Source organism: Spirillospora sp. NPDC029432, from assembly GCF_040703975.1.
Classification (GTDB): domain Bacteria; phylum Actinomycetota; class Actinomycetes; order Streptosporangiales; family Streptosporangiaceae; genus Spirillospora.
The window spans coordinates 1-112147 of the sequence record NZ_JBEZWH010000021.1 but is presented as its reverse complement, the minus strand read 5'-3'; the positions used below and the strand labels follow the sequence as shown (position 1 = coordinate 112147).

109 protein-coding genes, 1 tRNA gene and 1 pseudogene (1 of these 111 cut by a window edge) are annotated in these 112147 nt (G+C 73.3%); 52 read left to right on the top strand and 59 right to left on the bottom strand.

Going from position 1 to position 112147, the window contains the following annotated elements; all coding sequences use genetic code 11:
* Positions 1 to 68: the 3' portion of a phospholipid carrier-dependent glycosyltransferase gene (locus AB0881_RS19185; RefSeq protein WP_366618278.1), read on the top strand. It extends 1660 nt beyond the left edge of the window; the window shows 68 of its 1728 coding nt (coding positions 1661-1728); its start codon lies beyond the left edge, outside the window; the stop codon is at positions 66 to 68.
* 70 nt (positions 69 to 138) lie between these two features.
* Here the strand turns inward: AB0881_RS19185 and AB0881_RS19180 are convergent, their stop codons facing one another.
* Both AB0881_RS19180 and rsmI read right to left on the bottom strand, forming a co-directional pair.
* Positions 139 to 447 carry a hypothetical protein gene (locus tag AB0881_RS19180; RefSeq protein ID WP_366618277.1) on the bottom strand — a complete coding sequence of 103 codons (309 nt, stop codon included), beginning with the start codon at positions 445 to 447 and terminating at the stop codon, positions 139 to 141.
* A gap of 118 nt (positions 448 to 565) precedes the next feature.
* On the bottom strand, positions 566 to 1441 hold the full coding sequence (rsmI, locus tag AB0881_RS19175) for a 16S rRNA (cytidine(1402)-2'-O)-methyltransferase (RefSeq protein ID WP_366618276.1): 876 nt from the start codon (positions 1439 to 1441) through the stop codon (positions 566 to 568).
* A gap of 70 nt (positions 1442 to 1511) precedes the next feature.
* Between rsmI and AB0881_RS19170 the strand changes: the two genes are divergently transcribed.
* A complete protein-coding gene (locus tag AB0881_RS19170) occupies positions 1512 to 3134 on the top strand; it encodes a phospholipid carrier-dependent glycosyltransferase (RefSeq protein ID WP_366618275.1) in 1623 nt (540 codons plus the stop codon).
* Between the two features lie 9 nt (positions 3135 to 3143).
* Here AB0881_RS19170 and AB0881_RS19165 read toward each other — a convergent pair whose 3' ends face one another.
* The 3 genes from AB0881_RS19165 to AB0881_RS19155 form a co-directional block, all read right to left on the bottom strand.
* Positions 3144 to 3770, bottom strand: coding sequence for a DUF305 domain-containing protein (locus AB0881_RS19165; RefSeq protein WP_366618274.1), 627 nt, complete (start codon positions 3768 to 3770; stop codon positions 3144 to 3146).
* 77 nt (positions 3771 to 3847) lie between these two features.
* On the bottom strand, positions 3848 to 4306 hold the full coding sequence (locus tag AB0881_RS19160) for a hypothetical protein (protein ID WP_366618273.1): 459 nt from the start codon (positions 4304 to 4306) through the stop codon (positions 3848 to 3850).
* A 22-nt stretch (positions 4307 to 4328) separates the two neighbouring features.
* Positions 4329 to 5549 carry an MFS transporter gene (locus AB0881_RS19155; RefSeq protein ID WP_366618272.1) on the bottom strand — a complete coding sequence of 407 codons (1221 nt, stop codon included), beginning with the start codon at positions 5547 to 5549 and terminating at the stop codon, positions 4329 to 4331.
* Positions 5550 to 5660: 111 nt separating this feature from the next.
* Here AB0881_RS19155 and AB0881_RS19150 point away from each other — a divergent pair, with 111 nt between their 5' ends.
* Both AB0881_RS19150 and AB0881_RS19145 read left to right on the top strand, forming a co-directional pair.
* The gene (locus AB0881_RS19150; protein ID WP_366618271.1) at positions 5661 to 6698 is read left to right on the top strand and encodes a LacI family DNA-binding transcriptional regulator; all 1038 of its coding nucleotides are present in this window, start codon (positions 5661 to 5663) and stop codon (positions 6696 to 6698) included.
* Between the two features lie 7 nt (positions 6699 to 6705).
* Positions 6706 to 7689: a magnesium transporter CorA family protein gene (locus tag AB0881_RS19145; RefSeq protein WP_366618270.1), complete on the top strand. Its 984-nt coding sequence runs from the start codon at positions 6706 to 6708 to the stop codon at positions 7687 to 7689.
* Here the strand turns inward: AB0881_RS19145 and AB0881_RS19140 are convergent.
* On the bottom strand, positions 7673 to 10606 hold the full coding sequence (locus AB0881_RS19140; RefSeq protein WP_366618268.1) for a BTAD domain-containing putative transcriptional regulator: 2934 nt from the start codon (positions 10604 to 10606) through the stop codon (positions 7673 to 7675). The two genes, AB0881_RS19145 and AB0881_RS19140, sit on opposite strands and share 17 nt — an antisense overlap.
* 100 nt (positions 10607 to 10706) lie before the next feature.
* Between AB0881_RS19140 and AB0881_RS19135 the strand changes: the two genes are divergently transcribed.
* The 4 genes from AB0881_RS19135 to AB0881_RS19120 all read left to right on the top strand — a co-directional run bounded on the left by AB0881_RS19135 (position 10707) and on the right by AB0881_RS19120 (position 16788).
* Positions 10707 to 13634, top strand: a complete 2928-nt coding sequence (locus tag AB0881_RS19135; protein ID WP_366618267.1) for a BTAD domain-containing putative transcriptional regulator — start codon at positions 10707 to 10709, stop codon at positions 13632 to 13634.
* 79 nt (positions 13635 to 13713) lie between these two features.
* Positions 13714 to 14913, top strand: a complete 1200-nt coding sequence (locus AB0881_RS19130) for an MFS transporter (RefSeq protein WP_366618266.1) — start codon at positions 13714 to 13716, stop codon at positions 14911 to 14913.
* Positions 14914 to 14953: 40 nt separating this feature from the next.
* Positions 14954 to 15892, top strand: a complete 939-nt coding sequence (locus AB0881_RS19125) for a LysR family transcriptional regulator (protein WP_366618265.1) — start codon at positions 14954 to 14956, stop codon at positions 15890 to 15892.
* Positions 15889 to 16788, top strand: a complete 900-nt coding sequence (locus AB0881_RS19120) for a serine hydrolase (protein ID WP_366618264.1) — start codon at positions 15889 to 15891, stop codon at positions 16786 to 16788. The genes AB0881_RS19125 and AB0881_RS19120 overlap by 4 nt, the downstream gene beginning before the upstream one ends.
* Positions 16789 to 16800: 12 nt before the next feature.
* On the opposite strand, the gene AB0881_RS19115 is transcribed toward AB0881_RS19120, so the two are convergent.
* Together AB0881_RS19115 and AB0881_RS19110 are read right to left on the bottom strand one after the other, a co-directional pair.
* Entirely contained in the window at positions 16801 to 17364 is a 564-nt protein-coding gene (locus tag AB0881_RS19115) for a hypothetical protein (RefSeq protein WP_366618263.1), read from the bottom strand.
* An 11-nt stretch (positions 17365 to 17375) separates the two neighbouring features.
* Positions 17376 to 17792, bottom strand: a complete 417-nt coding sequence (locus AB0881_RS19110; protein WP_366618262.1) for a RidA family protein — start codon at positions 17790 to 17792, stop codon at positions 17376 to 17378.
* Between the two features lie 115 nt (positions 17793 to 17907).
* Between AB0881_RS19110 and AB0881_RS19105 the strand changes: the two genes are divergently transcribed.
* The 6 genes from AB0881_RS19105 (at position 17908) to AB0881_RS19080 (ending at position 27452) form a co-directional block, all read left to right on the top strand.
* Positions 17908 to 19482 carry a serine/threonine-protein kinase gene (locus AB0881_RS19105; protein ID WP_366618261.1) on the top strand — a complete coding sequence of 525 codons (1575 nt, stop codon included), beginning with the start codon at positions 17908 to 17910 and terminating at the stop codon, positions 19480 to 19482.
* Entirely contained in the window at positions 19479 to 21008 is a 1530-nt protein-coding gene (locus tag AB0881_RS19100) for a protein kinase (RefSeq protein ID WP_366618260.1), read from the top strand. Before AB0881_RS19105 ends, AB0881_RS19100 begins: the two co-directional genes overlap by 4 nt.
* Entirely contained in the window at positions 21005 to 21631 is a 627-nt protein-coding gene (locus AB0881_RS19095; RefSeq protein ID WP_366618259.1) for an RDD family protein, read from the top strand. Before AB0881_RS19100 ends, AB0881_RS19095 begins: the two co-directional genes overlap by 4 nt.
* A 147-nt stretch (positions 21632 to 21778) precedes the next feature.
* A complete protein-coding gene (locus AB0881_RS19090) occupies positions 21779 to 22741 on the top strand; it encodes an RDD family protein (RefSeq protein WP_366618258.1) in 963 nt (320 codons plus the stop codon).
* 177 nt (positions 22742 to 22918) lie between these two features.
* Positions 22919 to 25693 carry an AAA family ATPase gene (locus AB0881_RS19085; RefSeq protein ID WP_366618257.1) on the top strand — a complete coding sequence of 925 codons (2775 nt, stop codon included), beginning with the start codon at positions 22919 to 22921 and terminating at the stop codon, positions 25691 to 25693.
* A 100-nt stretch (positions 25694 to 25793) separates the two neighbouring features.
* Positions 25794 to 27452 (top strand): toprim domain-containing protein, encoded by a 1659-nt coding sequence (locus AB0881_RS19080; RefSeq protein WP_366618256.1) that lies wholly within the window; start codon positions 25794 to 25796, stop codon positions 27450 to 27452.
* Between the two features lie 247 nt (positions 27453 to 27699).
* Here AB0881_RS19080 and AB0881_RS19075 read toward each other — a convergent pair whose 3' ends face one another.
* The gene (locus AB0881_RS19075) at positions 27700 to 29097 is read right to left on the bottom strand and encodes an ATP-binding protein (protein ID WP_366618255.1); all 1398 of its coding nucleotides are present in this window, start codon (positions 29095 to 29097) and stop codon (positions 27700 to 27702) included.
* A 34-nt stretch (positions 29098 to 29131) separates the two neighbouring features.
* Here AB0881_RS19075 and AB0881_RS19070 point away from each other — a divergent pair, with 34 nt between their 5' ends.
* Positions 29132 to 29998, top strand: a complete 867-nt coding sequence (locus tag AB0881_RS19070; protein WP_366618254.1) for a hypothetical protein — start codon at positions 29132 to 29134, stop codon at positions 29996 to 29998.
* A 52-nt stretch (positions 29999 to 30050) separates the two neighbouring features.
* Here the strand turns inward: AB0881_RS19070 and AB0881_RS19065 are convergent, their stop codons facing one another.
* Positions 30051 to 30326, bottom strand: a complete 276-nt coding sequence (locus AB0881_RS19065) for a WGxxGxxG family protein (protein WP_366618253.1) — start codon at positions 30324 to 30326, stop codon at positions 30051 to 30053.
* Positions 30327 to 30653: 327 nt separating this feature from the next.
* Between AB0881_RS19065 and AB0881_RS19060 the strand changes: the two genes are divergently transcribed.
* The 3 genes from AB0881_RS19060 to AB0881_RS19050 are packed head-to-tail and all read left to right on the top strand — an operon-like array spanning position 30654 to position 34722.
* Complete coding sequence (locus AB0881_RS19060; protein WP_366618252.1) at positions 30654 to 31421, top strand: alpha/beta fold hydrolase; 768 nt, start codon at positions 30654 to 30656, stop codon at positions 31419 to 31421.
* A gap of 12 nt (positions 31422 to 31433) precedes the next feature.
* Positions 31434 to 33248 (top strand): MerR family transcriptional regulator, encoded by a 1815-nt coding sequence (locus AB0881_RS19055; RefSeq protein ID WP_366618251.1) that lies wholly within the window; start codon positions 31434 to 31436, stop codon positions 33246 to 33248.
* 25 nt (positions 33249 to 33273) lie between these two features.
* Positions 33274 to 34722 (top strand): VCBS repeat-containing protein, encoded by a 1449-nt coding sequence (locus tag AB0881_RS19050; RefSeq protein WP_366618250.1) that lies wholly within the window; start codon positions 33274 to 33276, stop codon positions 34720 to 34722.
* A gap of 788 nt (positions 34723 to 35510) precedes the next feature.
* Here the strand turns inward: AB0881_RS19050 and AB0881_RS19045 are convergent.
* The 8 genes from AB0881_RS19045 to AB0881_RS19010 form a co-directional block, all read right to left on the bottom strand.
* A tRNA-Ala gene (locus AB0881_RS19045) sits at positions 35511 to 35584 on the bottom strand.
* Positions 35585 to 35632: 48 nt separating this feature from the next.
* The gene (locus tag AB0881_RS19040) at positions 35633 to 36163 is read right to left on the bottom strand and encodes a hypothetical protein (protein WP_366618249.1); all 531 of its coding nucleotides are present in this window, start codon (positions 36161 to 36163) and stop codon (positions 35633 to 35635) included.
* A gap of 200 nt (positions 36164 to 36363) precedes the next feature.
* Entirely contained in the window at positions 36364 to 36984 is a 621-nt protein-coding gene (locus AB0881_RS19035) for a GNAT family protein (protein ID WP_366618248.1), read from the bottom strand.
* 55 nt (positions 36985 to 37039) lie between these two features.
* Entirely contained in the window at positions 37040 to 38779 is a 1740-nt protein-coding gene (locus tag AB0881_RS19030) for a DEAD/DEAH box helicase (protein ID WP_366618291.1), read from the bottom strand.
* A 36-nt stretch (positions 38780 to 38815) separates the two neighbouring features.
* A complete protein-coding gene (locus AB0881_RS19025; protein ID WP_366618247.1) occupies positions 38816 to 39784 on the bottom strand; it encodes a zinc metalloprotease in 969 nt (322 codons plus the stop codon).
* 378 nt (positions 39785 to 40162) lie between these two features.
* Entirely contained in the window at positions 40163 to 40414 is a 252-nt protein-coding gene (locus tag AB0881_RS19020; RefSeq protein WP_366618246.1) for a DUF3039 domain-containing protein, read from the bottom strand.
* On the bottom strand, positions 40411 to 40566 hold the full coding sequence (locus AB0881_RS19015; RefSeq protein ID WP_366618245.1) for a hypothetical protein: 156 nt from the start codon (positions 40564 to 40566) through the stop codon (positions 40411 to 40413). Before AB0881_RS19015 ends, AB0881_RS19020 begins: the two co-directional genes overlap by 4 nt.
* A gap of 74 nt (positions 40567 to 40640) precedes the next feature.
* On the bottom strand, positions 40641 to 41216 hold the full coding sequence (locus AB0881_RS19010) for a YqgE/AlgH family protein (protein ID WP_366618244.1): 576 nt from the start codon (positions 41214 to 41216) through the stop codon (positions 40641 to 40643).
* Between the two features lie 173 nt (positions 41217 to 41389).
* Between AB0881_RS19010 and AB0881_RS19005 the strand changes: the two genes are divergently transcribed.
* Positions 41390 to 42061, top strand: coding sequence for a hypothetical protein (locus AB0881_RS19005; RefSeq protein ID WP_366618243.1), 672 nt, complete (start codon positions 41390 to 41392; stop codon positions 42059 to 42061).
* Between the two features lie 36 nt (positions 42062 to 42097).
* On the opposite strand, the gene AB0881_RS19000 is transcribed toward AB0881_RS19005, so the two are convergent.
* The 3 genes from AB0881_RS19000 to AB0881_RS18990 all read right to left on the bottom strand — a co-directional run bounded on the left by AB0881_RS19000 (position 42098) and on the right by AB0881_RS18990 (position 45276).
* Complete coding sequence (locus tag AB0881_RS19000) at positions 42098 to 43501, bottom strand: NAD-dependent malic enzyme (protein ID WP_366618242.1); 1404 nt, start codon at positions 43499 to 43501, stop codon at positions 42098 to 42100.
* 100 nt (positions 43502 to 43601) lie between these two features.
* Positions 43602 to 44279: a cytidylate kinase-like family protein gene (locus AB0881_RS18995; RefSeq protein ID WP_366618241.1), complete on the bottom strand. Its 678-nt coding sequence runs from the start codon at positions 44277 to 44279 to the stop codon at positions 43602 to 43604.
* 43 nt (positions 44280 to 44322) lie between these two features.
* Positions 44323 to 45276: a tetratricopeptide repeat protein gene (locus AB0881_RS18990; RefSeq protein ID WP_366618240.1), complete on the bottom strand. Its 954-nt coding sequence runs from the start codon at positions 45274 to 45276 to the stop codon at positions 44323 to 44325.
* Positions 45277 to 45700: 424 nt separating this feature from the next.
* Between AB0881_RS18990 and AB0881_RS18985 the strand changes: the two genes are divergently transcribed.
* Both AB0881_RS18985 and AB0881_RS18980 read left to right on the top strand, forming a co-directional pair.
* Positions 45701 to 46609, top strand: a complete 909-nt coding sequence (locus AB0881_RS18985) for an ATP-binding cassette domain-containing protein (protein WP_366618239.1) — start codon at positions 45701 to 45703, stop codon at positions 46607 to 46609.
* Positions 46602 to 47885 carry a hypothetical protein gene (locus AB0881_RS18980; RefSeq protein WP_366618238.1) on the top strand — a complete coding sequence of 428 codons (1284 nt, stop codon included), beginning with the start codon at positions 46602 to 46604 and terminating at the stop codon, positions 47883 to 47885. The genes AB0881_RS18985 and AB0881_RS18980 overlap by 8 nt, the downstream gene beginning before the upstream one ends.
* Positions 47886 to 47982: 97 nt before the next feature.
* On the opposite strand, the gene AB0881_RS18975 is transcribed toward AB0881_RS18980, so the two are convergent.
* Entirely contained in the window at positions 47983 to 48291 is a 309-nt protein-coding gene (locus tag AB0881_RS18975; RefSeq protein WP_366618237.1) for a DUF3817 domain-containing protein, read from the bottom strand.
* A 144-nt stretch (positions 48292 to 48435) separates the two neighbouring features.
* On the opposite strand from AB0881_RS18975, the gene AB0881_RS18970 reads away from it, so the two are divergent.
* The gene (locus AB0881_RS18970; protein WP_366618236.1) at positions 48436 to 49116 is read left to right on the top strand and encodes a DUF4230 domain-containing protein; all 681 of its coding nucleotides are present in this window, start codon (positions 48436 to 48438) and stop codon (positions 49114 to 49116) included.
* A 13-nt stretch (positions 49117 to 49129) separates the two neighbouring features.
* Here the strand turns inward: AB0881_RS18970 and AB0881_RS18965 are convergent, their stop codons facing one another.
* Positions 49130 to 50317: an acetyl-CoA C-acetyltransferase gene (locus AB0881_RS18965; RefSeq protein WP_366618235.1), complete on the bottom strand. Its 1188-nt coding sequence runs from the start codon at positions 50315 to 50317 to the stop codon at positions 49130 to 49132.
* Between the two features lie 126 nt (positions 50318 to 50443).
* Here AB0881_RS18965 and mce point away from each other — a divergent pair, with 126 nt between their 5' ends.
* From mce to AB0881_RS18950, 3 genes are all read left to right on the top strand, one after another.
* The gene (mce, locus tag AB0881_RS18960; protein WP_366618234.1) at positions 50444 to 50872 is read left to right on the top strand and encodes a methylmalonyl-CoA epimerase; all 429 of its coding nucleotides are present in this window, start codon (positions 50444 to 50446) and stop codon (positions 50870 to 50872) included.
* A 414-nt stretch (positions 50873 to 51286) separates the two neighbouring features.
* On the top strand, positions 51287 to 52615 hold the full coding sequence (locus tag AB0881_RS18955; RefSeq protein ID WP_366618233.1) for a DivIVA domain-containing protein: 1329 nt from the start codon (positions 51287 to 51289) through the stop codon (positions 52613 to 52615).
* A 200-nt stretch (positions 52616 to 52815) separates the two neighbouring features.
* Positions 52816 to 54324, top strand: a complete 1509-nt coding sequence (locus tag AB0881_RS18950; protein WP_366618232.1) for an AI-2E family transporter — start codon at positions 52816 to 52818, stop codon at positions 54322 to 54324.
* Here the strand turns inward: AB0881_RS18950 and AB0881_RS18945 are convergent, their stop codons facing one another.
* The 4 genes from AB0881_RS18945 to AB0881_RS18930 form a co-directional block, all read right to left on the bottom strand.
* A complete protein-coding gene (locus tag AB0881_RS18945) occupies positions 54325 to 55116 on the bottom strand; it encodes an alpha/beta fold hydrolase (protein ID WP_366618231.1) in 792 nt (263 codons plus the stop codon). It abuts the gene before it with no gap.
* Between the two features lie 64 nt (positions 55117 to 55180).
* Entirely contained in the window at positions 55181 to 55903 is a 723-nt protein-coding gene (locus tag AB0881_RS18940) for an alpha/beta hydrolase (RefSeq protein ID WP_366618230.1), read from the bottom strand.
* A gap of 69 nt (positions 55904 to 55972) precedes the next feature.
* The gene (locus AB0881_RS18935; RefSeq protein WP_366618229.1) at positions 55973 to 56290 is read right to left on the bottom strand and encodes an ATP/GTP-binding protein; all 318 of its coding nucleotides are present in this window, start codon (positions 56288 to 56290) and stop codon (positions 55973 to 55975) included.
* A gap of 39 nt (positions 56291 to 56329) precedes the next feature.
* The gene (locus AB0881_RS18930) at positions 56330 to 57919 is read right to left on the bottom strand and encodes a 3-hydroxybutyryl-CoA dehydrogenase (RefSeq protein WP_366618228.1); all 1590 of its coding nucleotides are present in this window, start codon (positions 57917 to 57919) and stop codon (positions 56330 to 56332) included.
* A 55-nt stretch (positions 57920 to 57974) separates the two neighbouring features.
* Here AB0881_RS18930 and AB0881_RS18925 point away from each other — a divergent pair, with 55 nt between their 5' ends.
* Entirely contained in the window at positions 57975 to 58982 is a 1008-nt protein-coding gene (locus tag AB0881_RS18925) for an LLM class flavin-dependent oxidoreductase (protein WP_366618227.1), read from the top strand.
* Between the two features lie 28 nt (positions 58983 to 59010).
* On the opposite strand, the gene AB0881_RS18920 is transcribed toward AB0881_RS18925, so the two are convergent.
* Both AB0881_RS18920 and AB0881_RS18915 read right to left on the bottom strand, forming a co-directional pair.
* Positions 59011 to 59397: an SCO5389 family protein gene (locus AB0881_RS18920; RefSeq protein ID WP_366618226.1), complete on the bottom strand. Its 387-nt coding sequence runs from the start codon at positions 59395 to 59397 to the stop codon at positions 59011 to 59013.
* A 181-nt stretch (positions 59398 to 59578) separates the two neighbouring features.
* A complete protein-coding gene (locus AB0881_RS18915; RefSeq protein WP_366618225.1) occupies positions 59579 to 59779 on the bottom strand; it encodes a hypothetical protein in 201 nt (66 codons plus the stop codon).
* Between the two features lie 167 nt (positions 59780 to 59946).
* Here AB0881_RS18915 and AB0881_RS18910 point away from each other — a divergent pair, with 167 nt between their 5' ends.
* From AB0881_RS18910 to AB0881_RS18890, 5 genes are all read left to right on the top strand, one after another.
* Positions 59947 to 61209, top strand: coding sequence for a HEAT repeat domain-containing protein (locus AB0881_RS18910; RefSeq protein ID WP_366618224.1), 1263 nt, complete (start codon positions 59947 to 59949; stop codon positions 61207 to 61209).
* A 6-nt stretch (positions 61210 to 61215) separates the two neighbouring features.
* Complete coding sequence (nucS, locus tag AB0881_RS18905; RefSeq protein WP_366618223.1) at positions 61216 to 61896, top strand: endonuclease NucS; 681 nt, start codon at positions 61216 to 61218, stop codon at positions 61894 to 61896.
* 41 nt (positions 61897 to 61937) lie between these two features.
* Complete coding sequence (locus AB0881_RS18900) at positions 61938 to 62345, top strand: DUF3224 domain-containing protein (protein WP_366618222.1); 408 nt, start codon at positions 61938 to 61940, stop codon at positions 62343 to 62345.
* 75 nt (positions 62346 to 62420) lie between these two features.
* Complete coding sequence (locus tag AB0881_RS18895; protein ID WP_366618221.1) at positions 62421 to 63053, top strand: TetR family transcriptional regulator; 633 nt, start codon at positions 62421 to 62423, stop codon at positions 63051 to 63053.
* Positions 63054 to 63111: 58 nt separating this feature from the next.
* A complete protein-coding gene (locus AB0881_RS18890) occupies positions 63112 to 63927 on the top strand; it encodes a site-2 protease family protein (RefSeq protein ID WP_366618220.1) in 816 nt (271 codons plus the stop codon).
* 4 nt (positions 63928 to 63931) lie between these two features.
* Here the strand turns inward: AB0881_RS18890 and AB0881_RS18885 are convergent, their stop codons facing one another.
* Positions 63932 to 64450, bottom strand: coding sequence for a PadR family transcriptional regulator (locus tag AB0881_RS18885; protein ID WP_366618219.1), 519 nt, complete (start codon positions 64448 to 64450; stop codon positions 63932 to 63934).
* A 90-nt stretch (positions 64451 to 64540) separates the two neighbouring features.
* On the opposite strand from AB0881_RS18885, the gene AB0881_RS18880 reads away from it, so the two are divergent.
* Complete coding sequence (locus AB0881_RS18880) at positions 64541 to 65908, top strand: carotenoid oxygenase family protein (RefSeq protein ID WP_366618218.1); 1368 nt, start codon at positions 64541 to 64543, stop codon at positions 65906 to 65908.
* A gap of 61 nt (positions 65909 to 65969) precedes the next feature.
* Positions 65970 to 67469 (top strand): aldehyde dehydrogenase family protein, encoded by a 1500-nt coding sequence (locus tag AB0881_RS18875; protein WP_366618217.1) that lies wholly within the window; start codon positions 65970 to 65972, stop codon positions 67467 to 67469.
* A 33-nt stretch (positions 67470 to 67502) separates the two neighbouring features.
* Here the strand turns inward: AB0881_RS18875 and AB0881_RS18870 are convergent, their stop codons facing one another.
* From AB0881_RS18870 to AB0881_RS18860, 3 genes are all read right to left on the bottom strand, one after another.
* Complete coding sequence (locus AB0881_RS18870) at positions 67503 to 67751, bottom strand: hypothetical protein (protein WP_366618216.1); 249 nt, start codon at positions 67749 to 67751, stop codon at positions 67503 to 67505.
* 160 nt (positions 67752 to 67911) lie between these two features.
* Positions 67912 to 69114, bottom strand: a complete 1203-nt coding sequence (locus AB0881_RS18865; protein WP_366618215.1) for a helix-turn-helix transcriptional regulator — start codon at positions 69112 to 69114, stop codon at positions 67912 to 67914.
* A 229-nt stretch (positions 69115 to 69343) separates the two neighbouring features.
* Entirely contained in the window at positions 69344 to 70948 is a 1605-nt protein-coding gene (locus AB0881_RS18860) for a GMC family oxidoreductase N-terminal domain-containing protein (protein WP_366618214.1), read from the bottom strand.
* 86 nt (positions 70949 to 71034) lie between these two features.
* On the opposite strand from AB0881_RS18860, the gene AB0881_RS18855 reads away from it, so the two are divergent.
* Both AB0881_RS18855 and AB0881_RS18850 read left to right on the top strand, forming a co-directional pair.
* Entirely contained in the window at positions 71035 to 71661 is a 627-nt protein-coding gene (locus AB0881_RS18855; protein WP_366618213.1) for a cob(I)yrinic acid a,c-diamide adenosyltransferase, read from the top strand.
* A gap of 107 nt (positions 71662 to 71768) precedes the next feature.
* Entirely contained in the window at positions 71769 to 72689 is a 921-nt protein-coding gene (locus AB0881_RS18850; RefSeq protein ID WP_366618212.1) for a DUF4097 family beta strand repeat-containing protein, read from the top strand.
* Positions 72690 to 72707: 18 nt separating this feature from the next.
* Here the strand turns inward: AB0881_RS18850 and AB0881_RS18845 are convergent, their stop codons facing one another.
* The 18 genes from AB0881_RS18845 to AB0881_RS18760 all read right to left on the bottom strand — a co-directional run bounded on the left by AB0881_RS18845 (position 72708) and on the right by AB0881_RS18760 (position 88666).
* Entirely contained in the window at positions 72708 to 73169 is a 462-nt protein-coding gene (locus tag AB0881_RS18845) for a DUF2550 domain-containing protein (RefSeq protein WP_366618211.1), read from the bottom strand.
* Positions 73170 to 73338: 169 nt separating this feature from the next.
* Positions 73339 to 73722, bottom strand: coding sequence for a F0F1 ATP synthase subunit epsilon (locus AB0881_RS18840; RefSeq protein WP_366618210.1), 384 nt, complete (start codon positions 73720 to 73722; stop codon positions 73339 to 73341).
* A gap of 31 nt (positions 73723 to 73753) precedes the next feature.
* Complete coding sequence (atpD, locus tag AB0881_RS18835) at positions 73754 to 75184, bottom strand: F0F1 ATP synthase subunit beta (RefSeq protein ID WP_366618209.1); 1431 nt, start codon at positions 75182 to 75184, stop codon at positions 73754 to 73756.
* A 4-nt stretch (positions 75185 to 75188) separates the two neighbouring features.
* Positions 75189 to 76085 carry a F0F1 ATP synthase subunit gamma gene (locus AB0881_RS18830; RefSeq protein WP_366618208.1) on the bottom strand — a complete coding sequence of 299 codons (897 nt, stop codon included), beginning with the start codon at positions 76083 to 76085 and terminating at the stop codon, positions 75189 to 75191.
* Between the two features lie 5 nt (positions 76086 to 76090).
* Complete coding sequence (gene atpA / locus AB0881_RS18825; protein WP_366618207.1) at positions 76091 to 77728, bottom strand: F0F1 ATP synthase subunit alpha; 1638 nt, start codon at positions 77726 to 77728, stop codon at positions 76091 to 76093.
* 58 nt (positions 77729 to 77786) lie between these two features.
* Entirely contained in the window at positions 77787 to 78605 is an 819-nt protein-coding gene (locus tag AB0881_RS18820) for a F0F1 ATP synthase subunit delta (RefSeq protein ID WP_366618206.1), read from the bottom strand.
* Positions 78602 to 79174, bottom strand: a complete 573-nt coding sequence (locus AB0881_RS18815; protein WP_366618205.1) for a F0F1 ATP synthase subunit B — start codon at positions 79172 to 79174, stop codon at positions 78602 to 78604. The genes AB0881_RS18820 and AB0881_RS18815 overlap by 4 nt, the downstream gene beginning before the upstream one ends.
* 38 nt (positions 79175 to 79212) lie before the next feature.
* Complete coding sequence (gene atpE / locus AB0881_RS18810; RefSeq protein ID WP_366618204.1) at positions 79213 to 79437, bottom strand: ATP synthase F0 subunit C; 225 nt, start codon at positions 79435 to 79437, stop codon at positions 79213 to 79215.
* 72 nt (positions 79438 to 79509) lie between these two features.
* On the bottom strand, positions 79510 to 80328 hold the full coding sequence (gene atpB, locus AB0881_RS18805; RefSeq protein WP_366618203.1) for a F0F1 ATP synthase subunit A: 819 nt from the start codon (positions 80326 to 80328) through the stop codon (positions 79510 to 79512).
* Between the two features lie 126 nt (positions 80329 to 80454).
* Positions 80455 to 80691 (bottom strand): AtpZ/AtpI family protein, encoded by a 237-nt coding sequence (locus AB0881_RS18800; RefSeq protein WP_366618202.1) that lies wholly within the window; start codon positions 80689 to 80691, stop codon positions 80455 to 80457.
* An 81-nt stretch (positions 80692 to 80772) separates the two neighbouring features.
* Positions 80773 to 81294, bottom strand: coding sequence for a hypothetical protein (locus tag AB0881_RS18795; RefSeq protein WP_366618201.1), 522 nt, complete (start codon positions 81292 to 81294; stop codon positions 80773 to 80775).
* A gap of 187 nt (positions 81295 to 81481) precedes the next feature.
* Positions 81482 to 82642 (bottom strand): MraY family glycosyltransferase, encoded by a 1161-nt coding sequence (locus tag AB0881_RS18790; RefSeq protein WP_366618200.1) that lies wholly within the window; start codon positions 82640 to 82642, stop codon positions 81482 to 81484.
* Positions 82643 to 82873: 231 nt separating this feature from the next.
* A complete protein-coding gene (locus tag AB0881_RS18785; protein WP_366618199.1) occupies positions 82874 to 83755 on the bottom strand; it encodes a DUF2207 domain-containing protein in 882 nt (293 codons plus the stop codon).
* A 98-nt stretch (positions 83756 to 83853) separates the two neighbouring features.
* Positions 83854 to 84711 (bottom strand): xanthine dehydrogenase family protein subunit M, encoded by an 858-nt coding sequence (locus AB0881_RS18780; protein ID WP_366618198.1) that lies wholly within the window; start codon positions 84709 to 84711, stop codon positions 83854 to 83856.
* Complete coding sequence (locus AB0881_RS18775) at positions 84708 to 87116, bottom strand: xanthine dehydrogenase family protein molybdopterin-binding subunit (protein ID WP_366618197.1); 2409 nt, start codon at positions 87114 to 87116, stop codon at positions 84708 to 84710. The genes AB0881_RS18780 and AB0881_RS18775 overlap by 4 nt, the downstream gene beginning before the upstream one ends.
* Positions 87113 to 87604, bottom strand: a complete 492-nt coding sequence (locus AB0881_RS18770) for a (2Fe-2S)-binding protein (protein ID WP_366618196.1) — start codon at positions 87602 to 87604, stop codon at positions 87113 to 87115. The genes AB0881_RS18775 and AB0881_RS18770 overlap by 4 nt, the downstream gene beginning before the upstream one ends.
* A gap of 193 nt (positions 87605 to 87797) precedes the next feature.
* On the bottom strand, positions 87798 to 88511 hold the full coding sequence (locus AB0881_RS18765; RefSeq protein WP_366618195.1) for a CHAP domain-containing protein: 714 nt from the start codon (positions 88509 to 88511) through the stop codon (positions 87798 to 87800).
* Complete coding sequence (locus AB0881_RS18760; protein WP_366618194.1) at positions 88511 to 88666, bottom strand: hypothetical protein; 156 nt, start codon at positions 88664 to 88666, stop codon at positions 88511 to 88513. Before AB0881_RS18760 ends, AB0881_RS18765 begins: the two co-directional genes overlap by 1 nt.
* 199 nt (positions 88667 to 88865) lie before the next feature.
* Between AB0881_RS18760 and AB0881_RS18755 the strand changes: the two genes are divergently transcribed.
* From AB0881_RS18755 to AB0881_RS18745, 3 genes are read left to right on the top strand one after another with little or no spacing between them, the layout of a single operon-like run.
* Entirely contained in the window at positions 88866 to 90566 is a 1701-nt protein-coding gene (locus AB0881_RS18755) for a proline--tRNA ligase (protein WP_366618193.1), read from the top strand.
* Between the two features lie 40 nt (positions 90567 to 90606).
* Positions 90607 to 91254 carry a GNAT family protein gene (locus AB0881_RS18750; protein ID WP_366618192.1) on the top strand — a complete coding sequence of 216 codons (648 nt, stop codon included), beginning with the start codon at positions 90607 to 90609 and terminating at the stop codon, positions 91252 to 91254.
* A 19-nt stretch (positions 91255 to 91273) separates the two neighbouring features.
* Positions 91274 to 92812 (top strand): SMI1/KNR4 family protein, encoded by a 1539-nt coding sequence (locus tag AB0881_RS18745; RefSeq protein ID WP_366618191.1) that lies wholly within the window; start codon positions 91274 to 91276, stop codon positions 92810 to 92812.
* Positions 92813 to 92816: 4 nt separating this feature from the next.
* Here AB0881_RS18745 and AB0881_RS18740 read toward each other — a convergent pair whose 3' ends face one another.
* Complete coding sequence (locus AB0881_RS18740; RefSeq protein ID WP_366618190.1) at positions 92817 to 93563, bottom strand: GntR family transcriptional regulator; 747 nt, start codon at positions 93561 to 93563, stop codon at positions 92817 to 92819.
* Between the two features lie 176 nt (positions 93564 to 93739).
* On the opposite strand from AB0881_RS18740, the pseudogene AB0881_RS18735 reads away from it, so the two are divergent.
* Both AB0881_RS18735 and AB0881_RS18730 read left to right on the top strand, forming a co-directional pair.
* Positions 93740 to 94081: pseudogene (locus AB0881_RS18735) on the top strand (ATP-binding protein); the annotation flags it as partial.
* A complete protein-coding gene (locus AB0881_RS18730; RefSeq protein ID WP_366618189.1) occupies positions 94078 to 94329 on the top strand; it encodes a hypothetical protein in 252 nt (83 codons plus the stop codon). The pseudogene AB0881_RS18735 and the gene AB0881_RS18730, both read left to right, overlap by 4 nt.
* Before the next feature lie 63 nt (positions 94330 to 94392).
* On the opposite strand, the gene AB0881_RS18725 is transcribed toward AB0881_RS18730, so the two are convergent.
* Complete coding sequence (locus tag AB0881_RS18725; RefSeq protein ID WP_366618188.1) at positions 94393 to 95886, bottom strand: alkaline phosphatase D family protein; 1494 nt, start codon at positions 95884 to 95886, stop codon at positions 94393 to 94395.
* A 227-nt stretch (positions 95887 to 96113) separates the two neighbouring features.
* Between AB0881_RS18725 and AB0881_RS18720 the strand changes: the two genes are divergently transcribed.
* The 6 genes from AB0881_RS18720 to AB0881_RS18695 all read left to right on the top strand — a co-directional run bounded on the left by AB0881_RS18720 (position 96114) and on the right by AB0881_RS18695 (position 101844).
* On the top strand, positions 96114 to 96542 hold the full coding sequence (locus tag AB0881_RS18720; RefSeq protein WP_366618187.1) for a cysteine dioxygenase: 429 nt from the start codon (positions 96114 to 96116) through the stop codon (positions 96540 to 96542).
* Positions 96543 to 96603: 61 nt separating this feature from the next.
* On the top strand, positions 96604 to 96933 hold the full coding sequence (locus AB0881_RS18715) for a hypothetical protein (protein ID WP_366618186.1): 330 nt from the start codon (positions 96604 to 96606) through the stop codon (positions 96931 to 96933).
* Positions 96923 to 98350 (top strand): ATP-binding protein, encoded by a 1428-nt coding sequence (locus AB0881_RS18710; RefSeq protein ID WP_366618185.1) that lies wholly within the window; start codon positions 96923 to 96925, stop codon positions 98348 to 98350. The genes AB0881_RS18715 and AB0881_RS18710 overlap by 11 nt, the downstream gene beginning before the upstream one ends.
* On the top strand, positions 98347 to 99006 hold the full coding sequence (locus tag AB0881_RS18705; protein ID WP_366618184.1) for a response regulator transcription factor: 660 nt from the start codon (positions 98347 to 98349) through the stop codon (positions 99004 to 99006). The genes AB0881_RS18710 and AB0881_RS18705 overlap by 4 nt, the downstream gene beginning before the upstream one ends.
* 118 nt (positions 99007 to 99124) lie before the next feature.
* Positions 99125 to 100579: an SLC13 family permease gene (locus AB0881_RS18700; RefSeq protein ID WP_366618183.1), complete on the top strand. Its 1455-nt coding sequence runs from the start codon at positions 99125 to 99127 to the stop codon at positions 100577 to 100579.
* 11 nt (positions 100580 to 100590) lie between these two features.
* Complete coding sequence (locus AB0881_RS18695; protein ID WP_366618182.1) at positions 100591 to 101844, top strand: glycerate kinase; 1254 nt, start codon at positions 100591 to 100593, stop codon at positions 101842 to 101844.
* On the opposite strand, the gene AB0881_RS18690 is transcribed toward AB0881_RS18695, so the two are convergent.
* From AB0881_RS18690 to AB0881_RS18680, 3 genes are all read right to left on the bottom strand, one after another.
* Positions 101748 to 103073, bottom strand: coding sequence for a dicarboxylate/amino acid:cation symporter (locus AB0881_RS18690; protein WP_366618181.1), 1326 nt, complete (start codon positions 103071 to 103073; stop codon positions 101748 to 101750). The two genes, AB0881_RS18695 and AB0881_RS18690, sit on opposite strands and share 97 nt — an antisense overlap.
* A gap of 300 nt (positions 103074 to 103373) precedes the next feature.
* Positions 103374 to 103580 (bottom strand): hypothetical protein, encoded by a 207-nt coding sequence (locus AB0881_RS18685; RefSeq protein ID WP_366618180.1) that lies wholly within the window; start codon positions 103578 to 103580, stop codon positions 103374 to 103376.
* A complete protein-coding gene (locus AB0881_RS18680; protein WP_366618179.1) occupies positions 103573 to 104880 on the bottom strand; it encodes a PspC domain-containing protein in 1308 nt (435 codons plus the stop codon). Before AB0881_RS18680 ends, AB0881_RS18685 begins: the two co-directional genes overlap by 8 nt.
* Before the next feature lie 122 nt (positions 104881 to 105002).
* Here AB0881_RS18680 and AB0881_RS18675 point away from each other — a divergent pair, with 122 nt between their 5' ends.
* On the top strand, positions 105003 to 106169 hold the full coding sequence (locus tag AB0881_RS18675; protein WP_366618178.1) for a PspC domain-containing protein: 1167 nt from the start codon (positions 105003 to 105005) through the stop codon (positions 106167 to 106169).
* Between the two features lie 28 nt (positions 106170 to 106197).
* Positions 106198 to 106827: a response regulator transcription factor gene (locus tag AB0881_RS18670; RefSeq protein ID WP_366618177.1), complete on the top strand. Its 630-nt coding sequence runs from the start codon at positions 106198 to 106200 to the stop codon at positions 106825 to 106827.
* A gap of 3 nt (positions 106828 to 106830) precedes the next feature.
* Here the strand turns inward: AB0881_RS18670 and AB0881_RS18665 are convergent, their stop codons facing one another.
* Positions 106831 to 107745 carry a serine hydrolase gene (locus AB0881_RS18665; protein ID WP_366618176.1) on the bottom strand — a complete coding sequence of 305 codons (915 nt, stop codon included), beginning with the start codon at positions 107743 to 107745 and terminating at the stop codon, positions 106831 to 106833.
* 111 nt (positions 107746 to 107856) lie between these two features.
* Between AB0881_RS18665 and AB0881_RS18660 the strand changes: the two genes are divergently transcribed.
* Positions 107857 to 108384 (top strand): AAA family ATPase, encoded by a 528-nt coding sequence (locus AB0881_RS18660; protein ID WP_366618175.1) that lies wholly within the window; start codon positions 107857 to 107859, stop codon positions 108382 to 108384.
* 51 nt (positions 108385 to 108435) lie between these two features.
* On the opposite strand, the gene AB0881_RS18655 is transcribed toward AB0881_RS18660, so the two are convergent.
* Entirely contained in the window at positions 108436 to 108909 is a 474-nt protein-coding gene (locus AB0881_RS18655) for an SRPBCC family protein (RefSeq protein ID WP_366618174.1), read from the bottom strand.
* 27 nt (positions 108910 to 108936) lie between these two features.
* Complete coding sequence (locus AB0881_RS18650) at positions 108937 to 109620, bottom strand: PIG-L deacetylase family protein (RefSeq protein ID WP_366618289.1); 684 nt, start codon at positions 109618 to 109620, stop codon at positions 108937 to 108939.
* A gap of 122 nt (positions 109621 to 109742) precedes the next feature.
* On the opposite strand from AB0881_RS18650, the gene dhaK reads away from it, so the two are divergent.
* Genes dhaK through AB0881_RS18635 form a run of 3 tightly spaced genes read left to right on the top strand, consistent with a single transcriptional unit; the run spans position 109743 to position 111791 of the window.
* Positions 109743 to 110738, top strand: coding sequence for a dihydroxyacetone kinase subunit DhaK (dhaK, locus tag AB0881_RS18645; protein ID WP_366618173.1), 996 nt, complete (start codon positions 109743 to 109745; stop codon positions 110736 to 110738).
* Entirely contained in the window at positions 110735 to 111391 is a 657-nt protein-coding gene (gene dhaL / locus AB0881_RS18640; protein ID WP_366618172.1) for a dihydroxyacetone kinase subunit DhaL, read from the top strand. The genes dhaK and dhaL overlap by 4 nt, the downstream gene beginning before the upstream one ends.
* Positions 111392 to 111404: 13 nt before the next feature.
* Positions 111405 to 111791 (top strand): phosphoenolpyruvate--protein phosphotransferase, encoded by a 387-nt coding sequence (locus AB0881_RS18635; protein ID WP_366618171.1) that lies wholly within the window; start codon positions 111405 to 111407, stop codon positions 111789 to 111791.
* Positions 111792 to 112147: the final 356 nt, after the last annotated feature.

Sequence of the window (112147 nt, the reverse complement as noted above, 5' to 3'; positions counted from 1 at the left end):
TGGCTGCGGCGCCCGAGCCGCCGGCGGAGCAGGTCGAGGAGAAGATCCCCGAGCCCGCCGCCAACTAGCCGCCGGCCCCGGACGGCCCCGGCGGGCCGCGCCCGGTGGCGCTCAGGGGCCGGTGGCGGCCAGGGGCGGTCAGTACGCGTGCAGGCGCCGGAGCTTGAAGACGATCTCCAGGTCGTCGCGCCGCTGGACCGGGACCATCGGCGTGCGGCGGCCCCAGGGCGCCAGGTAGGCGCGGACGTTCTCGCTCGCGCAGCCGGGGCACGCGTGATCGCTCCAGGGGGTCAGGGACCGCTGCCCGTAGCGCTCGAACACCACCGCGTCACCGCCGTGGCCGTCGGCGCAGTGCCGGACCTCGTACTCCTCGTCCCAGGTCGTCTCGCAGTTCTGGCATTCGTAGACCCAGGTCTCGTGGCTCGACCATGGCTCGTGCACGGTCATCCACCCCCTCGGCGACCAGCCGCTTCGCGCTCGGGGCGTCGCCCGCCGGGCGCGCTGCCATCTTCCAGTATCCCCCCGCGGGCCGCGTCCGCCCGTGCCGCGGACCATGATTTTCCGGCTACTTGCGGGCGGCCACCACGGCGTCGTACACGGTCCGCTTGGGGAGGCCGTTCGCCTTGGCGACCTCGGAGATCGCCTGCTTGCGGGGCGTGCCGGCCTCCTCGCGGGCCGCGACGGCGGCCACCAGGTCGGCGGGCTCGGACAGGCCGGCCGGCTCGGGGGCGCCGCCGACCACGATCGTGATCTCGCCGCGGACGTTCTCGTCCGCCCAGTCCGCCAGCTCCCCCAGCGGGCCCCGGCGGACCTCCTCGTAGGTCTTGGTCAGCTCGCGGCACACGGCGGCGGGACGGTCCGCGCCGAACGCCGCGGCCATGTCGGCCAGCGTCCTGTCCAGGCGGCGCGGCGACTCGAAGAACACCATCGTGCGCGGCTCGGCCGCCAGCGCCTCCAGCGCCCGCGCCCGCTCGCCCGGCTTGCGCGGCGGGAAGCCCTCGAAGCAGAACCGGTCGGTGGGCAGCCCGGACACCACGAGCGCGGTGGTCACCGCGGACGGGCCCGGCAGCGCCGTCACCGGCACGCCCGCCGCCACCGCCGCCCGCACCAGCCGGTAGCCGGGGTCGGACACGCCGGGCAGGCCGGCATCGGTGATCACCAGTACGTCCCGGCCGGCCAGCAGCTCGCCGACCAGCTCCTCGGCCCGCGCCCGCTCGTTGTGGTCGTGGTACGCCACCACCTTCGCGGCGATCGGCACGTCCAGGTCGGCCGCCAGCCGGCGCAGCCGCCGGGTGTCCTCGGCCGCGATGATCTCCGCGCCGGCCAGCGCCGCGCGCAGCCGCGCCGAGGCGTCCTCCGGGCGGCCGATCGGCGCCGCCGCCAGCAGCAGGTTCCCGGTGGCCGGGCCGGTCCCGGCGGTGCTCGTCTCGTTCCCCGTCACCCCTCCATTCTGTCGGCCGCCCGCTCCGCCGCGGCCCGCCCCGTGCCGGAGGCGCCCGTACGATGTCGGGATGGCGATGACGGAACACGCGCCGGCACCGGCCTCCGAAGGCCGCCCCGCACCGGCCTCCCTGCGCGACTGGCTCGCCCCTCCCGTCCCGGGAAGCGCGCTGCTGGGCTGGCTGGGCCCGCTGCTGGTGACGCTCTTCGCCGGCTTCCTGCGGTTCGACCGGCTCGGCGTGCCCAAGGCGGTGGTCTTCGACGAGACCTACTACGCCAAGGACGCGCTCGCGCTGCTGAAGTTCGGCTGGGAGCACAACACCGTCAAGGACGCCGACAAGCTCCTGATCGCGAACCCGGACGCCCACATCTGGGCGAACGGGCCGTCGTTCGTCGCGCATCCGCCGTTCGGCAAGTGGATGATCGCCATCGGCGAGTTCCTGTTCGGGGCCACGCCGTTCGGCTGGCGCTTCACCGCGGCGCTGTGCGGAACGCTGTCGGTGCTGATCCTGTGCCGGGTGGCGCGGCGGATGACCGGGTCCACGCTGCTGGGCTGCGCGGCCGGGCTGCTGCTGGCGCTGGACGGGCTGCAGTTCGTGACCAGCCGCGCGGCGCTGCTGGACATCTTCGTCATGTTCTGGATCCTGGCCGGGTTCGCATGCCTGGTCGCCGACCGGGACCGCTCCCGGCGGCGGCTGGCGGAGAAGGTCGAGGCCGGGGACCGGTCGGAGCTCGGCCCCATGGTCCTGCACGGCTGGCGCATCGCCGCGGGCGTCTGCCTGGGGCTGGCGGTCGCGACCAAGTGGACCGGGCTGTTCTACGTCGCGGCCTTCGGCCTCATGGTGGTCTTCTGGGACTACGGGGCGCGCCGGGCCGCCGGAGTGCGCAGCCCGCTCCCCGGAACGCTCCTGCTGGACGCGGTGCCGGCGTTCCTCCAGCTCGTCGCGGTGGGCGCGGTCACCTACCTGGCCACCTGGTGGGGCTGGATCTTCCGGCCGGGCGGCTGGGGGCGCGGCGAGGTCGCCGACTTCGTGCTCGCGCGGCCGTTCGAGGCGATGGGCGACCTGTGGCGCTACCACGGGGAGATGCTCAGCTTCCACACCGGGCTGGACTCCGAGCACCCGTACCAGTCCTGGCCCTGGGACTGGCCGATCCTGCGCCGGCCGGTGGCCTTCTTCTACACCGAGCCCGACGGAAAGCTGTGCGGGGCCGAGCGCTGCTCGCGGGAGATCCTCGGGATCGGGACCCCTGCGCTGTGGTGGGGCGGCCTGATCGCGCTGGTGATGGCGGCGGTGCTCTGGCTGGTGCTGCGCGACTGGCGGGCCGGGGCGATCGTGCTGGGCTTCCTGGCGGGCTGGCTGAGCTGGTTCCCGTCGGCGTTCGGCGACCGCACCATGTTCCTGTTCTACGCGACGCCGATGCTGCCGTTCATGGTGCTGGCGATCGTCCTGGTGCTGGGGTACCTGATAGGCCCGGCGCAGAGCGCCTCGGTGCCGCGCGAGGTGGGGGGCGGGGCGCTGATGAAGGGGCCCGCCGCCGCCGTGGCGCCGCGGCGGGTGGCCGGTGCGGCGGCGGCGGGCGCCTTCGTCCTCGTCGTGCTGGCGAACTTCGCGTACTTCTATCCGATCCTGGCCGCCAAGGTCATGCCGTACGACGAATGGCACGCCCGGATCTGGTTCGGTACCTGGATCTGACGCGGGCGGCTACTTCAGCAGGGCCCGCATCTCGGTGATCTCCTGCCGCTGCGTCCGGATGATCGTCCCGGCCATCGCCTTGGCGGCCGGGTAGGCGCCCTTGGCCTGCTCGTCCTCCGCCATGGCGACCGCTCCCTCGTGGTGCTCGATCATCATGGTGAGGAACATCCGGTCCAGCCCGGCGCCGGTGGCCTTCTCCATCTCCGCCATCTGCGCGGGCGTCATCATCCCGGGCATCTCGTGGCCACCGTGACCACCGTGACCACTGCCCTGATCACCGTGGCCGCTGTCGCCGCCCTGCTCGGGCGGGACCTCGGCGCCCCACTGGCGCAGCCATCCGGTCATCGTCTCGATCTCGGGCGCCTGGGCCTTCTTGATCTTCTCCGCGAGCGCCTTGACCTCGGCGTTCCGCGTCTTCCCGATGACCATGTCGGACATCTGCACCGCCTGCCGGTGGTGCGGGATCATCATCTGGGCGAACGTCACGTCCTGCCGGTTGTGGCTCGCCTGGGACGCGGCCGTTCCGGTGCTCGCGCCCGTGGCGGGCGCGCCGGCGGTCCCGTCCTCGCCGCCGCACGCGGCCGTGCCCGCCAGCGTGACCGCCGCCGCGCCGATGATCAGAAGCTTCCTCTTCACGTCTGTCTCTCCCGTGTCATGGGCTGTTGAGGGCATGCCTGAGGAGCCGGTGCCGTGCACCGGTCCGGGGATGCCTGTCACAGCCGCAACACGGACAGCCGGTAGACGCTCGGCGGCCTGGGCGGGGGCCTGACCAGGAACGAGACCGCCCGCGGCGGCCGGGCGAGGAGGGTGAGCAGGAGGTTGCGGGCGCTGCCCCGTACGAGCGCGAGCACGAGCCCCACGAGCAGGGCGAGGCAGACGGTGCCCGCCATGCAGCCCGCCTCGTGCAGGCCGGAGTGGTCGGCATGACCGGCATGACCGGCATGACCTGCATGGCCGGAGGCGGCGGGGCCGCTCAGCGTCGCCTTGTCTCCGGCGTCCGGGGCGGCCGGCACGGTGGACTGGTGGTGGCCGTCGTACGCCCGTATGACCGGGGCGGCGCCGTGTACGGGGGACGGCGTCGCCGTGACCCCGTGCATCATGAACATGCCGGCGAGCAGGCCCAGGCCCATCAGGGCCAGCCACGCGGTTCGCGCCGCTTCTCGCCGGGTCATGGCCCCCAGGGTAGTGACCCGTTCAGGGGAGCCGGGCCGCGGGCGCGGCGGGCGCGCCCGCACGCCCGGCGGCGTCCGGCCGCAGCAGGCGGGAGCCGAGGAGGCAGCAGGCGAGGGCCAGCAGGCCGCCCAGGCCGGCGGCGGCGAACGCGCCGGGGACGCCCGCGAGGTCCTGGCCGAATCCCGCGGCGGCGGCCCCGATGGCGCCGCCCACGCCGAACGCGGCGACGACCCAGGCGAACGCCTCGGTCACCGTCCCGGCGGGGGCCAGCCGGTCGACGAGCGTGAAGCTGCACGCCAGCATCGGGGCGAGGAACAGGCCGCTGGCGAACGCCAGCACCGACATGGCCGGCAGGGCGGGCGCCCAGGCGAGCGGCAGGTAGCCGGCCGCGAGGGCGGCCATCAGCCAGGTGAACCGCCGGTGGTCCGCGCCGGGCCAGGAGGGGCGCGCGCCGTAGACCAGCCCGCCGGCGAGGGCGCCGAAGGACATCGCGGCCAGGAGCAGGCCCGATGCGAGGTCGTCGTGGGCGCGTTCGGCGTACGCGGTGGCGGCCACCGCGTACACGCCGAGGGCGATGCCCGCGCAGGTCAGGGCGGTGAGGACCACGCGCAGGCCGGGCGAGCGCAGCGGGCCCGCCCAGTCGGCCGCGCGGGGCTCGCCCTTCCAGGTGCGGGACGGGAGCGAGGTGGTGACGACGAGCGTTCCGGCGACGCCGAGCGCGCCCGTGAGCACGAGCGCGGTCTCGGTGTTCACCGCGGCGGCGGCCACCACGAGCAGCGGTCCGGCGGTGAAGAGGATCTCCTGCGCGGCGGCGTCCAGCGCGTACGCGGCCTTGACCTCGGCCGGGCCGGGCAGGACCCGGCTCCACAGCGCGCGGAGCCCGGCCTCCAGCGGCGGGGTGGCGAAGCCCGCCAGGACCACCGCGCCGACGGTCACCGGCAGCGGGTCGCCGCCGGCGAGCGCGAGCAGGACGAACCCGGCGGCCGACAGCCAGGCGGCGGGGAGCAGCACGCGGGGCTGGCCGTACCGGTCCATGGCGCGGCCGAGGACCGGCTGGCCCGCCGCCATGGCCAGGCCGAAGGCGGCGCCGAGCGCGCCCGCCAGCGGGTAGCCGCCGCCCTCGGCGCGCACGTGCAGGACGACGGCGAGCATGCCCATCCCGTTGGGCAGCCGGCCGAGCAGCGTGCCGCCGAGCAGGCGGGCGGCGTAGGCCACCCGGAGGAAGTCGAGGTAGGCGCGCATCCGTTCTCCGTACCGGGATGGTCATACGTATTACGTGTACCGTCATACGTACCACCTCAGGGGGCCGCGGATCTACTCTGTTTCCGTCCCGACCCGCGCTAGGAGGCACCGGTGGCGAGTGGGCCCAGGATCCGGAACGGGCGTCCTACCAGCAAGGACGTCGCCCAGGAGGCGGGCGTCTCGCAGTCCACGGTCTCGCTGGTGCTGGGCGGGAAATCGGCCGGGCGGGTCTCGCCCGCGACCGCGCGGGCCGTCCAGGAGGCGGCCGAGCGGCTCGGCTACCGGCCCAACGCCGCCGCCCGCAACCTGCGCCTCGGCACGACCCGTACGGTCCTGCTGGTCGTCCCCACCCTCACCGCGCCCTTCTTCGGCTCGGTCTACATCGGCGCGGCACGGGTCGCCGCGCGGCACGGGTTCGGCGTCGTGGTGTACCCGCCCGACGACGCGGGCCCGGACGGCGGTACGGCGGGCGGCCCGGCGGGCAGCCCGTTCGCGGCGGCGCACGAGGCGATCGACGGGATCATCGCCTCGTCCATGACCCGGGAGGCGCTGCGCGGGTTCGGCCCGACGCCGGTGGTGATGCTCGACAGCGGGCCGGCCGCCGCCGCGCCCACGGTCGACTTCGCCGTCGAGGACGGGATGCGCGCGGTCGCCGCCCATCTCGCCGCGCTCGGCCACCGGCGGATCGGCCATGTCGCGGTGGCGCTGGACGAGTGGACGTTCCGGGCCCGCGGCGAGGCGGTCGCCGCGGCCGTCCGGGCGCTGCCCGGCGGCCGGTACGACCGGGCGGCCGGGGCGATCGACGTCCACTCGGCCAGGGAGGCGGCCGGCCGGCTGCTCGACCTGCCCGTGCCGCCGACCGCGCTGGTCTGCGACGACGACCTGATGGCGGCGGGCGCGTACAAGGCGGCGCGGGCGCGCGGCCTGGACATCCCCCGCGACCTGTCGGTGACGGGGTTCGACGACGTCCAGGTGGCGGTGGCGCTGGAGCCGGAGCTGACGACCGTGCGGCTGCCGGCCCGGGAGCTGGGCGCGCAGGGCATGAGCGCGCTGCTGGACCTGCTGGAGGGCGGCCGGCCGGGGCCCCGCTCGCTGCCGGTGGAACTGGTCGTGCGCGCCTCGACCGCCCCTCCCCCTCCACGGGTATAGGGAGTCCATGGGGGACACGGGGCCGCACACCAGGATGTGGCGGAACGGACGGCTGGAGGCCGCGGGCTTCCCGCCGTCCGAGCTGCCGGAGCGGCTCCGCGAGCCCGGCACGGTGCTCTGGCTCGACCTGTGCGACCCGCGGGAAGAGGAGCTGGAACCCGTCGCGGACGCGCTGGGCCTGGACCCCGTCGCGATCGAGGACGCCGTCTCCTCCCATGAGCGCACCAAGCTCGACCACTACCGCGACTACGCGTTCCTCAACGCCTACGCCCCCGAGGTGACCGGGGACGAGATGGTCATGCACGAGGTGTCGGCGTTCGTCTCGGACCGGATGCTCGTCACCGTCCGGCAGGGCACCGGTTTCGACGTGGACGCCCTCGTCAGGCGGTGGGACGGCGGGCCCGAACCGCCCGGGGCGCCCCGTACGGTCCTGCTTCTGTACGGGCTGCTGGACATGCTCATCGACCTCCAGCTCGACGCGGCGCAGGCGCTCGACGACGAGGCCGACGCGCTGGAGGACCTGATCTTCGACGCGGAGGCGGCCCCTGGCCGGGAGATCCAGCGGCGCGGCTTCCGGCTGCGCAAGGACCTGGCCGCGCTGCGCCGGGTCGCGCTGCCGATGCGGGAGATCGTCAACGCGCTGCTGCGGCATCCGGACCGGACCGTGCCGGAGGCGCTGGTCCCGTACTTCCAGGACGTGTACGACCACGCGCTGCGCGTCGGCGAGTCGACCGACGGCCTGCGCGACCTGGTCGCCAACCTGATGGACACGCGGGTGGCGATGCAGGGCAACCGGCTCAACGAGGTGATGAAGAAGATCACCAGCTGGGCGGCGATCATCGCGGTGCCGACCGCCGTCACCGGCTGGTACGGGCAGAACCTCCCGTTCCCCGGCTACGGCAAGCAGTGGGGGCTGGCCGTCAGCGTGGCGCTCATCGCCGGCTCGATCGGCGCGCTGTACGCGGTCTTCAAAATCAAGGATTGGCTGTGAGCCCGTCGGCGGCGGCGTCGCCGTCCAGGAGCCGCCGCACGTCGCCGGCCTCGGCGACGCCGAGCCCGCCGTACAGCTCCAGCGCCTCCTCCCAGCGGCGGCGCGCGCCGGCCGGCTCGCCGAGCGCGGCCAGGACCCTGCCGAGGACGGTCAGCGCGCGGCCCTGCTGGTACTCGTCGCCGATCTCGCGCCCGACGGCCAGCGACTTCTCCGCGCTCGACCGGGCCTCCAGCGGCCGGCCGAGCAGCAGCCGGGTCTCGGCGATCCGCAGCAGGACGTACGACTCGCGCGCCCGCAGGCCCTGCGACCAGCAGATCGCCAGCGCGTCGTCGAAGCGGGCGAGCGCCTCGTCCAGGCGGCCGAGCCCGCGCAGCGCGATCCCGAGCGTGTAGAGCGCGTACGCCTCGCCGGCGCCGTGCCCGCCGGCGCGGGCCAGCTCGCGGGCGCGTTCGGCGGCCGGGACGGCCCTGGCGGCGTCGCCGGTCTCCACGTACGCGTACGCGAGGTTGCCGGTCCGCTCGGCCTCGCCCGCCGCGTCGCCGAACTCGCGGCCGAGGGCGAGCGCGCGCTCGATGTGGCCGATGGCCTCCGCGGCGGCGCCCTCGTAGAACGCCACGTGCGAGAGCAGGTCGAGGGCCGGGAGCAGCAGGGCGCGGTCGCCCGCCTCCTCGCACAGCGCGGCGGTCCGCTCGCCGTGCTCGCGGGCCTCGGCGAGCCGGCTGGTGTGGGTGAGCACGCGGCCCAGCTCCAGCCGGGCCCGCGTCTCGACGCGGGCGTCGCCGCGGCGCAGCCCGGCGTCCAGCAGGGCGCGCGCCGCCGGGAGCGCCTCGTCCCAGCGGAAGGTGTCCTCCAGCAGGGGGTCGAGGGCGACGAGGAGGTCGGCGGCCTGGACGAGGGCGCCCGGTCCGGTGGCCGCGTCCCCGGCGACCTGCCTGATCACGGCGAGCAGGTCGGCGAGGAATCCGGACGTCCAGGCGCGCGCCTCGCCGGCGTCGCGGAACTCCCGCCCGCCGGTGTCCTCGGGGACCGGCGCGCCGGGCCGGAGCAGCCGGACGGTGCCGCGCTGGGTGGCGAGCGCGAACCGCAGCAGGCGGCGCAGCGCGGCGTGCCGCTCGCCGTCCTCGCCGGGCAGCCCGCGGGCGAACAGCCACAGCAGGTCGTGGTACCGGTAGCGGTCGGGCGCCGGCGCGTCCAGCAGGCCCAGATCGATCAGCGTCTCCAGGATCCGCTCGGCCTCCGGGGCGGTGGTGCCGAGCAGCGCGGCGGCGCCGTCGAGGCACAGGCAGCTGGTCTCGGGGACGGCCAGCAGCCGGAACGCGCGCGCGGCGGCCGGGTCGAGCTGGTCGTATCCGAGCCGGAACGTCGCCTCGACGCCCAGGTCGCCGATGCGCAGCTCGGCCAGCCGCCGGCGGCGGTCCGACAGCCGTTCGGCGAGCGACCGGATCGACCAGCCGGGCCGGGCCGCCAGCCGGGCCGCCGCGATCCGCACGGCCAGCGGCAGGAAGCCGCACAGCGCGACGGTGTCGACCACGGCCCGCCGCTCCTCCGCCGCCCGCCGGCCGACGATCCCGGTGAACAGCGTGATCGCCTCGACCGGGTCCAGGACGTCCAGGTCCACCGCGCGCGCCCCGGGCAGCCCGGCCGGGCGGGCCCGCGACGTCACGAGGACGGCGCAGCCCCGCGTCCCGGGCAGCAGCGGGCGGACCTGGGCGGCGTCCCTGGCGTTGTCGAGGACGATCAGCACCCGCCGGTCGGCCAGCACCGACCGGAACAGCGCCGACCGCTCCTGCTCCCCTTCCGGTACGGCCGAGCCGGGCACGCCGAGCGCGCGCAGCAGCTCGCCCAGCGCGACGGTGGGCGGTACCGGGCGCCCGCCGGTGCCGAGCAGGTCGATGTAGAGCTGGCCGCCGGGGTAGGCGTCGCGGACGGCGTGGGCGACGTGCACGGCGAGCGCCGTCTTGCCGACGCCGCCGACGCCGGACACGGCCACGACCGCGGGCGCCGGGCGGTCCTCCCGCGACAGCCATCCGGTCATCTCCCGGACGAGCGCCGCGCGGCCGGTGAAGTCGGCCAGGTCGGCGGGCAGCGACGCGGGCCGCTCCACCGGCGCGCCGGCCGCGGCCGCCGGGGGCGCCGGGGACGGGGCGGGCGGGGCGAGGGACGGGTCGTTGCGCAGCAGCCGCGCGTGCAGGTCGCGCAGCGCGGGGCCGGGGTCGACGCCCAGCTCGGCGGCCAGCGTGCGGCGCGCGGACTCGTACTCCCCCAGCGCCTCGGCCTGCCGCCCGCACCGGTACAGCGCGGTCATCAACAGCCCGCGCAGCGGCTCCCGCAGCGGGTGCTCGCGGCTCAGCGCGGCCAGCTCGCCGACGATCTCGTGGTGCCGGCCCAGGCCGAGGTCGGCCTCCAGGCGCTCGTGCAGGACGGCCAGCCGGCGTTCGGCGAGGCGTTCCCGGGCGATCTCGGCGTACGGTCCAGGCAGGCCGGGCAGCGGGGCGCCGTCCCACAGGTCCAGGGCGCGGCCGAGCAGCTCCCGGGCGCGGGCGTGGTCGCCGCGGTCGCGGGCGCGGCCGGCCTCGGCGGCCAGGCTCTCGAAGACTTCGGCGTCCAGCATGCCGGGGACGGCGCGGAGGGCGTAGCCTTTCCCGGTCGAGACCAGGACTTCGGGGACGGCACGGTCGGTCTCGAGGACCTGGCGGAGTCTGGAGGCGTACGTGCGCACCGTTCCCACGGCACGGGCGGGCGGGTCGTCTCCCCACAGCGCGTCCACCAGGCCGTCGACCGACAGCGTCCGGCCCCGGCCGAGCAGCAGCGCGGCGAGCATCGCGCGCTGCTGCGGGCCGCCGAGCGCCAGCTCTCGGGCGCCGCGCCAGGCGCGGACGGGCCCGAGGACGGCGAAGCGCGGCGCGGGGGTGCTCACAGCAGTGGAGTCTCTCATCCGGATTTGACGATCTTCGATGCGACCAGCGGGCCGACGCCCGCCGGGCCGCCGTTTATATCGCCGCATATGGTGCTTTGCAATGGAAATGCTCCCGGTTCCGCTCACGTTCGCCGTCCTCGGCCCCCCTCGGGCCTGGCGCGGCGGCGCCGAGCTGCCCCCGGGACCGCCCCAGCAGCGCGCCGTGCTGGCCGCGCTGCTGCTCAGGGAGGGCCGGCCCGCCACCGCGCAGGAACTCGTCGACGCCGTCTGGGGCGAGGACCCGCCGCGCCGCGCGGTCGGCGCGCTGCGCACCTACGCCGCGCGGCTGCGCCGCCTGCTGGAACCCGCGGCGGACGGCGCGTACGAGGTCCTGGTGTCGGTCGGCGACGGGTACGCCCTGCGCGTCCCGGACGGCGCACTGGACGCCACCGCGTTCGAGCGCGACATCGCCGCCGCCGAGCGCGCCCGCGCCGCCGGCCGCCCGGCGGAGGCCAGGGACCTGCTGCGCGCCGCGCTGGCCCGCTGGCGCGGCGAGCCGCTGGCGGGCGTGCCCGGCCCGTACGCGGGGGCGCACCGGCTCCGGCTGCTCGAACGCAGGCTGGCCGCCGTCGAGACCCGGCTCGGCCTCGATCTGGAGCTGGGCGGCGGCGCGGAGCTCGTCCCTGAGCTGACCGCGCTGGTCGCCGAGCATCCGCTGCGCGAGCGGCTGCGCGGCCTGCTGATGCTCGCGCTGCACCGCGCGGGCCGGCACGCGGAGGCCCTGGACGTGTACGCCGAGACCCGCCGCACGCTGGTCGACGACCTGGGCATCGAGCCCGGCCGCGACCTGTCGGACCTGCACCGCCGGCTGCTGTCCGCGCCCGCCGGACCGGCCGGGCCGGAGCCGCCCGCCGTGCCGCCGGCCGGGCCGCCCTCCGGGAGGAGGCTGCCGGCGCAGCTGCCCGGCGACGTCCCCGACTTCACCGGCCGCGGGCGGCTCGTCGGCGAGCTGCGCGGGACGCTGCTCGCCGCACCCCGCCGCGCCGTCGCGGTCACCGCGCTGTCGGGGCCGGGCGGGGTCGGCAAGACGGCGCTGGCGCTGCATGTCGCGCACCAGGTCAGGGACGGCTTCCCGGACGGCCAGCTCTACATCGACCTGCGCGGCGCCGGCGACGACCCGGCCGACCCGCATCCGGTGCTGGGCGCGTTCCTGGAGGCCCTCGGGGTGGAGCGGAACGCGATCCCGGCCGGGCTGCCCGAGCGGGCCGCCCTCTACCGCACCCGGCTGGCCGGGCGGCGCGTCCTGGTCCTGCTGGACGACGCCCGCGACGCCCGCCAGGTCAGGCCGCTGCTGCCCGGCTCACCGTCCTGCGCGGTACTGATCACCAGCCGGTCCAAGCTGGGCGGGCTGGGCGCCCGGCCGCTGGACCTCGACGTGATGGAGCCCGCCGAGGCGCGGGCGCTGGCCGCCCGGATCGTGGGGGCCGAGCGGCTGGACGCCGAGCCCGCCGCCACCGCCGAGCTGCTGGCGGCCTGCGGGCGGCTGCCGCTCGCGGTGCGGATCGTGGCCGCCCGGCTGGCCGCGCGCCCGTCCTGGACGGTGGCGGCACTGGCGGCCCGGCTGGCCGACCGCCGCCGCCGGCTGGCCGAGCTGCGGGTCGCCGACCTCGCCGTGGAGGCCGCGTTCCAGCTCGGCTACAACCAGCTCGACCCGGCACGGCGGCGGGCGTTCCGGCTGCTCGCGCTGGCGGAGGGCCCGACGGTCTCCGGCGACGCCGCCGCGGCGCTGCTCGGCCTGCCGCTCACGGACGCCGAGGAGCTGTGCGAGTCGCTGGTCGACGTCAGCCTGCTGCGCTCGCCCACCGCCGGCCGGTACCGCTACCACGACCTGCTGAAGCTGTACGCGCGGCAGCGGGCCGAGCGCGACGAGCACCCGGACGACGCGGCCGCCGCCCTGCACCGGCTGTTCCACTTCTACCTGGCCACCGCCCGCCGCGCGCACCTGCTCGTCGAGCCCGGCGACGGCCGGGCCCGCAACGCGCTGCTCCCGGCCGCGGCGCCCGGCCTGGAGTTCGCCGGCCCGGAGGCGGCGCGGGACTGGTTCTTCGCCGAGGCGCCCGCGCTGTTCGCCGTGATCGGCCAGGCCGCCCGCACCGAGGCGGCGCTCCCGCTAGCGGCGGACCTGCTGCTGCTGACCGGCACCTTGGTCGACTCGGGCGTGCATGCCCGGGAGTGCGAGCGGGCCGCGTACGCGGTGATCGACGCCGCGTGGGAGCTCCGCGACCCGCACGGCGAGGGCCGCGCCCACCTGCACCTGGGCGAGATCTACTACAACGCCGACCGGCTGGACGACGCCCGCGCGGTGAGCGAGGTGGCGCTGCGCCGCGGGCGGGAGACCGGCGACGTCTGGCTCGCCGCCACCGCGCTGGTCCTGCTCGGCCGCTGCGCGTTCATGGCCGGGCGGCGGGAGGAGTCGCTGCGCCGCCACATCGAGGCGCTGGACGCGTTCCGCAAGCTCGGCGACCGGCACGGGGAGGGCCGTGCGCTGGGCTCCCTGGCCCGCGCGCTGCTCGCCCTCGGCCGCCCCGACGAGGCCCTCGCCGCCGCCGAGCACGGCGTGGCGCTGCTCCGCGAGCACGGCGGCGGCCACCGCCGCGGGTACGCCCTCTACCAGCTCGGGATCGTCCTGGACGGCGCCGGCCGCGGCCCGGAGGCGATGGCCTGCCTGGGGAAGGCGCGCGACGCGTTCCGGGCGCACCGCAACCGGCGGTGGGAGGGGCTGGCGATGTTCCGGATCGCCGAGACGCGGCTCCGCCTCGGCCGCCCCTGCGAGGCGGCCCTGGCGGCCGAGGAGGCCGAGGAGGCGCTGCGCGTCCTCCGCGAGACCGGGCACGTCTGGGGCCAGGGGCAGGCGCTGCGCGTCCTCGCCGACGCCCTGGACGGCACGGACCCCGCCGCCGCCCGCACGCACCGCGGCCAGGCGCTGCGGCTGTTCGAGCGGATCGGTGTCGCCGACGCCGAGGCCCTCCGCGGCCGCGTGGCGACCTAGCCCGATATCCGTTCGCGTATCGGTTTCTGACCCATCACCATATTGGACCCTTCTCGCCTGGATCTGGTCTGCTCTCTCCGTGATCGTCGCCGCTCCCGCCTCCGCCTCCGCGCCCGCCTCCGGTCCCGCCCCGCCCGGGGCGGGCGACCGGCGGGTGATCGTGACGATGGTCGCCGTCCAGTTCGCCACTTGCGTGGGCTTCTTCGGGGTGATGGCGCACCTGGTCGCGCACCTGCGGCACGACCTGCACCTGCTGGCCGGCACGGTCGGGCTGATCATGGGGGTGCGGCTCGGCGTCCAGTACGTGCTGCTGCTGCCGGTCGGCGCGGTCACCGACCTGCTCGGGCCGCGCCGTACCGGTGTGCTCGCCTGCGCCCTGCGCGCGCCCGGCTTCGTGCTGCTGGGGACGGCGACCGAGACCGGCCCGCTGCTCGCCGCGGCCGTGGTCATCGGCGCGGGCGGCGCGCTCTACAACCCCGCCGCCCAGAGCCTGCTGGCGGGCGTGTCCCCGGAGCGCCGCGCCGCGGGATTCGCCGCGTACGTCGCGACCCAGCACATCGGGACGATCGCGGGCCCGCTCGTGGGCCTCGGCCTGCTGGCCACCGGTCCCGGCTTCCCCATGGTCACGGGCGCGGCCGGCGCCACCTGGGTGGTCGCCGGCGTCCTGTTCCTCCTCATGCCGCGCGGCACGCGGCAGGCCGCGCCGCCGCGCCCCCGCGACGTCCTCACCGGGGTGCGGGCGGTGCTCCGCGACCGCCGGTTCCTGCTGTTCGCGGTGATGACCGCGCCCACGACGCTGCTCGCCAACCACATCATGACCGCCGTGCCGAACCTCGGTTTCGCCTCCGGCGTGGCGACGCTGTCGTTCAGCGCGATGGCCGCCGTCGCGGCCGCCGCCCAGCCGTTCGTCGCCGCCGGGGGGCGCGGCGAGCACCCCTGGGTGCTGCGCGCCGGCCTGCTGTGCGCGGCGGCGGCGTTCCTGGTGCTCGCACCGCTGGACGGCACGGAGAACGGCCCGCTGGTGCTGGCCGCCCTGCTCAACGGCGTCGCGAACGGCCTGGTGCAGCCGTCGATCTTCCAGCGCGCCGCCCGGCACGCCCCGCCCGGCCGCTTCGGCTCGTACTACGGCGTGCTGGCGTCGTTCGCGGGCCTGTTCGCGTGCGCGGGCGACCTGGTGATCGGCCGCCTGTTCGATCTCGGCCCGGCAGGCGCGGCCGGCGCGCTCACCGGCGTCGCCGCGTTCGCGCTGGTGGCGGCGTTCGGCACGCGGGGGCCGTGATGGGCGGGCGGCCATATCCGGATTGCTATGATCCCTGCTCGTGAATCTGGTGGGGCACCTCCGGTGCTTCGTCGTCGTGGCCGAGGAGCTCCACTTCGGCCACGCCGCCGAGCGGCTGGGGATGGCGCAGCCGCCGCTCAGCCAGCGGATCCAGCGGTTGGAGAGGGAACTGGGCGTACGGCTGTTCGACCGGTCGAGCCGCCGGGTGGAGCTCACCGCGCCGGGACGGCTGCTGCTGGACGAGGCGCGCGAGTTCCTCGCCCGCGCCGACCGCATCTACTCGCTGGCCGACCGGGCGCGGGCCGGCGGGTCCGGCGCGCTGCGGGCCGGGCTGCCGCCGGGGCTCGGCGGGGACGTGGTCGCGGCGCTGATCGCGGCGTTCCGCGACCGGCATCCCGAGCTGCGCCTGGACCTGCGCGAGCTGCCGACCGGCGAGCAGGTGCGGGCGCTCGCCGACGGGCTCCTGGACGTCGGGGTGCTGCGGCATCCCGCCGACACCCGCGGCCTCACCCTGGGGCCGCTGCTGGGCCAGCCCGTCGGGGTGCTGCTGCCCGAGCCGGCCGCCGCGGGCGAGGTGCACCTGCCCGATCTCGCGGGCCGCGACCTGGTCGTCTTCCCCCGGGACGAGGCGCCGGGCGCGTACGACGAGCTGCTGGTCACCTGCCGGCGGCACGGGTACGACCCGCCGGCCGTGCACGAGGCGGGCAACCCGCAGTTCGCGCTCGGCCTGGTCCTGGCCGGGACGGCGGTCGCGCTCACGCCCCGTACGGCGGAGGCTCCCGGGGTGGTGTGGCGGCCGCTGGCCGGCGAGCCGCTGACCCTGCGCACGTCCTGCGCGTGGCGGCGCGACGACGGCGCGGTCGCCGAGTTCTCGGCGGTCGCGACGGCCGTGCTGCGGCGCGAGGCCGGGATGCGGACGATCGAGCGGCCGCCCGCCCGGCGGGTCCTGCCGCGGCCGGACGCGGGGTTCCTGGCATGACCGCCGCGACGAGCCCGGACCGGGCCGGGGAGCGCATCGAGGACCACTTCCGCGGGGTGGGCGTCACCGGCCACCTGTACGCGGCGGACATCGACACCGGCCGCGAGATCGCCGTGCGCGGCGACGCGCCGGTCGTGCTCGCGTCGGTGTTCAAGGTCCCGCTGCTGGTCACGCTGCACCGGCTGGCGGCCGCGGGCGCGTTCGACCTCGCGGAGGCCGTGACGCTGCCCCCGGACGGCCGGACGAGCGGCCCCACCGGGATCTCGGTGATGCTGGACGAGGTGCGGATGTCGCTGCGCGACCTGTCCGCCCTGATGATCACGGTGAGCGACAACGCGGCGGCCGACGTCCTGTACGCCAAGGTGGGCCCGGGGGCGGTGAACGCCGCGATGGACGATCTGGGCCTGCACCGCACGCGCGTCGTCGCCGACGGCCGCGAGCTGCACGACGTCCTGCTGCGCGACGCGGGCGTCACCGACTTCGCGGACCTGTGGGACCGGCTGGACGAGCCGGGCGTGCTGCCCGCGCTGCGGGTGCTGGACCCCGAGCGGACCAACCGGAGCACGCCGCGGGAGATCTCCCGGCTGCTGTCGTCCATCTGGCGGGACGAGGCCGCCCCGGCGGACGCCTGCGCGCAGATGCGGCGCCTCTTCGGCCTCCAGGTGTGGCCGCACCGGCTCTCGTCCGGCTTCCCGTTCGACGACGTCCGGGTCAGCGGCAAGACCGGGACCCTGCCCACCATCCGGAACGAGGTGGGCGTCGTCGAGTACCCCGACGGCGGCCGCTACGCGGTCGCGGTCTTCACCCGCTCGCTGGGCACGGGCGCGGTGATGCCCGAGGTCGACGCCGCCATCGGCACCACCGCCCGCATGGCCGTCGAGGCGCTGCGCTCCTGACGCCACCGGCCCCTAGCGGCGGCGGTCGAGTTCGTCCAGGAGGGCGTGGTCGAGCGGGGCGCAGGGCTCGGCCACGAGGGTGCCCCGGAACGCGCGGCGCGGCACGGCGGCCCCGCCGATCTCGATGAACACGCCGCTGCAGTCCTGGTAGAAGGCTCCCCCGCGCTCGAACAGGTGGACGAGCGGGTCGTACGGGTCCGGCAGGTCGGGCAGCTCCGCGCCGTGCTCCCGGAGGGCCGCGAAGTCGAGGGCGGCGAGGCACATCTTCGCGGCCGCCTGCGACGTGGACAGGTACGGGGGCAGGGCCTCCCGGACGCGCTCCACCGTCCCGGCGCCGGCCCGCACGTCGCCGCCGGCCAGCGCGGCCACGTCGAGGAACGGCCCGCCGCCGGGCCGCCCGAAGTGGTCGAGCCACCAGGCCGAGCGGCGGCAGAACTCCTTGAACAGCGCCACCCGGGAGCGGACCCGGTCCGGGCCGTCCGGCCACTCGACCGACCAGTCGACGGCGACCAGGCGGTCGGCCAGCGCCGTGACCGGCCCCGCCGCGGCGGGGCCGGTCACGGGCGGACCGGTCACGGGCGGGCCGGTCACGGGCGGGCGCCGGTGATCACGGCGACGGCCTCGACCTCGACGAGCTGGGCGTCGTACCCGAGGACGGTCACGCCAAGCAGCGTGCTCGGCGCGTCGTGGTCGCCCATGTGCGCGCGGACGACGTCCCACGCCTCCGTCAGGTCCTCCTGGCGGGACGACGCCACGTACACGGTGGTCTTGACGATGTCGGTCAGCGAGGCCCCGGCGGCCTCCAGCGCGGCGGTCAGGTTGCGCATCACCTGGCGGGCCTGGCCGGCGTAGTCGCCGGGCGCGACCGTGGCGCCGGCGGTGTCGAGGGGGCAGGCACCGGCCGTCCAGACGGCGCGTACGGGGGTCTCCGCCTCCGCCGCGTAGGCGTAGTCGACGGTCTGGGCGAGGTCGGGATTGCGGATCAGGCGGACGCCATTGGTCATGATCCATTCCTAGCGTGCGGGCCCGGGGCGGGGCGAACGGGTTTTCCCGTTCGCCCCGTTCTTGGCGGCATGGGCGATCGGTATCGTGTGGCGCGCCGGAGGTGGAGACGCTCACATGCCTGAACAGTTGGTGCTCGCGGGCCGCTACCGCCTGCTCGAACGGCTCGGCAGCGGCGGCATGGGCACGGTCTGGGCCGCGACGGACGAGACGCTCCGCCGGGAGGTGGCGGTCAAGGAGATCGTCTTCCCCGAGGAGCTGTCCGCGGAGCAGCGCCGCGTCGCCGTCGAGCGCGCGCAGCGGGAGGCCCGCGCGGCCGCCCTCATCGACCACCCCAGCGTGATCACCGTCCATGACGTCGTGGTCGAGGACGACCGCCCGTGGCTGGTGATGGAGCTGGTCCGCGGCGTCTCGCTGGAGCAGCTGGTACGGCGGCACGGGCCGCGCCCGCCCGCGATGGCCGCCCGCGTCGGCCTCCAAGTGCTGGACGCGCTCCAGGCCGTCCACGCCAAGGGGATCGTCCACCGCGACGTGAAGCCGAGCAACGTGCTGCTGGCCGACGACGGGCAGCGCGTCGTGCTCGCCGACTTCGGCATCGCGAGCGTGGACAGCGACCCGTCCCTCACCAAGAGCGGCACGTTCGTCGGCTCGCCCGGCTACGTCGCGCCCGAGCGGCTGCGCGAGCGGCCGGTGGGCCCCGAGTCGGACCTGTGGTCGCTGGGCGCCACGCTCTACATGGCGGTGGAGGGCCGCGGGCCGTTCGAGCGCGAGAGCCACATGGCCTCGCTCGGCGCCGTCCTCACCCAGGAGCCCGACCCGCCGCGGCAGGCGGGCTCGCTGGCCCCCCTCCTCTGGTACCTGCTGCAGAAGGAGCCCGCGGCGCGGCTGCCCGTCGACGCCGTCCGGCAGGTGCTGCGGAACGTCGCGGACGGGAAGCCGTCGGGCCTGCGCGACCCGGTCCCGCCGCCCATGGCCGCCGTACCGGCAGGTCCGCCGCCGTCCCCGCCCGGGCGCGGGTCCCGCCTGTGGATCCCGGTGGCGTCCGGCGCGGCGGTCCTCGTGCTGGCCGCGGCCACCATCGGCGCGGCCGTCGCCATGTCAGGGGACGACGGCCCGGACGCCTCCGAACCGCCGCCCAAGCCGGAGTCCGCGGCGCCCGCGCCGCCCCCGTCCTCCGCCTCGCCGAGCGCGGCGGCCGTCGACCTGTGCGGGCTCCTGACGGACGGCCAGATCGGCCGCCTGTTCCCGGCCGGAACGCCCGAACGGGGACGCGAGGAGGGCGAGAGCTGCTTCTGGACCACCTCCAAGCACGGCCTGAGCGTGGACGACGAGAGCAGCATCGGCTCCGCCGAGCCGCCCGACTCCGAAAGCGCGGCCCACAACCGGTTCGTGAGCATGCGGAACGCGCGGACGCGCGCGTCCGACGACGTCTACTGGGGCTGGACGGAGATCGGCGTCCGGCACGTCCGGGCGAGCCAGTCCGCGGCCCGCACCGTCACCGGCATCGGCGACGAGGCGTTCGCCTACACGGCCACCGGCATGACCGAGCCCATGGACAAGGCCTACGTCGTCTTCCGGGCGGGGAAGGTCGTGCTGTCGGTCATGTACGCGTACGAGCGCGGCGCGAGCTCCCCTGAGAAGGCGTCCCAGGCGGCCCGGTGGATGGCGCGGAACCTGGCCGGGCGGGCATGACCGGGGAGCGCGTGCTCGCCGGCCGCTACCGGCTCGTCCAGAAGCTCGGCCAGGGCGCCATGGGCATCGTCTGGCGGGCCCGGGACGAGACGCTCGGGCGGGACGTCGCGGTGAAGGAGCTGCTGCTCGCCCAGCGGCTCGGCCCGCGGGAGCGCGAGCAGGCGGCGCAGCGCGCCATGCGGGAGGCCCGCGCGGCGGCGCTCCTCAAGCACAAGTCGATCGTCACCGTGCACGACGTCGTCCTCGACGAGGGCCGACCGTGCATCGTCATGGACTTCCTTCCCGGCCGCTCCCTGGACGCCGTGGTGGCGAAGGAGGGCCCGATGCCGCCCGACCGGGCGGCGCGCGTCGGCCTCGACATCCTGGCCGCGCTCGGCGTCGCGCACGCGCGGGGCGTCCTGCACCGCGACGTCAAGCCCGCCAACATCTTCCTGCGGGACGACGGCCGCGCCGTCCTCACCGACTTCGGGCTCGCCTTCCTGGAGGGCGACACGCCCCTCACGCAGGAGGGGTACCTGGTCGGCTCCCCCGCCTTCATGGCGCCCGAACGCGTCCGGCACGAGCCCAGCGGCCCCGCGTCCGACCTGTGGTCCCTGGGCGCGACGCTGTACGCGCTCACGGAGGGGCGGACACCGTTCTCCCGGACGTCCCTCATGGGGACGCTGGGCGCCGTGCTGACGGAGGAGCCGGCACCACCGAGGTCGGCCGGGCCGCTGACCCCCGTCATCCTGGGCCTCCTCGTCAAGGATCCGGCCGGGCGGCTGACCGCCGAGCGGGCCGCGGAGGCCCTGCGCGCCCTGGCCGCGGGCGAGCCGACGCTCCCTTCGACGCCGCTCCCGCCGGGCCCGGGGGCGTTCCCCGCCGTCCCGCAGCGGCTTACCGTCCCGGCCGCCGCGCCTCCCCCGAAGCGCAGGCGGTGGGGGCGGATCAGCGCGGCCGTGGTGGCCTGCCTCGCCGCGGCGGCCGCGGTGGAGTACGCCGCCGGCCTCGTGCTGGACGCCGGCCCCGGCGATCCCGGGACGGAACGGCCGCGGGCCACGGCGAGCGGCGGCGCGTCCCCGACCGCGTCCGCGACCGCGTCCGTGCGCTTCGCGGCCCCGCCGTCCCCCTGCGGCCTCATCACCGCCGAGCAGGCGACCCTGCTCGTCCCGTCGTTCTTCACCTCGAACGGTTCCGGCAGGGACGCGACCGGGACGAGCAGGTCCTGCTCCTGGTCGACCGGCGCCCTCGCCGACGGGGACGACAGCCTGGACGTCGAGGTGCGGGCCGCCTCCGGCGTCGCGGACGCCCGCCGCGAGTTCGGGGAGCAGCGCCGCGACGCCACCGCGGTCACCAAGGTCACCAATATCGGCGGCCTGGGAGAGGCGGCGTTCGCCCACGATGCCGCCGGCGACTCAATAGTCTTCTTCCTCGTCGACAACCTCACCGTCGAGGTGCGATACGAGTCCAAGAGGCTCGACCCCTACCGGCAGGCCGTCAAGGCCGCCCGCTGGGTCCACGCGTCGATCGAGGACGGACATCGATGAGCGAGCCGCCGCCCAGGTCCCCCTGGGCCGATCCCGCCTACGCCCCGCCGGCGCAGGCGCGGCCGCCCGCGTACGGTGCGCCGCAGCAGTACGGGCCGCCGCACGGGCCGCCGCAGTACGGGGCGCCGTACGGGATCCCGCCCGCCCCGCCCGAGGTCCCCGGACTCGGGTCTCCGGGCCGGCGGCTGGTCGCCCGGCTCATCGACATGGCGATCTCCGTGACCGCCGCCGTCACGGGCGCCGCCGTCCTGGCGGCCACGACGGCGGACGCGGACGGCGAGATCCCGCCGCCCGCGATCGTCGGGATGTTCGTGATCATCCTGGGCGGCATCTGGGGGTACGAGGCCGTCCAGCTCGCCGTATGGGGCCGCACGCTGGGCAAGCGGGTGATGAAGCTGCGCGTGGCGCCCAAGAGCGACATCGACGCCCCGCTGTCCGGCGGCCGCGGCCTCGGGCGCGCGGCGGCGTACCCGCTGCTGTTCACCGTCATCGGGGCGCTCCCGCTGATCGGCCTGGTCAACACGCTCAACGTCCTGTGGCACCTGTGGGATCGGCCGCTGCGCCAGTGCCTGCACGACAAGGTGGCCGGCACGGTGGTCGTGGACGCGCGCGTCCGTCCCTGAGAATGCGTTCCGGGCGCCCATTCGCATTTCGATCTTGACTCGCACGCCGGTTTCGACTGGGTCTGACGGAAACGGTCACCTCTGGACATCCCGGTCGATACGATCGGGCGTCACGGTGAGCGGCTTTCGTATCGAAGGTGGCGTCACATGCATGATCTGCCGGCTTTCTCGTCCGCCTCGTACGCGATGCCTCCGGTGCGCACCCCGGCGTTCGCCGCGGTGGACGCCGCGTTCCCCGCTCCCGTACGGCGGCTGGCGGCGCGCGCGATCGACCTCGCGGCGGTGCTGACCGGATCGGCGCTGCTGGCCTGGGGGGCCGTCGCCGCCACCGGCCAGGGGCCCGCCGTGCTGCTGGCGGCCATGCTGACGGCGGCGCTCGCGGCCGGGTTCGCCTACGAGGCGGTCTCCCTGGCCGGCTGGTCGCGGACCCCCGGCAAGCGGCTGCTCGGGCTGCGGGTCGTCGGGGCGGACGGGGCGCCGCTGAGCCGCCGCACGGCCGTCCTGCGGGCCGCCGACTTCCCGCTGGGCGTGGCGGTCGCGGGACTGGTCCCCGTCCTCGGGCAGATCCTCTGGGTGCTGGACGGGCTCTCGCTGCTGTGGGACCGGCCCCGGCGGCGGTGCTGGCACGACCGGCTCGCCGGAACGGTCGTCATCGGGGCCGGCGCCCGGCTCCGTACCGCGGGTCCGGCGGAACCGGTGCCCGCGCCGCCCGGACGCCGGCTGGCGGCGCGGCTGCTCGACCAGATCGTCGTGGCCGTCCCCGCCGGCGGGCTGGCCGCGCTCTGGGCCGCCGCGGCGGGCTGGCCGGCCCTCCGCACCGGCGCCGGCGGCGTCCTGATCTACGCGGCGTGCCTGGTCGCGTACGAGGGCGCCCTGTCTGCGGCGTACGGCGGGACGCCCGGCAAGCTGCTCCTGGGGCTGCGGGTCCGGGACGCGGCGGGCGGGCGGCTCTCCCCGGGACGGGCGTTCGGGCGGGCGCTCTGCTTCCCGCTGGTGTTCCCGTTCGTCCCGGTGCTGGGCGCCCTCGACGTCCTGTGGGCGCTGTGGGACCGCCCGTCCCGGCAGTGCCTGCACGACAAGGCGGCGAGCACCGTGGTCATCCGAAGATAGCGGTCCGAAACCGACATTAGGATCGCGCGTACGCCCTCGACGAACGCGCGGACAGGCCGGGGTTCAGGGCAGTTCAATGGGGCGATGGGAGGGCGCCGTACGGCGCCGGTGAAGAACTCAGGCGGTTCGGAACCATAGGCTGTTACCCCGGTTTTGTTCACTCTTGGGGAGAATGCGTTGCGGCTGCCGGAGCATCTGGAGCTACTGCTCACCGACGAGCCGGTCCTCGACGTCTACTCGTACGGTCCCTGGCGGGTGCCCGGCGGGCTGTTCGAGGAGATCGCCGGGCGGATCGACGCGCTCGCGGCCGACCCGCGCTGCGCCGGGCTCACCACCGACGAGCACAAGCTGCTGACGCTGCCGGCCTCGCTGGTCACGGCGGAGATCTTCGGGATCCTGGCGTTCCTGCCCGGCGGCGGGGCGATCAAGGCGGGCTCGTGGTCGCAGCTGCCCGAGCGGCTGCTGCACCGGCACCTGCTCAACCCCGGCCCGCTGAGCACCCGGATGACCCGCTGGGACGCGCCGGGCGGCCGGTGGCGGCCGCCGGTCGACTGGCTGATCGAGGCGCCCGACCGGGAGCTGGCGATCACGCTGGCCCGCGAGTGCCTGGAGGCCCTGGAGGGCATCGAGCCGCTGGACGAGCGGCGCCGCGCCCTCCTGCGGCTGTACGAGAGCCCGCCCGAGTGCGACGTCAACCTGGCCAAGATGGAGCTGCGCGAGCACTGGCACGCCCACGCCGGCGAGGAGATCCTCACCGCCGTGCCCGAGCTGATGGGCCCGGTCGGCTACCTGGAGTGGGTCTCGGCCGGGCTGCTCGCCGCGTACGAGCACCTGGCGAGCGTCGCGCCGCGCGACGAGACGGTCGAGACGCACCTGATCCAGCTGCTGCTCCAGGGCAGCATGGAGCACGTGCCCGCCGAGCTGTCGGCGGCGCTGGGCGAGGACCGCTACCAGGAGCTCCAGGCGCGCTTCACGGCCGAGCGGCGCGGCTTCAAGCCGGGCCCGTGGCAGGAGCGCACCCGCGCCTGGCTGGTGCGGGCGCTGGCGGCGGGCGCGGCCGACGCGTGCCGGGCCTGGCTGGACATGGCGATGCGGTGGATCGCGATCGTGCAGGGGCTGCCCGGCGACCCGTGGTTCCCCAAGCCGGAGTGGATCCCGGTCGGGCAGTTCCAGACCGACCTGCGGCGGCTGTACGTCCCCCGCCGCAGGATCGTCAACCCGCTGGTGGACCGGCTGAAGGTCGCGCCCGCCGCCGCGGCCCCCGGAACGGGCACCGCCGCGGCGCCCGCGGTCGCCGACGTGACCAGCACGCTGGTCGGGCAGCCCGAGGTCTCCCGGGTGCTGGCGGAGCTGGGCCGCGGCGAGGGGCCCGTCCGGCTGCTGATCGCCGGCCCGGACGGCACCGGCAAGCGGGACGCCGCCCAGGAGGTCGCCCGGTCGCTCAACCTGGGCCGCGACCCCGTCTGGCTGACCGACAACCTGTTCGCCGGGCAGCGGCTCTCGGACGCGGTCGCCAAGCTGCACGCCGACACCCGCGACTGCGCGGGCGAGCGGGTGCTGATCATCGAGGGCCTGGACGGGATCGTCACCGACCCCGGCAACGGCGAGGCCCTCGCGGGCGAGCTGCACCGGCTGCTGGCCGTGCACCCCGAGCTGAGCCTGGTGGCGCTGTGCGACGCGGGCGGCGAGGAGCGCATCCGCGAGGTCGATCCGGTGCTGACGCACCGGTTCCGCGTCGCCCGCACGCGGCCGTTCGACGAGGCGGCGCACGCCGAGCTGTTCCGCCGCGCCCTGAAGGAGCGCGGCGCGCGGGCCACCCGGCACGCCCTCGCCGCGGCCGGCACGCTGCTCGCGGCGACCCCGCCGGTGCAGACGCTCCGCAACGCCCGGCTCGCCCCGTACCTGGCCGACCTGGTCGTCGAGGCGGTACGGGCCCGTACCGAGGACGGCGCGGAGCCGGTGATCGGCAAGCGCGACATCCCGGCCACGCTGGACACCGCGCAGAGCGCGGGCGACCCGATGACCGAGCTGCGCGAGCTGACCGGGCTGGAGACGGTCAAGCAGGAGATCGGGCTGCTGGTCGCGGAGACCCGGGCGGCGCGGCTGCGCAGCGACTCCGGGCTGCGGATCAGCGCCCCGACCCGGCACATGGTCTTCACCGGCAATCCCGGGACGGGCAAGACGATGGTGGCCCGGCTGCTCGGCCGGATCTACAAGAAGCTCGGCGTGCTGTCGTCCGGGCATGTGGTGGAGGCGTCCCGCGCCCACCTGGTCGGCGAGTACATCGGCCAGACCGCGCCGCGCACCCGCCGGCTGGTCGAGCGGGCGATCGGCGGCGTGCTGTTCATCGACGAGGCGTACACGCTCACCCAGTCGCCGCTGAAGAGCGACTACGGGCACGAGGCGATCGCCGAGCTGGTCAAGCTGATGGAGGACCACCGGGACGACCTGGTGGTGGTCGTGGCGGGCTACCAGCGGGAGATGGCCGAGTTCCTGGCCGCCAACCCGGGGCTGGACTCGCGGTTCCCCAAGCAGCTGCACTTCCCCGACTACACCGACGACGAGCTGGTCGCGGTGTTCGAGCAGCTGGCGGGCGCCGACGGCTTCCGGCTCGCACCGGGGACGACCGACCTGCTGCGGACGACGCTGCGCCGCGTGCCGCGCGGGTCCTCGTTCGGCAACGGGCGCCTGATGCGCAACCTGCTGGACGTCGCGGTGGCCAAGCAGGCGCAGCGGATCGCCTCGGCGGAGCGGGACGTGCGGCGGGCCGAGAAGAACGGCGCCACGCCGGCAGGGGCCGGCGGGAAGAAGCCGTCCGGGAAGAAGCCGTCCGGGAGGAAGCCCGCCGGGAAGCCCGCGTCCCCCAGCAAGGAGGACCTGGTCACGTTGAAGGCCGACGACCTGCCGCCGTTCCTGGACCATCCGGAGGAGCTGTTCGGCCTCTACCTGTGACCGCAGGGCTTTGGGCGGGGCATCTGGGGGGAATGTCGTAATTGCGAGTCCCGGGCCCGCAGCTTCCCCGCCCGCACGCCCGACGGCGAGGAGGCCCGGCATGCCCGCCCCCGGTGACGACCGCCCGCCCCCCGGCAGGCTGCCCGCGGTACTGCGCGACATGGCCGCGCACGAGGCCGCCCGGCTGCGCGACGGCACCCTCCCGTGGACCTGGTGGCTGGAGCGCGCCGCGCGCTTCGGGCAGCGGTACGGCTTCACCGACACGCTGCTGATCGCGGCGCAGTGGCGGGCCGCCACCGACGTCCGCCCGTACGCCGCCTGGCTCTCGGCCGGCCGCCAGGTCCGGAAGGGCGAGACCGCGATCCGCCTCCTGTCGCCGGCGCCCGGCGGCGGGCTCGGCTCGGTCTTCGACATCGCCCAGACGGACGGGCTCCCCCTCGCGCCCCATCCGCCGGCCCCGCCGTCCGAGGTCCGCGCGGCGCTCGCCGCGCTGGCGTCCCGGCACGGGGTCCCGGTCCCGCCGGCCGCGGCCGGCGACGTCCAGGCCGTCACCCAGCTCGGCCACCGGCTGGCCCACGTCCTGGCCCACGGCGGCGGGCCCGGCGGCTGCCACGGGGTGCGGCGGGTGGAGGCCGACTCGGTGGCGTACCTGGTGCTGCGGCACTTCGGGCTGGAGACCGGGCACCTGCGGTTCCCGGCGGGCGCCGCGCCGTACGCCATCGCCGGCGTGGGCGACCGGATCGTCCGCACCGCCCGGCGGATCTGCGCGGCCGACCCGTCCCGCCGGGCGCTCACGGCGGCGGCGCACCGCTTCTTCCGGGCCCGGCTGGAGGACGGCTGGGTGCCCGGCTACCTCGCCGGACGCGGCTTCGCGCGCGCCGTCCAGCGGCGCTGGGGCCTCGGGTACGCGCCGCCGGGACCGCGCGCGCTGACCGACCACCTGCGCGCCGGCGGGCACGGCGACGAGGCGATCGTCGCCGCCGGGCTGGCGCGCCGCGACCGGTCCGGCGGCGTCCGCGACATGTTCCGCGACCGCGCGATGTTCCCGATCCGCACCGCCGGCGGGACGGTCGCCGGCTTCATCGGGCGCCGCGCCGACGGCGGCCCCGGGCCCAAGTACCTCAACGGGCCCGACACCGGCTCGTTCCACAAGGGCGAGCTGCTCTACGGCCTGTACGAGTCGCGCGGGCGGCTGCGCGGCGGCGGGGCGCGTCCGGTGGTCGTCGAGGGCCCGCTGGACGCGATCGCCGTCGCCCTGGCCGCGCCCGGGCACGCGGCCGTGGCGACGCTGGGGCTGTCGCTGACGGCCGCGCAGCTCGCCGCGCTGGGCCAGGTGGCGGCCCTCGACCGGACGGGCCTGGTCGTCGCCCTGGACGGCGACGCGGCCGGGCGGACGGCGACGCGGCGGCTGTGGGAGACGCTGGCCGGGGTCGGCGGCCCGCTGGACGCCGTACGGCTCCCCGCCGGCACCGACCCCGCCGACGTCCTGCGCGACCGGGGCCGCGCGGCCGTGCGGGACGCCCTGGCCGCGCCGGAACCCCTCATCGACCTGGCCGTCGACGCGGCGATCGGGACCCGCGGCGGGGCCCTGGAGACCGCCGAGGAGAGGCTCGCGGCGGTACGTTCGGCGGCGGCCGTGATCGCGCGGGGCCGGCCGGCCGAGGCGGCGCGGCAGGTGGCCCGGGTCGCCGCCCTCGCGAACGTGCCGTACGACCTCGTCACCGGCGAACTGGTCACCGCCGTCTGCAACTCTCAGTAGTCGCACGACCACTGAGCGCACGCGATCCACCGCTCGTCTACGATCCCGCGATCGGCGCGAACCTACGCGCCGGTACGCAATAGCTTCATCGCGCCCTGCGAAGGAGCTCGCCCGGCTCCCCTGTGGGGGGCGGGCGGCGGCACCGGTTCCTGCCGCCGCTCTAAGGAGCCGGCGATCACGCCCGCGCGCAGGGCGGGGGGACGGGGTCACGGCGGCCGGTTGATGGCGCGCACCGGTCGCCGTGACCCTACGCCTCCTCCCGGGCCTGCGGAAGGCACAGCACGAAGCGGGCGCCGGGACCGTGGTCGGCGATCTCCAGCGTGCCGCCGTGCGCGGTCGCGATCTCGCGCGACAGCGGCAGCCCCAGGCCGCTGCCGCCGCGGTCGAGCCGCCGCCCCGCCGCCAGCCGGGTGAAGCGCTCGAACACCCGCTCGCGGTCCTCGGCGGCGATCCCGTCGCCGTCGTCGGTGACCGTCACCCACACCGCCTCGCCGTCCGCCTCGACCTCCAGGTCCACCCGCTCGGAGGCGTGCCGGACGGCGTTGTCGAGCAGGTTCGTCAGCACCCGGTCGAGCTGGATCGGCGAGCCCAGCACCGGCGCGCTCCCGGCCAGGTCGCCCTGGATGTGGACGCGCGGGTTCGTGCGGCGCTCGATCTGCTCGGCCGCCAGCCGGCTCATGTCCACCACCCGCCGGTCCGGGCCGCCCGACCCCGCGTCCAGCCGGGCCAGCATCAGCAGCTCCTCCACGATCGACGCCAGCCGCCCGGTCGCCCGCAGCGCCCGCCCGTTCGCCTCCTGCCAGTCGGTCTCGTCCGGGTACGCCCCGTCCACCTCCAGCTGCGTGTGGAGGGCCGAGATCGGGCTGCGCAGCTCGTGCGAGGCGTCCGCGACGAACCGCCGCTGCGCCTCCGCCGACCGCTCCAGCCGTTCGAGCGTGGCGTTCGTCGTCTCCGCCAGCCGGGCGATCTCGTCCCCGGAATCGGGGACCGGGACCCGCCGGCTCAGGTTCTGGCCGCTGATCTCCTCCAGCTCCCGGCGGATCCGGCGCACCGGGCGCAGCGTCGCCCCGACGGTGAACCACGCGACCAGCGCGACCGTCAGCACGGCGAACGGGGTGCCGACGTACACCAGCAGGTTGAGCCACATGAGGCCGCGGTTGACGTCGGAGAGGTTCGCGCCGGTGTAGATCAGCCGGTCGCCCTCGGGCGACCTGACCCGCAGCGCCACTACGAGGTAGTCGTTGTCGTTCTTGTGGCCGAGGCCCGGGATCTCGATCTCCCGGGTGGCGATCTGCTCGTACTGCCCCGGCCCGAACGCGGCGATCCGCCCCCGCCGCAGCATCCCGTCCGAACCCGCCACAACCCGGCCGTTCCCGTCCACGACCTGCACCAGGAAGGAGCGCTTGGGAACCGTCGTGAGCCGGAGCGTGCGCGGCAGCCGTCCCGTCCGCGCGTCACTGGCGACCCGCCGCGCCACCAGCTCCGACCGCGACTCCACCGCCTCCCGCAGGTTGTCCGGAACGGTCGACAGGATGAGCGCCGACGTCGCGGAGAAGACCCCGGCCGCGATCAGCGCCGCCAGCCCGGTCAGCTTCCCCCGCAGCGAGCGCGGGCGCAGGCGGCGCGCCGCGGCCGGAACGTACAAGACTCTGGGCCCACGCCGGTACCACGATGAGGGCATGAGCATCGACCTTTCCGCGGCGGCCGGCTTCATGGCCACGCACGCTCGCGTTCTGGACCGGCGCCGGTTCCAGCATCTGATGGGCGAGACCGACGACGCCGCCGTACTGGCGGCCCTGGACGCCTACCGCAATCCCGACGGCGGCTACGGCTGGGGCCTGGAGCCGGACCTGCGCTCCCCGGAGAGCCAGCCGGGGGCCGCCCTGCACGCGTTCGAGGTCTTCGCGGACGTTCCGGGCCCGCACGCCCGCGCGCTCTGCGACTGGCTGGACTCGGTCACGCTGCCGGACGGCGGGCTGCCGTTCGCGCTGCCGCTGACCGTCCCCGCCGGCACCGCCCCGTGGTGGGCGGGCGCCGACCCGAAGTCCTCGACCCTGCAGATCACCGCGATCTCCGCCGCCTCCGCGCACCTCGTCCCGGACGTCGCCGGCCACCCGTGGCTCGACCGCGCCACCCGCTACTGCCTGGACGCGATCGAGGCGCTGGACGAGCGGCCGCCCGCCTACATCCTGGCGTTCGCGGTGCGGTTCCTGGACGCCGTCCACGACGTCCGCCCCGAGGCGCCCGGCCTGCTGCGGCGCCTGGCCGGGTACGTCCCGGCCGACGGCCGGATCGCGGTCGAGGGCGGCAAGGCGGACGAGTTCCTGCGCCCGCTCGACCTGGCCCCGCTCCCGGGACGGCCCGCCCGCGCACTGTTCGCCGACGACGTCATCGCCGCCGACCTGGACCGGGTCGCCTCCTCCCAGCAGGAGGACGGCGGCTGGACGGTCGACTACGCGAAGATCTCCCCGGCGGGGGTCCTCGACTGGCGCGGCCACGCCACCGTGAGCGCGATCGGCCTGCTCCGCCGCAACGGCAGGGCCTGACGGCGCTGCGGCCGCGTCCCGTCACCGAGGACGGAACGCGGCCCGCGCGGCGTCACCGCCCATGGACGGTCGGACGCTCGCTGACACCGGTGTCGGAGTGCTGCTTGCGCTTCATCCCCATGAGCCCCAGCAGGCCCAGCAGGCCCGCGAGCCCCCAGAGGCCGCCGTTGCCGCCACCGCTGTCGTCGTTGTTGTTCTCGGGCGTCTTCTGCTGCTGCGCCTGATCCGCCACGACGGCGCCCGGCTGCGCGGGTTCCGCCATCGCGCCCGCCGTCGGGCCGAACAGGACGAACAGGCCCATGCCCGTTGCCACCAGGAACTTACGCATATCCCTCTCCCCTCACATTTTCGAGCGATCCTTACGGATTACTCGAGACGAGTTGCGATCGTTCCAGTACAACTACGACCCGTTCCCCGAGCAGGCCCCCCATAACGGTCATTACGCACGGCTTACCAAAAACACCCTCTCCCCAAGGCCAGTCCACGGCAAAGCCGCACCGCGAAAATGGACGCCATGGCCGTCCTCCATGAAAGGGCGTACAATCCGTCCGCACCAGCTATAACGAATTCCTTTCCCCATTGACGAATCGAATTCCGGCTCATCCCACACACGCCGCTTGACCCTGACGCAGGGTCAACCTCCCAACATGGCGGCATGACCACGGAGAAGCACTTCACGATCCACCATGACGGCGTCACGATCCCGGTGTCCCGCGGCGGCCGGGGACGCCCGCTGGTCCTGTGCCCTGGGCTGAACGCGACCCAGTCCGACCTGCGCGAGCTGGCCGGGCTGCTGCGGCGCGACCACGACGTGGTGACGTTCGACCTGCGGGGCCATGGCCTCAGCTCGGCCGCCGAGCGGTACTCCTTCGAGGCGTTCCTCAGCGACCTGGCCGCCGTGATGGCGGGCCTCGACCTGCCTTCCGCGCCCGTGCTCGCGGGCTACTCGCTGGGCGCGGACCTGGCCGTCCACTACGCCTCCGATCATCCCGGGGCCGTGGCCGAACTCGTCCTCATCGACGGCGCGAACCCGGTGCCCGAACCGTTCGTCACCGAGGCCCTTCTGCCGGAATTCCGCGCCATGTGGGACGGCATGGCGGCACGGCAGGAGGCCGAACGGGGCACCGCGCGCCAGGTCCTGCTCACCGGCCAGGAGATTCTCGACCTCAATATCGAGATCGACGCCGTCCGGTCCCGGATCCTCGACCGGTACCGGAAGATCGACCGCCCGATCACCATGGTCATGTCAACGTCGATGGCCGGCGACGAAGGGCCCGCACCGCGACTCAACGAGAACTGGCGTGCCGGCGTCGAACGGCTCCTCCGCGAGCGGCCGCACATCACCACGTCATGGATCGACGCCGACCACGGGCTGGTCTTCACCCACGCCCCGGAAATCGCCCGGCGCATGAACAACCCGTAGGAGACTGGCCCGATGCTGACCATCGGCGAGCTGGCGTCGTACGCCGGCGTGACGGTGCGCGCGGTACGGCACTACCACGCCAAGGGACTGCTGCCGGAGCCGGAACGGGACCACTCCGGCTACCGCAGGTACGACGCCGCCGCCGTGATCGAGCTGATCAGGATCCGTACCCTCGCCCAGGCCGGGGTCCCGCTGGCCCAGGTCCGGGAGCTGCTGCACGCGGACGAGGAGGAGTTCGCCGCGGCGGTCGCGGCCATCGACAGGCGGCTGCGGGCCGAGATCCGGCAGCGGGAGCACCACCGCGAGCAGATCGCGAGACTCGCCGCCGGCGACCACCTGACGCTGCCGCCCGAGGTGGTCGAGTATCTCGACCGGCTGCGGGCGCTCGGGATCGACGAGCGGATCGTTCAGGTCGAGCGCGACGGCTGGATCCCCCTGGCCGCGCTCTCCCCCGACCGGGTCGCGGAGTGGATGGGCCGCAAGCGCGAGCAGATCGCCGACCCGCGGCTCATCGACTTCTACCGCACCCTGAGCCAGGCCCTCGCCCGGCCCGCCGACGACCCGCAACTGGACGAGCTGGCCGACGACCTCGCCGCCTACCTCACGCGAATGGCCGACGAACGGGGCGAGGACTACGTCGACGACACCGACATCGAGCCACCGCTGGCCAGGCTGATGGACGCACTGGCGTTCGACACCGTCCCGCCGGCCCGCCGCCTGATCGAACTGCTGGAGCAGCGCGGCTGGACCGGCTGGACCAAGCTCGAACGCACACCCCCGAGCAGCCCCCACGTGTCGGACATGCATGGAATCATGCGGCATTCCGGACGACGGCGAGGGTGCGGGGACATGACGGAGACACGGTACTTCGAGAAGAGCGACAAGGGCGCCGTCCGGCACTGGGAGATCACCCTGGACGGCATCCGCTGCCACATGGGCTGGGGCGTGGCCGGCGGCGCCATGCGCGGGTCGAGCATGACCCTCGACGACGAGGCGCACGCGCTCCGCCACTTCACCAAGAAGATCAACGAGAAGAAGCGGGACGGGTACGTCGAGGTCGCGCCCAAGGAAACGAACGCACAGCCCGAGGCGGACGTCCGGCTGCTCGACCTGGTCGGGAACGGCGGCGAGTACGAGCCGGTCGCCGGCCACACGGGCGTGGTCGTGAGATTCCACGACTTCGAGGCCGGACCGGGACCGTTCTACGAGTACTACATCATCGGCGAGGACGAGAGCCGGGGCCTGACCCTGGTGGTGAAGAAGCCCGGTCATAACGAGGCGATGCTGTCGGCCTTCCTGGACTTCGTGCAACCACACCTCGGGCTGGCCTTCGAGGGCCGCTCCCATCACAAGGTGCCGCTGCCCGCGCCGATCGGCCCGTTCGACCACGTGCTGTTCTGCGGGCCCTCGCTGACGTCCGCGAACTACGACGGCAGGCTCGGCCGGGTCTTCCCGATCCGCGACTGCGAGATCGGCGACCAGGACACCGAGACGTACGTCGAGGCACGGATCCGGGGGCGCAACGCGATGCCCTCCACCACCTGGGACCGCGAGCCGTTCCCCGTCATCGACCTGAGGTTCGACCTGCGGCGGGCGGACGGCTTCGAGGAACTACGCGGCCGCACGTCGGTGCGGGAGAAGAAGTTCAAGGTCTACCCGCGCACCATGGTCGAACGGGGGCTGCGGCTCATCGCCGAGGCCGACCCCGGCGGCTTCCTGGAGATCCGCAACTACCGGCACGAGATCCTCAAGGCGACACCCGAGCAGCCGCGGACGCTCGACGAGGCCGACCGCTTCCTGCTCGGACCGGCCATGACGGCATCGTGAAGCAGGTGACCGCCCGGGAGAGCACATGAAGAGACCCACGCGCGTCGCGCACGGCGCCGCCGCGATCGCTCTGTGCACGGTCGCTACCGGTGCCGCCGTCCTCGGCGACGGCAGACCCGCGGCCAAGCCGACCGTGGGAGTCTGGCCCGCCGCCACCAGCGTCACCAACCTCGCACCGCGCAGGACACGCGGCGGAGACTTCAACGGCGACGGCCACCGCGACATCGCCGGCAGCGCCGGGGACAACGGCGTCTCCGTCATTTACAGCGGTCCACAGGGGCCGGACCCCGACCGGCGGCAGTTCCTCAACCCCAACGCCCCGAACACACCCGGGCTGCCGGACAAGGCCGCCTCCTTCAGGATCGACATCGCCTCGGCCGACTTCGATCACGACGACTACGACGATCTGGTCGTCACCTCCGCCGAACCAGGCAGCAAAGACCCCGACACCCTGGTGATCTTCTACGGCGGCAATCACGGCCTCACGGACCGCACCGTGTCCCTGAAGGTCGGCCGTACGGCCCCCAAGAGCTCCATGGGCAAGGACTTCTATGGCGGCCACCTGGCGATCGGCGACTTCGGCGACAACGGCGAGCTGGACATCGTCCTGACGCTGGACGCCGGCAAGGCCGTCTTCTTCCGCAACGTGGTCGACCGGCCGGTCGCCCCCGAGACGACCGTCCTCACCAAGAATCCAGACCACGGCTATCCGGTGATCGGGGATTTCACCGGCGACGGCTACTCCGACCTCGCGATGATCCGGCTCACCCACGGTGCCGGGACGGACCCCAGAAAGCCCAAGGCCATCGGCGAAGTACAGCTCGGTACCGCGCAGGGCCTGAGCACGGCCAAGGCCGTCTTCGCCGACGGATGGATCGACGAGTCCGGAGCCGTGGCGGCCGATGTCAACGGCGACGGCAGGGACGACCTGATCACACCGGAGTCGAGATACCCGAAGTCGACGAACCCGGAGGCCATGGGGATCTCCATCCTGCTCGGAACCGCCCAGGGGCTCGGCGCACGCTTGAGGTTCCCGTCCCCGTGCCGCGAGACCATCAAGAAAATCGCCGCCGGTGACGTGAACGGTGACGGCAGGGCCGACATCGCCGTCGGCTGCGATTACGACCCCGGCAAACTCGTGGTCCTGCCAGGCACCACGCAGGGCATCGACACCGCAAGGGCCGCCGTCTTCAACCAGAAGACCCCCGGCATGCCCGGACGCGACGGCGCCGAAAGCCCGGACTGGTTCGGGAGTGCGGTGACGGTCGGCGACCTCACCGGAGACGGAAAGGCCGACATCACCCTCAGAGCCCATCAAACACCGGGCTCCGACGACGGCAACCGTCTCTACATGCTCCCCGGCAGCGCAACCGGCCCGACACTGAAAGGCAGCACGATGCTCACCGCCCTACTGGACCGCCCGACCCGATGGGGCGACCCCAACATGCACATGGACGTACTCCTCCTCCCCTGAACACTCGCCCCCGCATCACCGCCGAGCCAGCCCCTCGCCACCAGTGTGGTCACTGCGATCACGACACACAGACAAGATCGAACGAAGGCGCAACCTTCCCGCCGCAACGACCATGCGGCTTATGTCTGGACGACCACCCGGACGGTCAGCAACAACGAAAATGGGCCAACGGCAGACGAGGTTCATGACAAGTGGCTGAAACCCACAACGCGGCCAAACAAGGGCCTGCGGCGACCAAGTCACCAACACCAACGCACCACCTCCCGTACGGGCCGCGTGAGGTCGTCAACCCGAACCTGGCGCCGTTGACGACAGCCAACTACGCGAGCCTCGTCCGGCTCTACATCGTTCCGTCACCGCCCAGGAGGCATCTAGACAAGCTGACCACTCCGAACGCACGGACGTGGCTCACCACACTCCCCAACCGCTGCCAGGACTAACGCACGCCCGTAGGGCCAGGGACGCGCAACACTGCTGAGCAGTCGGCGACTGCTACGAGCAGCCCACCCCGAAGCGAACGCCCCGGGACGCCAAGACGAGACTCTCCGCGCGTCTCTGAACAACGCCGTACGGGAAGAGGTCCTCCCGCAACGTCAGAGCCCTCGTGCGCGTCCCCAAGCGTCCGAGACGCAAGGTGAAGCCATGGTCGGCGCAACGCGGCCAGAAAGTTCCTGGAAGCACCCACGGGACAGCGCGACCGGTCTTAGCGTTCGGGGCCCAGCGGAAACGACGAAGGACCAGCCGGGAGAGCGTTGAGCTCTCGACCACGCTGGCCCTTCGTCCATGGGTGGAGCTGAGGGGATTTGAACCCCTGACCCCCTCGATGCGAACGAGGTGCGCTACCGGACTGCGCCACAGCCCCAAGGACTCCGTTAGATTAGCAAACTCCAGAGGGTGCTCGCGCACCCGTTTACTCGCCGACGGCCTTGCGGTCGTCGGCGTACTGGTCGAAGACCTCCTCTTCGGCGGGGGCGACCAGCTCGATGATCTCGGCCTTGGGCTGCTCGGCGGCGGCCTGGGCGGCCGCGGCCTCGGCTCGGCGGGCGGCGGCGGCGCGGGCGGCACGTTCCTGGCGGCGGGCGGCGTCCATGCCGACGGCGACGCGGAGCAGGGCGAGGTGGCCCGCGAGGAGGAGCGCCGGGGGCACGGTGATCCACCACGGGGCGACGCCGGCGGCGGTGACGACGGCCGTGGTGGCGAGGAGGAGGCCCAGGCCGGAGGTGCGGCGGCGGCGCCGGGCGATGACGGCGGCGCGGCCGGAACGGCGGCGTGGCGGGGTCTCCGCGAGTTCCGGGGGCTCCGTGGGCTCGTCGAGGTCCTCGTCGTGCTCCTCGGGCTTGGTGCGCGCGGTCTTGGAGTCGACGTCGCGCCGCAGCCACATGGGAACGAGGACGACGGCCCACACGGCGACGATGGCCAGGTAAAGGACAGCACTGCTCACCGGCCCACCGCCGGGGCCAAGGGCGGGCCGACTTTCGGCGCGCGCACGTGCATTGGGAGCAGGGTCACGTCCCGCACGGTACGAGTACGTGTCAGAGGTTGACGAGCATAAGAACCGGTGTGTCGCGAGATCGAGACCGGTGTTACTCTCCGTTTGCCCTGCCTTCTCGATCGCAGGATTCTTACCGGCGAAAGTCAGGCTCAGGGAAATGCCTGCCTGCGCTCCGCCGACCAGCGGGCGCGCAGACCTTGCGGAACGTCCTCGACGGTCAGGGCGTAGCAGATGTGGTCACGCCAGGCGCCGTCGATGTGCAGATGGCGGCGGCGAATTCCCTCTTCCCGGAATCCGAGTTTTTCCACCACCCGGCGGCTTGCGGAGTTCTCTGGGCGAATATTCGCCTCGACGCGGTGCAGGCCGACGGTGAAGAAACAGTGGTCCACGGCCATGGCGACGGCGGTGGGGATCACGCCGCGGCCGGCGACCCGGCGGTCGACCCAGTAGCCGATCTGGGCGGACCGGGCGGAACCCCACACGATCGCGCCGATGGTCAGTTGGCCGGCGAAATCGTCCTCGTACGTGACCACCCAGGGCAGCGCGAGGCCCTGCCGGGCCTCCCGGCGCATCGTGTGGACCATGGTGAGGTACGGGCCCAGCCCGCTGCGGAACAGCGGCGTCTCGGGATTGGTGGGCTCCCAGGGGCGCAGCCAGTCGGCGTTGCGTACGCGCTGATCGCGCCACGCGGCAGCGTCACGGTGCCGGAGCGGGCGCAGCCCGACCGGGCCATCGGTCAGGGTGACCGGCCAACCCCGCAATCGTTCCACGGCTCCATGATTCCCTGGTAGGACCTCCGGACGCCATCATTGTCCCCGACATTCGTCAGCGGCGGCGGGCGGCCCACTCGCGGATCTTGGCGATCCGGGCGCGGATCTCGTCGGCGGACGCCTGCGGGATCGCGGGGCCGCCGCAGGTGCGGCGCAGCTCGGAGTGGATCACGCCCTGGGGCTGGCCGGTGCGGTGGTTCCAGGCGTTCACCAGGCCGTTCAGCTCCTTGCGGAGGGCGTGCAGGTCCTCGGCGGCGGTACGGTCGGCGCGCGGATCGCCGGTCTTGCGCTTGCGCTCGTTCTTGACCTGCTCGGCCTGGCGCTTGCGGAGGAGTGCACTGACCTGTTCCGGTTCGAGCAGGCCGGGGATGCCGAGGTACTCCTCCTCCTCGGCCGAGCCGGTGGCGGCCTGCATGCCGAACTCGCCGCCGTCGTACAGGACGCGGTCGAACGTGGCGGACGCCTCGACGGTCTCGAACGGCAGCTCCTCGCCCACGTCGGGGGTGTCGCGCTCGCGGTTGGCCTCGGCGAGCAGGTCGTCGTCCAGGCCGTCCTCGCGGACGGGGCGGTCGAGGACGTGGTCGCGCTCGGTCTCCATCTCGGCGGCGTGGCTCATGAGGGTGGGGACGGACGGCAGGAACACCGAGGCCGTCTCGCCGCGCCGCCGGGCCCGGACGAAACGCCCGATGGCCTGCGCGAAGAACAGCGGCGTGCTGGTGGAGGTGGCGTACACGCCGACGGCCAGGCGCGGGATGTCGACGCCCTCGGACACCATCCGGACCGCGACCATCCAGCGGTCGTCGGTCTCGCCGAACGTCTTGATCTTCTTGGACGCGGTGGGGTCGTCGGAGAGCACGATGGTGGCGCCCTGCCCGGTCACGGCGCGCAGCATCTTGGCGTACGCGCGGGCCGCCTCGTGGTCGGTGGCGATCACGAGGCCGGCGGCGTCCGGGATCGCCCGGCGCAGCTCGGTCAGCCGGCGGTCGGCGGCGGCCAGCACCTGCTTGATCCAGTCGCCCTTGGGGTCGAGCGCGGCGCGCCAGGCCTGCGACGTCTGGTCCTGGGTGAGCGGTTCGCCGAGGGTCGCGGTGATCTCGTCGCCGGCGCGGGTGCGCCAGCGCATCTCGCCCGCGTACGCGAGGAAGATCACAGGCCGGACGACGCCGTCGGCCAGTGCCGGGCCGTACCCGTAGGTGTAGTCGGCGCGGCTGCGCCGGATGCCGTCCGGGCCCTCCTCGTACTGGACGAACGGGATGGGGTTGATGTCGGTGCGGAACGGCGTGCCGGACAGCGACAGCCGCCGCGCCGCGGGCTCGAACGCCTCCCGCACGGCGTCGCCCCAGGACAGGCCGTCGCCCGCGTGGTGCACCTCGTCGAAGATGACCAGGGTCTTGCGGGACTCGGTGCGGTTGCGGTGCAGGGCCGGGCGCGCCGCGACGGTGGCGTAGGTGACGGCGATGCCGTGGAACTCCTTGCCGACCGGGCCCTGGCCGTTCTGGTACTCGGGGTCGATCCGGATCCCGACGCGGGACGCCGACTCGGCCCACTGCCGCTTGAGGTGCTCGGTCGGGCAGATCACCGTGATGGCGGAGACGATCCGGCGGTCGAGCAGCTCCCTCGCCAGGCGCAGCGCGAACGTGGTCTTGCCGGCGCCGGGGGTCGCCACGGTGAGGAAGTCGCGCGGTCCCGGAAGGCTGCCATCGCTGCCGAAGTAGGCCTCGAGCGCCTGCTGCTGCCAGGCGCGCAGGGACGAGGCCGTCCCCCAGGCGGCCCGCTCGGGGAACGCGGGGGGCATGTCCGATGCGGCGAAAGTGCTCACGGTCATCGAAGGCTACCGACCCCCACCGACAGATCGCGCCGCCGCGCCCCGATCCGGGCCCCCCTCGGACGCCCGGTACGCGGCCCAGGAGGCCCGGATCCGCCGGGCCTGACCTCGGGTGAACTCGCGCATGCAGCCGTCGGCGGCGTAATTCATGAAGTTCCGCACAGGGTCCTTCCCCGGCCGGTCGCAGGTGTTCCGCGAGCGCGGGCAGCCCTCGGCCGGACGCGCCTCGTACGGGGTGTCGTCCACCCCGTCGCCCGGTGCCCGGCAGCCGTTCTCGAACGTGTGGAACAGGCCCAGCCAGTGCCCCACCTCGTGCGCCGCCGTGTGGCCCCGGTCGAAGCCCTTGAACGAGCCGCCCGGCAGCGTCCGGTGATCGACCACGACGCCGTCGCCGGCCGGATCCTCCGCGTACCACTGCGGGAACGTGGAGAACCCCAGCACGTCGGAACCGACGTTCGCGGTGTAGAGGTTCAGCGTCCGGCGCCCTCCTTTCCGCAGTGCCCGCTTCATCTCCCGCTCGTACCGGTCCGGCGCCCGGAACCACCGGCCGCTGGACGTGCTGTCGTAGCCCGCCAGCCGGAACCGGACCCCCGTGTCGACGCCGCCGCGCTCGCCCCCGTACGCGCGGTTCAGCGTCGCGACCTGCCTCCGCGCGACCGCCCGCGGCACCCGCCCCTCGGCACCGTCGGTGACGACATGGAACCAGACGGGTACGACAATCCTCGGCGCCGTCCGAGTCACCGTCCCGCGCGGCGCCGTCCGAGTGGCCGCACGAGTCGCCTGCCCAGTCGCCGTCCGCGCCCCGTCCGGCCCGCCTGGCCTGTCCAGGACGCCGTCCAGAGCGTCCTCGTCGGCCGTCCCGTACCGGGCGGTCAACGTCCGCCAAAGATCCGCCAGCATCCCCGCGACGTCCACCCTCGGCTCGCCGTGGGCCCCGCGCCGGCCGTCCAGGGCCGCCTCGTGCCCGCCCGCCACGCGCCGGCCGTGCTCATCGCCTGTACAGGAAGCGGAAGCCTGGCCTTTCCTCGGGGAAAGGGGAACATGTCCGTCGGGTGATACGGGATCCCTACTCGCCGCTCCCGCCCCCGCACAGACGGTGACGGACAGTGCGCACAGCAAGACCCCCTGGATCCGGCCCATGAGTCGTTCCCCCGAGTTTCGGCACGTCGCGTTCCCGGCACCGATCGTCCCGTGGCGGGGTCGGGATCGCGAGCCGCCCGGGCTCACTCGGCGTGCCGCCCCCGCAGGAGAAGAAGGAGAAGAAGAACCGCGCGACCCGGGACAGAAGGCGCGCGCAGGCATGCACTCGCCCCCGGCCCGGATCGGTGCGGCCGGGGGCGAGCGGAGAACCGGCTACTCGTCCTTGTCGCCGCCGCCCGACTGCATGGACTCGTAGATCTCCTTGCACTCGGGGCAGACGGGGTACTTCTTCGGGTCCCGGTTCGGGACCCAGACCTTGCCGCACAGCGCGATCACCGGGGTGCCGGTGACGGCACTCTCGGTGATCTTGGCCTTCTTCACGTAGTGCGCGAACCGCTCGTGGTCGCCGTCGCCGTGCGAGAGATCCGGCCGGGTGTCGCTCTCGGGAAGGATCTTGGTGCTCACGTGCCCTCCTCGCCCAGCGGCTCGGTGGCCGCGTCCGCATGGCTGCTGGTGGTCCGCCAGGCCATCGCGGTCGTCCGCGCGGCCTGCGCTCGTCGTCTGCGGGCCGTCCCGCCGCCCGCCGGAGCCGGCGCGCCGTTCGGCCCACCCCACACCTTAGTTCAGCTCCAGGGCAGCTCGGTGCGGCGTTTCGGGACGGCTCCGGGCAGGTTCCGGGACGATTCCGGGGTCAGTTGAGCGTGGGGTCCTCGGGGAACGTGGAGACGAACGCGAGATCGCCGCCCTGCCGCCGCAGGACCTCCTGCCAGAGGCGCTCGGGATCGCCGGCGAACACGTCGCCGGCCTCGGCCGGGACCAGGTACCAGGCGCCCTCCTCGACTTCGGCGCGCAGCTGGCCGGCGGACCAGCCCGCGTACCCGGCGAAGACGCGCAGCTGGAGCAGTTCGGGGGCGAGGAGGGCGGGCGGGGCGTCCAGGTCGACGAGGCCGACCCGGGAGACCTCGGAGCCGCCGTCGAGGGCGCGCCAGCCGAGCGGCTCGTCCTCGCCGGGGAGGCGGGCCAGGGCGAGGGCGTTGTCGAGCGCGACCGGGCCGCCCTGGAAGACGACGGACGGGCCGGTGGCGAGCTCGGCCCAGGGCGGCAGGACGCGGTCGACGGGCACCTCGGTCGGCCGGTTGAGGACAACTCCGAGCGTTCCGCCCTCGAAGTCGTGCTCCACCACCAGGACGACACTCCGCCTGAAGTTGGGATCTTCCAGCTGGGGGCTCGCGACCAGCAGAAGCCCCACCCTGATGCCGTCTTCCATGGGTTCCATGATGCGTTGCCGGGAGCCCCGGCGGCACGTCCCCCCAGTCGTTAGCCTGTTACGCGTTCCAAATCTTCGGGGATACAAGCACAATACGGGTCCGGGTCAATAATGATCTAGGAAGCGGCCGTGCGCGGGTGCGGACCGGCGGGCGGTGAGCCGGGAGGAACGCGATGCAGTTGCCCAGGGTCGTCATCGCCGCGGTCTTCTTCGTCATCGGGGCGCTGATCGCCGTGCCCGCGCTGGCGAACGCGATGTCGTCACCGGACGAGACCCCGAACGAGGCGAGGACCACGGCCAGTGGCAGCCCGAGCGCCTCGCCGTCCGGGAGCCCGTCCAAGAGCCCCTCCAAGAGCCCGTCCAAGAGTCCCTCGCCGTCCAGGAGTCCGAGCGCGGCGCCCGCGCAGCCGCTGCGGGTGACGATCGGGGCGGTGGAATGCCCGTCCCGGCAGGTGCGGATCACGATCCGCAACACCGGGTCGCAGAACGCCGACTACGCCATCGACAAGAACGACGACAGCGAGGCCGTGCCGGGCCGGATCGGCGCCGGGGCGTCCCGGACGAGCACGGTGGAGCTGCGCGAGGACCGCCGCACCCGGATCCAGGTGACGTACCGCAACCAGCCGGTCGAGACGAAGACCGTGACCGCGAACTGCCGCAAGGCCGAGGCGGCGCCCGCGCCGACCGACTCCCCCGAGGACGAGCTGCCGCGCACCGGCCCGGACTCGGCGCTGTGGGCCCGCGCCGCGACCGGCGGCGCCGCGATGATCACCGGCCTGATCATCCTCTGGTACGGCGGGATCTGGCCGCGCCGCCGCGAGCAGGTCTTCGCGAAGAAGAAGTGACGGCCGTGCCCGGGCCGCGAGCCCGGGTACGCCCCGTCAGATCTCGGTACGGGGCCGCCCGCCGGCGGCCTCGCGGACGGCGCCCGCGACCCGCGGGCTCACGTCGGCGTGGAACACGCTCGGGATGATGTAGTTGGGGCCCAGCTCGTCGGGCGTCACGACCTCGGCCAGCGCCTGCGCGGCGGCCAGCAGCATCGGCTGGGTCACCTCGGTCGCCTGGGCGTCCAGCAGGCCGCGGAAGACGCCGGGGAACGCCAGCACGTTGTTGATCTGGTTGGGGTAGTCGCTGCGGCCGGTGGCGACGACGGCGGCGTGCTCGCGGGCCTCGTCGGGCGACACCTCGGGCTCGGGGTTGGCCAGCGCGAACACGATCGCGTCGTCCTTCATCGTGGCGATGTCGGCGCCCTGGAGGATGCCGGGCGCGGACACGCCGATGAACACGTCGGCGTCCTTGACCGCGCCGCGCAGGTCGCCCGCGTAGCCGTCGGCGTTGGTGTTGCCGGCGATCCAGCGCAGCGAGTCGTCGAGGTCGTCGCGGCCCTTGTGGACCGCTCCCTTGTAGTCGCAGACGATGACGTCGCGGGCGCCGGCGTGCATGAGCAGGCGCAGGATCGCGGTGCCGGCCGCGCCCGCGCCCGCCATCGCGATGCGGACCGCACCGATCTCCTTGCCGACGACGCGCAGCGCGTTCGTCAGCGCGGCGAGGACGCAGATCGCGGTGCCGTGCTGGTCGTCGTGGAAGACCGGGATGTCCAGCAGCTCGCGCAGCCGGGCCTCGACCTCGAAGCAGCGCGGCGCGGAGATGTCCTCCAGGTTGATCCCGCCGAACGTGGGGGCGAGGATCTGCACGGTACGGACGATCTCGTCGGTGTCCTGGGTGTCCAGGCAGATCGGCCAGGCGTCGATGCCGGCGAACCGCTTGAACAGGGCCGCCTTGCCCTCCATGACCGGCAGCGCGGCCTCCGGGCCGATGTTGCCGAGGCCGAGGACGGCCGAGCCGTCGGTGACCACCGCGACGCTGTTGCGCTTGACGGTCAGCCGGCGGACGTCCTCGGGGTTGCGGGCGATGGCCAGCGAGACGCGGGCGACGCCGGGCGTGTACGCCATGGACAGCTCGTCGCGGGTGCGCAGCGGCACCTTGGACTGCATCTCGATCTTGCCGCCGAGGTGCATGAGGAACGTCCGGTCGCTGACCTTGTGGATCCGGACGGCGTCGATCTTCTCCAGCGCGGCGGAGATCGACTCGGCGTGCTCGGTGTCGCGGGTGGCGATCGTGACGTCGATGCGCAGCGTCTCGTGCCCGGCCGTGTTGACGTCGAGCGCGGTGACGATGCCGCCGGCGTTCTCGACCACGTGGGTGATCTGGCTGACGGCCTTGCCGCCGGCCGGAACCTCCAGGCGGACGGTGATGGAGTACGACACGCTGGGCACGCTGGCCACGACTTGCTCCCTCTGCTCCCGGGTACGTCCTTGTACCGCCTGCATCGTCCCACGCGGGGGCGTTGCGCCGGTGCGGCCGGCGCCCGGCTCCTCCGCCGGCTCAGACCGCCCGGGCCGCGGTCGTGATCAGCTCGACGGCGGCGGGCTCGGGCAGCCTCGTGGTGTCGATCACGAGGTGGTAGAGCCGTGGATCGGCGGGATCGGCCCCGTAGAAATGCTTCACGTAGGCCGCTCGGGCGCGGTCATTGTCATCGAGCATACGCTCAACATCGCGCTGGGACGTCCCGCTCACCGGGAACCCGCCCGTTCCGGGGCCCGCGTCCGGCTCGCCGGCGCCGGCGAGCGCGCGGGCCAGCCGGCGGTCGCGCGGGCCGTCCAGCCGGACGTGCAGGGCGCCGGGCCGGTCGGCCAGCAGGACGGCGCCGGCGCGGCCCAGGATGACGCCGCCGTCGCCGTCGGCGGCACGGCCGATGATCTGCTCGGTGTGGGCGACGAACTCCTCCTCCGGGACGAGGGTCCGGTCGGGGAGGTAGACGTCCATGCCGCCCAGCGAGACGGTGGGCAGCCGGGCGGCGCTCGCCAGGATGCGGCCGAGCCCGCTCTCGGCCCGGTCGTCGTGGGCGAGCGCCTCCTCCAGCGTGCAGCCGATCTCCGCGGCGACCGTGGCGGGGATCGCGCGGTCCACGAACGGCAGCCCGAGCCCGCCGGCGACGGCGGGCCCGATGGAGCTGCCGCCCGCGCCGTACGTGGCGGAGATCGTCACGACGCGTGCGCTCACACCACCATCATGCCCGTTTCCGGTCAGACCTGGTGAGACCCGGTCAGAAGAGCGCCGACTGGAGGCCGCGGCGGGCCTTGCCGACCCGCGGGTCCTCGGCGGGCAGCACCTCGAACAGGCCGAGCAGGTGCTTGCGGGCGGAGTCGCGGTCGTCGCCGGCGGTCCGGCGGACGGCGCCGACCAGCCGGTCGAAGGCGGCCTCGATCCGGCCGGACACCAGCTCGATGTCGGCGGCCTGGATCTGCGCCTGGACGTCGCCGGGCTCGGCGTCGGCCCGGGTCATCACCTGCTGCGCGTCCAGCGTCCGGACCCGCAGGCTCAGCTCCACCAGCGCGATGCCGCGCTTGGCCTCGGTGTCGGCCGGGTTCGCGTCGAGGATCCGCTGGAACGCGGCCTTGGCGCCGTCGAGGTCGCCGCGCTGCAGCGCCTCCTCGGCCTCGGTGTACATCGGGTCGGCCGGCGGCTGCTGCGGGCCGCCGGGCTCCGCGCCGGGGCCGGGGGCGGCGGCGCCCTCGGGCATGATGCCCTCCTGCACCAGCGCGGCCATCAGCTGGTCGAGCGCCTGCCGCACCTGGGGCTCGGGGGCGGCGCCGTTCAGGAACGGCATCATCTGGCCGCCGACGACCATCGCGACGAACGGGATCCCGCGCACGCCCATCTGCTGCATGTACTGCGCGAGGGCCGGGTTCGCGTCGATGTCGATCTTGGCGAGGATCCACGCGCCCGCGGCCTCGTTCGCCAGCTTCTCCAGGATGGGGCCGAGCTGCTTGCAGGGCCCGCACCACTCGGCCCAGAAGTCGACCAGCACCGGGACGGTGCGCGACCGCTCCACCACGTCGGTGTTGAAGGTCTGGTCGGTGACGTCGATGACGTACTGGCCGCCGCCGGCCGCGCCGTCCGCCGCGCCGGACGCGCCGGCGGCCTCCGCGCGCGCCTGGCGCTCCTGCTGCTTCTTGGCGGCTGCCTGGCGGGCTCCCAGGTCAATGGCCCCGTGCAACGAAAAGTCCCGAGAAGGCATGGGTCCATCCTGCCCCATGAACCGGCCGGACGGTGCGCGCGTCCGCTCCCAGCGGAGCGCGGCGCCGTCCGGGACCTCGCCGTACGGGTGCCGCGCACCGTTCCGCCCGGGCCCGCCGAGGGTGTGCCGACAGAGCCGGAATAAGTCGCATAATTCACCCGACCCGTGCGCCGGCAAAGAATCCCGCCGCCGCGTCGGGTAAGGAGAAAGAAGGCTGACAGCAATCGCCAAGGCTGGTTATAGTCACGTTGTCGATGCAAGGTGCGACGGCTAATAGAGGCTCGCCGCCGGGGCTCCCCGAGAGGCCCGGAATCGAGCGGAAAAGCGCCGCGGCGGGGGGAAAGGCCGCAGGCGCTCCTCTCGGGTCGCCCGCAATCGCATGACGGAACAACGGGGGGTGTGAATGATCGCGGATCATTCCGCGATCGTGGCCCGAGGGATGGGTGTCCGCCGCGGGGGGCGGTGGCTCCTGCGCCCGGTGGCCTTCGGCATCGCCGAGGGCGTGGTCGGCCTGGCCGGTCCACCTGGTGTCGGTAAATCCACTCTATTGGCTACGTTCGCGACATTGCGCCGGCCGCACAGCGGGCGCCTCGACATACTCGGCCACGACACCGGCGACACCCGCGGACGGCGCGCCGTCCGGGCGAGGATCGGATATCTGCCGGGCCGATTCCGCTGGTCCAGGAACATGACGGCGGAGGAACTGGTCGCCTATTCGGCCTATTACAAGAGGGTGCGGGCACCCGCGGCGCGGGACGTGATGAAACGTTTCGGAATCGCCGACGACTCGCGTACCGAGCTGGCCCTTCTGCCGCCCGACGTCCGGCTGCGCGCCGGTCTCGCGGCGGCCTGCGTGCACGAGCCCGAACTGGTCGTGCTCGACGATCCGCTGGAGGAGTTGTACGCGGGCCGTGGCGCCGCCGACGAGGCCGCGATCGCCGAACTGATCCCGCTGATCGGCGCGCTGGCGCCGACGGTGGTCGTCTCGGCGGCCCGCCCCGAGCGGCTGGCGCCCTGGTGCCGGCACGTCCTCACGCTCGCCCGCGGCCGGCTGACGCAGTACGAGCCCCGCCCCACCGCTCCGGCCACCGTTCCCACCATGCCCACGGTGGCCGGCGGCACGGCGCACGTGCTCGCCGCCACCGGCGCCCCGCCGCACCGCGACGGCGCGCCCGCCGGTGCGCCCGCCGGTGCGCGCGGCCGGCCGGACCGGGCGGGCCCGCCCATGTTCCCCGCGTTCCGGGCCGCGCTGCCGTTCCGGCCGCCCCGGCTCGGCGCCGGCCGGCCCGCGGGGAGCGGCGCCGGTGTCTGAGCTGGGACGGGTGCTCCGGCTCGACGCCCGCCGGGCGGCCCTGCTGATCGCGGTGCCGCTGCTGACGGGGATCGGGATCGTCACCGCCTGGCTGTCGCTGGTCCCCGGCGTCGCGTACTGGGACAACTCCACCGTCATCCTGATCGGGTCCGTCCGGCTGCTCGGCCCCGTCGCCGCCGGCGTGGCCGCCTGGGCCGCCGTGCGCGAGCGGGGCCTGGACTACCTGCGCGACCTGTCCCCCCGCTCCCCGGCCACCGGGGCGCTGCTCGACCTGGCGCTGCTGGCCGCCGCGGCGATGATCGCGTACGGGACGGTCACCGCGGTCGTGGCCGTGGAGACGGCGCTGCGGCAGGCGGCGGGCCGCCCCAGCGCGCTGGGGATGCTCGCCGGCGCCGCCGCGCTGCTCCTGCACGTGGCGGCCGGCTACCTGGCCGGCCGGCTGGTCCCGCGCCCCGTCACCGCGGTGGCCGTCATGGCGCTGGCCGGGGCGTGGGCGGCGGTGCGCGTCCCCGGCGCCTCCTGGTGGAGCCTGCTCCCCCCGGCCGCGCTGGAGGAGGTGGAGCTGTTCACGGCGCTGCGCGCCCGCGTCCTGGCCGACCAGGCCCTGTGGGCCGCGGCGGGGACGGCCTCGCTCGTCCTGGCGTACGTCGCGTGCACGGCCCGCCGCGCCGTCCTCGCCGTGCCGCTGGCCCTCGCGCTCGCGGCCACCGGCGCCGCGACCGCGCGGCTGCACGCGTCCGGCGGCGACGCGGCCGCCCCCGCCCCGGCCCGGCCGGCGTGCCGGCACTGGCCGCTGCAGATCTGCGTCCATCCGGCGCTGCGCTCCGCGCTGCCCGCGCTCATGACGGCGGTGACCCCGCTGGCGACGCGGCTGAGCGGGACCCCCGGCGAGTTCACCCGGGTCGTCCAGCGCCCCGCCGCCGAACCCCTGACGGTGGCGAACGGCACGGCGTCCATCCACCTCGACGACGCCCTCACCCCCGGGTACGAGCAGCGCGCCGTCCAGCAGATCCAGAACGCGCTCGCCGACCCCCGCTCCTGCGCCGCGCCCCGCCACCCCGGCTACCGCGAACTGGTGGACGCCTGGCTGCTCGGCCGACGCGCTCCGCGGATCGCCGACGCGACGGCCGCGAGCCGCTTCGCCTCCTGGGACGAGGAGCGCCGCCGTTCCTGGCTGCGTACCAACTACGCCCAGTACCGCCGCTGCGATCTGGGGCCGAGCGACTTCAGGCCGCCCCGCAGGCTCCCCGTCCGCGTCCCGCGCGACAGGCGCTAGATACGCCGATCCCCCGTACGGAGCCCGTACGGGGGAAGAGCTTCCCCTGCATGGCCGCGGCGAGACCCCCCAGACCCGCCACGGCCATGCAGAGCCTTCAGGCCGAGGCGCCCTGCGGGCGCTCGGCCGGCTTGATCCAGTGGCGCTCCACGAAGAAGGGGGCCACCGGCAGCACGGCTGCGATCAGCGCGAGCAGCGTCCGCTTCATGTTCCAGCCCAGCGTCTCCCGCGCGACCACCGCCAGCCCCACGTAGGCGATGAACAGCACCCCGTGCAGGGCACCGGTGATCGACACCGCCACCGGCATGTCGCCGATGTACTTCATCGGCATCGCGACCAGCAGCAGCAGGAGGAAGGAGGTCGCCTCGGCGATCGAGACGATCCGGAATGCACGAACGATGTCCACGCCTAGCCAACGTACCGGCACCCCGGCAGTGTTTCGAACACACGTATGGCCCTGCTCACATCGGCCGGCCCTGCCCGTGCCCGCCTCCGTACCGGAACCGCCCGGTAAGGTGACCCGCCCGGAACGCCGGGAATGCCGTAACGCATGGCACGTTCCGCGCAAGAGAACGCTGAGACCCCCGCCCCCCGCAGGCGCGGCGCCCGGACCCTCGTCCTGGCGGTCGTCCTGACGGTCGCGGTCGTGATCGCGGGGCAGCAGATGCTCCGGATGCTGCCCGGCCGCCTCAACCCGTTCGCCGAGGAGACGAAGGACCGCAGCGGCCCCGCGCTGCTCCAGTCCATCCGCGACCTGGCCCGCTTCGAGTCGGCCAGCGGCAGCTTCCAGGTGATCGTGGACCTGGAGAAGGACGCGAAGTTCCTGCCGGGCTCGGTGCGGGGCACGCGCACCCTGTTCGTCGGGAACGGCTCGGTCGACGCCTACGTGGACTTCTCCAAGCTCGCCGCGGGCGGCGTCACCGTGAACGCCGACCGCACCGCCGCGACCGTACGCCTCCCCCGCGCCCAGTTGGAGCCGACCAACCTCGACCCCAAGCGCAGCTACGTCTTCTCCACCCAGCGCGGCCTGACCAACCGCATCGGCGACTTCTTCAGCAGCAACCCCAACAACCAGCAGCAGCTCTACGTCCTGGCGAGCCAGAAGATCCAGACCGCCGCCGCCGAGAGCGGCCTCCAGAACCGCGCCGACCAGAACGCCAAGGCGATGCTGACCAACATGCTGAAGGCCCTCGGCTTCAAGACCGTGACCATCCAGCCCGCGTCCCAGTAGGGCGCGCCGGGGGTCAGTCCCGAACGCGGACGATCAGCGCGTCGCCCTGGCCGCCGCCGCCGCACAGGCCGGCGGCGCCGGTGCCGCCGCCGCGGCGCTTCAGCTCGTACGCCAGGTGCAGGACGATGCGGGTGCCGGACATGCCGACGGGGTGGCCGAGGGCGATGGCGCCGCCGTTGACGTTGACCTTCCCGGCGTCGAGACCGAGGTCGCGCATCGACTGGATGCCGACCGAGGCGAACGCCTCGTTGATCTCGACGAGGTCGAGGTCGGCGGCCGTGAGGCCCTCCTTGCCGAGGGCGTGCGCGATGGCGTTGGACGGCTGGGACTGGAGCGAATTGTCGGGGCCGGCGACGCTGCCGTGCGCGCCGATCTCGGCGAGCCACGTCAGCCCGAGCTCCTCGGCCTTGGCCTTGGACATCACGACGACGGCGGCGGCGCCGTCGGAGATCTGCGAGGACGAGCCGGCGGTGATGGTGCCGTCCTTGCTGAACGCGGGGCGCAGCCGGCCCAGGGACTCGGTGGTGGTGTCGCCGCGCACGCCCTCGTCGGCGGCGAAGACGACCGGCTCGCCGCGGCGCTGCGGGATGCTCACCGGCGCGATCTCCTCGTCGAACACGCCGTTCTTGGCGGCCGCGGCGGCGCGCTGGTGGGAGCGGGCGGAGAACTCGTCCTGATCGGCGCGGCTGATCCCGAGCCGCGCGTTGTAGCCCTCGGTGGACTCGCCCATGGAGACCTGGTCGAACGCGTCGGTCAGCGCGTCGTACGCCAGGTGGTCGAGCACCTCGATGGACCCGTACTTGTAGCCGGGGCGCGACTTGGGCAGCAGGTGCGGGGCCTGGGTCATGGACTCCATGCCGCCGGCGACCACGACGTCGACCTCGCCGGCCCGGATCAGCTGGTCGGCCATCGCGATGGCGTTCAAGCCGGACAGGCAGACCTTGTTGATGGTGATCGACGGGACGCTCATCGGGATGCCCGCCTTGACCGCGGCCTGGCGGGACGGGAGCTGCCCGGCGCCGGCCTGGAGCACCTGCCCCATGATCACGTACTGCACCTGGTCGCCGGACACGCCGGCGCGCTCCAGCGCCGCCTTGATGGCGTGCGCGCCGAGGTCCGCGGCGGAGAAGTCCTTCAGCGCGCCGAGGAGGCGGCCGATCGGGGTGCGCGCTCCGGCGACGATCACGGACTGTGCGGTCATGAGGGGGCCTCCACAAAGGTTCGGCGGCGACGTTTGCCACGATACCCAGAGCGACCGAACGGGATTTCGGGCGCCCCGCCCCTGGCCGGGCCCCGTCGACCCGCCGTCCCACCTGGAGGAGCACCCATGCTGACCCGCATCGACCACATCGGGATCGCCTGCCACGACCTGGAGGCGACCGTGGAGTTCTACCGGGAGACGTACGGCTTCACCGACGCGCACTTCGAGGTGAACGAGGAGCAGGGCGTCCGCGAGGCGATGCTGAAGATCAACGCGACCGGGGACGGCGCGGCGAGCTACATCCAGCTGATCCAGCCGATCCGGGACGACTCCACCGTCGCCAAGTGGCTGGAGAAGAACGGCGAAGGCGTGCATCACATTGCCTTCGGCACGGACGGGGACGTCCAGGACGAGGCGGACGGGATCGCGGGCAAGGGCGTCCGGGTGCTGTACGACGCGCCGAGGCGGGGCTCGATGGGCTCGCGGATCACGTTCCTGCACCCGAAGGACTGCCACGGCGTGCTCACGGAGCTCGTCCAGAAGGCCCGGGACTGACCCGTTACGGGTCTGCGGGCGCCGCGCTCCGCACCGGCCGGACACGCCGGCACGTGTCCGGTTTAGGGGCTTTCACCGGCGAAGATGATCAGACTTGCGGGGACACGTCGGGAAACCCGTGGATCGTGACGTGTTCGATATCACAACGGTGAGTACGGGGCTGGGAGCGCCAGTGTGTAGTGATTCGGGCACGTTTGGTGCTTTTCCGAGGCGCACCCCCGGGCACCTGGGACGTCGTGGGCAACCGCACAAAAAGGACAAAGTACGCAGCGCGTCAAGATGAGCCCCCAACACGGCAGCTCCCGGAGTACGCTTCTGTCGCCGGAAGAGGTCTGGGGCACTGCGCCATTTCAGCCAGGCGATCAACCGGTCCCCGGAACCACCCGTAGCCCCGTCACATCAGGATTGAGCCACATGCAGTCCGACATCGACGCCCAGCTCAGCAACTTCTTCGAAGACACGCCCCCACGCGAGTTCGACGTGGTGCTCCGCGGCTACGACCGGCACCAGGTCGACGAGCACATCAAACAGCTCGACAACGAGGTCCGGCAGGCCCGCGAGTCCACCGGCGCCCTGCAGCGGGAGCTGTCGGACGCGCACCGCCAGCTGCAGGAGCAGGAACGCCCGACCTACTCCGGTCTCGGCGCCCGCATCGAGCAGCTGCTGCGACTCGCCGAGGAGCAGGCCACCGAACTCGTCCAGGCCGCCCGGTCGGAGGCCAACGAGATCAAGGCCGCGGCCAAGGTCGACGCGGCGGAGCTGCGCGCCACCGCCGAGAACGACGCCTCCGAGCTGCGCGCCACCGCGCAGCGCGAGGGCGACGAGATGCGCAACGCGGCCGAGCGCGAGGCCGAGGACGTCCGCACCTCCGCCCGCCGCGAGGCCGACGAGCTGACCTCGACCACCGAGCGCGAGGTCGCCAAGCTGCGCGCCACCGCCGACCACGAGGTCGCCGAGAAGCGCGCCAGCGCCGAGCGTGAGATCGCCAAGCTCCGGACCACCACCGAGCGCGAGGTCGCCCAGCTGCGCGCCTCCACCAAGCGCGAGCGCGACGAGATCCTCACCACGGCCAAGCGGCAGGCCGACGAGATGCGGGCCCAGGCCCAGCGCATCCTGGAGGAGAGCGAGGCCCAGCGCGCCCAGGCCGAGGCCGAGTTCGAGATCCAGCTGGCCGCCCGCCGCGAGGAGGCCGACCGGCAGGACGCCGAGCGGCACGCCAACGCGCAGCAGGCCACCCAGAAGCTGGTCGCCGAGGCCGAGCAGCGCGCCGCGTCCGCCGAGCAGCGGGCGGCCAAGGCCACCCAGCAGGCCGAGCAGACCCGCCGCGAGGCCGACTCGCACGCCAAGCAGCTGATGGCCAACGCGCGCAAGAACAGCGACAACGTCATCGCCGAGGCCAAGTCGCAGGCCGAGCAGCTGCTCGCCGAGACCAAGGCCGAGGCCGACCGCGTCCGCACCGCCGCGCAGCGCCAGGTGGACGAGCTCACGCGCCAGCGCGACAGCATCACCAGCCACCTCAACCAGCTGCGCCAGCTCATCGGCGGCGTGGCCCCGTCCATGGGCGGCGCCGACGAGATCGCCGCCCCGCCGGAGAAGCCCGCGATCTCCTCGCCGGAGCCCAAGCCCGCGCCCGCGCAGGCCGCTCCGGCCCAGGCCAAGCAGCCGGCCGCCAAGGCCGCCCCGGCCAAGGCCGCGCAGGCCAAGAAGTCCGACGAGGACGACGAGGACTGGTGGCAGGAGTAGGGCGCCGACAGAACGCGGGCGGGGCGCGGGTGGGCCGGACCCGCTGACACGCCCGGCTCTTCCGGACGCGAAGCGAAAAGCCTGGAGGTGGGAAACTACCTCTAGGCTTTTCCGCGTCTGAACCGGTATCGCGTGGGTCGTCCCCTCCCGGCACGGTCAGCTCCCGCGCGGACGGCCGGACGGAGAACGAGGAGAGTGCCGTGTCAGAAGACGTCCCCCCGAAGAACCGGCCTCCCCTGCCCGAGGACGCCGCCGGCGACGACGGCACCGAGGAGACCGGGACGGCCGGGGAGGCCGCGGCGGCCGGACGCGCACCGGACGCCTCCGTTCCGCCGCCGTCCCCGCCCGCCGACGACGAGCCCGTCGACTCTCCCGAACCCGCAGACTCTCCCGAACCCGCCGAGCCCGCCGAGCCCGCGGCCGCCGCGGCGCCCGCCGAATCGGGAGGATCGGTACGGCTCGGCGACGTGGCCACGGTCGACGACGACGACAACGGCGGCGTCACCGGCAAGACCCTGACCAGGCCGGAGCCCGAACCGGAGGCCGGCCCGGAACGGGCGCTGCCCGTACCGGCGGGGACGGCGGCGCCTCCCGCGACCCCGGACCCGGCCCTCGACATCGAGCAGCGCAAGCGCGAGGCGGGCGTCGACCAGCGGTTCCCGTTCGGACGGCCCGGCCGGCCGCTCGGCCAGGCGCACCCGTTCGTGTTCGGCTTCACCGCCGCGCTGGGCGTGATGACCGCCTACATCCTGGTCCGGGCCGCCGCCAACGCGCAGTCCGTGATCATCATGCTGGTCGTGGCGATGTTCCTGGCGGTCGGCCTCAACCCGGCGGTGGAGCGGCTCAAGCGGCTCGGGCTGTCGCGCGGCTGGTCGGTGGCCGTGGTCTTCCTCGGCGTGCTGCTGTTCTTCTCCGGGTTCGTGGCCTCGCTCATCCCGCCGCTGACCGACCAGGTCTCGGCGCTGACCAAGAACGTCCCGATCTACATCCAGCAGCTCCAGGACAACCCGAAGATCGCCGAGTGGGACCAGCGCTACAGGCTGCTGGAGCAGGCCCAGAAGAAGATCAACGACCCCAAGTTCCAGGAGACGCTGGCCACCCGGGCGTACGAGGTCGGCCGGCAGGCGGTGAGCGGGACCGTCCAGTCGCTGACGATCCTCATCCTGACGCTGTACTTCCTCGGCTCGCTGCCGCAGATCAAGACGTTCGCCTACCAGCTCGCGCCGCGCTCGCGGCGCGCCCGGGTGGCGCTGCTCGGCGACGAGATCCTGGACCGGATCGGCGGGTACGTCGCGGGCCAGTTCACGATCGCGTTCATCGCGGGGCTCGCCAGCTACATCTTCCTGGAGATCCTCGGCCTGCCGTACGCGCTGGCGCTGTCGCTCATCGTCGCGGTGACCGCGCTGATCCCGCTGATCGGCGCGACGATCGGGGCGGTGGTCGTGACGCTGGTGGCGTTCCTGAACGGGCTCCCCGAGGGCATCGCCAGCATCGTGTTCTACGTGATCTACCAGCAGGTGGAGAACTACCTGGTCTACCCGCGGATCATGAAGCGGACGGTGGACGTGCAGCCGGCCGTGACGATCGTGGCGGCGCTGGTCGGGGCGGCGCTGCTGGGGGTGATCGGGGCGCTGCTGGCGATCCCGACGGCCGCCGCGATCTCGCTGGTGATCCGGGAGGTGTTCCTGCCCCGGCAGGAGTCGCTGTAGCTACTGGGAGGCGCGCGCCAGCGCCGCGGCGAACTCCGACACCGCCTGGTTGAACAGGTCGGGCTGCTCGACGGCGCACAGGTGCCCGGCGCGCGGGATGACCGTCAGCTCGGCGTTCGGCATGACGTCGGCCATCGCGCGGGCGTCGTCCTCGGTGCTGACGGCGTCCTCGGAACCGACCATGACCAGCGCGGGGACCTTCAGCCCGCGCAGCGTCTCGAACGAGGGCTCCCGCGCGGCCATCGCCCGCAGCGCCCACGCCGCGGCCGGGGGCGGGGTGGACTGGACGAGCCCGCGCACCCGCCCGTACACCAGCGCCCGCTGCCGGAGCGTGGTGGGCCCGACCAGGTGCGGCAGGACCTCGTCCAGCAGGACGCTGACGTCGCCGTCGCGGTCGATGGCCTCGGCCTGGCGGAGCCGGGCGAGCCGGACGGTGTCGGTGTCCTCGGCGGCCTTGGTGTCGGCGAGGACGAGGCCCAGCACGAGGTCGGGATGGCGGCGGCACAGCGCCATCGCCACGTACCCGCCCATCGACAGCCCGCCGACGACCGCCCGCGCGACGCCGAGCCGCCGGAACATCCGGGCGACGTCGTCGGCCATGAGCTCCACCGACGGCTCGTCCGCGCCGAGCCGCGAGCCGCCGAAGCCGCGCAGGTCGGGTGTGATCACGCGGAACCGCCCGGCGAGCCCCTCGCGCTGCCCGAGCCACATCGCCGACGACAGGGGGAACGCGTGCAGGAGAACGAGCGGCGTGCCGGTCCCGATGTCCCTCGCGTACAGCTGCACGGTCATGGCGCAATCGTTACCCGTGCGGGCGGCCATGGAGAGCCGGGTGGCCGTGATCGGTCGCGCGGGTTTACTCGCCCGGTTCGTCCCATTCGGTGGGAAGTGGGAACGAGCCTGGGGCGACCCGCTTGACGATCTCGTTCAGCACGATCTGGACGTACGGCTCGCCGACCCACAGGTGCTTCGCGCCGTCCACGGCGACCACCTCGGCCTGCGGGATCCGCTTGAAGCGCTCGCGGGCCTCGGCGGGACGCAGGTAGTCGTCGAACTCCGGGACCAGCGCGACCACCGGGCGGCCGTCCTCGCCCCAGGCGTCCAGGTCGGCGTCGCCGGCGCGGTGCAGCGGCGGGGACAGCAGGATCGCGCCCTCCACCAGCGGGTCGCGGCCCCACTTGAGCGCCAGCTCGGTCCCGAACGACCAGCCGAGCAGCCACGGGTGCGGCAGGTCGCCGAACTCGGCGTACTCGATCGCCGCCGCGACGTCGAACCGCTCGGTCTCGCCGCCGCCGAACTCGCCCTGGCTCGTCCCGTGGACGGAGGTCGTGCCGCGGGTGTTGAAGCGCAGCACCGCCACGTCCGCGAGCGCGGGCAGCCGGAACGACGCCTTGCGCAGCACGTGGCTGTCCATCATGCCCTCGGCCGTGGGCAGCGGATGCAGGCAGACGAGCGTGGCCACCGGGGGACGCTCGGCCGGCAGCGCCAGCTCACCGATCAGCTCCAGCCCGTCGGCGGTGTGCAGCGTGATCGCCTCCCGCCGGGCCGGCAGGACCGTGCTCGCGCGGATCTCACCCATCGGTCTCCTCGTCTCAGCGGAATCGGTCTCAGCGGAATTCGGTTTCGGCGGAATCGGTCACGGCGGAACTCAATAGCGGGGCGCGTTCCGGGAGCGGAGCGTGCGCGGGGACCGCCGCTCGCGGGCCTGCCAGCAGGGACGGTGCCAGTGCCGCCGGTCGTCCGCGCCGCCGCGCCCGTCGGCGGGCCACGCCACCACGTGCCCCACGCCGGGCGGGATCAGCTGGTCGCAGCCCGGGCAGCGGTACGGCTTGGCGGCGTTCGACCCGGGCACCATCCGGACGTTCCAGTCCCCGTCGGCGCCCTCCTCGGTGCGCTGCGACCACGCCGAACCGCCGCCGGACGGGCGCGGGCCCGAGTCGGCGCGGCGGTTCTTGCGCGGGCTCATGGCGTCCAGGATATGGGCGCGTGCACGGCCTGCCGCCTCTCAGCGGAGGGGGCGGCGGGCGGTGGCGTGCTCCTCCAGCAGCGGTGTGGGCGCCAGCGCCGGCTCGCGCGTCTCGGCGTACAGGGCCCGCAGTACGGACACCGCGCGGTCGAGCCCGAGCCGGTCGAGATCGGCGATCGGTCCGGTCGGGTAGCCGCAGCCGAGCGTCATCGCGGCGTCGATCGGGTCGGCGGCGGCGTAGCCCGCGCCGAGCATGGCGGCGGCGTCGTTCAGGTACGGGAAGCGCAGCGCGTCCACGATGAACCCGGCGCGGTCGCGGCAGCGGACCGGGGTGAGGCCGAGCGCGGACACCAGCGCGGCGGCCCGCTCGGCGACGCCCTCGCCGGTCGCGGCGGTCGCGGCGATCTCCACCACGGGACCGCCCGCCTCCGGCAGGTGCAGGCCGACGACGTCGGCGGGACGGCCGGTGGCCATGGCCCGCCCGATCACCGGGCCGTGCGTGCCCGCGACGGCCAGGACGGCGTCCGGCCGGGCCGCGACCTCGCCGACGTCCGGGCCGAGGACGACCAGGTCGCAGCCCGCCGGGTCGGCGCCGGCGGTCACGTGCGCGGCGGCGGCCTCCTCCAGCGCGTCCCCGGCGTGGCGGATCTCGCCGCCCGCCGCCGCCAGCGCCGTGACGAGCGCGCTCGCCGCCGCGGCGTCGAGGCCGATGACACCGACGCTCGGCACGGCCGCGTCCGCCGCGCCGCCGGTCGCCTCCTCCGGGCGCGTCTCGTACGAGTAGAAGCCGCGGCCCGTCTTGCGGCCCAGCAGCCCGGCGGTGACCAGCTCGCGCAGTACGGGCGAGGGCGCGTGCCGCCGGTCGCGGGACTCGGCGTACACCGCCTCCAGCACCTCCAGGCAGGTGTCGAGGCCGATCAGGTCCATCAGCGTGAACGGCCCCATCGGCAGCCCGGCGCCGGCCTTCATCGCGGTGTCGATGTCGTCGCGGGTGGCGTGCCCGGACTCCAGCATGTTCGCGGCCTGGTTCAGGTAGCCGAACAGCAGCCGGTTGGCGACGAACCCGGCCCGGTCGCCGATCGTCACCGGCGTCTTGCCGAGGCCCGTGACCAGGTCGGCGACGCGGCGCACGGCGTCCGGCTCGGTCAGCACGGTGCCGATCACCTCGACCAGCCGCATCACCGGCGCCGGGTTGAAGAAGTGCACCCCGACGACCTTGCCGGGACGGCCGGTGCCGGCGGCGATCGCGGTGACCGGCAGCGAGGAGGTGTTGGTGGCGAGCACGGCGTCGTCGCGGCAGACGCGGTCGAGCTCGGCGAAGACCTTCCGCTTGAGGTCCAGCCGCTCCGGCACCGCCTCGATCACCAGGTCGCAGCCGCCCAGGTCGGCGAAGTCGGTGGTCAGCTCGATCCGGCCGAGGATCTCGCGCCGCGCGTCCTCGGTGAGCTTGCCGCGCTTGACCGCGCGCCCCGTCGAGCTCTCCAGATGGCCGCGGCCGCGCTCCAGCGCGGCATCGTTGATCTCCACACCGACGACCGCGAGCCCGCCGCGGGCCAGCACCTCGGCGATGCCCGCGCCCATCGTGCCCAGCCCGACGACCCCGACCCTGCTGAAGGAACCACCACTCATGCACGGCAGTCTCCCAGAACGCTCCGGAACCGCCCGTCCCGGGTACGACCGGAGGGTGCGCCTCGGAATCTTCCTCATCGCCGCCCGCTACCCGGGCCAGGACGACGCCGCCGCCCTCTCCCGCACCGTCGACGCGGCCGTCGCGGCGGAACGCGCCGGATTCGACGACGTGTGGCTCGCCGAGCACCACTTCATGTCGTACGGCGTCGTCCCGTCCGCGACCGCGCTGGCGGGCCACCTGCTCGGCCGCACCCGCCGGATCGACGTCGGGACGGCGGTCAGCGTGCTGTCCAACCGCCATCCCGTCGCCCTCGCCGAGGAGGCGGCGCTGCTGAGCACGGTGTCCGGCGGCCGGTTCCGGCTCGGCGTCGGGCGCGGCGGCCCCTGGCAGGACCTGGAGGTCTTCGGCACCGGCCTCCCCCGCTACGAGTCCGGCTTCGGGGAGTCCCTGGACCTGCTGCTCGCCTGGCTGGACGGCCGCGAGCGCCTCGGCTGGGACGGCGACCACTTCCGCTTCCGCGAGGTCCCGGTCGTGCCGCGCGCGCCCGCTCCCCCGCCGGTCGCCGTCGCCTGCACGTCCCCCGCCACCGAACGGCTCGCCGCCGAACGCGGCCTGCCGATGCTGCTCGGCATGCACGTCGGTGACGAGGAGAAGGCCGCAGCGATAGCGCGTTATGGCCGTACCGAAACACCGCGCCTCTCACACATCTCGCACATCTCTACGCATCTCGCGCAGGTGGGCGACAGCCGGAAGGAGGCGGTCGCGACCCTGATGCGGGAGATGCCGCGCTGGCTCGGCCCCGGCCTGGACGGCTACGTACCGGTCGACGGCCGCCCCCGCGAACGGCGCGACCCGGTCGAGTACACGAGGCGCATGTGCGAGCTGCACCCGGTCGGCTCACCGGACGACTGCGCGGAGTCGCTGCTGAGGACGGTCGAGGCGACCGGCGTCCGCCATCTGATCCTGCTCGCGGAGGCGGCCGGCTCGCGCGCGGCGACGCTGGAGAACATCGAGCGCCTCGGCGCCGAGGTCGTCCCGAAGGTACGGGCCGGAGCGGCCTGACGGCGCCCCGGCCCGCGCCGGAGGGGCGTCAGCAGTCGCGCAGCTCGGGCGACTGGTTGAGGATCTGCTCGCGGGCGGTCACGAACGTGCGGTACGCGTCCGAGTCGCCGGAGGGGAACACCGCGACGCGGTGGCAGTTCTGGAAGGCCAGCTTCATCCCGAAGTGGCGTTCCAGCGCCCCGCGCATGGCGTCGCTGGCCAGGACCCGCAGCAGCTGGCCGCGCGCCTGCTCGTCCGGCGGCGGCGTGTGGTTGTCGGCGAAGTCGCCGCCGTCCACCTGGAGCTTCGCCACCAGACCGGTGATCATCTCCCAGGCGTAGGGCAGCGAGTCGCGGACGCAGGTGACGAAGGCGGCGTCGTCCACCTCGCCCTTCCGCGCGGTTTCGAGGAGTTCCGGGGACACGTCAAGGGACATGGACGGGCTTCCTTTCACTGAATGTGATGAGCACCCACCACCCGTGACGCTAACCAGGCATTCCGGAGAATTCCAGGGCTTGACAGTGCCGGGTAAGGAATCGATCACGCGCGCGTGGCACCGTTCCGCCCGGTGTGGGGACGCCGGACGCGGCGGGCTCGTGCCCTCCGCATCCGGCGCCTCAGCGTCCGGCGGCGTGCGCGGCGCCGCGCGCCCGCGCGGCCCGCTTCACTACCCGGCGCTCGGACCGCTGCGCGGCCTCGTCGGCCCAGAACCGCAGGCTCCGGCGCGCCGCGCCGGCGGCCCGCTCGTTCCGGGCCCTGGCCCGCAGGTCGCGCGCCCGGTCCTGCTTCACCGCGTACATGATCTCGCTGTGCAACATCGCCCCTCCTAGGCTGTCCGGGCCGTCTCCCGGCCCGACATCCTCAAGGTTCGTCCTAAGGCACCCCCGCCCACATCGGGACTTAGCCCTATCTCGGAGCCCCCTGGGCGCCTTAGAAGCGCCTAAGCCGCCCCGTCCGTCTTAGGCGGGCGGCAGAATCTCCGGCCATGAGCGACAGGGACCCGCTGGCCGGGCTGGACGACATCGACTGGGCGGCCCTCGGCCACGCCTACGGCACTGCGGAGGACGTGCCCGGCCTGCTCCGGGGCCTGCGCTCCGGCTCGGCCGACGAGCGGGAGGAGGCCCTCCACGCGCTGTACGGGAACATCTACCACCAGGGCAGCCGCTACGAGGCGAGCGCCGCGGCCGTCCCGTTCCTGAGCCGGCTGGCCGCCGACCCGGCGGTGCCCGGCCGGGCGGACATCGTGGAGCTGCTGGCCTCCCTCGCGCTCGGCTTCGACGAGGCCCACCTGCCCGGAGGCGTCGACATCGCGGCCTGGCGCGCCCAGGTCGAACGGCTGCGCTCCTCGGACGCCGAGACCGAGCTGCGGCGCATGGACGAATGGGTCGCCCAGGCGCCCACCGAGGGCGAGCGACGGGTAAGGGAAGGACGCCGCGCCGGTTACGACCACGACGAGACCGTGCGGTACCTCCTCCACGAGCTGGGCGCGTACGACGCCGTACGCGCCGAGGTCCCCGCCCTGCGCGGGCTGCTCCGCGATCCCGACGCCGGGGTGCGGGCGGCGGCCGCGTACACGCTGGGCTGGTTCCCGGAGGAGGCGGCCGGATCGCTTCCCGCCCTCCACGCCATGCTGAGGTCCGATCGCGTCCAGAGCGCCGGGGCCCACGCGATCGTCTCCCTGGGGCTGCTCGGCGGCACCGAGTACGTGCCCGCGCTGCGCGAGGCGCTCACCGCCGACCGCCCGCCCCTGCTCCGTTCGGCGGCCGCGATCGCGCTCGCCGTGCTGGGCGTCGCCGACGAGGAGGTGCTCGGCGCGCTGGAGGAGGCCGCCGTCCGGCCTCCGGAGCAGGACGTGTCCGGCCTCATCCACCTGAACGGCAACCTGCGCGGCCTGGCGACGCAGACGCTCGCGCTGGTGGAGGAGCCAGCGCACCCGCGGTTGCTCGGCGCGATGCTGAAGGGGCTCGCGCTCAGTTCGGGACCGGAGGCGTTCGCGACGGCCGAGGCGGTGCTGCGGACCGTCTTCGGGCAGCCGGAGGGCGCACCGCTGCCGCCGTACGACGAGCTGACCGAGCCGCAGCGGCGCGCCGTGCGGACGCTCGCCGAGATGGACGACGAGACCTGGCGCTGGGGCAACTTCATGATGATCCTCGGAGCGTGGGGCGTCCCGTCCTGGCAGGCGGAGTGCCGGGCGTACGCGGGGCTTGCCCAAGGCGGGCGCGAGCACGGCGCGGGCTCACTAAGGTGAGGGACCGTGCGTCTCGTTATCGCCCGCTGCAGCGTGGACTACGCCGGCAAGCTCACCGCCCACCTGCCGATGGCTCTCAGGCTCGTCCTCATCAAGGCCGACGGGAGCGTGAGCATCCATGCCGACGACCGCGCGTACAAGCCGCTGAACTGGATGAACCCGCCGTGCACGCTGCGCGAGGAGCCGTTCGAGGAGAACGGCGCCATCGCGAAGTGGACGGTCACCCACAGCAAGTCCGGCGAGCGGCTCATCCTCACCGTCAACGAGATCGTGCACGACTCCAGCCACGAACTCGGGCTCGACCCCGGGCTGGTCAAGGACGGCGTCGAAGCGCACCTCCAGGAGCTGCTGGCCGAGCACATCACGACGCTCGGGGACGGCTACACGCTGATCCGCCGCGAGTACCCGACGGCGATCGGGCCCGTCGACATCCTGTGCCGGGACTCCGACCAGGCGACGGTCGCGGTGGAGATCAAGCGGCGCGGCGAGATCGACGGGGTGGAGCAGCTGACCCGGTACCTGGAGCTGCTGAACCGCGACCCGCACCTGGCACCGGTACGCGGCATCTTCGCGGCGCAGGAGATCAAGCCGCAGGCGCGGGTGCTGGCCACCGACCGCGGGATCGGGTGCGTGACGCTCGACTACGACGCGCTGCGCGGGATCGAGCACGAGGGCACGCTCTTCTGACGTCCCGCCTCCGGCACGGGCGCGCGGCATAATGACGGGGCATGACGACCCGAGCCGCCGGCACCTTCGACATCGACTCCTGGGACGCGGAGAAGCCGTACGAGGAGGAGAACGGCGTCAAGCTCACCCGCGTCCGGGTCGGCAAGACCTTCCACGGCGACCTGGTGGGCGGCAGCACCACGGAGCTGGTCACGGTGGAGACCGCGGCCGGGCCCGCGGCGTACGTCGGGATCGAGACGGTACGGGGCATCCTGCACGGCCGTGAGGGGACGTTCGTCCTCCAGCACAGCGCCGGGAACGACGACGGCACGCCCGAGACGCAGTGGCTGCGCTGGCTGATCGTGCCGACGTCCGGCACCGGCGAGCTGGCCGGGATCCGCGGCGAAGGAGAGATCATCGTCACGCCGGACGGCGGCCACTCCTGGAGCATCGACTACACGCTCGGCTAGGACGCGGCTAGGGCGCGGCTATGGCGGGGCACCGCGTGCTCGGCCGACCGGTGCGCCGCCGGTAATCTGCAAGGCATGTCCCCGGCGACCACCGACACCACGCGCGAGCGCATCATCGACGCGGCCGAGGAGTGCTTCGCCCGGTTCGGCGTCGCCAAGACGACGGTCGAGGACATCGCGGTCGCCGCGAAGCTGTCGCGCGCGACGGTCTACCGGAGCGTCACCGGCGGCCGGGACGAGCTGATCCTCGCGGTGGTGCTGCGCGACCTGCGCCGCTTCCTGGACCGGCTGGCGGAGCGGCTGCGCAGCGAGCGGTCGGTGTCGGAGGCCGTGGTGGAGGGGACGCTGGACGCGGTCGCGTACGTGCGGGAGCAGCCCGCCGCGGCGGCGTTCCTGGTGCCGGAGGCGGCCGGGCACATGCAGGCGGCGGTGGCGAAGGCGGCCGAGCACGTGCTGTCGGTGTGCTGCGACTACGTGCGCCCGCACTTCGAGGAGGCGCAGCGGCGCCGGCTGCTGCGCGCCGACATCGAGGTGGAGGGCACGGTGGAGTTCCTGTTCCGGATGATCACCTCGCTGATCGTGATGGACCGGGACCGGGACGCCGCGGCGCTGCGCCGGTTCCTGCGCACCTACGTGGTGCCGGTGATCGCCGGCCCTGGGGCGCCCGCCGCCGCACCGGCGGCCCCGGCCGCTCCGCGGAGCCGGTAGCTTCTGGAGACCGGGCCCGCGCGGGCCCGGCGGGTACGGAGCGGGAGGAAGGCCGGAGATGGGGACGGTGCACCAGATGCGGGGACGCTCCTCGATCAGGCCGAGTCCGGTGTTCCTGCTCATCGTGGCGGTCACCGTCCTGTGCGGGCTGATCGCCTGGCGGTACGGGCAGATGACCACCACGCCCGCGCGGGTGGCGGTGTTCGGCTTCGTCGTGGCGGGCTGGGTGCTGTCGCTGTGCGTGCACGAGTTCGGGCACGCCTACCTGGCGTTCCGGTCCGGCGACCACAGCGTCGCGACCCGCGGATACCTCACGCTCAACCCGGCCAAGTACGCCGACGTCACGCTGAGCTTCGCGATCCCCGTGCTGTTCATCCTGCTGGGCGGGATCGGCTTTCCGGGCGGCGCGGTGTGGATCGACCGGCACGCGATCAAGGGCCGGCTCAAGCACAGCCTGATCTCGGCGGCGGGCCCGCTGTCGAACGCGCTGTTCGCGATCGTGCTGGCCGCGATCTTCGCCAAGTTCGCCGGGCCGGACCACGGGCTGTTCTGGGCCGCGCTGGCGTTCCTGGCGTTCCTCCAGGTCACCGCGGCGGTGCTCAACCTGCTGCCGATCCCGGGACTGGACGGCTTCGGGATCATCGAGCCGTACCTGCCGGGCCGGTGGGTGGCCAAGGCCAACGAGTACGGCGGCTACGTGTTCCTCGCGCTGATCGCCGCGCTGTGGCTGATCCCGGCGGTGAACCAGGGCTTCTTCGACATCACCTACGGGCTCGCGGGGCTGATCGGGCTGGACCACTTCCCGTTCAAGCTGTCCCTGGACGTCTCGCCGATCACGACCGGCCACGCGCTCTTCCAGTTCTGGGAGAAGTAGGGGCTCACGGGCCGATCTGGCCGGCGGCCCATTCGGCCCAGTCGCGGCGCATGGCCATGTAGCGCTTGCCGTATTCAAGGGCGATCCGCCCGAAGTCGGACGGGTCGCCGCCCTGCGCGTCCAGGGTCCGTTCCAGTTCGGTCAGGGTCTCGTGCTCGCCGCCCGCGCCGGCGGCGAGGCCGCGCAGGTAGTCGCGGGCCTGGGCGGGCTCCAGGGAGCCGAGGAAGAACACCCGGAGGATGCTCTCGTCCCGCCGGGCGGTGCGGGGCGAGGTCTCGGTCAGCCAGCGGCGCAGCTCGCCGCGGCCGGCCTCGGTGGCGCGGTACTCCTTGCGGCCGCGCGGCCCCTCGGCGGTCACCTCGATGAGCCCGTCGGCGGTGAGCTTGCCCAGCTCGCCGTACAGCTGGCTCTGGGTGGCCGACCAGACGTGCCCGAGCGAGACCTCGAAGGTCTTGAGCAGGTCGTACCCGCTGCAGCCGGGCACCTCGGCGATCAGTCCCAGTACGGCGTGGCGGAGGCTCATGCCCCGGATCCTAGCCTCCTACATTGACATGTCGCGATTGGACGTTTTAGTTTCGACCTGTCGAAAGTGGAATATCGAGGGAGCCGCGCCATGAGTGAGCAGACCGGGACCCGACCCCTCTGGATGGAGGGCCATCTGGCCCCCGTCCCCGACGAGATCGACGCGACCGGCCTGCCGGTCACCGGCACCCTCCCGCCCGAGCTGACCGGACGGTACTTCCGCAACGGCCCCAACCCGCGCCCCGGCGAGCAGACCGCCCACTGGTTCTCCGGCCACGGCATGCTGCACGGGATCCGGCTTCGCGGCGGGCGCGCCGAGTGGTACCGCAACCGGTGGGTCCGCACGAGCGCGTTCACCGAGGACGCGTCCCTGCTCCGGCCGGACTTCACCGTCGACCGGACCGCCGTCACCGCGAACACCCACGTCGTCCCGTTCAACGACCGGATCTACGCGCTGATCGAGGTCGGCTTCCCGTACGAGGTGACGCCCGATCTCGGCACCGTCGGCCCGTGCGACTTCGGCGGCCGGCTGACGAGCGCGATGACCGCGCACCCCAAGGAGGACCCGGTCACCGGGGAGCTGCTGTTCTTCGGGTACGGGTTCACGCCGCCGTACCTGACGTACCACCGCCTGTCCCCCGCCGGCGAGCTGGTCGAGAGCCGCGAGATCGACGTGCCCGGGGCGACGATGATGCACGACTTCGCGATCACCGAGAACCATGTGGTCTGGCTGGACCTGCCGCTGGTCTTCGACCTCGCGCTGGCCGACCGCGGCATGCCGTACCGCTGGGACGACGGCTACGGCGCCCGCCTCGGGATCATGCCGCGCGGCGGAGGCGCCGTCCGGTGGTACGAGATCGACCCCTGCTACGTGTTCCACGTCGGCAACGCGCACGAGGACGGGCAGGGCCGCGTGGTGCTGGACGGCGCCCGCTACAGCCCGGAGACGTTCACGGCGGCATGGGCGTCGATCGGCGGGCTGTCGGCGGAACCCGCGCGGGCGGACGCCCCGCGGGCGATGGCCGAGATCGGCGATGCCCGGCTGCACCGCTGGACGATCGACACCGCCACCGGCAAGGTCACCGACGAGGCGCTCGACGACCGCGGCGTGGAGTTCCCCACCCACGACGACTCGCTGACCGGGCGGCCGCACCGGTTCCTGTACACGGTCGCCGGCGACTCGATCGTCAAGTACGACCTCCGCACCGGCTCCAGCTCGGAGCACGCGCCCGGCCCCGGCCTGGTCCCGGGCGAGGCGGTGTTCGTTCCGGCCGAGGGGGCGCGGAACGAGGACGAGGGCTGGCTGCTGTCGATCGTGTCCGACACCGCGGGCCAGGGATCGGAGCTCGTCGTCCTGGACGCCGCGGATCTCTCCCCCACCGCCGCCGTACGGCTGCCGCGCCGCGTACCGGCGGGATTCCACGGCAGCTGGATTCCCGACCGACAGGGCGTCCAATAAGGTGATTTGAGTCGGTATGCTGCGCAAGCAGTCACTTACTGAGCTCACCGGGAGGTTCCTCATGTCCGTGGCCACGGAGAGCACGACCTTCGAGTCCCTCAACCCGGCCACCGGCGAGGTCGTCGCCGAGCACCCGAACTCGGACGCCGCCGCCGTCGCCGCGGCGATCGAGCGGGCGCGCACGGCGGCCGAGTGGTGGCGGGCCCTCGGCTGGAAGGAACGCCGGCTCCGGCTCCTCAACGTCAAGGGCGCGCTGACCCGCAACCTCAACCGCATGGCCGAGGTCATCCACCAGGAGACCGGCAAGCCGCTGCAGGACGCCCAGCTTGAGACGATCATGGCGATCGTGCACCTCGACTGGGCCGCCCGCAACGCCCGCAAGGTCCTCGGCCCGCGCACCGTGTTCCCGGGCATGGCCTCGATCAACCAGAAGGCCGTCCTGGAGTACCAGCCGCTCGGCGTCGTCGGCGTCATCGGCCCGTGGAACTACCCGATCTTCACCCCGATGGGCTCGATCGCGTACGCGCTCGCCGCCGGCAACGCGGTCGTCTTCAAGCCGTCCGAGTTCACCCCCGGCGTCGGCGTCCTGCTCGCCGAGATCGTCGACGGCGTCGTCCCCGAGCGGCCCGTGCTGCAGACCGTCACCGGACTCGGCGCGACCGGCGCCGCGCTGGCCTCCTCGCCGGACATCAGCAAGATCGCGTTCACCGGCTCGGCCCGTACCGCCAAGAAGGTCATGGCGGCCTGCGCCGAGAACCTCACCCCCATCGTCGCCGAGTGCGGCGGCAAGGACGCCTGCATCGTCGACGCGGACGCCGACCTGGACGCCGCCGCCGACGCCGCGCTGTGGGGCGCCATGTCGAACGCGGGCCAGACCTGCATCGGCGTCGAGCGGATCTACGTGCACGACGCCGCGTACGACGCGTTCCTCGGCAAGCTCACCGAGAAGGCCAAGGACCTGCGCCCCGGCTTCGACCGCGAGGCCGCGTACGGCCCGATCACCATGCCGGGCCAGCTCGACATCATCGAGCGGCACATCAAGGACGCCCTCGACAAGGGCGGCACGGCCGTCGTCGGCGGCGCCGACTCCGTCCGCAAGCCCTACGTCGAGCCGGTCGTGCTCACCGACGTCCCCGAGGACTCGTCGGCCGTCTGCGAGGAGACGTTCGGCCCGACCATCACCGTCCACCGCGTCAAGGATCTGGACGAGGCCGTCGAGAAGGCCAACCGCACCAACTACGGGCTGGCCGGGACGATCTTCTCCAAGGACAAGTCCCGCGCCATGGAGGCCGCCCGGCGGATGCGCTCCGGGATGACGTCCATCAACGCGTTCGCCTCGTTCGCGATGGTCGCCGCCCTGCCGTTCGGCGGCGTCGGCGAATCCGGCTTCGGACGCATCCACGGCGCCGACGGCCTGCGCGAGTTCGCCCGCCCGAAGGCCATCACCCGCACCCGTTTCAACCTGCCGATGAACCTCACCTCCTTCGACCGTACCGAAAAGGAGATGGCGCGCATCCTGTCGATGATCAACATGATGCACGGCAAGCGCTACAAGCGCTGATCCGCGTACCGCGCGGCCGGTGCCTCCGGGGGGTCAAGGCACCGGCCGCGCGGCGCTTTCCGGGAAAAGCCTCCTGCGCATTTCGGCGGGCATATCGAAGGTCCACCAGACCACGTCGCCGTTCGCCGCCCGCCGCGCCCGCGCGACCTCCCCGAGATCGCGATATTCGGCCGGGCACGCCGACGCCAGCGCGATCCGCCGCACAGAGCCCTCGGCCCCGGCCGGCGCCCTGCGCAGCGCGTCCAGGACGCATCGCGCGGCCCGCCCGGGGTCGTCGCTCACACCACCCGTACGGAGCGGCGGCACGTCCCACGAGAAAAGCCGCGGAAAGGCCGCCCCCAACTCGACATCTCGCCTCTGCTGCACACCCAGAAGAATGGCCCTGGGAAGCCCGCCCTAATGTTCCAGCTTGGAACATTCTGAGGTTGACCGATTCACCAGGTTATGCCCCCATACGGGCGTGGATTTTCCGCAGCGGCTCGGGCAGCGTCCGCCGCACGTCCACCAGGTGCGCCACGACCGAGCGCGCCGTGGGATGGAAGGTGACCATCTGTGGCGCGATCCCGTCCGCCCGCGCGAGGCGCCGCTCGGCCTTCCCGTACTCACCCGTCTCCACGTGAACGCGCGACATGTCGATCTCGTGATGCGCCCGCCGCTCCGGAGGTGACTCCGCGAGGGTATGGTCGCCGATCCGGTGATCGCGCCGCACCGCCTCGTCCATGTCGCCGAGCTCGACGGCGACCGCCGCCCCGTGGATGGCCACGTTGGCCGGCGTGAACTCCAGCCCGTGAACGGCGGGCCGCGCCGGGTTCTCCTTGATGCGCTCGTTCGCGCGCCCGAAGTAGTCCCACGCTTCAGCGCCGGTGTCGGCGCCGCGCGCCGCTCGTGCGGAGATGACGGCGGAACGCAACTCGACCGCTCCCGCCACCTCCGCCGCGTCCGGCCGCGCGAAGTCGATGTTCGCGGCCGCACGGCCGAGCAGCGTCAATGCCGGACGGTGCTGGTCCATCCCCATCAGCACCAGCGACCGCGCCAGCACGACGAGGGCGGACAAGTGGGGATCTCCGGCGCGGCGGGCGGTCGCCTCCGCGTACTCCAGCAGTGCCAAGGCGTCACCGCTGTATCCCAAGCGGCGGGTGAGGCTGACGGCGTCCCGCAGCGCCCGGCTCAGGAGCGCCCACGCCCGCACGTCGTCCGGGTCGCTGTGCGCCCAGTACGCAAGTTCCTCGATCACTGCGGGCAACCGCGCGCCGATCTTGGTGAGGCGGGCCCTGCTCATGAGGTGGCGCGTGGTCGCCACCTCCGCCGCCAAGACGTCGAGATCGCGCGGCTCTCTGCCGAGGTCGGGCCCGATGTCCACGTACACCAGGACGCGGCGAAGCTCGGGGATGGCCGCGTGAACGTGGTCGTCGTGACCCTGACCGCGGTACGGCTGCCCGTAGATCTCGGCCGCGTCGACGCCGAGCGCCACGGAGATCGCCGCGACGAACGCCGGAGTCGCGACCTTGCGGCCGGTCTCGATCTGGGCGATATGACTTCGCGAGTAGCGGGAGCGCTCGGCGAGCCCGATCTGGGTGAGCCCGCGGCGCTTGCGCGCCCGGGCCACCCGCAGGCCGACGGTGTCGGGGGTGCCATCGTCAGACATGAGCCGCACACCTTCCTGTGACGTCGCCACTTCAGGCTACGGCGAGGAACGCCACGCGGGCAGGGGCCAAGCGAAAGGCACCCGCCGAACGCCCCGCCGCGCCCCACAAGCACACCGCGTCCAGAGCAGCGGCACGCCAGGTCCCGAGACGTCGCGCTGGTAGAGGCCGGGCGGATGGGATGCCGTGCTGTCGTGAGGCACGGCTTCAGGGGGCGTGTTCCTGGAGGTGTTAGGACGGGTCCGCGTCCGGCGGGAGGGGGGTGCGGCCTCGGAGGAGGTCGGCGGCGCGTTCGGCTATGGCGATGGTGGGGGCGTTCGTGTTGCCCCGGGGTACGGACGGCATGACCGAGGCGTCCACTACGCGGAGGCCGTCGACGCCGTGGACGCGGAGGTCGGTGTCGCAGACCGCGTTCTCGGTGCCCATGGCGCAGGTGCTCGTCGGGTGGAAGAGGGTCGCGCATTCGCGGCGTACGAAGTCGGCGAGGGCCTCGTCGGTGTCGATCTGCTCGCCGGGGGCCCACTCGCCGCCGGTCATTCCGGCGAGGCGGCCGGACTTGGCGATCTCGCGGGCCTGGCGGATGCCCGCGAGGAGGATGTCCAGGTCCGCCTTGTCCGCGAGGTACGCGGGGTCGATCAGCGGCTTGGCGTACGGGCTCGCGGAACGGAGCGTCAGCGAGCCGCGGCTGGCGACCGCGATGGCGGTGACCATGACCGAGAGCAGGCGCTGGGACGGCTCCACGAGGCCCTGGTCGATGAACGGGGTCGGCAGCACGTGGTACTGGAGGTCGGGCGCCGGGAGCCCGTCGACGGTGCGGACGAAGCCGCCCGCCTCGGCCACGTTGGAGGCGTACGGGCCGCGCTGGAGGGCCTGGTAGAGGGCGAAGTTGCGGGCGTTCGCCAGTTCCCACAGGCCCTTGACGCGGGGGGTGGCGAACATGACGTTCACGAACGGGTGGTCCTGGAGGCCCTGGCCCACGGGGGAATCCGCGACCACGTCGATGCCGTGCCCGCGGAGGTGGTCGGCGGGGCCGATGCCCGACAGCATGAGCAGCTGGGGGCTGTTGACGGCGCCGCCGGACAGGATGACCTCGCCCTGGGCGCGGGCCTCCACGGGGACGCCGCGCCGCTCGTACCGGATGCCGGTGGCGCGGCCCTTCTCGATCAGCACGCGGGTGGCGAGGGCATCGGTGACGACGGTCAGGTTGGGCCTGGTGAGGGCGGGGCGCAGGTACGCGGCGGCGGTCGACCAGCGCTTCCCGGCCTTGTGGGTGACCTGGTAGAAGCCGACACCGTCCTGCTCGGCGCCGTTGAAGTCACTGTTGGCGCGCAGGCCGTACTGCGTGGCCGAGTCCACCCAGGCGCGGGTGAGGGGGTGCTTGTAGCGCAGGTCCTCCACGCGCAGCGGGCCGCCGGCCCCGTGGTGCTCGGACGCTCCGCGCTGCTGGTCCTCGGCCTTGAGGAAGTACGGCCGCAGGTCGTCGAAGCCCCAGCCGGCGCAGCCGTACGAGTCGCGCCAGGTGTCGTAGTCGTGCCGGTTCCCGCGGATGTAGATCATCGCGTTGGTGGACGAGCTGCCGCCGAGGGTGCGGCCGCGCGGCCAGTAGACGGCGCGGCCCGCGGCGTTCTCCTGCGGGACGGTGCTGTAGTCCCAGTCGAACGGGCCCTTGATCATGGACGCGACGGCGGCCGGGATGTGGATCTCCGGGGCGGTGTCGGGCGGGCCGGCCTCCAGCAGCAGGACGCGGGTGCCGGAGTCCTCGGTGAGCCGGGCGGCGAGCACGCAGCCGGCGCTGCCCGCGCCCACGATGATGTGGTCGTACTCGTGCTCGGTCACGGCCGCCTCCGCCCGGACGAATGGCCTCAGAGTAGGGAAAACCCTACCGAACCCCATTTCAGGCCCGTCCCCGTAGGGTGGTGGGCATGGCGAAGAACAGGGAGACCCCGGTCGTGCTGTCGAACATCTACACCCGGACCGGGGACGACGGGACGACCAACCTGAGCGACATGTCCCGTACCCGCAAGACCGACCCCCGGCTGGCGGCCTACGCCGACGCCGAGGAGGCCAACGCCGCGATCGGCGCCGCCATTGCGATGGGCTCCCTGCCCGAGCCGCTCGTCACGCTGCTCACCCGCGTCCAGAACGACCTGTTCGACGTGGGCGCCGACCTCTCCACGCCGGTCGTGCCCGACCCGCCCTACCCGGCCCTGCGGGTGGAGCCGTTCTACATCGAGTTCCTGGAGGCGGCCTGCGACGAGCACAACGCCGGCCTGCCGCCACTGCGCAGCTTCATCCTCCCCGGCGGCACGCCCGGCGCGGCCCTGCTGCACGTCGCCCGTACCGTGACCCGGCGCGCCGAACGCTCCGCCTGGGCCGCCATCGAGGCCCACGGCGCCTCGCCCGTCGGCGACCCGGACGCCCCGGAGGGCGGCGTCAACCCGCTCACCGCCCGCTACCTCAACCGGCTGTCCGACCTGCTGTTCATCCTCTGCCGGACGGCCAACGCCGAGCACGGCGACGTGCTCTGGAAGCCGGGCGGCGAGCGGTAGGTGGGGATAACCCCACCATCGAGACGCAGGCTCGCCACCTGTCCCGGCCGCGCCCCGGATGTGAGGCTGGGAAGCGTACGGGGGGACCGGCTAACTCGGGAGTGAACGTGAAGAGCCTGACCAGGAGCGTGGGCGTGCTGACCGGCGTGGCGGCGCTGACGGCGACGTCCGTGCTGGCCGGATGCGAAGTCAGCTTCTTCGGCTCCACGAAGCACGAGACGCGGTCCTACGACGTGCCCGGCGCGTTCACCGGCCTGGACGTGAAGGGCGACAGCGGCCGCATCGAGGTCGTCGGCACCGGGACCCGCACCGTCCGGATCGAGGAGCGGATGAGCTGGAGCAACTCCCGGAACAAGCCGCGCACCAAGCGGGAGGTGAAGGGCGGCATGCTCACGCTGCGGACCGCGTGCGCGCGCCAGGTCATCGGCGTGAACGGCTGCCAGATCTCGTACCGGATCGAGGTGCCCAAGGCCACCATGGCCGACCTGCACGCCGACTCGGGCGCGCTCTCGGTGTCCGGGCTGACCGGTGACTCGCTGCGGCTCAGCGCCGACTCCGGCATGATCGAGGCCGAGGACGTGCAGACCAAGCGGCTGACCGTGGAGGCCGACTCCGGCAAGATCCGGATCGCCGGCCGCGCGGACGTCGCCGACCTGAGCAACGACAGCGGGCTGATCGAGGCCGACGGGCTGCGCACCGGCCGGCTGACCGCCCGGGCGAGCTCCGGCAAGGTCGACATCACCCTGCTGGAGGCGCCGACCAGCGTCCACGTCGAGAACGACTCCGGCGCCGTCAAGCTGAGGGTGCCCGGCGACAAGGCGTACGCGATCACGGTGCGGACCGACTCGGGCGCGCAGCGGGTCGCGGATTCGCTGCGCCGCGACAACGGCTCGCCGCACCGCCTGAACCTGTCCAGCGACTCCGGCCTGGTCAGCGTCGGCCCGCTGGAAGAGCGCGACGGCGACACCCCCGAGCGGCCGGAGCAGCCGGTCCGGCCGGACGCCCCCGAAGCCCCGGACGTGCCCTGACGCCGCGGGCGCGGCCCCTCAGTCGGACGGATGCAGGTCCACCGGGAACCCCGGCGGAGCCGCCTCCAGCCAGGCCAGGAAGCCCGTCAGCGCGGCCGCGCTCATCGCCAGCTCCACGGTGAGCGCGCCGTCCCTGACCTCGATCACGCCGGCCTCGGGCAGCAGCCCCTCGGCCTCCTCGCCCTCGGGCCGGCGCCGGTTGGACACGACGAGGCCCCGGCGGTGGATCACCTGCCGGGGCCTTCTGCGGAACCCGAAGACGCGGTGCCAGTGCAGCACGTCCCCCTTGTAACGGCCGATGCCCAGCCGCCAAGGGCCGGGCACGCCGTCCGCGGGAATCACCCGCAGGCTGCACTCCACCGCGCCGCCACCGCGAACGAACAGCCAGCGGCGCAGCGACATCAGGGCGAACGCCAGCGCGGCCAGCAGAATGACGGCGGCGAGCAGCACGCCCGCATCCAGTGCCAGACGTCCGCCCAAGTCCCCCCGCCGTTCTCTCCCCGCCGAGCTTTGCTGGAGCCTACAGGCCGGACGGCGGCGCCGTGGACAGGACCCCGGGCAAAACGAGGGCCGCGACCCCGATTCCCGTCACCGGGAACCCGGACCGCGGCCCTCGCCGTACTGCTCGCGTCGTGCTCGCGCCAGGCCGTCAGGCCTCGCTGCCCGCGGCGCGCAGCCGCGCCCGGGCCCGCCGCTCGGCGGTCGAGTCCGCGCCGGCCGCGGCCTGCGCGTCCTGCAGCGCCTGCCGCGCGGCGGCGACGTCGACCTCGGTGCCCAGCTCGGCCTGCTCGGCCAGGATCGACACCTCGTCGTCGGCGATCGAGAAGAACCCGCTGCCGACCATGGCGCTGACCCACTCGCCATCGGCCGTCTCGATCTTCACCACGCTGCCGTCCAGCAGCACGCCCAGCACCGGGGCGTGGCCCGGCAGGATGCCGAGCTGGCCCTCGATGGTCTGCGCGACCACCATCCTGGCCTCGCCGGCCCAGATCTCGCGCTCCGGCGAGACCACGCCGACCTTCAGAGTCGCCACTGTCTGTCCTCCGAATACTGGAGCGTGCGGATTACTTCTCCAGCTCCTTGGCCTTGCGCTCGGCGTCCTCGATACCGCCGCACATGAAGAACGCCTGCTCGGGCAGGTGGTCGTACTTGCCCTCGGCGATCCCCTTGAACGAGGCGATCGTCTCGTCCAGCGGCACCGTGACACCGGGCTGGCCGGTGAACTGCTCGGCCACGTACATCGGGTGCGACAGGAAGCGCTCGATGCGCCGCGCCCGGTTGACGGTGACCTTGTCCTCTTCGGAGAGCTCGTCGATACCCAGGATCGCGATGATGTCCTGCAGCTCCTTGTACTTCTGCAGGATCCGCTTGACCTCCTGGGCGACCTCGTAGTGCTCCCGGCCGATGATGGCCGGGTCCATGATCCGCGAGGTCGAGTCGAGCGGGTCGACCGCCGGGTAGATGCCCTTCTCGGTGATGGCCCGGGAGAGCGTCGTGGTGGCGTCGAGGTGCGCGAACACGGTGTGCGGCGCGGGGTCGGTGATGTCGTCCGCGGGCACGTAGATCGCCTGCATCGAGGTGATCGAGTGACCGCGGGTCGAGGTGATCCGCTCCTGCAGCACACCCATCTCGTCGGCCAGGGTCGGCTGGTAGCCCACCGCCGAGGGCATGCGCCCGAGCAGCGTGGAGACCTCCGAGCCGGCCTGCGTGAACCGGAAGATGTTGTCGATGAACAGCAGCACGTCCTGCTTCTGGACGTCCCGGAAGTACTCGGCCATCGTCAGCGCCGACAGGGCCACCCGCAGACGGGTGCCCGGCGGCTCGTCCATCTGGCCGAACACCAGCGCGGTGTCCTTGAGGACGTTCGCCTCGTCCATCTCGACCCAGAGGTCGTTGCCCTCACGGGTCCGCTCGCCGACGCCGGCGAACACCGAGGTGCCACCGAAGTTCCGCGCGACACGGGTGATCATCTCCTGGATGAGCACCGTCTTGCCGACGCCGGCGCCGCCGAACAGGCCGATCTTGCCGCCCGCGACGTACGGGGTCAGCAGGTCGATGACCTTGATGCCGGTCTCCAGCATCTCGGTCTTGGACTCCAGCTGGTCGAACGCCGGGGCCTTGCGGTGGATGCCCCACTGCTCGGTGACCTCGAGGGACGCCTTGGGGACGTCCAGCGACTCGCCCAGCGCGTTCCACACGTGGCCCTTGGTCACGTCGCCGACCGGCACCGAGATCGGCTCGCCGGTGTCGGCGACCGCGGCACCGCGGACCATGCCGTCGGTGGGCTGCATCGAGATGGCGCGGACCATGTTGTCGCCCAGGTGCTGGGCGACCTCGAGGGTCAGCGTCTTGGTCTCCTCGCCGAGGGTGACCTCGACGTGGAGCGCGCTGTAGATGTCCGGGAGGGCGTCGGCGGGGAACTCCACGTCGACGACCGGGCCGATGACACGGGCGACGCGCCCGGTCGCGGTCGCCGTCTCTACCTGTGCAGTCATTCCTCTACTCCCCGCCAGAATCGGCGAGCGCGTCAGCGCCACCGACGATCTCGCTGATTTCCTGGGTGATCGCCGCCTGCCGCACCTGGTTCATCTGGCGCGTGTAGACCTCGATCAGTTCGTGGGCATTGTCGGTCGCCGACTTCATCGCACGCCGGACGGACGCGTGGAACGACGCCGCCGACTGGAGCAGCATGTGGAAGATGCGGCTCTCGATGTAGTTCGGCAGGAGCAGGTCCAGCGCCGCCTGGGCGGTCGGCTCGAACTCGTACGCCGGCGGCGCGGAGCCCGCACGGTCCCGCTCCTCGATCTCCAGCGGGATCAGCCGGCGCACCTGGACCTGCTGGGTCAGCATGGAGACGAACTCGGTGTAGACCACGTGGATCTCACCGACCCCGCCCTCGGCGTCGGTCTTGAGGAAGTCGTCGGTCAGCCGGCGCCCGATCCGCTCCGCGCTCGCGAAGTCGGGCCGGTCGCTGATGCCCTTCCACTCCTCGGCGATCTCCCGGTCGCGGAAGCGGTACCAGGTGATGCCCTTGTTGCCGACGATGTACGGGATCGGCTCCTTGCCCTGCTCGCGCAGCGCCTTGATGAGCGACTCCGCCTCGCGGATCACGTTGGCGTTGTAGGCGCCGCAGAACCCGCGGTCGCTGGTGATGATCAGTACCGCGGTCCGCTTGTCCTCCGGCTGCTCGTTGAGCAGCGGGTGGTCGATGCCGACATGGTGGCTGATCAGCGCCGAGAGCGCCTGCGTGATCTGGTCGGCGTACGGCTTGGAGGCCGCCACCGCCTGCTGGGCCTTGACGATCCGCGAGGTGGCGATCATCTCCTGCGCGCGCGTGATCTTGGCGGTCGAGCTGACCGACCTGATCCGCTGCCGCAGTTGACGAAGCTGGGCCATCTCGCTCAGCCCTTCTTGACGCGGGTGATCGTCTCCTGCTCGACGTCCTCGTCCGCGATCGCCTCGACCGGCTCGTCCTGCCCGAGCAGGCGGCCCTCCGAGGTCTCGAAGCCCTTCTTGAACTCCGTGATGGCGTCCTTCAGGGTGGTCAGGCCGTCGTCGGACAGCTGACCCGTCTCGCGGATGGACGTGAGCAGGCCGGACTCGTTGCGCTCGATGTGGTCGAGGAACTCGCTCTCGAACCGGCGGATGTCGGCCACCGGCACGTCGTCGAGCTCACCGGACGTGCCGGCCCACACCGACACGACCTGCTTCTCGACCGGGAACGGGTTGCTCTGCGGCTGCTTGAGCAGCTCGACCAGCCGCGCGCCGCGCTCCAGCTGGGCGCGCGAAGCGGCGTCCAGGTCGGACGCGAAGGCGGCGAACGCCTCCAGGTCGCGGTACTGCGACAGCGACAGCTTCAGCGTGCCGGCGACCTTGCGCATCGCCTTCACCTGCGCCGAACCGCCGACTCGGGACACCGAGATACCGACGTTGATGGCCGGCCGGACGCCCTGGTTGAACAGGTCGGTCTCCAGGAAGCACTGGCCGTCGGTGATCGAGATGACGTTGGTCGGGATGTACGCCGAGACGTCGTTGCCCTTGGTCTCGATGATCGGCAGACCGGTCATCGAGCCGCCGCCCATGTCGTCCGACAGCTTCGCGCAGCGCTCCAGCAGGCGCGAGTGCAGGTAGAAGACGTCACCGGGGTACGCCTCACGGCCCGGCGGGCGGCGCAGCAGCAGCGACACCGCACGGTAGGCCTCGGCCTGCTTCGACAGGTCGTCGAAGACGATCAGGACGTGCTTGCCCTGGTACATCCAGTGCTGGCCGATCGCCGACCCGGTGTAGGGGGCGATGTACTTGAAGCCCGCCGGCTCGGACGCCGGAGCGGCCACGATCGTGGTGTACTCCATCGCGCCCGCCTCTTCGAGGGTGCGGCGCACGTTGGCGATCGTGGAGCCCTTCTGGCCGATCGCGACGTAGATGCAGCGGACCTGCTTGCTCTCGTCGCCCGACTCCCAGGCTTCCTTCTGGTTCAGGATGGTGTCCACGCAGACCGTCGTCTTGCCGGTCTGCCGGTCGCCGATGACCAGCTGCCGCTGGCCCCGCCCGATGGGGGTCATCGAGTCGATGGCCTTGATGCCCGTCTGCAGCGGCTCGTCCACCGACTTGCGCTGCACGACCGTGGGGGCCTGCAGCTCGAGCGCGCGGCGCTCGGTCGTCTCGATGGCGCCCTTGCCGTCGATGGGGTTGCCCAGCGCGTCGACGACGCGGCCAAGGAAGCCGTCGCCGACGGGGACCGAGAGGACCTCGCCGGTACGGCGGACCTTCTGGCCCTCCTCGATCGTGCTGAAGTCACCCAGGACGACGGCGCCGATCTCGCGCACGTCCAGGTTCAGAGCCAGGCCGCGGGTCCCGTCCTCGAACTCGAGGAGCTCGTTGGCCATGGTCGAGGGCAGCCCCTCGACGTGGGCGATACCGTCGCCGGAATCGACGATGGTGCCGACCTCTTCGCGCGCGGCTGCCTCAGGCTCGTACGACTGGACGAAGCGCTCCAGCGCGTCCCGGATCTCATCCGGACGGATCGTCAGCTCCGCCATGATTCCTCTCTTGCTCCCTTAGGGGTCGGCTCGCTAAGCACGGTCTGGCTCTGCATGGTCAGCTCGCGAGCCGCCGTCGGACGTCGTCCAGCCGCCCGGCGATGGTGCCGTCGATGACCTCGTCCCCGATCTGGATGGACAGCCCGCCGATCGTGGTGGGGTCGAGCTCGATGTTCAGGTGTACTTCGTGGCCGTAGGCCGTGGCGAGCACCGCCGCCAGCCGGGTGCGCTGCGTCTCCGTCAGCGCGACCGGCGTGCGGACCAGCGCCACCAGGCGCTCGCGCCGCTGCGCGACGAGCTTGCCGAACTCGGCCAGCCCGCCTTCCAGGCTACGTCCTCGCGGACGCAGCACCAGCTCGGTGACCAGCGTCAACGTGGCCGCGGTGACCTTGCCGTCCAGCAGCGTTCCCAGCAGGCCGGACTTGCGCTCCGCCGGCAGCCCGGGCGCGGCCAGGGCGCCGCGCAGCTGCGGCTCCCTCTCCAGTACCCGGGAGAACCGGAAGAGCTCGTCCTCCAGGTCGTCGATGCGCCCGTCGGCCTCGGCGCGGGCGGCCTCGGCGGTGACCGCGAGGGTCTCCACCGCGTCCGCCAGCTCCGACGGCTTGGACCAGCGCAGCCGGACCACGTCGGCGACCAGCTCGAGAGCGGCCGCCGAGACCTTGCCGTTCAGCAGCCCCTGGACGAGCCGCGCCTTGTCGGCGCCGTCCCGTGCCGGGTCGGAGACCGCCCGGCGCAGCCCGTGCTCGCGGTCGATCAGGCGCAGCACCGCGAACAGGTCGCCGCCGAGCGCGGACAGGTCCGCGGTCGGGATGACCGCTTCGAGCCGTTCCCTGGACTCGGCCAGGGACGCCCTGCTCACCGCTCCCGTGATGGTCATGAGGTGATCTGCTCCTGGGTGCGCGCGCGCCCCTCGAGTTCCTCGAGGAACCGGTCGACCACGCGGCTCTGGCGGGCGGCGTCGTCGAGCGACTCGCCCACCACGCGGCCGGCCAGCTCGACCGACAGCGTCCCGATCTCGGCCCGCAGCGACGACAGCGCGGCCTGCCGCTCGGCCTCGATCTGGACCTGCGCGGCCTCGGTGATCCGGCGCGCCTCGGCCTGGGCCTGCTCGCGCATCTCGGCGATGATCTGCGCGCCGTCCTCCTTGGCCTTCTCACGCAGCCGGGACGCCTCGTGCCGGGCCTCGGCCAGCTGGGCCTTGTACTCGTCGAGCTTGGCCTGCGCCTCGGCCTGGGCGATCTCGGCGCGCTTGAGCCCGCCCTCGATCGCGTCGGTGCGCTCGGCGAGCGTCTTCTGGATCTGGGGGACGAGCTTCCAGCCCACCAGGATCAGCACGATGAAGAACGAGATCGTGCCGATGACCAGTTCGGAGGTGTGGGGGAGCAGCGGGTTGTGCCCCCCTTCCCCCTCAGCCACCGTCGCGGCGGTGGCCAGCAGGTTGGTCATTGGGGTTCCGCCTTCCTGTCAGTGGTTGCCAGGAGGGATCAGCTGTGCACGAACGGCACAACGAAACCGATCAGGGCGAGCGCCTCGGTGAGCGCGAAGCCCAGCAGCATGTTGGTCCGGATCACGTTGGTCAGCTCCGGCTGGCGGGCGATGGCCTGCACGCCCTGGCCGAAGATGATGCCCACGCCGATGCCGGGGCCGATGGCGGCGAGACCGTACGCGATCGAACCGAGGTTGCCGGAGACTTCGGCGAGAGTGCCCATGTTCATTCCTTCTCATTCGGCCGGTGGGAGCCCGCCCCACCGGAGCTTTGCGTTGTGCGGGTTGCGGTCGGATCAGTGGTCGGGGTGCAGCGCGCCACCGATGTAGGAGGCGGCCAGCATCGCGAAGATGAACGCCTGCAGAGCCTGCACGAACATCTCGAAGGCGGTCATCACGATGGTCATCACGAAGCCCAGCACACCCAGGCCGGCGCCCAGGGGGGTCAGCTTCTCGAACAGGAACCACCAGGCGACCGTCGCGAAGAAGGCCAGCAGCAGGTGTCCCGCGAACATGTTGGCGAAGAGCCGGACCGAGTGCGTGAACGGGCGGAGAATGATCACCGAGAGCAGCTCGATCGGGGCGTACAGCACGTACAGCGGCTTGGGCAGCCCGGGCGGGAACAGCATGTTCTTGAACCAGCCGACGAAGCCCTGGCTCTTGATGCTGAGGAACCACATCATCACGTAGACGACGATGGCCAGCACGATCGGGAACGCGATGTGCGAGGCGATCGGCAGCTGCATGACGGGCACGACGCCCATCCAGTTGATGACCAGGATGAAGAAGAACGTCGACAGCAGGAAGGGCATCCACCTGTCGCTGTCCTTGCCGATCATCGGGCGGGCCACCTGGTCGCGGACGAACAGGTAGCCGAGCTCGCCGATGTTCTGCACGCCGCGCGGCACCAGCTTCGGCTTGTTGAACGCCGCCCAGAAGAAGCCGACGACGATGATCACCGAAAGCGCGGCGATCAGCGTCGGCTTGGTCACCCACGAGGGCGCGCCGTCCCAGAGAGGTCCCCACTCGAAGATCTCGGTCCCGGGAGCTTGGAACTCATCTCCGGCCGGCGCGGCGATTCCGCCCGGGGAGGCGAGGAGGTGTCGCGCACTCACGCGGCAGTCCCTTCGTCAGTGACTCTTCAGGTCAGTCGGTTCGTCTGGTGCGTGCCCGTGGGCAGCGGCTTCAGTCCCGGTCGGCGGCGGTCTCGGTGGCGGTGGGCTCCCCCGCCACCGGCGCGGTCAACGGCCGTAGCGGTGGTAGACCAGGTAGAGCGCGAGAGCGAGGCCCACCAGGATCCCGATGGGGAGCATCGCCGAGGTGCCCCACCAGCGATCCAGCAACCAGCCGATACCGCCGTAGACGATCATCCCGCTCATGATGGAGCTGGGGATGGACCAGGCGGCGTTGGCGAAGTCGCGCTGGTCCTGGTCGTCGTCGCCGGACCCCGGATCGGGCGGGTGCCCCTCCTCGCTCATCGCAGGACGGACCATAGCAGGCCACCCCCCTGATGGTCATATTGGAGTAGTCCATATGCGCCGGTGCCGTCCACGGGCCCATCACGGTCCCCGGTCGGCGGCGGGAGCGCCGCTCTGGGAAACGGTTCCGGGCGCATTCTCGGCGGAGTGCGCGGCCACCGTTCCGGAAGGGGCGGCGGGGTCGTTCGCGGCGCCGTTCGGGACGCTCGGCTCGGGGTCCACGTACAGCGTCTTCGCCCTGGTGGTGGCCATGATCTCGGCACCGATCCAGACCAGGGTGAGCGCGATGATCGACCAGCCGAACGCCTTGGTGTTCCAGAGCGTCACACCGTCCAGCGCGATGATCAAAGCGAACATCGCGAAAATCTTGGTGATATAGCTGAAGACGGCCGCCGCGAACATCAACTGATCCGAGATCTTCGAGGCGTAGCTGACGGCGATCACGCTGATCGAGAAGAAGACGATCACGACCACCGCGCCGATCGCGGCACCCAGCGCCCCCTTGGTCCCGGCGAGCGCCAGGCTCGCCGCGACGGCGGCGATGCCGGCGAGGCCGGACGGGATCGCGGCGCCGCGGAGGATCCGGGCGTCGGAAGAGTGCATGATGGCTCCGGCTGGTCACGTTTCGTGTTCGTCGGGCTGTTCGTGAAAGGTATCACAAGCGTCCGGAACGTCCGCAATTACCCCCGATGTAACGGCTTGCGATCACGGTCGCCGACGCGAACAACACGCACTGTAGCCCAGGTCAAGCCATGCTTTGCCCGGAACGCCAAGGCCGCGCCGCGCGCCGTCAGACGGGCTGGCGGGTACGGGGCTGGGGCGCCGACTCCAGGGCGCGGCGCTCGGCCCGCCGGGCCGCCATCCGCGGCACCCCGATCATCGCGGTCAGCCCCGCGATCGCGACCAGGCCGGTGACCGACGCCACCAGCACGACCGAGTTGGTGAACGAGACGCCGACCAGGCAGGCCGCCAGCAGCGACACCCAGAAGTACATGATCAGCACGGCCCGGCGGTGCGAGTGGCCGAGCTCCAGCAGCCGGTGGTGCAGGTGCTGCTTGTCCGGCGAGAACGGGGACCGGCCCTGGTTCGTCCGGCGCCACACCGCCAGCAGCATGTCCATGAACGGCACCAGCGCCACCGCCGGCACCAGCAGCAGCGGCACGTAGAACGGGAACAGCCCGGACGCGCCGAGGAAGGCCGGGTCGAACTGCCCGGTCAGCATGATCGTCGAGGCGCTGAGCAGCAGCCCGATCAGCATCGACCCGGTGTCCCCCATGAAGATCCGGGCCGGGTTGAAGTTGTGCGGCAGGAAGCCCGCGCAGATGCCGACCAGCACGGCGGCGGTCAGCGTCGCGCCGGTGAGCGTGGTCAGCTTGTTGGTGTAGGAGAGCAGGTACGCGTACGAGAACAGGGCCAGCGCGGCGATCCCGACCACGCCCGCGGCCAGCCCGTCCAGCCCGTCGATGAAGTTCACCGCGTTGATCGTGGCCACCACGATCAGCACGGTCAGCGGGACGCCGTACGTCGGGGGCAGTGACAGCGACTCCCCGTTCGGCAGCGGGATCACGTACAGCTGGATGCCCTGCATGATGAAGATCCCGGCCGCCGCGACCTGCCCCGCGAACTTGGTCAGCGGGTCCAGCTCCCAGCGGTCGTCGGCGACCCCGAGCAGGGTGATCAGCCCGCCGGACAGCAGCAGCGCCTTGCCGACGCTGACGTCGCCGTCCTCCAGCACCTTGCGCATCTCGGGCAGTCCGGTGGCGACCACCACGGCGGCCACCATGCCGCCGAACATCGCCAGCCCGCCCAGCCGGGGCGTCGGGATCACGTGCACGTCCCGGTCGCGGACCTTGGCCTGGGCCCCGAACCACACGGCGAACCGGCGGACGGCGGGGGTCAGCAGGTAGGCGACGACGGCGGCGATGAGGATGGTGAGCAGGTACTCCCGCACGCCTCGCGCCTCCGTTCGCCGGTCCTGGGTGGTCCACTGGGTACGACACTTGGTCTGACACGCCGCGCGGGCGGTCGGTTCACGCCCGCAGCGTACCGATCAACTGTAATCGCTCTCCGCCGTGACCGCCGCGCGTTCCCCTCGGCCCGGTGCGGCGGCGGCCTTCCGGCGGCCTCGCGGTCGCCTTCTGGAGGCCTCCCGGTGGCCTCCCGGTGGCCTCCCAGTGGCGCCTCAGCCGCCGTCCAGCGGCGGGCGGTGGCCCCGGCGGGCCTGGACGATCACGGCCCCCACCAGCGCCAGGCCGGCGGCCGTGACGGTCAGGTCGCCCACCGAGAACGCCCACGGCCCGCGCGGGATCGCGTCGTCCGCGACGTCGGCGAGGGCGATCAGCGCCCCGGCCGTGAACAGCAGGCGCGCGGCGCCCCGGCCCGGGAGCGGGCGCCGGGCCGCGGCGACCGCGACCGCGACGGCCAGGGCCAGCGCCAGGACCGCCGTGCCCGCCCACGTGCCCGCCCAGCGGGGCCGCGCGTACCGGGGCGGCGGCACGTTCACCGCCCCCTTGGGCAGCCGCACCCGGACCAGGACGCCCTCGCGGGGACGCAGCCCCCGCTGGGTGAAGCCGATCGCGTAGGGCCCGTCGCGGTCGCGCAGGCAGCGGGTGTGCTCCTCGCGCGTGCCCGCGTGGCAGGACACCTTGCGCAGCGGGACGGGCGCCTGCACGCGCACCGCGACCTCCCCGATGGGCACGTCCCAGGAGCGGCCGATCGCGTCCCAGGCCAGCTCGTCGCGGTCGCCCCTCCGGGTGAACGCCCCGGCCACCGCGTACTCGATCACGTACGCCTGGCGGCCGGTCACCCGGCGCCCCTCCCCGCCGACGGTGATCTGCACGTCGTTCAGCAGCCGCAGCGTCCGCGGCCGGGCGGGCGCGCCGGTGGACGAGCTGGCCCGCACGCCGCGCAGGTCGTACAGCCGGTCGCCGCGCCGGTACGGGACGCGGCGGGCGATGCCGTGCTCGCCGCCGCTGTCGAAGTCGTAGGTGATCGTCTCGCGGACGTGCAGCACCGCGTCCCGGCCGATCGTCAGCACCACGTCGTAGGCGGGGATGCTCTCCACCGGCCGCGGCGGCCCCGCCGGGGCCCCCCGGCGCCGGGCCGCCGCCCCGCCCCCCCGCCGCCGCCCCCCCCCCCCCCCGGCCGCGGCGGCGTCCGCCCTCAGACGGCCGCCGCCGCGGCCATCGCCCGCGCCGTGAGCACCCGGGCCAGATGCTCGCGGTACTCCGCGGAACCGTGCAGGTCGGTCGGCGGCGACGCCCCTTCGGCGGCCGCGCCGGCCGCCTCCCGGAACGCCTCCGCCGTGGCCGGCCGGCCGCGGATCGCGTCCTCGGCCGCGCTCGCCCGTACCGGCACCGGGCCCATGTTGGTCAGCCCGATCCTGGCCTCGGCGACCGCGCCGTCGTCGCGCCGCAGCGCGCACGCGACACCGACGATCGACCACGCCTGCGCCGTCCGGCGGAACTTCTCGTAGTGGACGCCCCAGCCCGGCCCGAGCTTGGGCACCCGGACGCCGGTCAGCAGCTCGTCCGGCTCCAGCGCCGAGGTCATCCAGTCCACGAAGAACTCCGCCGCCGGGATCGCGCGCTCGCCGCGCACCGACCGCGCCAGGAACACCGCGTCCAGCGCCACCGCCACCGCCGGCAGGTCGGCGGCCGGATCGGCGTGCGCCATCGAGCCGCCGAACGTGCCGCGGTGCCGCACCGCCGGGTCCGCGACCGTCGCCGTCGCCTCCACGATCAGCGGCGCGTGCTCGTTCACCAGCGGGTCGCGGAAGACCTGGTGGTGCGTGGCCATCGCGCCGATGACGAGCGCGTCGCCCTCGTCCCGGATCTCCCGGAGGGCGTCGATCCGGTCGAGGTCGACGAGCGCGTCGGGGTAGGCGAGCCGCAGCCGCAGCAGCGGCATCAGGCTCTGCCCGCCCGCCAGCACCTTCGCGTCCTCGCCCGCCTCCGCCAGCGCCGTCACGGCCTCGTCGAGCGAGGACGGGCGCACGTACTCGAACTGTGCGGGGATCACTGCGCTCCTCCTACAGATCCCAGACCGCCGCCGGCACCCGGCTGCGTGCCGCTTCCCTGCCCCGCCGCCTTCCCGCGCGCGTCGCGGAGGGTGCGCCAGACGCGTTCGGGCGAGCACGGCATCGGAACGTCGTCGACGCCGAACGGGCGCAGCGCGTCCACGACCGCGTTGACCACCGCGGGCGTCGACGCGATCGTCCCGGCCTCGCCGACCCCCTTCACTCCGAGCGGGTTGGACGTCGCCGGCGTCTCGGTGCGGTCGGTGGTGAACTCGGGCAGGTCGGCCGCCGACGGCACCAGGTAGTCGGCCATCGTGGTCGTCGTCAGGTTGCCCTCCGCGTCGTACACGGCCTCCTCGTACAGCGCCTGCGCGATGCCCTGAGCGAGCCCGCCGTGCACCTGGCCCTCGACGATCAGCGGGTTGACGACCTTCCCGACGTCGTCGACCGCCACGTACGAGCGCAGCCGCACCATGCCGGTCTCGGTGTCGACCTCCGCCGCGCACAGGTGCGTCCCGTGCGGGAACGAGAAGTTCTCCGGATCGAACGTCGCGTCGGCGTCCACCGACGGCTCCATCCCGTCCGGCAGGTCGTGCGCCGCGAACGCCGCCGTCACGACCTCCTGGAGCGTGCGGCCCTCCTCGGAGACGCCGCGCACGCTGAACCGGCCGCCGCTGAACTCCAGGTCCTGCTCCCCGGCCTCCAGCAGGTGCGCCGCCAGCCGCCGCGCCTTGTCGACGACCTTGTCGCACGCGTTGTAGAGCGCGACACCGCCCACCGCCAGCGACCGCGAACCGTAGGTGTCCATGCCCTTCGGCGACACCGCCGTGTCACCGTGCAGCACCTTCACGTCCTCGAACGGCACCCCGAGCCGGTCCGCCGCGATCTGCGCCCACGCCGTCTCATGACCCTGGCCGTGCGGTGACGAACCCGTGACGACCTCGACCTTGCCGGACGGCAGCACCCGTACCGCCGCGTGCTCCCAGCCGCCCGCGCCGTACGACAGCGAGCCCAGCACCCGCGACGGCGCCAGCCCGCACATCTCGGTGAACGTCGACGTCCCGATGCCCAGCTGCACCGGATCGTTCCGCTCCCGCCGGTCGGCCTGCTCGGCGCGGAGCTTGTCGTACTCGAACAGCGCCAGCGCCTTGTCCGTCGCCGCCTCGTAGTTGCCCGAGTCGTACGTCAGGCCCGCGATCGTCTCGTACGGGAACTCCTCGTGCCTGATCCAGTTGCGCCGCCGCACCTCGATCGGGTCGAGGTCCAGCTCGACGGCCAGCTCGTCCATCAGCCGCTCGATCGCGTACGTCGCCTCCGGCCGCCCGGCGCCCCGGTACGCGTCCGTCGGCGTCTTCGTCGTGAAGATCCCGCGGCAGGTGAACGAGTACGCGTCCATCTTGTAGATGCCGTTGAACATGAACGCGCCCAGGATCGGGATCCCGGGCGTGACCAGCATCAGGTACGCGCCCATGTCGGCCAGCAGGTCCACCTTGAGCCCGCGGATCCGCCCGTCGCGGTCGGCCGCCAGCGTCAGCCGCTGGATCTGGTCGCGCCCGTGATGGGTGGTCATGTTCCCTTCGCTGCGCGACTCCGTCCACTTCACGGGACGGCCCAGCCGCCGCGCCAGCAGCAGGCACAGCACCTCCTCGCCGTACACCTGCAGCTTGGAACCGAACCCGCCGCCCACGTCCGGCGCGACCACCCGGATGCGGTGCTCGGGGATCTCGGTGACGACCGCGAGCATCAGCCGCAGGATGTGCGGGATCTGCGTCGCCGAGTACAGCGTGAAGTCGTCGCCCTCCGGCACGCACAGCACGGCGCGCGGCTCCATGGCCGTCGGGATGAGCCGCTGCTGCACGTACCGCCGCTCGATGACGACCGGCGCGTCCCGCATGGCGGCGTCCATGTCGCCGTTCTCGAACACCCACGTGAAGCTCTCGTTGGTGCCCAGCGACTCGTGGACGAGCCCGCCGTCGCCCTGCACGGCCCGTTCCATGTCGACGACCGCGGGCAGCGGCGCGTAGTCCACGTCGATCTCTTCGAGCGCGTCCACGGCCGCGTACCGGTCGCGCGCCACCACGCACGCCACCGGCTCCCCGACGTACCGGACCTCCTCCACCGCCATCGGCGGATGGTCGGGAATCCTGATGTCCTCCGTGACGGGCCACGCGCACGGCAGGCTGCCCTGCTCGGCCGCGAAGTCCGCGCCCGTCAGCACGGCCACCACCCCCGGACGGCGCCGCGCCTCGGTCACGTCCACGCCCTCGATCCGCGCGTGCGCGTGCGGGCTGCGCAGGAACGCCACGTGCAGCGCGCCCTGCGGCTGGATGTTGTCGGTCCACCTCGTCCGCCCGGTGACGAGCCGGTCGTCCTCCGACCTCTTGCGCGGCGCTCCGACCTCGGTCACGGCGCCACCTCCCGCTCCGGCCGCCGCCGCATCTCGGTGGCCGCGTCCCGCACGGCCCGGACGATGTTCTGGTAGCCGGTGCACCGGCACAGGTTGCCTTCGAGCCCCTCGCGGATCTCCTCGTCCGAGGGGTCGGCGTTCTCGCGCAGCAGATCGATCGAGGCCATGATCATCCCCGGGGTGCAGTAGCCGCACTGCAGCGCGTGCGCCTCGTGGAAGGCGCGCTGCATCGGATGCCGTTCCCCGTCGAGACCGAGTCCCTCGACCGTGGTGATCTGCCGGCCGTCCGCCTGGACGGCCAGCATGGCGCAGCTCTTCACGCTCAACCCGTCGACCAGGACGGTGCAGGCGCCGCAGTTGGTGGTGTCGCAGCCGATCGGGGTGCCGACCTTCCCCAGCCGGTCACGCAGGTAATGGACGAGCAGGAGGCGCGGTTCGACGTCGTCCTCGTACGGCACGCCGTCGACCTCGACACTGATTCGGGGCATTCGTTTCTCCCAGGGGACGTCTCGGGGTGGGGCAGGCAGGGAGAGACGTCCCTGAGGGCGGAGCGCGCTGGCCGGGCCACGGCATCGGGGCCACCTCCGGGGGGAGGGCGGACGACCCTACGAACCTACGACGCGGTTGAATCCCGTACTAGCCCCCGATATGCCCTTTTTGGCCCGGCCATCGCCTCCCGCGCTAATGCACGCGGAGCAGGACGGGCCAGGTCTTCGGCCCCACGACCCCGTCCGGCTCGACCTTGCCCCACAGCTGGAGCGCCCGCACGGCCAGCTCCACCTTCGTGTCGAACGGCCCGTCCACGCCGTCGATCTCCGGGTGGCTGCGCGCCATCAGCAGCGCCCGCAGCGTCTGCACGTGCTCGCCCTCCGCGCCCTTGCGCAGCGTCGGCAGCTTGTCCACGATGTCCTCCGTCCAGTTCGACGACCCGTACGCGGGCCGCCCGAATCCCGCGATGACGCTCGATGAACGCACCCTGCGCTTGCAGGCGTTTCCGGTGTTGCCCTCGATCGTCTGGACCCGCCCGCCGCCGAGCACCTTCTCGACCACCCCCACGTGGTCGATGGCGCCGATGGAGTTGGAGCTGCCCCAGTCGAAGAACACGATCCAGCCGGGCTTGGCCCGGTTGGTGTTGGCGGTGGTGCCCTTGTACCAGCGGTCGGCCTTCTTGAAGTCCTGCGCGTGCGCGACCGTGTAGGCCCGGTCCCCGCCCGGGAGCACCGCATCGGTGTTCTCCGACTTGCGGGCCCAGTAGGTGATCGCCATGTTGCACCATGGCGCTTTCAGGAACTCGTTCCCGTGCTTCTTGGCGTACGCCTTGGTGATCCGGTTGGGGCGGCCCGACATCCCCAGCGACTTGCGGGCCTCTCGCAGCATTCCGCCGGCGGACCCCATCAGGCGCCCTCCCCGCGGTAGATCCCGTCCTCGTCGGGCTCCCCGTACAGCTCCCTGAGGACCTGCTCCTCGTCTTCCTCGGTGGCCCGGTGGACGTCGGGATGAACGTCCACCTCGTCCAGTTCCTTCGGCTGCTCGGGCTTCTTGAAGATCACGGCGCCTCCGGCGGTCGACGTGCCATGTCGAGACATAGCGTAGGCAAACGGCTACACCGAGTTCAATCACAGCGAGTTAAAGAAAGTAGACTCTCCGTGGAGTGGCGCCGGGAGGCGCGGAAAAACCGGCGTGGGCCCCGCCTGGCGACGGGCCTAGAATGCGTCGCCTGTTCGCCGACGAGACGTGAGGTCGCCGCGTATGCGCTGGTCCCGGTTGTACACGCCGACGTTGCGGGAAAACCCCGCCGACGCGGACGCCGCGAGCCACCGGCTGCTGGTCAGGGCCGGGTTCGTCCGGCAGCTGATGGCCGGGCACTACTCGCTGCTGCCGCTGGCCGTACGGGTGCGGGCGAAGGTCATCGGGGTGATCCGGGAGGAGATGGACCGGATCGGGGCGCAGGAGGTCCTGCTCCCCGCGATGCATCCCGCCGAGATATGGCACCGGTCCGGGCGGTGGGACGTCATGGGGGACGAGATGTTCCGCCTTGAGGACCGCCGGGGCGCCGCCATCGCGCTGGGCATGACGCACGAGGAGATCTTCGCGACGCTGGCGCGGGAGCTCGGGTCGTACCGGCGGCTGCCGCAGATCTGGTACCAGTTCCAGACCAAGTTCCGGGACGAGCCGCGCCCCAAGTCGGGCCTCATGCGGGTGCGCGAGTTCACCATGAAGGACTCCTACAGCTTCGACCTCGACGAGGCGGGGCTCGACCGCTCCTTCGACCTGCACCACGAGGCGTACCGGCGGATCTTCGAGCGGCTCGGGATCCCCGCGATCCCGGTGCGGGCGTCCAGCGGCACCATGGGCGGCGGCGACTCGGTCGAGTTCATGTGCCCCTCGGACGCGGGGGAGGACGTGGTGGTGCGCTGCCCGTCCGGCGACTACGCGGCGAACGTGGAGAAGGCCACGTCCAGGCTCGCCCCGGTGGAGGACGGGCCGGGGCTGCCGGAGCCGGAGCGGTTCGGGACGCCGGGCGTCCGCACGATCGAGGACCTCGCCGTCCAGTACGGCGTGCCCGCGGAGCGGCAGATCAAGACGCTCGTGTACGTCCTGGACGGCGCGCTCACGCTGGTGCTGATGCGCGGCGACCACGCGCTGGCCGAGCAGAAGCTCGCCGACGCGACCGGTGCCGCGGCGCCGCGGCCGGCGCGCGAGGAGGAGATCGTGGCGGCGCTCGGGGCGCGTCCGGGCAGCCTCGGCGCGGTGGGCGTGACGGGGCTGCCGGTCATCGTGGACGAGGCGCTGCGCGGCCGCCGCGACATGGCGACGGGCGCGAACGAGGACGGTTTCCACGTGCGCGGCGTGGACGTCGGGCGCGACATCGCGGCGGGCCGCTGGGCCGACCTGCGCGAGGTCGCCGCAGGCGAGCCGTGCCCCGAGTGCGGGACCGCGCTGGAGGCCCTGCGCTGCGTCGAGGTGGGGCACATCTTCAAGCTGGGCACCAAGTACACCGAGGTGCTGGACGTCACCGTCCTGGGGCCGGGCGGCGACGACATCAAGCCGGTCATGGGCAGTTACGGGATCGGCGTGGAGCGCGCGATGGCCGCCGTCGTCGAGGTCTCGCACGACGGCGCGGGCATCGTGTGGCCGGTTCAGGTCGCGCCGTTCGAGGTGGCGGTCGTGCTCCTGAACGTGAACGACGACGAGGTCCGCGCGGCGGCGGAGGAGCTGTACGGGACGCTCGCGTCCGGGGGAGTGGACGTTGTCCTGGACGACCGTGACGAGCGTCCCGGAGCGAAGTTCAAGGATGTCGAGCTCATCGGCATCCCGTACCGCGTGACGGTCAGCAAGCGCGGCGTGGCCGCCGGCACGGTCGAGGTCACGACCCGCGCGACCGGGACGACCGAGAACGTTCCGATCGCCGAGGCCGCCGCGCACGTCCGCGGGCTGCTGGCACCGTAAACCGGATGACGCCCGCCGGAACGATGCCCAAGATGGGGAAATGCTCGCCGACCATTTCCCGTTGCTCGGACTGCGGCTGACGACACCGCGCCTCGAACTGCGGCTGCCGACGCCCGACGAACTCGCGGCCCTGGCGGATCTGGCCGTCGAAGGCGTCCATCCGCCCGGGGAGATGCCGTTCCTGATCCCGTGGACGGACGCACCGCCCGCCGAGCTGGCGCGCGGCCTCGTCCAGCACCACTGGCGGCAGCTGGGGAACCTCCAACCGCACGACTGGGAGTTCAACCTCGCCGTCTTCCACGGCGGAACCCCCGTCGGGATGCAGACGCTCGGTGCCCGCGATCTCGCGATCACCCGCCAGGTGGGCTCCGGCTCCTGGCTGGGCCGCCGCCACCAGGGCCAGGGGATCGGCACCGAGATGCGCGCCGCGATGCTGCACCTGGCGTTCGCCGGGCTGGGCGCGGACGAGGCCGTCTCCAGCGCCTTCGAGGACAACCATGCCTCTCTGGCCGTCTCCCGCAAGCTGGGCTACCGCCCGAACGGCACCGAACGTCACGCCGTCCGCGACGCCCTGGTGATCGGTCATCGCCAGCGCCTCACCCGTCCCGACTGGGAACGCCACCGGACCGTCCCCGTCACCATCGAGGGCCTCGCCCCCTGCCTGCCCCTGCTCGGCCTGTCAGAGTGATCGGCTAGCTTGCGGCGGCATGAGCTCCCCCGTGCTGAACGATCTCGCGGCCCGCGTGGCCGCCGCCGCACCCGAAGGCTGGACCGGCGCCCGCCTGGTCTGGGACGTCGAGGGCGACGGGACGGACCGCCCCGCGCCCGCGTACACCCTGCCCGGCGGCGAGACCCGCGAGGTCGATCTCGGCCCGTTCGAGAACGCCGTCGAGATCTGCCGGCTGGTGGACCGCGGGCCGGTGCGCCTCGTTCTCACCGTGGAGGCGTCGGGCCGGTTCGAGGCGGCCGTGGGCGGACCGTCCGAGGACGGCGAGCGCGATGAGCCGATCCTCTACGTCCGCGACGAGGACGAGGTCTTCCCGCCCGACCGGGGCGACCAGCAGGCCGCGCCGGCGTCCGCCACCCCCGCGGGCGACCCGGAGGAGGCCGTCCGCCTCTTCCGTGAGCTGATGCGGCGCCGCGCCGAGATCCTCGGCCACGAGGAGAAGCTGCCGCCGCCCGCCGAGGACCTCGACGACCTGGAAGAGGCACTCGGCTTCGCCCTCCCGGCCGACCTGCGCGCCCTCTACGGCCTCGCGGACGGCGACGGCACCCTCACGACCCCGGTGTTCGACCGCCACCCGTGGATCTCGTCCGAGGAACTGGGTGACGAGGACGACGAGTGGGTCGACATCTCGCTGGACTGGAAGCACGAACCCCAGCGTTCCCCCGTACTCGACGCGCTTCCCGCGAACACCGTCCGCCGCTCGCTCCTCCGCCCCGGATGGATCCGCTTCGCCCACGACACCGGCGGCAACTGGCTCGCCGTGGACATGGACCCCGGACCGGCCGGCCGCCCCGGCCAGGTCATCGCGATCGGCACCGACTACACGGAGGCTCCGCGCTACGTCGCCGACTCGGTGACCACGTACCTGCGCCGCCTGGTCGAGGCGCTTCGGCGCGGAGACCACGAGAACCGCGGGGACGACCTCTTCATCGACGTCGACCTCCCGGACCTGCACGAGGCGGAGGAGGACCGCGTCTTCCACCTGGACGGCGGAGAACTTCAGGTCGCGTTCCAGGGGCAGGAGTACAGGGCGACCGACGTCGAGGATCTCGCGTACCTCGCCGCCGTGCCCACCCTGCGCTCCGCCGACCTCTCGGGCCCGGGCGGCCCGGACCTGACCCCGCTGAGCGCTCTGCCGGTCGAGTTCCTGGCCCTGGACTTCGAGACCGTCGATCCGTCCCCGCTGGCGGGCCACCCGGAGCTGCGCTCCCTGGCGATCACCTCGCGCACGCCCGTGGACCTGGCGCCGCTGCGCACCGTTCCCCACCTGTGGGCCCTGAACGTCGCGGCCGCCCCCGTCCCGGACCTCTCGGTGATCGCCGACCTCCCCGCCCTCCGCTACCTGGAGGTCACCCGAGCCCAGTGGGACGAGCTGTGCCACCGCGACGACCTGCCCCCGTTCACGGCCGTCGGCATCCACCCCGACCCGCCCGAACGCGAATGGCCCCTGAACATCCCCTGGACGACCGTCCACGGCGACCCACCCCACCGCTACACCGCCACCCTCCCACCCGCCTGACGCCTCAGCCGACGGGGATCGTGTACGCCAGCTCGTACCGATCCACCGGCACGACGATGTCGGCCGTCTCAACGGGACGGTCGCCCGAGTACGTCCGCTGGATGACCAAGACGATCGTTCCGACGGGCACGTTGAGCGCCCCGGCCTCCTGGGCGAGGACGGGGCGCGCGGAGACGACCTCGGTCGCCTCCTCCACCTCGACCCCGATCGCCCGCATCCGGGCGACCACTCCCGCGCCCGCGTGCGGTCCCTCCTCGGGGAACGCGACCGGCGTGCCGCGCGTGATCGCCAGCGGCTCCCACGAGGTGGAGAGCATGACGGGCTCGCCATCGGCCAGGAACGTGTAGCGCGTCCGCATCACCTCGGCGCCTTCGGCGATGCCGAGCCGGTTCGCGATCGCGGCCGGGGCGGTGGTCTTCTCGCTGCTGCACCGCCACGTTCCCGTACGGCCATGGGCCTCCATGTCGGCACGGAACGGTGAAGATGCCCGGCCTCGTGCCTCCCGGTACCAGGACCGCGTCATCCGCCTGAGCTCTGGCCGCCGGCGCACGTAGGTGCCCGATCCGGAACGTGACTCCACATACCCCTCGGCGACCAGGAGCCGTACGGCCTCGACCGCGACCCGGTCCGAGACCTCGTACTCGCGGGCGAGCTCGTGCCGGGACGGCACCTTGTCACCCGGCGCCAGCCGCCCCTCGACGATTCGCCGCCGAAGATCATCGGCAATGCGCATGTAGGCGGGCTCAGGCATGAGGACTCCGGTGGCCGACGCGAACGTTCCGGAACAGCTTGACAAGCTGGGTGCTCAGCTTCAAGCTGAGTACTCAGCTTACGGAAGGCTGTCGAGTCATCACAGAAGGTGATCATGGACTGGACGCAGATCTATCCAGGTCATAAGGCCATGGTTCCGGCCGGGCGTTCGTCCGGGCGATGCTCGGAGACTCCCCGCGTACCGACGACGCTGAGCTCGTGGCCGCTGAGCTGGTCGCCAACTCCCTGCGGCACACTCCCAGCGGCCGGGCTGACGGCTCCTTCGGGGTCAACGTCACCACGCGCCGTGGCTGGGCCCGCGTCGCGGTCACGGACGCGGGGGCGGGTGACTGGCTCGCCCACGCCTGCCACCCGGAGGACGACGAGGAGTACGGCCGCGGCCTGCTGATCGTGGAGATGTGCGCCGACAAGATGGGCCACGAGGTCTGCGCGAACGGCCAGACCATGTGGGCCGAGTTCCTCTGGCCGCACAACCTCGCCGAACGGGTGGGGGTGTGAGCGGCGTCGAGCGACTCGACGCGCTCGGGTGGGCACTGGCCGAGATGGGATGGCGCGTCGTCATCCGGTACGGCGAGGCGCGGCTGTGGGCATCTCCTCGATCGGCCTTGCACTCGGGCGAAGTCGTGAGCATCACGTCGGTGCCGGACGGGCTGTGGTTCTGGGGGAATGCGGGCGGTCTGCTCGCGCGTGGCGATGATCTCCAGGGTGCGCTGGAGTCGCTGGAGCGCCTGCTGCGTCCCGCGTGATGCCTTTCCGCGGCTGCGCGGCGCTCAGGGGCGGGCGGTCTTGTTCCTGAGCGCCGCGTGCGGTCAGGGGGTGAGGGTTTTCTTGTAGAGGGTTTTGCCGTTGATGTCTTGGAGGTTGACGGTGAAGGTGGCGGTTTCGGCGTCGATGGTGGCTTGGCCGAAGAACTGGTAGCCCTCGGCCGGGCTCGTGTTGGCGCGCGGGGGAGCCTGCTGGAATTGCAGTTGGGGGCCGAACGTGTTCTCCAGCTTGTTCGGGCCGAAGGCGCCGGCGTTCAGGGGGCCGGTGACGAATTCCCAGAACGAGTCGAAGTCCTTGAAGGCGGCCTTGGACGGGTCGTAGTAGTGGGCCGCGGTGTAGTGGACGTCGGCCGTCAGCCAGACCATGTTGCGGACCTTGTTCCTCTTCGCGTACGAGAGGAGGTCGGCGATCTCGCGTTCGCGGCCGAGGGGGGCGCCGCCGTCGCCCTGGGCGATGCCCTCGAAGGCGGTGCCGTCGGGGACGATGAGGCCGAGGGGGAGGTCGGCGGCGATGACCTTCCAGGTGGCCTTGGAGCGGCGCAGCTCCCGCTTGAGCCAGGCGAGCTGGCGGGCGCCGAGGACACCCTGGTCCTGGGTGGGGGAGTTGTTGGCGCCGTTGGCGTCCTTGTGGGTGCGCATGTCGAGGACGAAGACGTCCAGGAGGGGGCCGTAGGAGAGTTTGCGGTAGACGTTCTCGCCGCGGATCGGCGTGTATTCGAACATGGCGCGGCGGGCGCGGGACGCGAGGACGTCGACCCTTTTCTCGGTGTATTGGGGAAGGTCCAGGATCTCGCCCGGGTACCAGTTGTTGGTGACCTCGTGGTCGTCCCACTGGTAGATCATCGGGACGCGGGCGTTGAACGCGCGGAGGTTCTCGTCGTGCAGGTTGTAGCGGAACTGGCCGCGGTATTCGGCGAGGGTCTCGGCGACCTTGGTCTTCTCCGGGGTGACGAGGTTGCGCCAGGTGCGGCCGTCGGGGAGGGCGACCGTCTCGGTGAGCGGGCCGTCGGCGTAGACGAGGTCGCCGCTGCACAGGAAGAAGTCGGGGTCGAGCGCGGCCATGGAGCGGAAGATGCGGTAGCCGCCGAGTTCGGGGTTGATGCCCCAGCCCTGGCCGGCGAGGTCGCCCGACCAGACGAAGCCGATGTCGGCGCGGTGGTGGGGCGCGGTGCGGAGCCGGCCGGTCACGGGCGCGGATTCGGTGCGGTCGTCCGCGAGGGTGACGCGGTAGTGGAGCTCCTCGCCGGCGGGCAGGCCGCGCAGGAGGGCCTTGCCGGTCAGGTCCGTCTCGGGCGTCAGGTACGGGCCCCGGATCCGCCGGGCGCCGCGGAAGTCGGGACGGCGGGCGACGTCCACGAGCATCCGGGACGGGCGGTCGGCGCGGGCCCAGACGACGGCCTCGCGGGCGGTGACGTCGCCGCTCTGGACGCCGTGGGTGAGGCGCGGGCGGGTACGGGCGAGCGCGGGCGCGCCCAGCGGCAGGGTCGCTCCGGCCGCGAGGCCGCCGAGCAGGACGGTGCGGCGATTCATCGGCTGCATGGGCGGCATGCTCCCGTGAGGCGGTGGACGGGCGGTGAACACCGGACATCCAGGGACGTTCCGCTGATCGACTTGACAACGCTGCGTGACCAGGGTGAGCTTGTCGGCATGTCAGCGCGATTCTGTGTGTGCCCCGTGGCCCTGCGCCGCGTGGCCAGCGCGCTGTGTCCTTCGTGTCGTTGATCCCGAATCGTTCTCTTTCCGGCCGTACACGAAGGCTTTCTCATATGGTTCCCGATCTCACGATGCGTGGCCAGGACGATCCCCATGGCCGCACGATGGTCCGGCGTCCACCCACGGTAGGCCAGCTGGCCGAGCGCATCCATGCCCTGAGCGCCCGTCCCGGCGACTGGTGGCACCGGGCGCGGTTCGAGGCCGCGGGCCCGGTACGGGTCCCGCTGGACGAGGTGGACGGCGTCCGCCTCTGGCTCACCACCTGGCCGCCCGGCCACCGGACCGATGTGCACGTCCACACGGGCACGGAGGTCAGCACGGTCATCGCGGGCGAGCTGGCCGAGGTGAGGATCACCGCGGCGGGCGTCACCGAGCGGCCGCTGCGGACCAACCGGGTGCGGGTGCACGGCGGCGGCCGGACGCACGAGCTGACCAATCCCGGCCCCGCGTACGCGATCACCCTGCATGCCACCCTGGCCTAGATGAAGAAATCCTCATGGTGGCCTCATCGGGGGTTCGCCGGGAGGGGCCAGGCTCGCCGCCATGAGCATCGTGCAGCGCATCGCGATCATCGGGGCCATCGTGGCGGTCCCGCTGGGGATCGCCGGGATCAGCCAGGCCCTCTCGGACTCGCCCGCCGAGCCGAAGGTCCCCGACCGCGTCCAGGTCGGCGAGAGCACCACGCCCGCGGGGCCGTCCACCGGGCCACCGGTGACCGAGTCGCCGTCGACGGGGCTGCCGCCGCGCTCGCCGGCCCCCGGCGGCTCGCCCACACCGTCGCCTTCGCCGTCGCTCGTCCCGGCGCCGCCGCCCGTGTACGACGATGACGCGGACGACCGGAACGAGCGGGACGACGACGCGGATGACGGCTGACCGTCCGGGGCGTCCGGGCGTCTCGGCGCGGCTGCGGATCCTGCTGTGGCTGATCGTCGTGATGGCGGTGGCGATGGGGTCGGTGGCGCTCGCCGTGCGGGCCATCCTGATCGCCGAGGTGGAGAACGACAGCGTCCAGCTGCTGGAGCAGGAGGCGCGCGAGTTCGAGCAGTTCGCGCGGGAGGGGCTCGATCCGGAGACCGGGCGCGGGTTCGACGATCCGGGCCGGCTCCTCTACACGCATCTGCGCCGCCAGCACGCCGACGACGACGAGCTGCTGCTGGGCGTGATGGCGGACGGGCGGATCATCCGGCAGGACCGCGAGGGCCCGTACGACCTCCAGGACGACGCCGCGGCCATGCGCCGGATCCTCGCGGCGCGGGGCCCGTCCGGCCGCACGCCGAGCCCGGCGGGGGAGATCCGCTGGGCCAAGATCGAGACGGCCGGGCCGCGGCCCGCGACGTTCGTGATCGCCTACTTCATCGAACGGGACTTCGCCGAGGTGGACCAGATGGTGCGCGTGATGGGCGGCGTGTCGGCGCTGGCCCTGCTGGGAGGCGCCGGGATCGGCTGGATCGTGTCCGGGCGGATCTTGGCGCCGGTACGGCTCGTCCGCCGGACCGCCGCCGAGATCACCGAGCAGGACCTGGCGCGCCGGATCCCGGTGCAGCGGCGCGACGACGTGGGCGAGCTGGCCGCGACGTTCAACGCGATGCTGGACCGGCTGGACCGGGCGTTCGCGACGCAGCGGCGGTTCGTCGACGACGCCGGGCACGAGCTGCGGACGCCGATCACGATCGTGCGCGGCCATCTGGAGCTGATGGGGGACGACCCGGCCGAGCGCGAGGAGACGATGCGGCTGGTCAGCGACGAGCTGGACCGGATGAGCCGGATCGTCGAGGACCTGCTGCTGCTCGCCAAGGCCGAGCGGCCCGACTTCGTCCAGCTCCAGTGGGTTCCGGTGACGGAGCTGACCAGCGACATCTACGCCAAGGTGCGGGCGCTGGGCGATCGCGAGTGGGTGCTGGACGGCATCGGCGAGGGCGAGGCGCGGGTGGACCCGCAGCGCGTCACGCAGGCCGTCGTGCAGCTCGCGCAGAACGCCGTCCAGCACACCGAGCCGGGCGGCACCGTGCGGGTCGGGTCGGCGCTGGACGACGAGCGGGCGCGGTTCTGGGTGGCCGACTCGGGGCCGGGCGTGCGGCCCGAGGACCGGGAGCGGATCTTCGACCGGTTCGCGCACGGCGGCGGGTCCGGGCGCCGGCCGCGTACCGGGGCGGGGCTCGGGCTGGCGATCGTCACCGCGATCGCGGCCGGGCACGGCGGTACGGTCCGGCTCGGCGGCGAGTACGGGAAGGGCGCGACGTTCGAGCTGGACCTGCCGAGGGCGGGCCGCGGGAAGGGACAGAACCCGTGAACAGGATCCTCATCGTGGAGGACGAGCACCGCATCGCGACGTTCATCGAGAAGGGCCTGCGGGCCAACGGGTTCAGCACGACGGTGGCCGAGGACGGCGACGTCGCGCTGTCGTACGCCGCCGGCCTGGGCTTCGACCTGATCCTGCTGGACATCGGGCTGCCGGGCCGGGACGGGTTCACCGTGCTGCGGGCGCTGCGCGAGGCGCGGGTGACGACGCCGGTGATCGTGCTGACGGCGCGCGACTCCGTTCAGGACACCGTGGCGGGGCTGGAGGGCGGCGCGGACGACTGGATGACCAAGCCGTTCCGGTTCGAGGAGCTGCTGGCGCGGGTGCGGCTGCGGCTGCGCGGGCCGTCGCGGGCGCCGGAGGTGACGCTGCTGCGGTCGGGCGGGCTGGCGCTGGACCTGCGGACGCGGCGGGCGCGGTCCGGTGACCGTACGGTCGATCTGACGGCGCGCGAGTTCGTCCTGCTGGAGCTGTTCCTGCGGCATCCGGGGCAGGTGCTGTCGCGCGAGCAGATCCTGTCGCACGTGTGGGGGTACGACTTCGACCCCGGCTCCAACATCGTGGACGTGTACGTGCGGCAGCTGCGCAAGAAGCTCGGCGACGGCTGCGTGGAGACCGTGCGGGGGATGGGCTACCGCCTGCCCTGACCTGCGGCGTTCTTCCTGAGCCCCGTCACATGAAGGCGGCTTCATGTGCGGTTCATGGCGGGCTCACCGCCGCTTCGGATGATCGACACATCGATCGTCCGAGGGAGGCGGGGAAGCGGTGCAGACGACGGCGGTGACGGCGGCGGTGCCGTCCGGGGCCGTGATCCGGTACGCGCTGGTCGCCGCGGCGGCCGTGGCGGTGTGCGCGGGGATCGTGCTCGGGGCCGGCGGGCTCGGCATGACCGGGCGGATCACGCTGGCGGTGTTCGCGGTGGCGACGCTGATGTGGATGTTCACGCCGGTGGACGACACGTTCGTGGCGCTGGCCGCCGGGCTGATCCTGATCACGGTCGGGGCGCTGGAGGCCGAGGTGCTGTTCGGCAGCCTCGGCGAGCCGACGATCTGGCTGCTGATCTGCGCGTTCGTGCTGGCGGCCGGGATCTCCCGGACGGGCCTGGCGACCCGCGCGGCGGCGTTCTTCGTGTCGGGGGCGCGGACGGTGCGGCAGCTGGCGCACCTGACCACGGCGGCGCTGGTCGCCAGCGCGTTCGCGATCCCGGCGACGTCGGGACGGGCCGCGCTGGCGCTGCCGGTCTTCCTGGCGCTGGCGGGCGCGCTGCGGGAGCGGCGCCGGGTCGTGCTGGCACTGGCGCTGATCTTCCCGGCGGTGATCCTGCTGTCGGCGGTGGCCACGCTGATCGGCGCCGGCGCGCACCTGATCACCGCCGAGATGCTGGCGCAGGCCACCGGCGACCGGATCGGGTTCGTGCAGTGGCTGCTGCTCGGCACGCCGCTGGCGCTGGCGTCGTCCCATCTGACCGCCGAGGCGGTGCTGCTGATGACGACCACCCGCGAGGACCGCCGCACGCCGGTCGCGATCCGCGCCGAGGACATCGGGGAGGCCGCCGGGACGCGGACGACCGGCCCGCTCACCGAGCACCAGCAGCGCTCGGCGGCGCTGCTCGGCGTGGTCGTGGTGCTGTGGTGCAGCGAGCCGCTGCACGGCGTGCCGCCCGCGGTGGTCGCGCTGGTCGGCGCGATCGTCAGCTGCTCGCCCTGGCTCGGAACGGTCCGGATGGGCGACTCGCTGAAGACCGTCCCGTGGTCGATGCTGCTGTTCATGGCCGCGACGATGGCCATGGGCACCGCGCTGACGGCGTCCGGCGCCGCGGCCTGGATCGCCGGCGGCCTGTTCGGCGGCGGCTCCGGCGGCCGGGGGACGCCCGCGTGGCTGTTCATCGGCACCGTCGTGGTCGTGAGCGCGCTCGCCCACCTGGTGCTCCAGTCCCGGTCGGCGCGGTCCAGCGTGCTGGTGCCGCTGGTGATCGCCGCCGCGGCCGCGGCCGGGGTGTCGCCCGCTGCCGCCGCGTTCGCCTCCACCGCCGCGGCCGGGTTCTGCCTCACGCTCCCGTCCTCGGCCAAGCCCGTCGCGCTCTTCCACCAGGTCGAGGGCGTCCCCACCTACACCTCGCGGGACCTGCTGCGCGTCTCGGCGGTGCTGGCACCGCTCACGGTCGCGCTCGTCCTCGCGTTCGCGCTCCACGTCTGGCCGCTGCTCGGCCTGCCCGTCTGAAGGAGACCACCATGCGCATCGTCATCGCCCCCAGCGGGTTCAAGGAGTCGCTGAGCGCCGAGCAGGTCGCGGCCGGGATCGCGCGCGGCGCGCGCCGGGTCGTCCCGGACGCCGCGATCGATCCGCTGCCGCTGGTCGACGGCGGCGAGGGCTCGGCCGCGGCGCTGGCCCGCACCACCGGCGGGCGGATCGTCCCGGCCGTCACCACCGGCCCGGCCGGGCGGCCGGTCGGCTCGCACTTCGCGATCATGGGCGGGCCGGGGCCGCGCACGGCGGTGGTCGAGATGGCCGCCACGGCCGGGCTGCGGCTCGTGCCGCGCGACGAGCGCGACCCCGGCCGCACGACGACGGCCGGGGTCGGGGAGCTGATCGCGGCGGCGCTGGACGCGGGCGCCGAGCGGATCCTGGTCGGCTGCGGCGACTCGGGGACGTCCGACGGCGGTGCCGGGGCGCTGCGCGCGCTGGGCGCCCGGCTCCTCGACGCGCGCGGGAACGACCTCCCGCCCGGAGGGGCCGCGCTCACCGGACTCGACCGGATCGACCCGTCCGGTCTCGATCCCAGGCTGCGGCGTACGGAACTGCTCGTCGCCTGCAACCCGTGCAACGTCCTGTGCGGGCCGGAGGGCGTGGCCCGCGTCTACGGGCCGCAGAAGGGCGCGACGCCGGAGCAGGTGGACGTCCTCGACCGGGCGCTGTCGCGCTGGGCGGACGTCCTGGAACGGGACCTGCGCGTGCCCGGCGGGGTGGACGTCCGTACCGGCCCCGGGACGGGCGCCTCGGGCGGGCTCGGAGCGGGGCTGGCGGCGGCGGTGGGGGCGCGGCTGCTGCCGCGGTTCGAGGTCCTGCTGGCGCACGTGGACCTGGACGGGCTGCTGTCCCGCGCCGACCTGGTGATCACGGCGGAGGGGGCGATCGACCGGCAGACCTCGCGGGGCAAGATCCCCTCGGAGGTGGCGCGGCGCGCCAAGCGGTACGGCAAGCCGGTGCTCGCGCTGGCCGGGACGATCGGCCCGGACGCCGATCGCGTCTACGGCAGCGGCATCGACGCGTTCGCCGGGATCCTCCCCGCCCCGGTGGACCTCGCGGAGGCCATGTCCCGGGGCGAGGAGTTCCTCGCGGACGGCGCCGAGCGGGCGCTGCGGATGGTGCTGCTCGGCACCGTCCTCACTCAGACGGCGGCGGGCTCGGGGGCCTTGCGGGCGGCCCCGTCCCCGCCGGGGGCCGGCGCGGCCTCCGAGGTCAGCTCGGCCGGGGCGGCGTTGTAGACCTTCTCGTCCAGGAGCCCCTCGGACCGGGCGACCAGCACCGGGACGGTCAGCTGGCCGGCGACGTTCAGCGCCGTCCGGGCCATGTCGATGACCTTGTCGATCGCGATCAGGTAGCCGACCGCCTGGAGCGGCAGGCCCACGGTGGTCAGCGTCAGCGTGAGCGCCACCAGCGCCGGGCCGGGGGTGCCGCCGGTGCCGAGCTGCCCGATCACCGCGGCCAGCGCGATCAGCAGGTAGTCGGTCACGCCCAGCGAGATGCCCATGTACTGCGCCACGAAGATCGCGGCCACCGCCGGGTAGATCGCGCCGCAGCCGTCGAACTTGATCGTGGCGCCCAGCGGCTGCGCGAAGCTCGCGTACTCCGGCTGCACGCCGTTCCGCTCGATCTGCACCTTCTGCGCGATCGGCAGCGTGGCCAGCGACGAGGACGACACGAAGCCGAACTGGAGCGCCGGCCAGGTGTTGCGGAAGAACTTCAGCGGCGAGACGCGGCCGAACACCCGCAGCAGCACCGGGTACCCGACGAACAGCATGATCGCGACGGCCAGGTAGATCGCGCCGGTGAACTTGGCCAGCGGCGCCAGCGAGCTGGGCCCGTACGTGGCGACCACGGACGCGATCAGGAAGAACGAGCCGATCGGGGTGAGCCGCACGACCCACCACACGATCTTCTGCATGACGACGTACAGGTCGTCGAACAGCGCGGTCAGCCGCTCGCCGCGCTCGCCGACCGCGACCAGCGCCGCGCCGAGCAGGACGGCGAACGTGACCAGGCCGAGGATGTTGCCCTCCGACATCGCCTCGACGATGTTGGACGGGAAGAGGTTGTCCAGGATCTGCGTCCAGGTCACCTCCTCGGTCTCGGCGGCCTCGCCGGCCAGCGTGCCGAGCCCGACGCCGGGCCGGACGACCAGGCCCACCGCGAGCCCGATCGCGGTGGCGATCGCCGAGGTGATCACGAACCAGCCGAGCGTCTTGGCGGTCAGCCGGGCCACGCTGCCGACGTTGCGCAGCCGCCCGACGCTTACCACGATCGCGGCCAGCACCAGCGGAACGACGATCACCCGCAGCAGGCTGGTGTAGACGCCGCCGAACGGATCGAGCCAGCTTTCGGCGATCTTCTTGCCGTCACCGAGGTTGTTGATCAGTGCCCCGGCGGCGACGCCGAGGACGAGGGCCAGCACGATCTGCTGCCAGAACTGCCACTTCCAGACACGCGGACTCACGGGAAGACTCACAGCACGGATCTCCAGGAACATGAGGCACCGCCCGGCAGTGAGCACGGGCGATGGAAGAGCGAAGAGAAGAGGGGGAGGCGGGGGCTCGTCAGGCGTGACAGAGCACGCTGGCGAGGCGGCACAGGTCGATGTGCAGCCGGGCCACGAGCAGGACGGTCTTCTCCGCGAACCTCACGGCGAGTATTAACCGCGATGTCCGTTTCCGCTGTTCCCGGAAATAAGGTGATCTACACCACGAAGGCGTTCGGTGGTCTCGGTAGGCAGTCGTCAGGGCCGGACGAGGGCCCGTCAGTGCCGGCGGGACCGGGTGAGGACCCGGACGATCCCCACCAGCCCCAGCCCGGCCAGCAGCACCGGGCCGAGGATCTCCGGCCCCGCGACCGGATCGCCCGACAGCGCGCCGGCGAGGAACACGCCCGCCACCGCCAGGAAGAACAGCCCGGTCACCACGGCGCCGGGGTCGAACCGGCGGCGGCCCTTCCCGCGCTCAGCCACGGGACACCCGCACATCGCCGAACCTGCCGCGGATCCGCAGGACGATCACCGGCGGATCCTCCGCCCGCGGCCCCTCCGGCTCCAGCACCTGGGAACTCCTGGCGTTCGGGCCGCCGATGCTCCGGCCGGGCAGGTCCAGATCGCCCAGCCCGATCCGCGCGTCGACCTCGACCCGGGCCGCCGCCGGCAGCCGCACGTCCAGCTCCCCGAACCAGATCTCGGCGTTGACCGACACCCGCTGCCCCGGCCGCAGCGGCAGCGCGGTCAGGTCGAGCCGGCCGGTGCCCGCCCCCACCTTGTAGTCCTGCGCGGCGGACGCGTCCACGGGCCGCCACTCGATCTCGCCGTACCGCGCCCCCGGCGGCGCCTCGGCGGCCACGGATGAGGTCAGCAGCGCGCACGTCAGCACCGTCCCCATCGCCGCGAGCCCGCGGGCGCGGAACCAGCCGCCCAGCAGCAGCCCGCCGCCGATCACCGCCAGCGCGGTCGCCGACACGATCATCGTGGCCTGCGGGCCGTCGTACACCCGGGCCATCGGGAAGACCGCCGCGCCCGCCGCGAGCGCGCCCAGCAGCGTGACGGACGTGAGCGGCGAGTGGCCGCCCCGGCACTTCTCCACCGCCGCCGTGGCGCCCGCCGGCTCCCGCACCGGCTCCGGCGCCGGCGGCGCAGCCCGCGGCCCGCTGAACCGGGCCAGGTCGACCATGCCCTCGGGCAGGTCGCCGCCCGGGGCCCCTCGGCGGGACGATTTCTCGAACGAGACGGCCATCGGCTTCTCCTCGGCCTCGTCTTCCGGTAGCGGCGGATGCCCCTGGAGCCGTTCCGGGAACGCGCGGGCCGCCGCCGCGAGATCCACGCCCCGTCCGTGCGCGACCAGCATGACCAGCCCGAGGACGGTCAGCACCGCGACGGTGTCGGTGGACACCCCGGCGCCGAACAGCCCGGTGCCGAGCAGGCTGAGCGCGACCGCCGCGCACAGCAGCGCGCCCAGGACCGACAGGACCCCGGCGGCGTCGAACCGGCGCCGGAACAGCCGCTCGGCGACCGCCGCGCGGCCCGGCGCGGCGGGCATGAACAGCACCGCCGCCACGTACAGCGGGATGCCCTGCCCGTGCGAGAACACCAGGATCGCGAACCCGACCCGGTACACGACCGGGTCGATGCCGGTGTACCGGCCGAGGCCGGTGCACACCCCGCCCAGGATCCGGCCGTCCGCCTCGCGGGCCAGCCGCGACAGTGCTCGCGGTGCCCGCGGTGCCGGTGCCTCCGGTGCCCTGTCCTCGTCCGCCATGGCCACCATCGTTCCGCCTCCCTCCCGCGCGCGGTATCCGGGAGGTCCCTGAGCCGACCCTGAGGAAACGCCCGACCGTTCAGGGGCGGGCCCTGATGCGCCCGCGCGCGTGGCGTGTGACGATCGTCGGCGTGGGGGACATCGCGGTGAACGAGAACGCGGCCCGGCTCGAACGGCGCTCCGACGGCCGGCTGCTGGCCGGCGTGTGCCGGGGCCTGGCCGGGCACCTGGGCGTGGACGCGTTCCTCATCCGGGCCGCGTTCGTGCTGCTCACGCTTGCGAGCGGGCTGGGCGTCGCCGCGTACATCGCGCTCTGGGTGCTGGTGCCGCTGCGCCCGGACGACGGCCGGTGGCCGTCCCGCGCGGCCCGCGACTGGGGGCAGCTGCTCGCCTACACGGCGGTGGCCGCCGGGCTGTCCGCGCTGACGTGGGGCGCGGGGTTCGCGCAGGCGGCGCTGTGGCCGTTCGTCGCCGGCGGGATCGGCGCCTCGATCCTCTGGCAGCAGGCCGACCGCGACCAGCGGCAGCGGTGGGTGGTCCCGCTCCGCCAGATGTGGCTGCGCAGCCTCCTGGGCGTGCTCCTGGTCGCCGGCGGCATCGGCGGCTTCCTGGTGCAGCAGGTGGAGGTGGCGCAGGCGCGGTCCGTCGTGATCGCGATGCTGATCATCCTCACCGGCATCACGGTGATCGTCACCCCGTGGGTGGTCCGCATGTGGCAGGACCTGGACGCCGAACGGCACGAGCGCATCCGCTCCCAGGAACGCGCCGAGCTCGCCGCCCACGTCCACGACTCCGTCCTGCACACCCTCACGCTGATCCAGCGGAACGCGCACGACCCCCGCGAGGTGCAGCGGCTGGCGCGTTCCCAGGAGCGCACGCTGCGGAGCTGGCTCTACCAGCCGAAGGCGGACCCGGACCGGACGTTCGCCGCCGCGATCCGGGAGATCGCCGGCGTGGTCGAGGACGACCACGGCGTGCCGATCGAGGTGGTCTGCGTCGGCGACACCGAGCTGGACGAGCGCCTGAACGCCGGTCTCCAGGCGGCCCGGGAGGCGATGGTGAACGCCGCCAAGTACGCCGAGGCCCCGTCGGTGTCCGTCTACGCCGAGGTCGAGGGCGACGACGTCGCCATCTTCGTCCGCGACCGCGGGAAGGGATTCGACCTGGAGCGGATCCCGGCGGACAGGATGGGCGTGCGGGGGTCCATCATCGGACGTATGGAACGCAACGGCGGCACCGCGCAGGTCCGCACCGCCCCAGGCGAGGGCACCGAGGTACGGCTGGAGATGAAGAAATGAGCGCGAGCCGCCGAGCGGAGGCGAGGCCGTGAACACCGTGGTCCTGGTCGACGACCACCAGATGTTCCGTACCGGAGTGAAGGCCGAGCTGGGGGACGGGATCGAGATCCTCGGCGAGGCGGGCGACGTGGACGAGGCCGTCGAGGTGATCCGCGCGCACAAGCCCGACGTCGTGCTGCTGGACGTGCACCTGCCGGGCGGCGGCGGCATCGAGGTCCTGCGGCGGCTGCACGGCAGCGTCCCGTCCCGCTTCCTGGCCCTGTCGGTGTCCGACGCCGCCGAGGACGTGATCGGGGTCGTCCGGGGCGGCGCCCGCGGCTACGTCACCAAGACGATCTCCGGCCCCGAGCTGACCGACGCCATCGCCCGGGTGGCGGAGGGCGACGCGGTCTTCTCGCCCCGGCTGGCGGGCTTCGTCCTGGACGCCTTCGCCGCGTCCGACGTCCCGGCCGTGGACCCGGAGCTGGACCAGCTCACCCAGCGCGAGCGCGAGGTGCTGCGCCTGATCGCGCGCGGCTACGCGTACAAGGAGATCGCCAAGGAGCTGTTCATCTCCGTCAAGACGGTCGAGACGCACGTGTCGAGCGTCCTGCGCAAGCTCCAGCTGTCCAACCGCCACGAGCTGTCGCGCTGGGCCGCCGCCCGCCGCCTCGTCTGACGTTCACCCCGCGGGCGCGGCCCGGCGCAGGGCGGAGACGGCGAGGTCGGCGACGTGCTCGACCGTCTCGACGCCGCTCTCCATGGACGGGTGGCCCTGCGTGCACACGGCCACCAGGAAGTCGTGGCCGGGGGCGGTGATGCGGCCGACGCTGTTCACGGCCCAGCCGGTGCCCTGGACGTGGAGCGGGACCCAGCCGTTCTTGATCGCGACCCGCTCGCCGGGGCGGGCGGCGGCGCTGATGCCCCAGCGCTGCTCGCCGATGACCGAGCCCATCAGGCCGAGGACGTGCCGCCGGTTGGCCGCCGAGAGCGGGCTGCGCGGGCTCACCAGGGCCTTCATCAGCCGTACCTGGTCGGCCGGGGTCGTCTTGGAGGAGCCCCAGCCGGTCGGGTACGGCTCGGTCTCCCGCAGGCCGAGCCGCTTGTTGGAACGGGCGACGCCCGCGCCGTTCCCGGCGGCGGAGTACAGGGCGTAGGCGGCCCTGTTGTCGCTGAGCCGGATCATCTCGGCGGCCATCGCCCGCTCGCCCGCCGACAGGCCGCGCCGCTCGCGCTGCCGCTGGAGGAGGAGGCTCGCGAGGATGTCGACCTTCATGATGCTCGCGGTCACGAACCGCCCGTGCTCGCCGACCCCGAACGAGGTGTTCGTGCCCAGGTCGGTGACCATCACGCCGGCGCGGCCGGGCCTCCTGGCGAGGTAGGACTTCACGACCTTGGTCAGCGTGGTGCGGTCGAACCGCCGCGGGCCGCCGGGCGGCGGCACGGGCGGCATGAGCGGCACGGCGTGCTCGCGCGCCGCCGGCTGCGCGTTCCGGGTCTGCTGCGGGCCCGTCACCGGCCACCGGGTGACCGCCACCCCCGTCGCCGTTCCCGTGGCGGCCAGCGCGATTGCGCAGGCCAGTACCGTGCGTCGCATCGATATCCCCCGATTTCATGCGACCGGCGGCCGTGCCGCCTAACGATCTTGCTGGCGGCCTACCCCGGAGACGCCGCTCGATGCGCGGGGCGGGTGTGGCACCGTGGACCCATGTCCCAGAACGCGGTCTACCTGGTCACCGGGGTGCAGGCGGCCGGCAAGTCGACGGTGGCGCAGGCGCTCGCCGAACGGCTGCCGAGGTCCGCGCACGTACGGGGCGACGCCTTCCGCCGGTTCGTCGTGAACGGGCGCGCCGAGATGGGCCCGGAGCCGGGCGAGGAGGCGCTGGCGCAGTTGCGGCTCCGGCACCGCTTGGCCGCCGAGGTCGCCGACTCCTATGCCGAGGCCGGGTTCACGGCCGTTCTCCAGGACGTGCTGCTGGGGGAGATGCTGCCCTGGACGGTGGAACGCATCCGCACCCGGCCGCTGTACGTCGTCGTGCTGGCGCCGAGCCCTGAGGCCGTCGCGAAGCGCGAGGCGGGGAGGGGCAAGCGCGCGTACGGCGCGTTCAGCGTCGAGGACCTCGACCGGATCCTGCGCGAGACGACGCCTGCGATAGGGCTCTGGGTCGACTCCTCGGAGCAGACGGTCGAGGAGACCGTGGACGAGATCCTCGCCCGCGCCGTCCCCTACGAGTGACCCGGTGTGACCCGGCCTGACCTCGCGTGACCCGGCGGGAGGCGGGGCGGCTCAGAGGACGTCCGGCAGGCGGGCGGGGCAGCCGGGCTCGCAGCGCTCGCAGTGGTACGCGACGCGGCGCGCGAACGAGGTCAGCATCCGGTTGAGGAACAGCCTCAGGAACGCCCCCGTACCCCGGTACCTGGGCTCGAACTCGCCCTCCCAGCGGATGACGGTCTCGAAGCCCCGCGGTTCCAGGGTGACGTCCGCCCGGTACTCCTTCAGGGGGAGCCCGGACAGCGCGACGTAGGCGTAGTGGTGCGGCGGGTCGTACTCCACGACCTGCTCGCGGGCGGGCGGGATCGCCCGGATGGCGCCGACGCCGTTGGGGGCGTCGTCACCCGGCCGCTCGCGCCGCGCCCGCGACGGGAACGTGCCCCACTCGCTCCAGGCCTCGGCCACCGCGAGGTGCTTGAAGACCACCTCCGCGCCGGCGCGCGAGGTGGCGCTGGCGCCCACGCTGTACGGTCCGGTCCGCTGCCGCATGCCCACTCCCGAAAGCTCGGTCGGATCTCAGGCCGTGTCGACGACCTGGTAAGCCTCGGCGAGCCGCCCCTCCGGCCAGCCCGCGGCCAGCGCGTTGCCGCCCAGCCAGCCGCGCAGCATCTCCTCCAGCGCGTCGCCCATGTGCGCGGTCTGGCTCGCGTGCGCCTTCAGCGCGGCCAGCTTGCGCGGGAACGCGTCCGTCACGTCGGTGTAGTGGTTTACGACGGGACCGCCGCTGAGCCACACCTCGCGCGCCGTCCACGCCTCCAGGCCCTCGTCGGCCAGCAGTTCGGGGAACGCGTACGGGTTGCGGGCGTCGGGGTAGACGGCGTCGAGCGTCGCCGCGCCCACCGCGCGGTGGTCGGGGTGGCTCGGATGGATCCGCTCGTAGTTGCGCTCCGGGCTGGACGTCAGCACGCGGTCGGGCCGCACCTGCCGGATCACCCGGGCGATGTCGCGGCGCAGGTCCAGCGTCGCCTCCAGCCGCCCGTCCGGGCGGCCGAGGAACCGCACGTCCTCCACGCCCACGCACTTGGCCGCCGCGCGCTGCTCCTCGCGGCGCAGCTCGGCCATCTCCGCCCTGGTGACGGCGTCGTCGAAGCCGCCCGCGTCGCCGTCGCTGACCATGAGGTACACCACCTCGACGCCCTTGTCGGTCCAGCCCGCGATCGTTCCCGCGGAGCCGAAGTCGACGTCGTCGGGGTGCGCCATCACGGCGAGTACGCGCCGTACCTCGCTGTCGTCCAGAACACTTGTCACATTTCCACCCTAAGCCGTACATCCAGAAGTGGTTGGGCCTGGGAGCCGGGGCCGGTGCGGGGTAGAGCTGAGACATGCGCAAACTCATCAACGCCCCGGCGGACGTCGTCGCCGACGCCCTGCGCGGCATGGCCGCGGCGCACCCCTCGCTGCGGATCGACCCGGAGAACCGGACGATCGTGCGGGCCGACGCCCCCCGTCCCGGGAAGGTCGCGCTGGTCTCGGGCGGCGGCTCCGGCCACGAGCCGCTGCACGGCGGGTTCGTCGGGTACGGGATGCTCGACGCCGCCGCCCCCGGGGAGGTCTTCACCAGCCCCGTCCCCGACCAGATCCTCGCCGCGACCACGGCCGTGGACGGCGGCGCGGGGGTGGTGCACATAGTCAAGAACTACACCGGCGACGTCCTGAACTTCAGGATGGCCGCCGAACTGGCCGAGGACGAGGACATCGAGGTCGAGTCGGTCCTGGTGAACGACGATGTCGCGGTCGAGGACAGCACGTTCACCGCCGGCCGGCGCGGCACCGGCGCCACCCTGTTCGTCGAGAAGATCGCCGGGGCGCTGGCCGAGTCGGGCGCGGACCTGGCCGCGGTCGCCGGCGTCGCCCGCGAGGTGAACGAGCGCAGCCGCTCGTTCGGCGTCGCGCTGTCGCCGTGCACGGTGCCGGCCGCCGGGGAGCCGACGTTCGAGCTGGGCGAGGACGAGATCGAGCTGGGCATCGGCATCCACGGCGAGCCGGGCCGCGAGCGCGCCAAGGCGATGCCCGCCGCCGAGGTCGTGGACGCCGCGCTGACCGCGATCGACGCCGACATGCCGCTGTCGGGCGCCGAGGTCCTGGTGCTGGTGAACGGCATGGGCGGCACCCCGCTGATCGAGCAGTACGTCGCGTACGCGGCGGTCGCCGACTGGCTCGGCGGGCACGGCGCCACCGTCGTACGGCCCCTGGTCGGGCCGTTCGTGACGAGCCTGGAGATGGCCGGCTGCATGATCTCGGTCTGCCGCCTCACGCCCGAGCTGACCCGCCTCTGGGACGCGCCGGTGGAGACGCCCGGACTGCGGTGGGGCCGATGACGGGCAGCGCGGGGAACACGGGGGGCACGGTGAACGCGGCGGACCTGGCCGGCTGGATCCGGCACGCGGCCGAGCTGGTGTCGGCGGACGCGGAGCGGCTGACCCGGCTGGACGCGGCGATCGGCGACGGCGACCACGGCCACAACCTCGACCGCGGCTTCGCCGCCGCCGTCGCCGCGCTCCCGGCGGACGCCCCGCCCGGCAAGACGCTGATCGCGGCGGGCCGCGCCATCGTGTCCAAGACCGGCGGCGCCTCCGGCCCGCTGTACGGGACGGCGCTGCGCCGCATGGGCAAGGCGTTCGGCGGCGCCTCCGACGAGCAGGGGGTCGACGCGGCCCTCCTCGGCGAGGGCCTGCGCGCCGCCCTCGACGGCGTGCGGGAGCTCGGCCAGGCCGCGGACGGCGACAAGACGATGGTGGACGCGCTCGTCCCCGCGGCCGCCGCGTACGACGAGGCCCTGGCGGCCGGGACGGACCTGGCCGGCTGCGTGCGCGCCGCCGCCGGCGCCGCCGAACGGGGCGCCGAGGAGACCGTGCCCATGCAGGCCCGCAAGGGCCGCGCCAGCTATCTGGGGCCGCGCAGCACGGGCCATATGGACCCGGGTGCCGCGTCCACCGCGCTCATCCTGCGCGCGCTCGCCGACGTCGTCTGAGAGAGGGGACCACATGGTCGGGATCGTGCTGATCTCGCACAGCAGGACGCTCGCGGAGGGCGCCGCCGAACTCGCCCGCACGATGGGCGTCGGGAAGGCGGTCGCCGAACCGGCGGGAGGCGACACCGGCGGCGGCATGGGGACGAGCATCGAGCTGGTCGAGGACGCGATGGAACGCGCCAGGGCCGCCGGTGCCGAGGCGATCGTGCTGATCGCCGACATCGGCAGCTCGGTGATGACCGCCAAGCTCGTCGTGGACGAGGCGGAGGGCGACGTCGTGCTCGCGGACGCGCCCCTCGTCGAGGGCGCGGTCGCGGCGGCCTCCACCGCCGCCACGGGCGCCGATCTGGGCGCCGTCGTCGCGGCCGCCGAGTCCGCCTACGACCACCGCAAGAGCTAGGCGCTAGGGAGCCGGAGGAGGCCGGGAGTCCGGGCCGCCCGGCCGGAGGAGGGTCTCCAGGGGGCCGCCGAGGTCCGCGGAGGGGTCCCCGCGGACCTCGAAGACCCGGGGGGCGGCGTCGCCCTGGCCGCCCACCGACACCCGGTATCCGGGCAGGTCGGCGCCGATCTCGCCGGCCGCGCCGCGCTCGCGCGCCGCGGCCCCCGCCGCCCCCGCCCCCCCGCTCCCGGCCGCCGCCCCGGGCGGCCGGGCCGCGGTCGCGGACCGCGCCCCCCCCCGGGCCCCCCCCGGCCAGGGGCCCCCGCGCCCGGCGATGCGACACTCTCGGTGTCGGGCCGCGACCGCACATCCCCCCG

What these genes read in the sequence shown, in the direction of transcription:
- AB0881_RS19180 (WP_366618277.1), bottom strand. Translation starts at nt 447, where the DNA reads ATGACCGTGCACGAGCCATGGTCGAGCCACGAGACCTGGGTCTACGAA.
- AB0881_RS19170 (WP_366618275.1), top strand. Translation starts at nt 1,512, where the DNA reads ATGGCGATGACGGAACACGCGCCGGCACCGGCCTCCGAAGGCCGCCCC.
- AB0881_RS19160 (WP_366618273.1), bottom strand. Translation starts at nt 4,306, where the DNA reads ATGACCCGGCGAGAAGCGGCGCGAACCGCGTGGCTGGCCCTGATGGGC.
- AB0881_RS19155 (WP_366618272.1), bottom strand. Translation starts at nt 5,549, where the DNA reads ATGCGCGCCTACCTCGACTTCCTCCGGGTGGCCTACGCCGCCCGCCTG.
- AB0881_RS19145 (WP_366618270.1), top strand. Translation starts at nt 6,706, where the DNA reads ATGGGGGACACGGGGCCGCACACCAGGATGTGGCGGAACGGACGGCTG.
- AB0881_RS19135 (WP_366618267.1), top strand. Translation starts at nt 10,707, where the DNA reads ATGGAAATGCTCCCGGTTCCGCTCACGTTCGCCGTCCTCGGCCCCCCT.
- AB0881_RS19120 (WP_366618264.1), top strand. Translation starts at nt 15,889, where the DNA reads ATGACCGCCGCGACGAGCCCGGACCGGGCCGGGGAGCGCATCGAGGAC.
- AB0881_RS19110 (WP_366618262.1), bottom strand. Translation starts at nt 17,792, where the DNA reads ATGACCAATGGCGTCCGCCTGATCCGCAATCCCGACCTCGCCCAGACC.
- AB0881_RS19105 (WP_366618261.1), top strand. Translation starts at nt 17,908, where the DNA reads ATGCCTGAACAGTTGGTGCTCGCGGGCCGCTACCGCCTGCTCGAACGG.
- AB0881_RS19100 (WP_366618260.1), top strand. Translation starts at nt 19,479, where the DNA reads ATGACCGGGGAGCGCGTGCTCGCCGGCCGCTACCGGCTCGTCCAGAAG.
- AB0881_RS19095 (WP_366618259.1), top strand. Translation starts at nt 21,005, where the DNA reads ATGAGCGAGCCGCCGCCCAGGTCCCCCTGGGCCGATCCCGCCTACGCC.
- AB0881_RS19090 (WP_366618258.1), top strand. Translation starts at nt 21,779, where the DNA reads ATGCATGATCTGCCGGCTTTCTCGTCCGCCTCGTACGCGATGCCTCCG.
- AB0881_RS19080 (WP_366618256.1), top strand. Translation starts at nt 25,794, where the DNA reads ATGCCCGCCCCCGGTGACGACCGCCCGCCCCCCGGCAGGCTGCCCGCG.
- AB0881_RS19070 (WP_366618254.1), top strand. Translation starts at nt 29,132, where the DNA reads ATGAGCATCGACCTTTCCGCGGCGGCCGGCTTCATGGCCACGCACGCT.
- AB0881_RS19065 (WP_366618253.1), bottom strand. Translation starts at nt 30,326, where the DNA reads ATGCGTAAGTTCCTGGTGGCAACGGGCATGGGCCTGTTCGTCCTGTTC.
- AB0881_RS19060 (WP_366618252.1), top strand. Translation starts at nt 30,654, where the DNA reads ATGACCACGGAGAAGCACTTCACGATCCACCATGACGGCGTCACGATC.
- AB0881_RS19055 (WP_366618251.1), top strand. Translation starts at nt 31,434, where the DNA reads ATGCTGACCATCGGCGAGCTGGCGTCGTACGCCGGCGTGACGGTGCGC.
- AB0881_RS19050 (WP_366618250.1), top strand. Translation starts at nt 33,274, where the DNA reads ATGAAGAGACCCACGCGCGTCGCGCACGGCGCCGCCGCGATCGCTCTG.
- AB0881_RS19030 (WP_366618291.1), bottom strand. Translation starts at nt 38,779, where the DNA reads ATGCCCCCCGCGTTCCCCGAGCGGGCCGCCTGGGGGACGGCCTCGTCC.
- AB0881_RS19010 (WP_366618244.1), bottom strand. Translation starts at nt 41,216, where the DNA reads ATGGAAGACGGCATCAGGGTGGGGCTTCTGCTGGTCGCGAGCCCCCAG.
- AB0881_RS19005 (WP_366618243.1), top strand. Translation starts at nt 41,390, where the DNA reads ATGCAGTTGCCCAGGGTCGTCATCGCCGCGGTCTTCTTCGTCATCGGG.
- AB0881_RS18985 (WP_366618239.1), top strand. Translation starts at nt 45,701, where the DNA reads ATGATCGCGGATCATTCCGCGATCGTGGCCCGAGGGATGGGTGTCCGC.
- AB0881_RS18970 (WP_366618236.1), top strand. Translation starts at nt 48,436, where the DNA reads ATGGCACGTTCCGCGCAAGAGAACGCTGAGACCCCCGCCCCCCGCAGG.
- AB0881_RS18965 (WP_366618235.1), bottom strand. Translation starts at nt 50,317, where the DNA reads ATGACCGCACAGTCCGTGATCGTCGCCGGAGCGCGCACCCCGATCGGC.
- mce (WP_366618234.1), top strand. Translation starts at nt 50,444, where the DNA reads ATGCTGACCCGCATCGACCACATCGGGATCGCCTGCCACGACCTGGAG.
- AB0881_RS18955 (WP_366618233.1), top strand. Translation starts at nt 51,287, where the DNA reads ATGCAGTCCGACATCGACGCCCAGCTCAGCAACTTCTTCGAAGACACG.
- AB0881_RS18945 (WP_366618231.1), bottom strand. Translation starts at nt 55,116, where the DNA reads ATGACCGTGCAGCTGTACGCGAGGGACATCGGGACCGGCACGCCGCTC.
- AB0881_RS18940 (WP_366618230.1), bottom strand. Translation starts at nt 55,903, where the DNA reads ATGGGTGAGATCCGCGCGAGCACGGTCCTGCCGGCCCGGCGGGAGGCG.
- AB0881_RS18935 (WP_366618229.1), bottom strand. Translation starts at nt 56,290, where the DNA reads ATGAGCCCGCGCAAGAACCGCCGCGCCGACTCGGGCCCGCGCCCGTCC.
- AB0881_RS18930 (WP_366618228.1), bottom strand. Translation starts at nt 57,919, where the DNA reads ATGAGTGGTGGTTCCTTCAGCAGGGTCGGGGTCGTCGGGCTGGGCACG.
- AB0881_RS18920 (WP_366618226.1), bottom strand. Translation starts at nt 59,397, where the DNA reads ATGTCCCTTGACGTGTCCCCGGAACTCCTCGAAACCGCGCGGAAGGGC.
- AB0881_RS18915 (WP_366618225.1), bottom strand. Translation starts at nt 59,779, where the DNA reads ATGTTGCACAGCGAGATCATGTACGCGGTGAAGCAGGACCGGGCGCGC.
- AB0881_RS18910 (WP_366618224.1), top strand. Translation starts at nt 59,947, where the DNA reads ATGAGCGACAGGGACCCGCTGGCCGGGCTGGACGACATCGACTGGGCG.
- AB0881_RS18900 (WP_366618222.1), top strand. Translation starts at nt 61,938, where the DNA reads ATGACGACCCGAGCCGCCGGCACCTTCGACATCGACTCCTGGGACGCG.
- AB0881_RS18895 (WP_366618221.1), top strand. Translation starts at nt 62,421, where the DNA reads ATGTCCCCGGCGACCACCGACACCACGCGCGAGCGCATCATCGACGCG.
- AB0881_RS18890 (WP_366618220.1), top strand. Translation starts at nt 63,112, where the DNA reads ATGGGGACGGTGCACCAGATGCGGGGACGCTCCTCGATCAGGCCGAGT.
- AB0881_RS18885 (WP_366618219.1), bottom strand. Translation starts at nt 64,450, where the DNA reads ATGAGCCTCCGCCACGCCGTACTGGGACTGATCGCCGAGGTGCCCGGC.
- AB0881_RS18880 (WP_366618218.1), top strand. Translation starts at nt 64,541, where the DNA reads ATGAGTGAGCAGACCGGGACCCGACCCCTCTGGATGGAGGGCCATCTG.
- AB0881_RS18875 (WP_366618217.1), top strand. Translation starts at nt 65,970, where the DNA reads ATGTCCGTGGCCACGGAGAGCACGACCTTCGAGTCCCTCAACCCGGCC.
- AB0881_RS18865 (WP_366618215.1), bottom strand. Translation starts at nt 69,114, where the DNA reads ATGTCTGACGATGGCACCCCCGACACCGTCGGCCTGCGGGTGGCCCGG.
- AB0881_RS18855 (WP_366618213.1), top strand. Translation starts at nt 71,035, where the DNA reads ATGGCGAAGAACAGGGAGACCCCGGTCGTGCTGTCGAACATCTACACC.
- atpD (WP_366618209.1), bottom strand. Translation starts at nt 75,184, where the DNA reads ATGACTGCACAGGTAGAGACGGCGACCGCGACCGGGCGCGTCGCCCGT.
- AB0881_RS18830 (WP_366618208.1), bottom strand. Translation starts at nt 76,085, where the DNA reads ATGGCCCAGCTTCGTCAACTGCGGCAGCGGATCAGGTCGGTCAGCTCG.
- atpA (WP_366618207.1), bottom strand. Translation starts at nt 77,728, where the DNA reads ATGGCGGAGCTGACGATCCGTCCGGATGAGATCCGGGACGCGCTGGAG.
- AB0881_RS18820 (WP_366618206.1), bottom strand. Translation starts at nt 78,605, where the DNA reads ATGACCATCACGGGAGCGGTGAGCAGGGCGTCCCTGGCCGAGTCCAGG.
- AB0881_RS18815 (WP_366618205.1), bottom strand. Translation starts at nt 79,174, where the DNA reads ATGACCAACCTGCTGGCCACCGCCGCGACGGTGGCTGAGGGGGAAGGG.
- atpE (WP_366618204.1), bottom strand. Translation starts at nt 79,437, where the DNA reads ATGGGCACTCTCGCCGAAGTCTCCGGCAACCTCGGTTCGATCGCGTAC.
- AB0881_RS18800 (WP_366618202.1), bottom strand. Translation starts at nt 80,691, where the DNA reads ATGAGCGAGGAGGGGCACCCGCCCGATCCGGGGTCCGGCGACGACGAC.
- AB0881_RS18795 (WP_366618201.1), bottom strand. Translation starts at nt 81,294, where the DNA reads ATGCACTCTTCCGACGCCCGGATCCTCCGCGGCGCCGCGATCCCGTCC.
- AB0881_RS18770 (WP_366618196.1), bottom strand. Translation starts at nt 87,604, where the DNA reads ATGCCCCGAATCAGTGTCGAGGTCGACGGCGTGCCGTACGAGGACGAC.
- AB0881_RS18765 (WP_366618195.1), bottom strand. Translation starts at nt 88,511, where the DNA reads ATGGGGTCCGCCGGCGGAATGCTGCGAGAGGCCCGCAAGTCGCTGGGG.
- AB0881_RS18755 (WP_366618193.1), top strand. Translation starts at nt 88,866, where the DNA reads ATGCGCTGGTCCCGGTTGTACACGCCGACGTTGCGGGAAAACCCCGCC.
- AB0881_RS18750 (WP_366618192.1), top strand. Translation starts at nt 90,607, where the DNA reads ATGCTCGCCGACCATTTCCCGTTGCTCGGACTGCGGCTGACGACACCG.
- AB0881_RS18745 (WP_366618191.1), top strand. Translation starts at nt 91,274, where the DNA reads ATGAGCTCCCCCGTGCTGAACGATCTCGCGGCCCGCGTGGCCGCCGCC.
- AB0881_RS18740 (WP_366618190.1), bottom strand. Translation starts at nt 93,563, where the DNA reads ATGCCTGAGCCCGCCTACATGCGCATTGCCGATGATCTTCGGCGGCGA.
- AB0881_RS18725 (WP_366618188.1), bottom strand. Translation starts at nt 95,886, where the DNA reads ATGCAGCCGATGAATCGCCGCACCGTCCTGCTCGGCGGCCTCGCGGCC.
- AB0881_RS18720 (WP_366618187.1), top strand. Translation starts at nt 96,114, where the DNA reads ATGGTTCCCGATCTCACGATGCGTGGCCAGGACGATCCCCATGGCCGC.
- AB0881_RS18715 (WP_366618186.1), top strand. Translation starts at nt 96,604, where the DNA reads ATGAGCATCGTGCAGCGCATCGCGATCATCGGGGCCATCGTGGCGGTC.
- AB0881_RS18710 (WP_366618185.1), top strand. Translation starts at nt 96,923, where the DNA reads ATGACGGCTGACCGTCCGGGGCGTCCGGGCGTCTCGGCGCGGCTGCGG.
- AB0881_RS18695 (WP_366618182.1), top strand. Translation starts at nt 100,591, where the DNA reads ATGCGCATCGTCATCGCCCCCAGCGGGTTCAAGGAGTCGCTGAGCGCC.
- AB0881_RS18680 (WP_366618179.1), bottom strand. Translation starts at nt 104,880, where the DNA reads ATGGTGGCCATGGCGGACGAGGACAGGGCACCGGAGGCACCGGCACCG.
- AB0881_RS18665 (WP_366618176.1), bottom strand. Translation starts at nt 107,745, where the DNA reads ATGCGACGCACGGTACTGGCCTGCGCAATCGCGCTGGCCGCCACGGGA.
- AB0881_RS18660 (WP_366618175.1), top strand. Translation starts at nt 107,857, where the DNA reads ATGTCCCAGAACGCGGTCTACCTGGTCACCGGGGTGCAGGCGGCCGGC.
- AB0881_RS18655 (WP_366618174.1), bottom strand. Translation starts at nt 108,909, where the DNA reads ATGCGGCAGCGGACCGGACCGTACAGCGTGGGCGCCAGCGCCACCTCG.
- AB0881_RS18650 (WP_366618289.1), bottom strand. Translation starts at nt 109,620, where the DNA reads ATGGCGCACCCCGACGACGTCGACTTCGGCTCCGCGGGAACGATCGCG.
- dhaK (WP_366618173.1), top strand. Translation starts at nt 109,743, where the DNA reads ATGCGCAAACTCATCAACGCCCCGGCGGACGTCGTCGCCGACGCCCTG.
- dhaL (WP_366618172.1), top strand. Translation starts at nt 110,735, where the DNA reads ATGACGGGCAGCGCGGGGAACACGGGGGGCACGGTGAACGCGGCGGAC.
- AB0881_RS18635 (WP_366618171.1), top strand. Translation starts at nt 111,405, where the DNA reads ATGGTCGGGATCGTGCTGATCTCGCACAGCAGGACGCTCGCGGAGGGC.